Genomic DNA, 113,383 nt, shown 5'->3' with positions numbered 1-113,383 from the left:
ACATGGCCTGCATGTGCGGGTCGGAATAGGCGGCGGCGGTGAGCAGCAGGCGGAAGAACTTGTGCTGCGCGTCGGTGGCCACCGCGCCGGAGGCGCCGAAGCCGTAGAACTCCACGCGCTGCGCCTTGGCGATGGCGGCGATGGCCTTCTCGAGCGACTGCACGTTCAGCCGCTCGCGCACCTCCATCAGCGTGTGCAGGGTGGTGTCGAAGATCTTCAGGCTGAAGTCGGTGACCGAATCATCCTCGCGAATGGCGAACTGGCCGAAGCTAGCGCCTGCGGCCAGGCTCTGCGCCAGCTTGAGCTTGAGATCCTGGAAACCGGTGCAGCCGATGGCGCGGCAGAAGCGCACGATGGTGGGCTCACTGACTCCAACGCTGTGCGCCAGATCCGCCATGGAGCTGTGGATGACTGCCGCGGGATCGAGCAGGAGATGGTCGGCGACCTTGAGCTCCGACTTGCGGAGCAGGTGGCGGGACTGGGCGATGTGTTGCAACAGATTCAAGGGCAGGACTCGGGTATGATCGGCGGCCGGGGCTGTAGTGGGTTTTGTAGTAATACTACATGACACCGCCAGCACGAGGCCAACTCTGGAGCGTGACCGGTGACACTTCCCTGCGACATGCTGGTTTTCGGCGGCACAGGCGACCTGGCGTTGCACAAGTTGCTGCCGGCCCTGTATCACCTGCATCGCGATGGCCGCCTGCCGGCGGACATGCGCATCCTGGCGCTGGCGCGCACGCCATTGCAGCGGGCCGCCTATCAGGCCCTGGCCGAGCGCCACTGCCGCGCACACATCCCGCGCGCCACCTTCGACAACGAGGCCTGGCAGGGTTTCGCCGCGCGCCTGGACTACCTGGCCATGGACGCCAGCCAGAGCGCCGACTACGGCCGCCTGGCCCGCTACCTGGAGCAGGGCGCTTGCCGGCGCGGGCGCATCTATTACATGGCCACCGCGCCGGACCTGTTCCAGGACATCGCCGCCTCGCTGGCCACGGCCCGGCTGACCGGCGAGCACACCCGCATCGTGCTGGAAAAGCCCATCGGCCGCTCGCTGGCCTCGGCCCAGGCGATCAACGCCGGCATTGGCCAGGCGTTCGATGAGCCGCAGATCTTCCGCATCGACCACTACCTGGGCAAGGAAACGGTGCAGAACCTCATGGCGCTGCGCTTCGCCAACGCCCTGTTCGAGCCGGTGTGGCGTTCCGGGCACATCGACCACGTGCAGATCAGCGTGTGCGAGACCCTCGGCGTGGAAAACCGCGGCGCCTACTACGACAACGCTGGCGCGATGCGCGACATGCTGCAGAACCACCTGCTGCAGCTCTTGTGCCTGGTGGCCATGGAGGCACCGGTGCGTTTCGACGCCGATTCGGTGCGCAGCGAGAAGGTCAAGGTGCTCGAGGCCCTCAAGCCGATCACCGGCCTGGATGTGCAGGACAAGACGGTGCGTGGCCAGTACGTGGCCGGGCGCATCGGCGGGCATGACGTGCCGGCCTACTACTTCGAGAAGAACGTCGACAACGACAGCGACACCGAAACCTTCGTCGCCGTGCAGGCGGAGATCGACAACTGGCGCTGGGCCGGTGTGCCGTTCTACCTGCGCACCGGCAAGCGCATGGCGCGCAAGACCTCGGAGATCGTCATCCAGTTCAAGCCAGTGCCGCACCGCCTGTTCAATGGCAGCGAGGCCAACCGGCTGATCATCCGCCTGCAGCCGGAGGAGCGCATCAGCCTGCAACTGATGGCCAAGCAGCCGGGCAAGGGCATGAGCCTGGAGCCGGTGGAGCTGGACCTCAACCTGGCTGATGCCTTCCGCCAGCGTCGGCGCTGGGATGCCTACGAGCGGCTGCTGCTGGACGTGATCGAGGGCGACTCGACGCTGTTCATGCGGCGCGACGAGGTGGAAGCCGCCTGGCGCTGGATCGATCCGATCCTGCAGGGCTGGCAGGAGTACTACCAGCGTCCGAAGCCCTACCCGGCCGGCAGCAACGGTCCGGAACAGGCCGCCAGCCTGCTGGAAAACAGTGAGCGGCGCTGGCACGAGTGATGCTCCGGGCCATGACGCCGGTACGACGATCTGCCCCCATTTTGCTTTCAGTCGGCCGGAATCTCAGCTCTTGAGCGTCTTCAGGAACTGCACGAAGCCCGTGCGCTCGGCCACCCGTGCATACAGGCGGATCGCATTGGTGTTGGTCTCGTGGGTCAGCCAGTAGAGCTCGTCGCAGGGCACCTGGCGGGCCTGCTGCTCGACATGCTCGATCAACTGCCGACCGACGCCCTGGCTGCGCAGGTCACGGGCGATGAACAGGTCCTGCAGGTAGCAGACCGGATTCAGCGTCCAGGTGTTGCGGTGGTACAGCCAGTGCACCAGGCCCACTGCCTGGCCATCGGCCCAGGCGAGGGCGGCGTGCTGTCCTTCGCTGGCATCCAGGAAGCGCTGCCAGGTGGCGGCGCTGACCGCCGGCTCCAGGCTCATCATGTAGAAGCGCTGGTAGCCCTGCCACAGGGGCAGCCAGGCGTCATGGTCGTCGGGCCCGACCGGGCGGATTTCCACGGGTAATCGGCGGCTCATGACGCATCTCCTCGACAAGCACAGACGCGCCTAGCTTAGTGGCAAGCACCCGTCCCGGTCAGCTCTCCGCACAGGTCTTCGCCGAACAGGGTTTCGACCGTTGCTGGGTCCAGGCCCGCGCCCAGCAGGGCGAACAGCTTGGCCAGGGCGGCTTCGCGGGTCATGCCGCCACCGCTGATCACGCCGCAGGCGGCCAACTGGCTGCCGGCAGCGTAGGTGGCGAAATCCACCCGGCCTTCCGGGCACTGGCTGATGGCAGCGAGGACCACACCGCGTGTGTGGGCCTGGCTCAGGACCTCGATCAGCGCGGCGTTATCTGCCGGGCCCGTGCCACTGCCGTAGCACTCCAGCAGCAAGGCCTGCAGCCCGGTGTCCAGCAGGGCCTGCACATGCTCGGCGCGCAGACCGGGGTACAGGGGAAGGCAAGCCAGGTTCACTTCCCGGCGCGGGATACGGTAATCGGGTGCCGGCGGGGACAGGAATCGAGGATGCGCGACGGGGCGCAGGGTCTCGGCAAAGGCGTCGAACTGCTCACTGCTGCGCTTGGTCACCCGCGTGCCCTGCAGCAGATGGCCATGGAAGAACAGATGCACGCCCGGAGCGGCACCCTCCGCCAGATGCCGCAAGGCGCCGAACAGATTGTCCCAGGCGTCGCTCCCGGGCACGCTGGCGGGCAGCATGGAGCCGGTCAGCACGACCGGAACGGGCAGGCCAAGCAACAGAAAGCTCAGGGCGGCGGCGCTGTAGGCCAGCGTGTCGGTGCCGTGCAGCACCAGCACTGCCTGGAAAGCGTCCCGCTCGACGGCTTCGACAATGACGTCCCGCATGGCCAGCCAGTGGGCCTGACTCATGTTGGCGCTGTCGATGGGCGGGGCGAGTTCGCGGAAACGCCACTCCACAGGGGAGGCGTCCGGACGGCGGGCCGCTTCGGCCCGCAGGCGGGCTTCGAAGCCACCGGCGGGCACCAGACCGCCCGCACTGGCGTGCATGCCGATGGTGCCACCGGTGTAGAGAATCAGTGTGTGCATGTTCCTCCCAGGGGCATGATGGCCCTGGGAACAACTTAAACGCGCTGGGTGGCGGCGGCCAGTGCCTTGGCGGTGCGGTTTGCCTTGGAACTGGTGAAGGCCAGGCCGAGGAACGGCATGTAGCGGGCGGGGGGCTGGACGGCGGTGGTCATCGGGCGTGCGTTGGTGCGCATGTCAGGTACTCCTAGGTGGCGCTTTTGGCGCGTGTGGTCAGGAGTTGGGGCGCCCTGAGGGGGCGGCCTTGTCTGCATGACCATGACAAGTAATCGAGAGGCAGGTTGTGTCTGCGAACGCCCGAATCATAGGGCCTGCGACCGATCGTCGACCAATGCCTTTAATTGCTGTCCCATGCACAAACGGCATAACCTTGCTGTGACTTTTCCAGGCCCGCCGAACGGAACGAGGAATGGCATGAATCTGGAGACCAAGTGGCTGGAGGATTTTGTCGCGCTGGCCACCACGCGCAGCTTTTCCAAGGCTGCCGAGCGACGTTTCGTGACCCAGCCGGCCTTCAGCCGGCGAATTCGCAGTCTGGAAGAGACCGTCGGTCTGACGCTGGTCAACCGCAGCCATTCGCCGGTGGAACTCACCGAGGCGGGCCAGCTGTTTCTGGTCACCGCGCGCAACGTGGTTGAGCAGCTCGGCGAGGCGCTGCGTCATCTGCATCACCTGGAAGGCCAGCAGGGCGAGGTGCTGCAGGTGGCCGCCGCGCATTCCCTGGCGCTGGGCTTCTTTCCCCAGTGGGTGGCTGGGCTGCGCAACGACGGCATCCATTTCGCCTCGCGCCTGGTGGCCACCAACGTGGGCGAGGCGGTGCATGCGCTGCGTGAGGGCACCTGCGACCTGATGCTGGCGTTCCATGATCCGGATGCCGTGCTCCAGATGGACCCGGAAATCTTCCCTTCGCTGCACCTGGCCAACAGCGAGATCATCCCGGTGTGCGCCCCGGATGCCCGGGGCCGCCCGCTGTTCGACCTGAACGACAGCGCCAGCGTGCCGCTGCTCGCCTACAGCGCCGGGGCCTTCCTCGGCCGTTCGGTGGGCGCGCTGCTGCGCCAGCGCAACCTGCGCTACGTCACCGTCTACGAGACGGCGATGGCGGACAGCCTGAAGAGCATGGCGATGCAGGGCCTGGGCGTCGCCTGGGTGCCGCGCCTGAGCGTCGAGGCCGAGCTGGCGCGCGGCGAACTGGTGGAATGCGGCGACGCCAGCTGGCGCGTGCCGCTGGAGATCCGCCTGCACCGCTGCGCCCTGGTGCGCAAGGCCCAGGTGCGGCTGCTGTGGCGCAAGCTGATGGAGGCGGGCGCCGAGCCGGCGTAAGCGCGCCCGGGGAGGGTGGACAACATTGGCCACCAACGCGCCGCACCTGGCGGCGCGCTCGGTGGTTCGATAAAGCGCGAACCATCCTGCGCCCAGCCCACCGTAGGGTGGTCAACGTTTTCCATTGGCCACCAACGCGCCGGCACGGCGCGCCTGCGGCGCGTTGGTGGATCGGTGAAGCGCGATCCACCCTACGGTTACAGCGCAGCCGGCGCTGCGCTTTCCGCCTCGGGTGCACGGTTGACCTCAACCACCAGCGCCTGCCCGCGGCCACGCGGGTCGGAAGCCGGCAGCGGCCGGCCGTCGAGCACCTGCACCGCCTGCACGTCGCCCATCGGCCAGCCCTGCTCGGTCAGGATATAGCCCATCGCCCGCAGTTCCTGGGCGGCCGAGCCCTTGAGCGGCGAATGGGGGTCGAGAAAGATCGTGTCCCTGGGCAGCAACTGGTGATGCACGCGCTGCGCCTTCAGCGCCTCGGGCAGCGGCAGGCCATGGTCGTAAAGGTTGCTCAATACCTGGAACACGGTGGTGAAGATGCGCGAGCCGCCGGGCGTCCCCACCGCCAGCGTCACCTGGCTGTCGCGGGTCAGTATGGTCGGGCTCATCGACGACAGCATGCGCTTGCCGGCGTCGATGGCGTTGGCGTCGCTGCCGATCACCCCGAAGGCGTTGGCCACGCCGGGCTTGGCGCTGAAGTCGTCCATCTCGTTGTTGAGCAGGAAGCCCGCGCCTTCCACCACCAGCCCGTTACCGAAATCCAGGTTCAGGGTGTAGGTGTTGCTCACTGCGTTGCCGTCGGCATCGATGATGGAGAAGTGCGTGGTCTGCGGCGATTCCAGCCCCGGGCGTACCGCCTCGGTCGGCGAGATGCGCTGCGGATCGATCTCCGCCGCGCGGCGTTGCAGGTACTCGGGGGCGGTCAGTTGCGCGGTGGGCACGTCGAAATAGTCCGGATCGCCGAGATAGTCGGCGCGGTCGGCGAACACGCGCTTCTCGATTTCCGCCAGCAGGTGCACATAGCGCGCCGAGTTGAGAGGCACGCCGGCGAAGTCCTGTGCGCGCAGCGCCTTGATGCCGAGCAACTGCGCCAGCGCGATACCGCCAGAGCTGGGCGGCGGCGCGGTATACACCACCTGGCCCTGCCACTCGAAGCGCAGCGGCTCGCGCCAGATGGCGCGGTAGGCGTGCAGGTCGGTGGCGCTGATCAGCCCGTCGCTGCGCTGCATCTGCGCCACCAGCAGTTCGGCGGTGCGGCCACGGTAGAAATCCTCCGGCCCCCGGTCCGCAATGCGCTCCAGCGTCTGGGCCAGCTCTTCCTGGACGAAGCGTTTGCCAGCCTGCATGTCGCCGAAGTAGCGATCGAAATTGGTGCGCCCGGCGAAGAACTTCGCCGCTCCGTCGCGCTCCGCCACTTGCCGCTCGTCGACGATAAAGCCCTGGCGCGCCAGTACGATGGCCGGGGTCAGCAGCTCGGCCCACGGCAGGCTGCCGAAGCGGCGGTGCGCTTCCCACAGGCCCATCACCGTGCCGGGCACGCCGGCCGCCCGGGCGCCGACGGTGCTGAGATCCGCCACCACCTCGCCGCTCTCGTCCAGGTACATGTCGCGTCGGGCTCCCTGGGGCGCCATCTCGCGGTAGTCGAGGAAATAGCCCTGACCGTCCACCACCAGTGTCATGAAGCCGCCGCCACCGATGTTGCCGGCCTCCGGGTGGGTCACCGCCAGGGCGAAGCCGGTGGCCACGGCGGCGTCCACCGCGTTGCCGCCGCGCCGCAGCACCTGGGCGGCCACCTCGGCCGAGTGACGATCCGGCGCGGCCACCGCGGCGGCCTCCAGCCGGGCGGCCTGCAGCGGACTGATGGAAAACAGGCTCAGGCTGAGCAACAAAAAGGAAACGAGACGTGTCATGGGGATCTCCGGGTGACGAGGCGGCTCGGCAGAGTGTGGCAGCAAATGGCGGAGCAGGGGCCAACGAGCGATACACCTGCCGACAAGCCACAGGCGCGACAGCCGCGCCTTTCCGGTATAATGCCGCGCCTTCAAGCCAGCCGGCCCGCTGGTTTGCCCCGACATGACAAGCCACGCCCGAGCCGCGTGGCTTGTTGGTTTTTGAGCGCGCCGACCGGCGCACCGCAAAGAGGCACGAGGATGAGCGCACTGGTTGGCGTGATCATGGGTTCCAAGTCCGATTGGAGCACCCTGAGTCATACGGTGGAGATGCTGGAGAAGCTCGGTATTCCCCACGAGGTGAAGGTGGTGTCCGCGCACCGCACCCCGGATCTGCTGTTCCAGTACGCCGAACAGGCCGAGGAGCGCGGCATCGAAGTGATCATCGCCGGCGCCGGCGGCGCGGCCCACCTGCCGGGCATGTGCGCGGCCAAGACCCACCTGCCGGTGCTCGGCGTGCCGGTGCAGTCGTCGATGCTCTCGGGTGTGGATTCGCTGCTGTCCATCGTGCAGATGCCCGGTGGCATCCCGGTCGCCACCCTGGCCATCGGCAAGGCCGGCGCCATCAACGCTGCGCTGCTGGCGGCGAGCATCCTCGGCGGCAAGCACCCTCAGTACCATGCGGCCCTCAAGCAGTTCCGCGAGGAGCAGACCCGTACGGTGCTGGACAACCCGGACCCGCGTCAGGCGTAACGCAAAGGACACGACCATGAAAATCGGTGTAATCGGTGGCGGCCAGCTGGGTCGCATGCTGGCGCTGGCGGGCACGCCGCTGGACATGAACTTCGTCTTCCTCGACCCCGCGCCGGACGCCTGCGCCGCCGCGCTGGGCGAACACCTGCTGGCCGGCTACGACGATCCCGAGGCGCTGCGCCGCATGGCCGAGAGCGTCGACCTGGTGACCTTCGAGTTCGAGAACGTGCCGGCGGAAACCGTGGCGTTCCTGTCCCAGTACGTGCCGGTCTACCCGGTCGCCGAATCGTTGCGCATCGCCCGCGACCGCTGGTTCGAGAAGTCCCTGTTCAAGGAACTGGGCATTCCGACTCCCGAGTTCGCCGACATCCAGTCCCAGGCCGACCTGGACGCCGCCGTGGCCGCCATCGGCCTGCCGGCCGTGCTCAAGACCCGGACCCTGGGCTACGACGGCAAGGGCCAGAAGGTCCTGCGCCAGCCCGCCGACGTGAGCGGCGCCTTCGCGGAGCTGGGCAGCGTGCCCTGCATCCTCGAAGGCTTCGTGCCCTTCACCGGCGAGGTGTCGCTGGTGGCGGTGCGCGGTCGCGACGGGGAAACCCGCTTCTACCCGCTGTCCCACAACACCCACGTGGGCGGCGTGCTGAACCTGTCCATCGCCAGCACCGACCACCCGCTGCAGGCGCTGGCCGAGGACTACATCAGCCGCGTGCTGACCAGGCTCGACTACGTCGGCGTGCTGGCCTTCGAGTTCTTCGAGGTGGACGGCGGCCTGAAGGCCAACGAAATCGCCCCGCGTGTGCACAACTCCGGGCACTGGACCATCGAGGGCGCCGAGTGCAGCCAGTTCGAGAACCACCTGCGCGCCGTGGCCGGCCTGCCGCTGGGCTCGACCGCCAAGGTGGGCGAGAGCGCCATGCTCAACTTCCTGGGTTCGGTGCCGCCGACCGATGCAGTGCTGCGTATCGCCGACTGCCACCTGCACCACTACGGCAAGGCGTTCAAGGCGGGCCGCAAGGTCGGCCACGCCACCCTGCGCTGCCAGGACGCCGCCACCCTGCAGGCACGCATCGCCGAAGTGCAGGCGCTGATCGCCAGGGGCTGAGAACTGCCCCCTCTCCTCTGGGAGTGGATCTGGTGGGAGCGGACAAGTCCGCTCCCATAATCAGTGCAGTGCACCGCCGCGAACTGCCCGGCAGCCCAACGGTCCCAAGCAACGGAGTGGCAACCGCCACGCAACCCGTTGGGACGGAGGACTCATGGGCATCATCGGAACCATCATCATCGGCCTGATCGTCGGGCTGATCGCGCGCTTCCTCAAACCGGGCGATGACAGCATGGGCTGGATCATGACCATCCTGCTGGGCATCGGCGGCGCCCTGCTGGCCACCTACGGCGGCCAGGCGGTGGGCTTCTACGACGCTGGCGAGCCGGCCGGATTCATCGGCGCGGTGATTGGCGCGATCATCCTGCTGGTGATCTATGGCATGGTGACGCGCAAGCGAACCTGACCCTCACGCCGCTGTCTTTGTCGGGGTCGCGCGCGGCCCCGTCCTGTCCATGAGCCGAGTCGTCCATGCGAAATTTGTTCATTCCACTGCTGTTCACCGTTTCCCTGTCGCTGCACGCCGCGCCCGCCGAGCTGGACTGGCTGGAGCTGCTGCCGCCCGAGGATCTGGCGGCGCTGGAAGCCATGCCGGAAATCGAACACATCGGCGCCGAGGCCCAGGGCTTCAGCGACGGGGGCGGCTATCTGAAGCAGGCGCCCGGCCTGCCTGAAGTCATGTACTCCACCCGCACCGTCGCGGCCCTCGACAACCGGGAGATCCGCCTGGCCGGCTACCCGGTGCCGCTGGAAAGCGACGAACAGGGGCGTTTCGTCGAGTTCTTCCTGGTGCCCTATCCGGGCGCCTGCATCCACGTGCCGCCGCCGCCGCCCAACCAGATCGTGCTGGTGCGCTATCCGAAGGGCATCCGCATCGACGACATCTACGCGCCGCTGGAGGTCGACGGCCGCCTGCGCATCGAGGCGGCCAGCAACGCGGCGGCCGATGCCGCCTACGCGCTGGGCGCGGCGAAGGTCAGGGTGCTGGAGTAATCCTGCGCGAAAACTTTACCTGTCCGTCCGTCCAGCCTGTGTCCCGTCGCGCTTAGCCACTACCATGGCGGTCTTCGAGGATGAGGACACTCCATGACCGCAGATCAGTCCCTGACGCCCGGCTTCATGATCGTCCACGGCAACCGCCTGGACGCGCTGCGCGAGCTGGCAGTGGCCTGGATGGGGCGCTATCCGCTGCGCCCGCTGGAGAACGAAGTGGTGCTGGTGCACAGTAACGGCGTGGCGCAGTGGCTCAAGCAGGCGCTGGCCGAGGACCCGCGCGAGGACGGCGGCGGCTGCGGTATCGCTGCGGCCATCGACGTGCAGCTGCCGGCCGCCTTTCTCTGGCAGGCCTACCGCACGGTGCTCGGCCGCGAGGCGATTCCCCGCGTGTCGCTGCTCGACAAGGGCCCGCTGACCTGGCGCCTGATGCGCCTGCTGCCGGCGCTGCTGGAGCGCGACAGCTTCACTCCGCTGCGCCGCTTCCTCGCCGAGGACGACGACCTGCGCAAGCGCCACCAGTTGGCCGAGCGCCTGGCCGACCTGTTCGATCAGTACCAGGTGTACCGCGCCGACTGGCTGGAGGACTGGGCCGCCGGCCGCGACCAGCTGCGCAAGGCCAGCGGCCAGATCGTGGCGCTGACCGAGGAGCAGGGCTGGCAGGCCGAACTGTGGCGCGCGCTGCTCGCCGACGTGGGTGCCGAGGGCCTGGCGCAGAGCCGCGCCGGCGTGCACCGGCGCTTCCTCGCCCGGCTGCGCGAAGTGCACGAGGCGCCGCGCGGCCTGCCTCGCCGGGTCATCGTGTTCGGCATTTCCTCGCTGCCGGCCCAGGCGCTGGAAGCGCTCGGCGCGTTGGCGCGCTTCAGCCAGGTGCTGCTCTGCGTGCACAACCCCTGCCGCCATCACTGGGCGGACATCGTCGCCGACAAGGACCTGCTGCGCCATCAGTACCGCCGCCAGCAGCGGCGTCCCGACATGCCCGCCGACCTGCCGGCCGAGCTGCTGCACCAGCACGCCCAGCCGCTGCTGGCCGCCTGGGGCAAGCAGGGCCGCGACTACATCAACCTGCTGGACAGCTACGACAGCCCCGACGATTACCGCGCGCTGTTCCCCGCCCAGCGCATCGACCTGTTCAGCGAGGACGCGCCGGCCACGCTGCTCGGCCAGCTGCAGGACGACATCCTCGAACTGCGCCCGCTGGCCGAGACCCGCGAACGCTGGCCCGCGCTGGACCCGCAGCGGGACCGCTCGCTGCGTTTCCACATCGCCCACAGCCCGCAGCGCGAGGTGGAGATCCTCCACGACCAGTTGCTGGCACGCTTCAGCGCCGACCCCGGCCTGCATCCGCGCGACGTGATCGTCATGGTGCCGGACATCGACCGCTACACCCCGCACATCCAGGCGGTGTTCGGTCGGCTCGCTCGCGACGACGCACGCTTCATCCCCTTCACCCTGGCCGACCAGGGCCGGCGCGGCCGCGAGCCGCTGCTGATCGCCGTCGAGCATTTGCTCAACCTGCCGGACAGCCGTTTCGCGGTCAGCGAGATCCTCGACCTGCTGGACGTGCCGGCGCTGCGCGCGCGCTTGGGCATCGCCGAGGGCGACCTGCCGCAGCTGCACCGCTGGATCGAGGGCGCCGGCGTGCGCTGGGGGCTGGACGCCGCGCAGCGCCAGCGCTTCGGCGTGCCGGCGAATCTGGAGCAGAACAGCTGGCTGTTCGGCCTGCGTCGCATGCTGCTCGGCTACGCGGTGGGCGAGGGCGCGCCGCTGGACGGCATCGAGCCCTACGCCGAGATCGGCGGTCTGGATGCGGCGCTGCTCGGCCCGCTGGTCACCCTGGTCGAGCGCCTGCAGCTGGCCTGGCGGGAACTCTCCCGGCCGGCCACCGCGCCGCAGTGGGGCGAACGCCTGCGTGCGCTGCTGGAGGTGTTCCTGCGCCCGAGCGACGAGCAGGACGAGCTGCTGCTCAGCCAGTTGCTCCAGGCCCTGGAGGGCTGGCTGGAGCAGTGCCGCGAGGCCGGGCTGCACGAGGAACTGCCGCTCACCGTGGTGCGCGAGGCCTGGCTCGGCGCGCTGGACCAGCCCAGCCTCGGCCAGCGCTTCCTCAGCGGCGCGGTGAACTTCTGCACCCTGATGCCGATGCGCGCCATTCCGTTCCGCGCGGTCTGCCTGCTGGGCATGAACGACGGCGACTACCCGCGCACCCAGGCGCCACTGGACTTCGACCTGATGGGCGGCGACTACCGCCCCGGCGACCGCTCGCGTCGCGAGGACGACCGCTACCTGCTGCTCGAAGCTCTGCTCTCGGCGCGCGAGCAGCTGTACGTCAGCTGGATCGGCCGCAGCGTGCGCGACAACAGCGCGAAGCCGCCGTCGGTGCTGATCGGCCAGCTGCGCGACCACCTGGCCGCCGGCTGGCGGCTGGCCGGTCGGGAAGACGATGACGAAGCGCTGCTCGCGGCGCTGACCTGCGAACACCCGCTGCAGCCGTTCAACGCCGCCTATTTCGGCGCCGATGGCGAGCTGTTCAGCTACGCCGGCGAATGGCTGGCGCTGCACCAGGGTGAAGCGGGCAAGCAGCCGGAAGGCGACCTGCCGCCGTACCCGGTGGACGGCGCCCTCGAGCTGGAAACCCTGCAGGACTTCCTGCGCAACCCGCTGCGCCAGTTCCATCAGCTGCGCCTGAAGCTCCACCTGCGCGACGGCGACCCGCCGCCGCCGGATGCGGAGTGCTTCGAGCTGGACGGCCTGCAGCGTCACAGCCTGCGCGACGCGCTGCTGCGCGCGGCCCTCGATGAAGCCGACGCGCAGGCCGCCGGGCAGCGCCTGCACGAACAGGCGGCGCTGCTGCAGCGCAGCGGCCTGCTGCCGCTGTCCGGGTTCGGCGAGCTGCATGGCGCGGCGCTGCTGGAACCGCTGCCGGACCTGCTGGAGGCCCGCCGGCATCTGCTGACGCTGTGGCCCGAGGCGGTGGCCTCGCCCCAGGCGGTGGGCTTCCAGCACGGCGAGCTGTCGGTCGGCGGCTGGCTGCCCGGGTTGCGCCGCAATGCCCTGGGCGAACTGCTCAGCCTGCGCGTGCAGCCCGGCGCGCTGGGTCTGCAGCCGAAGAAGCGCAAATGGCACCACCTGATGCGCCCCTGGGTCGCCCACCTGCTGGCCAGCGCCTGCCGTGTGCCGCTGCACACCGTCCTGCTCGGCAGCGACGGCGGCCTGCGTCTGGCGCCGCTGCCGGCGCAGACGGCGGAGACTGCGCTGCGCGCGCTGCTGGACGCCTGGCTGCGCAACCTGCAGCAACCGCTGCCGCTGGCGCCAAAGACCGCCTGCGCCTACCTGCTGGAAGGCGCCGACGAGGCGGGCCGCAGCGCCTACGAAGGCGCCTTCCGGACGCCCGGCGAGCGCGACGAAAGCGCCGACCTGCGCCGCTACTTCGCCGACTACGACAGCCTGCTGGCGGTCGACGGCGCCCGCGATCTGTGGAACGCCCTGTACGGCCCGCTGGTGGCGGCCGACTGGCAGGCACTGGAGGTGCCGGCATGAGTGACAAACCCAATCTGGCACTGGACCTGCCCCTCACGGGCAGCCGGCTGATCGAGGCCAGCGCCGGCACCGGCAAGACCTTCACCATCTCCGCGCTGTACGTGCGCCTGGTGCTCGGCCACGGCGGCGAGGCACGCGGCTTCGGTCGTGCACTGCTGCCGCCGGAAATCCTCGTGGTGACCTTCACCGAGGCGGCCACCCAGGAGCTGCGCGACCGCATCCGCACGCGCCTGGCGCAGAGCGCCCGGCATTTCCGGGGTGAACTGGCCGACCCGGACGAGCTGCTGGTCGCCCTGCGCAACGAATACCCGCCGGCCGACTGGCCGCGCTGCGCCCTGCGCCTGGACACCGCCGCGCAGTGGATGGACGAGGCCGCCGTGTCCACCATCCACAGCTGGTGCCAGCGCATGCTGCGCGAGCACGCCTTCGACAGCGGCAGCCTGTTCACCCAGACCCTGGAAGCCGACCAGAGCGACCTGCTGGCCGAGGTGGTGAACGACTTCTGGCGCGCACACTTCTACCCGCTGCGCGGCGCCGCGCTGGGCTGGGTGCACCAGCATTGGGGCAGCCCCGCCGCCCTGCGCCAGCGGGTGCGGCCGCTGCTCGGGCTGGGCCTCGGCGTGGCGCATGCCGATATCCGCGCGCTGATCGAAACCGCGCTGGCCGAACGCGGCCAACGCCTGGCCGCGCTCAAGGAGCCCTGGCTGCTGTGGGCCGAGGAGCTGCGCACCCTGCTGGATGACGCACGTGCCCGCAAAGCACTGGATGGCAGCAAGCTGAAGATCAACCTGTACACCGGCTGGTGTGAAAAGTTGCTGGCCTGGGCGGCCGACCCCGAGGCGGCACAGCTGGATATCGGCAAGGGCTTCGAGCGGCTGACCCCTGACGGCCTGGCCGACGCCTGGAAAGTCGGCACACCCTTCGACCACCCTTGCCTGCAGGCCATCGCCGAGCTGCCGGCGGCGCTCGCCACGCTGGCCGACCCGGACGACGCGCTGCTGCGCCATGCCGTGCAGTGGATCGAACAGCGCTTCGACCGGGAAAAGCGCCAGCGCGCGCAGATCGGTTTCGACGACATGCTCACCCGCCTGGACGCCGCGCTGGCCGGCGACAGCGGCCAGCGGCTGGCCGAGGTGATCCGCCGGCAGTTCCCCATGGCGCTGATCGACGAGTTCCAGGACACCGACCCGCTGCAGTACCGCATCTTCCAGCGCATCTACGGCATCGGCGAGGCGCGCGACGATTGCGCCATCCTGCTGATCGGCGACCCCAAGCAGGCGATCTACGCCTTCCGTGGCGCCGACATCTTCACCTACCTGAAGGCGCGCGCCGCCACCGAAGGCCGCCACCACAGCCTGGACACCAACTTCCGCTCCAGCACGGCGCTGGTCGAGGCAGTCAACGACCTGTTCCAGTTCGCCGAGCGGCAGCCGCTGGGCGCCTTCCTGTTCAAGAGCGAGGCGGGCAACCCGCTGCCGTTCCACCGCGTGAACGCGCGCGGCCGTGCGGAAACGCTGGAGATCGACGGTCAGGTCCAGCCGGCCATGACCCTCTGGCACCTGGCCGAATCGGCGCCGATCAGCGGCGACCGCTACCGGCGCGAACTGGCCGCCGCCAGCGCCACACAGATCACCCGGCTGCTCAACCTCGGCCTGGCCGGCCAGGCCGGTTTCCGGCGCGCCGACGGTACGTTGCAGCCGCTGTGCCCGGCGGACATCGCCGTGCTGGTGCGCGATGGCCGCGAAGCGCGGGCCATCCGCCAGCAGCTGGCGCGACGCGGGGTGCGCAGCGTGTACCTGTCGGACAAGAGCTCGGTGTTCGACAGCCAGGAGGCCGCCGACGTGCTGGCCTGGCTGCGCGCCTGCGCCGGGCCCGACGACGAGCGTCTGCTGCGCGCCGCGCTGGCCACCGTCACCCTCGGCCGCTCGCTGGCCGAGCTGCACGCGCTCACCGAGGACGAACTGGCCTGGGAAGCGCGCGTCATGCAGTTCCGCGGCTACCGCCAGCAATGGCGCCGGCAGGGCGTGCTGCCGATGCTGCGCCACCTGATGCAGGACTTCGCGCTGCCGCAGCGGCTGATGGCCGGCGACGACGGCGAGCGCGCGCTGACCAACCTGCTGCACCTGGCCGAGCTGCTGCAGCAGGCCGCCGGCGAGCTGGACGGCGAACAGGCGCTGATCCGCCACCTGGCCGAGCACCTGGACGGCCAGGGGCAGGGCGCCGAGGAGCAGATCCTGCGCCTGGAAAGCGATGACGCGCTGGTGCGCGTGGTGACCATCCACAAGTCCAAGGGCCTGGAATACCCGCTGGTGTTCCTGCCGTTCATCTGCTCGCACCGCCCGGTGGAGGGCGATCCGCCGCTGCGCTATCACGACGGGCAGGGCGAGCTGCAGGTCGCCCTGCGCCCGGACGCCGCCGCCGTGGACCGCGCCGACCGCGAACGCCTGGGCGAGGACCTGCGTCTGCTCTACGTGGCGCTGACCCGCGCCCGGCACGCCTGCTGGCTGGGGCTGGCCGAGCTTAAGCGCCGCCAGGGCAAGGAGTCCTGCCTGCACCGTTCGGCCATCGGCTACGTGCTGGCCGGCGGCGAGCCCTTCGAGCTGGCGCCCCGGCTGGCCGCGCTGCAGGCCGCCGGGTCCGAGATCCAGCTGGCCGCGCCGCCGTCGCCCAACGAGCAACGCTTCTTGCCGCCGGCCGCCGACAACGCCGCGCTGCAGGCGCGCCTGCCCAAACGGCGCGCCCTGGAACACTGGTGGATCGCCTCCTACAGCGCCCTGGCGCTGGCCGGCGACGATGCGGTCGAGCCGATCGAAGCCCCGGACAGTCCGGCCGCCCAGAAGATCCACGACGACGATGCGCAAAGCCGCGAATTCGCTGGCGCGGCCGAGGGCGCCGAGCTGCACCGTTTTCCGCGCGGTCCGCAGCCCGGCACCTTCCTGCACGGCTTGCTGGAATGGGCCGGCCGCGAGGGCTTCGCCGAGGCGCTGGACAACCCCGCCGCGCGGCGCGAAATGCTCGCCCGCCGCTGCCAGCTGCGCGGCTGGCAGCAGTGGATCGAGCCGCTGGACGCGTGGCTCGGGGACTACCTGCAGGTGCCGCTGACCGCCGGCGAGCGGCCGCTGCGCCTGGTCGACCTCGGCCACTACCAGGTGGAGATGGAGTTCTGGTTCTCCAGCCGCCAGGTGGACGTGCAGCGCCTCGATGCCCTGGTGTGCGCCCACACCCTCGACGGCGCGCCGCGCCCGGCGCTGGCGCCGAGCCGGCTGAACGGCCTGTTCAAGGGCTTCATCGACCTGGTGTTCGAGTTCGAGGGGCGCTACTACGTGGCCGACTACAAGTCCAACTGGCTGGGCGGCGACGCGCTGGCCTACCACGCCGAGGCCATGCGCCAGACCATGCTGGAGAAGCGCTATGACCTGCAGTACGTACTCTACCTGCTGGCCCTGCACCGCCAACTGAAGGCGCGCCTGCCCGACTACGACTACGAACGGCACATGGGCGGCGCGCTGTACCTGTTCCTGCGCGGCGGCGCCCATGGCGTGCATGCCGAACGGCCGCCGCGCGCGCTGATCGAGGCGCTGGATCGCCTGTTTGCCGGCCATGCGGAGGTCTGCCCATGAATCTCGATCTGTTGGCCCGGCAACTGCGCGACGAAGCCTATCCCCTGCTTTCCCAGGTGCTGAGCGAGCGCGATCAATTGATCGCCCAACTGGATCTCTGGGTGCGCCGGGGCTGGTTGCGGCCGCTGGACCGCGCCTTCGTCGGCTTCCTGCGCGAACGCGAGCCGCAGGCCTCGCCGCTGCTGTTGCTGGCCGCCGCGCTGGCCAGTCACCAGTTGGGTCAGGGTCATGTGTGCCTGGACCTGGCCGTCACCCTCGACGAGCCGGATTTCGCCCTGTCCCTGCCGCCCGAAGGGGAACAGGCCGGTGAAACGCGCCTGCCGTCGCAACTGCTCGCCGGCCTGGACCTGGCGCAGTGGCAGGCGGCGCTGGCCGCCAGCGCGCTGGTCGAAGTCTGGCAGGGCGGTGACCCGGCGCAGCAGGCCCGCCCGCTACTGCTGTGCGAAGGGCGCCTGTACCTGCGCCGCTACTGGAGCTACGAGCAGCGCGTGGCGCACAGCCTGCGCCAGCGATTGGCCGAGCCGCTGACCGTGCCCGACGACCTGCCCGCGCGGCTGGACGCGCTGTTCCCGGCCAGCGACGAGGCGCGGGTCGACTGGCAGAAGCTCGCTTGCGCGCTGGCGGTGCGTGGCCGCTTCACACTGATCACCGGCGGCCCCGGCACCGGCAAGACCACCACCGTGGTGCGCCTGCTGGCGCTGCTGCAGGCGCCCGCGGTGGCGAGCGGTCAGGTGCTGCGCATTCGCCTGGCCGCGCCGACCGGCAAGGCGGCGGCGCGGCTCACCGAATCCATCGGCCAGCAGGTGCGCACGCTGGCGGTGGACGCGGCGGTGCGCGCGGCCATTCCCCAGGAAGTGCTGACCCTGCACCGCCTGCTCGGCAGCCGCCCGGACACCCGCCAGTTCCGCCACCACGCCGGCAACCCGCTGGGGCTGGACGTGCTGGTGGTGGACGAGGCGTCGATGATCGACCTGGAAATGATGGCGCGCCTGCTCGACGCCCTGCCGGCCCATGCGCGGCTGATCCTGCTCGGCGACAAGGACCAGTTGGCCTCGGTGGAGGCCGGCGCGGTGCTCGGCGACCTGTGCCGCGACGCCGAGGCCGGTCATTACGATCCGCCCACCCGCGCCTGGCTGGAACAGCTGGCCGGCCGACCGCTGGACGAACCGGGACTGCTGCCGGGCGAAGCCGGTCGGCGTCCGCTGGCCCAGCAGACGGTGATGCTGCGCCACTCGCGGCGCTTCGGCGCCGACAGCGGCATCGGCCAGCTGGCGCGCCTGGTCAATCGCCAGGAGGCGGCGGACGCCCGCCGGTTGCTGGCGCAGGGCGCGCCGGACGTGCATGCCCTGCGCGGCGTGCCGGCCGGCCTGGCGCGGCTGATCAGCCAGGGCCACGGGGGCGCGGAGGGTTATGCGCATTACCTGCGCGAGCTGCAGGCCGGGCGCCCGCTGGACATGGAGCCGCTCAACGGCCCGGCTTGGCAGGACTGGGCGAACAGGGTGCTCGGCGCCTTCGACCGCTTCCGCCTGCTCTGCGCGCTGCGCAAGGGCGACTGGGGCGTGCAGGGCCTGAATCAGCGCGTGCAGGATGAGCTGCAGCGCCAGGGGCTGATCGATCCCGCCCACGAATGGTACGAGGGCCGCCCGGTGCTGGTGACCCGCAACGATTACGGGCTGGGCCTGATGAACGGCGACATCGGCATCGCCCTGCGTCTGCCCGGCGAGGACGGTGCGCCGCTGTTGCGGGTGGCCTTCCCGCGCAACGACGGCTCCGGCGGCGTGCGCTTCGTGCTGCCCAGCCGCCTCACCGCCGTGGAGACCGTGTTCGCCATGACCGTGCACAAGTCCCAGGGCTCGGAGTTCGCCCACACCGCGCTGGTGCTGCCGGACGCGCTGAACCCGGTGCTGACCAAGGAGCTGCTGTACACCGCCATCACCCGCGCCCGCGAACGGTTCACCCTGGTGGAACCGCGTGCCGGGGTGTTCGAGGCGGCGGTGCAGCGCCGCGTGCGGCGGGTCAGCGGGCTGGGGGTGGAACTTTAGGCGGGGGGCCGCGCCTAGCCGGCCGCACCTGGCGCGCGAGGGTGGATCGATGGAGCGCGATCCACCCTACGTGACTGTCGCCCATCGAGGATGGAGAGGGTTCCCGCCTGCAAGACGTAGGGTGGACAACGTCGTTCTTGTCCACCATCGCGCCGGCACGGCGCGCTTGTGGCGCGTGGGTGCATCGGTGGGACGCGATGTACCTGGCGCGCTGTCTCCGGTCAGGGGCGGGGGAAACTATGACCTGACGGTGAGGGTTTCCGCCTGCACGCGCGGCAGCGGCCGGGGCCGCCAGTCCAGCTCGGCGGCCGGCAGCGGGCGGCCGAACCAGTAGCCCTGGCCGAGGCCGCAGCCGTAGCGGGCGAGCAGCGCGGCCTGGGCGGGCGATTCGATGCCTTCGGCCACTACGGCCAGGCCCAGGCTGTGCGCCAGGGCGATGATCGCCCGGGTGATGGCGGCGTCATCCTCGTCGTCGGGCAGGCCGGCGATGAAGCCCTGGTCGATTTTCAGCTTGTCCACCGGCAGGCTCTTCAGGCGCAGCAGCGAGGAATAGCCGGTGCCGAAGTCGTCGATCGACAGGCGCACGCCGAGGTTGCTCAGCCGTCGCAACTGCTCGCAGGCCGCGTCCGGATCGTGCATCACCGCGCTCTCGGTGACTTCCAGCTCCAGGCAGCCGGAACGCAGCCCGGTCTCCGTCAGTACGCGGCGCACGTGCTCTTCCAGCTCGCCCCGGCTGAAGAGGCGGCTGGAAACGTTCACCGCGATGAAGTCGAGGTCGATGCCCGCATCCTGCCAGGCGCGCATCTGTCGGCAGGCGGCGCCGAGCACCCAGGTGTCGATGGCGGCGATCAGGCCGTTTTCCTCGGCCAGCGGAATGAAATCGCCGGGAGGAATCATTCCGCGGGACGGGTGTCGCCAGCGGACCAGTGTTTCCACCCCGCGCACCTGGCCACTTTTCAGGTCGAGAATCGGCTGGAAATTGAGCAGCAGGTGCTGGGCCTCGATGGCCTGGCGCAGTGCGGCGCCCAGCTCCATGCGCTGGCGTGCCTGCAGCGTCAGCTCCTGGGTGTAGAAGGCGTAGGTCTGCCGGCCGCTCTGCTTGGCCTTGAACAGCGCGGAGTCGGCATTGCGGATCAACTGGTCAAGCTGGGTGCCGTCCTCGGGGAACAGGGCGATGCCGATGCTGGTGGTCAGGAACAGCGTGGCGCCGGCGATCTGGAAGGGGGCATGCAGGCTTTGCAGCACGGCTTCGGCCAGCGCGGTCGCCCGCTGCGCGTCGCCACCGTCCTCGCAAAGCAGGGCGAATTCGTCGCCGCCCAGGCGCGCCACCGTCAGGCCCTTGCCAACCGCCGACAAACGCTCGGCCACCTTGCGCAGCACTTCGTCGCCGGTGCTGTGGCTGAGGCTCTCGTTGATGTCCTTGAACAGGTCCAGGTCCAGCAGCAGAACGCAGCCGCCCTGCTGGCTCTTCGCATTGCGCTCCAGGGCATGCTGCACGCGCTCGTTGAACAGCAGGCGATTGGGCAGGCCAGTCAGCGGGTCGTGGTGAGCCAGGTGGTCCAGCTCCTGCTGGGTCTGCTTCATCGCGCTGATGTCGGAGAAGATCGCCACGTAGTGGGTCAGTTCGCCGAACTCGTTGCGAATGGCGTGGATACGCTGCCATTGTGGAAAGATCTCGCCGTTCTTGCGGCGATTCCAGATCTCGCCGCTCCAGCTGCCATGGGCCTGCAGCTCGCCCCAGACGATGTTGTAGAAACTGCGGTCATGGCGGCCCGATTTGAACAGGCTCGGCGTGTTGCCCAGCACCTCGGCCTCGGTATAGCCGGTAATGCGCTCGAAGGCCCGGTTGACGTGGATGATGCGGTTCTGGGTGTTGGTGATCACCACCCCCTCGAGGGTGTTGTCGAACACGGCAGCCGATTGCCGCAGGCGGTTTTCATGCTGGCGGCGTACTTGCAGCTCATCGTCGAGCAGGCGGCGCTGCAGGCGCAGGAACAGGTACAGGAGCAGGGTGCTGATCGCGACGAAGATCAGACCCTTGTAGGTCTGCCAGGCGTAGTACTGCTCGCCGGGACCAAGCCAGCGCAGCAACAGCTGGTTGCTGAGGAAAACCCAGAGGGTGGAGCCCAGGGCATAGCCCACCGTCAACAGGAGGGCATTCGGGAACGCTTTCATCGTGAACTGCAAGCGCCGGCGGGAATAGGCGCGGCAGTATACGGAAGTTCACTCAGCGCGACGACTGGCCGAAGGTTACCGTCGGATTGATACCGGGCAACGAAACGGCGGGTCCCTGGCGCCAGAATGCCGCAAACATGCGGGAATCACCGTCTGTCGGAAACCTTCCAGCATGCGGAACGGTGAACCGGCTCGCCTTTTCCGCGGCAACATTGGCCATCGGTAGGCTTCAAAACCCGATTTTTTTCTGTCATAAAGGCCCGCACCTAACTTTTGTTGTGGTTTGTAACAGGTTCGATGCCTGGCCAACAGGAAGGCACAACAGGCAGGTGAAAGGCCGAGCGGTACCGTTGGGGACGGTCGGTCGCGAATATCGTCGGAACGCTGGGGGGAAAGGTGTTCCGACCGATGCGCTCGAAGACGGGCCAAAAACCCGGCTCGAAAAAACCAAAACTGGAGTAAGAACAAATGAAAAAAACTGCCGTGGCTGTAGCCGTCGCCGTCAGCGCCCTGGGCATGAGCCAGTTCGCTGCCGCTGATTTCGTCAAGGACAGCAAGCTGAGCCTGGACCTGCGTAACTACTACTTTGCTCAGGACACCGATGAGTTCAACGGTGCAGCAGGAGTTGAAGGCGGCCAGTGGGGCCAGGCCTTCATGCTGAACTACAAGTCCGGCTTCACTGAAGGCGCGATTGGTGTCGGTGTCGACCTGTTCGGTGCCGCTGCGTACAAGCTGGCTGACCACGGCGACCAGCAGGCCGCCATGCTGTTCGAGCGCTATAGCGCAGACGAGTCGGCCGAGCGCCTGAACAAGGGTGGTGCCACCCTGAAGGCCCGCGTCGGCAAGACCACTGGCTACCTCGGTGCCCTGCGTCCCGTTACTCCGGTCCTGGTCTCCAACGATGCACGCATGCTGCCGCAGCTGTTCGAAGGCGCGATGCTGACCAACCAGGATGTCGCTGGCCTGACCCTGACCGCAGCTCACCTGACCAAGGTGTCCATGCGTGACGAGGATCAGTGGACTGACAATAACGACCGCTTCGGTGGCGAGTTCTCGCTGCTGGGCGCCGACTACAAGGTAATGGACGGCCTGACCGCCCAGTACTACTTCGGCCAACTGCACAACACCTACAAGCAGCACTTCGCTGGCTTGAAGTACTCCGCAGCCGTGGGCGCCGGCAAGCTGGGCGCTGACCTGCGTTACTTCAACACCTCGGAAGATGGTGATGGCGATGGTCGTGCTAATCCCCGCAACGACAACAAGCTGTGGAGTGCATTGGTCAACTACTCCATCGCCGGCCACACCTTCGGTGTTGGCTACCAGGAACTGTCGGGTGATACCGGCTTCGGACAGCTGAGCAACAGCAACTACCTGATCTCCGAGCGCATGATCGGTAACGGCCTGATGGCTAACCAGGATGAGAAAGTCACCCTGGTCAGCTACGGCTTCGACTTTGGCACCGTGGGTGTCAAGGGCCTGAGCGCTAGCGTCCTGCACCAGATGGGCGACGGCGGCGTGCTGGAGCGCGATCACACCGAAACTGACGTTGTGGTGGGCTACACCATTCCGGAGGGTCAGTTCAAGGGTCTGGGCGCTCGTCTGATGCACGGCATGTACGACGGCGACGGCAAGACCGCCGACATCGACCAAACCCGCTTCATCGTGAACTACAGCATCCCGCTGATGTAATCACGGCTTCGCTGTAACCGAACCCCTGTCGTCCTTAGGCGGCAGGGGTTTTTGTTTGCCTGTGTCTCGCCCATGGTGATATGCACCGCTGGCACGCCCAACTGTGGGAGCGCAAAAAGCCGTGCGCCCGGGATGCGGTGCATTACCGATGTCTTTCCGATAGCACCTTGATATGCATCAATATGGCCGTGTGCCGCCACCGGCATCTTTGGTCTAACCCTGATGAGCAGTAGGAGCCGACCATGTTCAAACCCGTGATGCTGGCCTTGAGCCTGACTGTGAGCGCCAGCGCCTTTGCTGCGCCCAGCAACGAACCGATTCAGCCGATCCAGCCGGCCAAGGTGACCAACCAGGCCAAGGTGGAGCTGGGCAAGCAGCTGTTCTTCGACCCGCGCCTGTCCAAGTCGGGCTTCATTTCCTGCAACTCCTGCCACAACCTCTCCATGGGCGGCAGCGACAACCTGCCGTCCTCCATCGGTCACAACTGGCAGCAGGGCCCGATCAACTCGCCGACCGTGCTGAACTCCAGCCTGAACCTGGCGCAGTTCTGGGACGGTCGTGCGGCGGACCTGAAGGAGCAGGCCGGTGGCCCGATCGCCAACCCGATGGAAATGGGCTTCACCCATACCCTGGCGGTGGACGTGCTGCAATCCATCCCGCAGTACCGTGAATCCTTCAAGAAGGTCTACGGCAAGAACGCCATCGACATCGACCAGGTGACCGACGCCATCGCCGCCTTCGAAGAGACCCTGGTGACCCCGAACTCGCGCTTCGACCAGTGGCTCAAGGGCGACAAGAAGGCCCTGAACAAGGACGAACTGGCCGGCTACCAGCTGTTCAAGGACGTGGGCTGCACCGCCTGCCACAACGGTAGCGCCGTGGGCGGCAACTCCTTCCAGAAGATGGGTCTGGTCGAACCCTACGCCACCCAGAATCCGGCCGAGGGTGTTGCCGGCCTGACCGGCAACGATGCCGACCGCATGAAGTTCAAGGTGCCGACCCTGCGCAACGTCGAGCTGACCTACCCCTACTTCCACGACGGTGCCTACTGGAACCTGGAAGAAGCGGTCGACGTGATGGCCCGTCTGCAGTTGGGTCGCAAGCTGGAGCAGAAGCAGATCGCCCAGATCACCGCCTTCCTGAAGACCCTGACCGGCGAGCAGCCGAGCTTCGCGCTGCCGATCCTGCCGCCGTCCACCGCCAAGACCCCGCGTCCGCAGCCGTTCAACTGATCGGCCAGACGTGACGAAGAACCCCGGTGCCGCAAGGCCCCGGGGTTTTTTGCTGATAGTTCAGCCCTGCCCCTGCCGATACTGCAGCGCTTCGGCCAGGTGCGGGCGGCCGACGTGTTCGCTTTCCTCCAGGTCGGCCAGGGTGCGCGCCACCTTGAGCAGTCGGTGGGCCGAGCGCAGCGAGAGTCCCAGGCGTTCGCAGGCCTTTTCCAGCCAGAGGCGGTCTTCGTCCGCCAGCACGCAATGGCGGCGCAGCCCCGGCAGGTCGAGGAAGGCGTTCGCGCAACCCTGGCGGGCCTGCTGGCGCGCCCGCGCGCGGGCCACCTGGTCGGCCGCCTGCGGGGTGCTTTGCGGCGTGGTCTCCGTGGGGGCGAGCTGGGTGGTTTCGCGGGCCACCGTGACGTGCAGGTCGATGCGATCCAGCAACGGCCCCGACAGCTTGTTGCGGTAGCGCTGCACCTGTTCCGGCGTGCAGCGGCAACGCCCGCCGGCATCACCCAGGTAACCGCACGGACAGGGATTCATGGCGGCGACCAATTGGAAGCGCGCCGGAAAACGCAGCTTCTCCGTGGCGCGGGCAATGACGATCTCGCCGCTTTCCAGCGGCTCGCGCAGCACTTCCAGCACCTTGCGATCGAACTCGGGCAGCTCGTCGAGAAACAGCACGCCCTGGTGGGCGAGGGTGATCTCGCCGGGGCGCGGCCGGCTGCCGCCGCCCACCAGCGCGGGGCCGGAGGCGCTGTGGTGTGGATTGCGAAACGGACGCTGCGGCCAGTGGCTCAGCGGTGTATGGGCGGCCACCGAATGGATGGCGGCCACCTCCAGGGCTTCGGACTCCTCCAGCGGCGGCAGCAGCCCGGGCAGGCGGCTGGCCAGCAGCGTCTTGCCGGTGCCGGGCGGGCCGCTGAGCAGCAGGTTGTGGGCGCCAGACGCGGCCACCAGCAGGGCGCGCTTGGCGGCCAACTGGCCGTGCACGTCGGCGAGGTCCGGATAGGGTTGCGTCTGGCGCAGCAGCCCCTGGGCCTGGTAAGGCGCCAGCGGTTCCTGGCCGGTGAGGTGCGCGGCCAGCTGCAGCAGGTGCTCGACCGCATACACCTCGAGCCCCGAGGCCAGGCTGGCTTCCTCGGCGTTCTGCGCGGCGACGATCAGCTTGCGCCCCGCTGCGCGCGCGGCCAGCGCGGCCGGCAGCACGCCGCGTACCGGGCGCAGCTCGCCGGACAGCGCAAGCTCGCCCAGGCATTCGTAGTGGCAGAGGGGTTCGTTGGGCACCTGGCCGCTGGCGGCGAGAATGCCCAGGGCGATGGCCAGGTCGAAGCGGCCGCCATCCTTGGGCAGGTCCGCGGGCGCCAGGGACAGCGTGATGCGTCGCTGCGGGTACTCGAAGCCGCAGCAGAGCAGGGCGCTGCGCACGCGATCCTTGCTTTCGCGCACGCTGGTTTCCGGCAGGCCTACCAGGGTCAGCGAGGGCAGGCCGTTGGCCAGGTGGGCTTCCACGCTGACGGCAGGGGCCTCGACACCCACCAGCGCGCGGCTATGGACCAGGGCCAAAGACATGCATCACTCCTTGATTAACGGCACCCCGCATCCTTGCAGGGGGGATTGGGCGCTGCGTGCTCAGGCCTGCTCGGTGCGCTGCGCTTCCAGCTCCGCCACGCGGGCTTCGAGGGCTTCCAGGCGGGCGCGAGTACGGGCCAGCACGACCATCTGGCTGTCGAACTCGTCGCGACTGACCAGATCCAGCTTGCTGAAGGCGCTCTGCAGCAGGGCCTTGAGGCGAGATTCCAGCTCCGCGGGCGGCAGCGAGGTTTCGCCGATCAGGCGGGCAGCCTGGCTGCTGATGGCATCGAACAAGGCTTTGGGCGGCAGCATGGGCGGCTCCTGAGGGAAAGTCGGCGGGCAGTTTAGCGCAGAACGGCTGGCCGGGAATCTTGCAGCCGCGGCCACGGGCCGGGCACCGCTCCGACCAAAGCCTAGGGCCGTGCACGTAAAAGACGCACCGGGCCGGGCTGCCGTGCTCCATCCTGGTGCGTCGCCGCCGGTCGGCAGCCCGCGCCCATCGCTGCGGCCCGCGTGGGCCGTGGCTTGCAGGCACCTGGCAAGCTTTTCGCTATATCCCAAGTGTCACGTGCACTGATGCAGAACCTGAGCCCGCCTTTCGACCGCAGCGCTCCAGGACAGAAGAAAACGACTGCGCCAGCGCCGGCGATGCGTTCCAAAGGCCAGACACTGAGCTTAGACTTGCCGTGGGGTTAAGTACTTCTGGGGCAAGTCCACCTAACGGGAGAAGTTTCATGAAACTAGTCACTGCCATCATCAAGCCGTTCAAACTGGACGACGTCCGCGAGTCGTTGTCCGACATCGGTGTTCAAGGCATCACCGTCACCGAGGTCAAGGGCTTCGGACGGCAGAAGGGCCACACCGAGCTGTACCGTGGCGCCGAATATGTCGTCGACTTCCTGCCCAAGGTGAAAATCGAAGTGGCCATCGACGATGACCAGCTCGACCGCGTCATCGAAGCCATCAGCAAGGCGGCCAATACCGGCAAGATCGGCGACGGCAAGATCTTCGTCGTGAACCTGGAGCAGGCCATTCGTATCCGTACCGGCGAAACCGGCACCGACGCGATCTAACGCCCCCTCCGACCCCACCCCGCCCCAGGAGTAACAACCATGACTCTGCGAAAAATCGCAGGGCTAGGCGCCCTGTTGTCTTTAGGTTTCTCAAGTCTGGCCATGGCCCAGGAGGAAACCGCCACCCTGAATGCCGGCGACACCGCCTGGATGCTGACCTCCACCGCCCTGGTGCTGTTCATGACCATCCCCGGCCTGGCGCTGTTCTACGCCGGCATGGTGCGCTCCAAGAACGTGCTCTCGGTGATGATGCAATGCTTCGCCATCACTGGTCTGATGAGCATCCTGTGGTTCGCCTACGGCTATAGCCTGGCCTTCAGCACGGAAGGCATGGAAGCTGGTGTGTTCAACATCAACTCCATCGTCGGCAGCCTGGACAACGCCTTCCTCAGCAACCTGACCAAGGACGCCCTGGTCGGCGCCTTCCCGGAAAGCGTATTCGTCACCTTCCAGATGACCTTCGCGATCATCACCCCGGCCCTGATCGTCGGTGCCTTCGCCGAGCGCATGAAGTTCTCCGCCATGCTGGTGTTCATGGCCGTGTGGTTCACCATCGTCTATGCCCCCATGGCCCACATGGTCTGGGGTGGCGACGGCGCCCTGCTGTGGGACGAAGGCGTGATCGACTTCGCCGGCGGCACCGTGGTGCACATCAACGCCGGTATCGCTGGCCTGGTGGCCTGCCTGGTGCTGGGCAAGCGCAAGGGCTTCCCGACCACCCCGATGGCCCCGCATCACCTGGGCTACACCCTGATGGGCGCCGCCATGCTGTGGATCGGCTGGTTCGGCTTCAACGCCGGTTCCGCCGCCGCCGCTGACGAAACCGCCGGCATGGCCATGCTGGTCACCCAGATCGCCACTGCCGCCGCTGCGCTGGCCTGGATGTTCGCCGAGTGGATCACCCACCGCAAACCCAGCGCCCTGGGCATCGCCTCCGGTGTGGTCGCGGGCCTGGTGGCCATCACCCCCGCCGCTGGCGCGGTCGGCCCGGTCGGCGCCCTGGTGATCGGTCTGGCTTCCGGTGTGATCTGCTTCTTCTGTGCCACCAGCCTCAAGCGCAAGCTGGGCTACGACGACTCGCTGGACGTCTTCGGCGTGCACTGTGTCGGCGGTATCGTCGGCGCGATCCTGGTCGGTGCCTTCGGCGCCCAGTCCCTGGGCGGCTTCGGCGAGATCGAGAGCATCGCCACCCAGCTGTGGATCCAGACCGAAAGCGTGCTGTTCACCGTCGTGTACACCGGTGTCCTGACCTACGTGATCCTCAAGGTGATCGATCTGGTCATGGGCCTGCGGGTGACGGAGGAAGAAGAGACCATCGGCCTCGACCTCAGCCTGCACAACGAGCGCGGCTACAACCTGTAAGCCGAGCGGTGCCCGGCCTTGCGCCGGGCACCCGGTGGGCCCCGCCTGCCGCCTTCCTCAAGCGCGCCTGACGCGCAACAGCAAGGAACAACACAATGGAAAGCAGTGCCCTGATACCCGTCCAGTACGGCTTCGATACCTTCTATTTCCTGATCTGCGGTGCCCTGGTGATGTGGATGGCGGCCGGTTTCGCCATGCTCGAATCGGGTCTGGTGCGTGCCAAGAACACCGCCGAGATCCTCACCAAGAACATCGTGCTGTATTCCGTGGCCTCCATCATGTACCTGCTGGTCGGCTACTACATCATGTACTCCAGCCCGGAAGGCGGCATCCTGCCGAGCCTGGGCTTTCTGATCGGCGACGAGAACGCCGTTGACGTGGTCGCCGCCGGCGGGGAAGACGCTCCCTACTATGCTGCCCGCGCCGACTTCTTCTTCCAGATCGTGTTCGCCGCCACCGCGATGTCGGTGGTGTCCGGCGCCGTGGCCGAGCGCATGAAGCTGTGGGCCTTCATCGCCTTCGCGGTGGTGATGACCGGCTTCATCTACCCGATCCAGGGCTTCTGGAAGTGGGGCGGCGGTTTCCTGGACGCCGCCGGCTTCTCCGACTTCGCCGGCTCCGGCCTGGTCCACATGGCCGGTGCCTCCGCTGCCCTGGCCGGTGTGCTGCTGCTGGGCGCCCGCAAGGGCAAGTACGGCCCCAATGGCCAGATCAACGCCATCCCCGGCGCCAACCTGCCGCTGGCTACGCTCGGCACCTTCATCCTGTGGATGGGCTGGTTCGGCTTCAACGGCGGCTCGCAGCTGAAGATGAGCACCATCGAAGATGCCAATGCCGTGGCCCAGGTGTTCGTCAACACCAACCTGGCCGCCGCCGGTGGCCTGGTGGCCGCGTTGATCACCGCGCGCCTGCTGTTTGGCAAGTCCGACCTGACCATGATCCTCAACGGGGCGCTGGCCGGCCTGGTGGCCATCACCGCCGAACCGCTGACCCCGAGCGCTGAGCAAGCCATGCTGATCGGTGCCGTGGGGGGTGTACTGGTGGTGTTCAGCATCCTCGGCCTGGACCGCCTGAAGATCGATGACCCGGTCGGCGCCATTTCCGTGCACGGCGTGGTCGGTATCTGGGGTTGCCTGATCGTGCCGGCCACCAACGCCGACGCCGCTTTCGGTGCGCAGTTGCTGGGCGTGGTGTGCATCTTCGCCTGGGTGTTCTTCGCCAGCCTGATCGTGTGGGCAATCATCAAGGCGGTGATGGGCCTGCGCGTCACCGAGGAAGAGGAATACGAGGGGGTGGACGTGGCTGAATGTGGCCTGGAGGCCTACCCGGAGTTCACCAGCACGCGCTGAGTCGTACTCTCTGACAAAGGGCGCCTTCGGGCGCCCTTTGTTTTTTCCGTCGCCACGCTAGAATGCGCGCCAAAATCGCCAGCCGGCACGCACAGGGTGCGTCAGCGAGCACGCGTGACTGCTGCTTTAGGCGAAGTCGAAATTTTTTTTGTCTGGGCTATAACTACCCGACTTCGAGCAAGACATGAGGTGAATATGAGCGACGAAGATCTCGAACAGGACGAACTGGAAACCACCGACGAGGAGGAAGGCGAGGAGCTGAGCGCCGCCGAGGAGATTGACGGCGACGATGACGTCGAGGCACCTGCCCCCACCAGCAAGAAGGTCAAGCAGGCGGTCGATCCTGAAGAGCTTCCCAGCGTGGAGGCCAAGCAGAAGGAGCGTGATGCGCTGGCCCGCGCCATGGAAGAATTCCTCGCGCGCGGTGGCCGGGTCCAGGAGATCGAGCCCAACGTCGTCGCCGATCCGCCCAAGAAGCCGGACAGCAAGTACGGCAGCCGCCCCATCTGAGTCGGTTCCGTGAATGAAAAAACCCACCGTGAGGTGGGTTTTTTCGTTTGACGCAGCAGCCTGGCGGCACGCCCATTGTTGGAAAATCGCTACGCGAGTTTTCCACCCTACAGACTGTCCTACATCCGGAGATCGTCGTCGCTGGGCGCCAGGCTGAGCTTCTGGCTGGTGACGCTCAGGTGCTCGCCGTCGGTTTCCGAACCCAGCTTGATCATCAGGCGCAGGTCGTTCGACGAGTCGGCATGGGCCAGCGCGTCCTGGTAGGTGATCTCGCCCTGGGTATACAGCTGGTAGAGCGCCTGGTCGAAGGTCTGCATGCCCTGCTCGGTGGAGCGCTTCATCAGCGACTTGAGCTCATGCACTTCACCCTTGCGAATCAGGTCGGCGGCCAGCGGCGTGTTGATCAGCACCTCGATCACCGCGCGGCGGCCTTTGCCGTCCGGGGTCGGCACCAACTGCTGGGCGACGATGGCGCGCAGGTTGAGCGATAGGTCCATCCACACCTGCTGCTGCCGGTCGGCGGGAAAGAAGTTGATGATGCGGTCCAGCGCCTGGTTGGCGTTGTTGGCGTGCAGGGTGGCCAGGCACAGGTGGCCGGTTTCGGCGAAGGCCACGGCGTAGTCCATGGTCTCGCGGGTGCGCACCTCGCCGATGAGGATCACGTCCGGCGCCTGGCGCAGGGTGTTCTTCAGTGCCACCTCGAAGGACTCGGTGTCGATGCCGACCTCGCGCTGGGTGACGATGCAGTTCTGGTGCTGGTGGATGTACTCGATCGGGTCTTCGATGGTGATGATGTGGCCGCTGGAGTTCTTGTTGCGGTGGCCGATCATCGCCGCCAGCGAAGTGGACTTGCCAGTGCCGGTGGCGCCGACGAACAGGATCAGGCCGCGCTTGGAGAGCGACAGCTTCTTCAGCACCTCGGGCAGCTTGAGGTCGTCCAGCGTTGGAATGTTGGTCTCGATACGGCGCAGCACCATGCCCACCAGATTGCGCTGGTAGAAGGCGCTGACCCGGAAACGGCCGATGCCGCGCGCGCTGATGGCGAAATTGCACTCGTGGTTCTCGGCGAACTCGCGGCGCTGCTGCTCGTTCATGGTGCCGAGCACGGTCTCGCGGGTCATTTCCGGGGACAGTGCGGTCTTGGTCACCGGCAGGATGCGCCCGTTGACCTTCATCGACGGCGGCACGCCGGCGGTGATGAACAGGTCGGAGCCGCCTTTTTCCACCATCAGGCGCAGCAGTTGTTCCATTTCCATGGGGATGATCCCTGTCGTTAAGAATTACGCGAGCGGGAGCTGCGTCGGGCCGTGGGAGCGGACTCGTCCGCGGGCTTTTCGGCGGCCGGCCAGGCTGCAGGCCGTGGCCAGAAGCTCGCGAATGAATTCGCTCCCAAGGAATCGCGCCGCCGCTGGCTCAGAAATGCTCGGGCGACTTGGCCTTCTCGCGGGCACTGTCGCGGCTGATCATGCCCTTGGCCAGCAGGTTCTTCAGGCAGGCGTCGAGGGTCTGCATGCCCTGCGCGCCGCCGGTCTGGATCGCCGAGTACATCTGCGCCACCTTGTCCTCGCGGATCAGGTTACGGATCGCCGGGGTGCCGATCATGATCTCGTGGGCCGCCACCCGGCCGCCGCCGATCTTCTTCAGCAGGGTCTGCGAGACCACCGCCTGCAGCGACTCGGAGAGCATCGAGCGGACCATGGATTTCTCCTCGGCCGGGAACACGTCGACGATACGGTCGATGGTCTTGGCCGCCGAGGTGGTGTGCAGGGTGCCGAACACCAGGTGACCGGTTTCCGCGGCGGTCAGCGCCAGGCGGATGGTTTCCAGGTCGCGCATTTCGCCGACCAGGATGATGTCCGGGTCCTCACGCAGCGCCGAACGCAGCGCTTCGTTGAAGCCGAGGGTGTCGCGGTGCACCTCGCGCTGGTTGACCAGGCACTTCTTGGATTCATGGACGAATTCGATAGGGTCCTCGACGGTGAGGATGTGCTGGTATTTGTTGCTGTTGATGTAGTCGAGCATCGCCGCCAGGGTGGTCGACTTACCCGAACCGGTGGGGCCGGTGACCAGCACCAGCCCGCGCGGCACGTCGGCGATCTTCTTGAAGATCTCGCCCATGGCCAGGTCTTCCATGGTCAGCACCTTGGACGGAATGGTGCGGAACACCGCGCCGGGGCCACGGTTCTGGTTGAAGGCGTTGACCCGGAAGCGCGCCACGCCGGGGACTTCGAAGGAGAAGTCGGTTTCCAGGAACTCCTCGTAATCCTTGCGCTGCTTGTCGTTCATGATGTCGTAGATCAGCGCGTGCACCTGCTTGTGGTCCATGGCCGGCAGGTTGATGCGCCGGACATCGCCGTCCACGCGGATCATCGGCGGCAAACCGGACGACAGGTGCAGGTCCGACGCGCCCTGTTTGGCGCTGAAGGCGAGCAGCTCGGTAATATCCATGGGACTCCCCAATCACAGGCAAGCGGGTAGAATGCCAAGCCTCCGGGGCCCGGCTCAGAGCGCCAGTAATGTCGACGATAGAAGAGAAGATTGCAAAGGTCCGCGCGCGGATCCGTGAGGCGGCGCAAGGGGTCGGGCGCGACCCGGCCGGCATCGGTCTGCTGGCGGTGAGCAAGACCCAGCCGGCCGAGGCGATCCGCGCCGCATACGCCTGCGGCCAGTGCGATTTCGGCGAGAACTACCTGCAGGAAGCCCTGGGCAAGCAGCAGGCGCTGGCCGATCTGCCGCTGTGCTGGCATTTCATCGGCCCCATCCAGTCGAACAAGACCAAGGCCATCGCCGAGCATTTCGCCTGGGTGCATTCGGTGGATCGCCTGAAGATCGCCCAGCGCCTGTCCGAACAGCGTCCGGCCGGGCTGCCGGCGCTGAATATCTGCCTGCAGGTCAATGTCAGCGGCGAGGACAGCAAGTCGGGCTGCGCGCCGGAGGAGCTGCCGGCGCTGGCCGCCGCCGTGGCGGCCTTGCCGAACCTGCGTCTGCGTGGACTGATGACCATCCCCGAACCGACTGACGATCCCGCCGAGCAGCGCGCCGCCTTCGCCCGCCTGCGCGAACTGCAGGCCCGGCTACCTTATGAGCTCGATACCCTGTCCATGGGCATGAGCCACGACCTCGAATCCGCCATCGCCGAAGGCGCCACCTGGGTGCGCATCGGCACGGCGCTGTTCGGCGCGCGCGACTATTCCGCCGCGCGCCCCTCCTGAAGGAATCCGTTATGAACCAACCTCGAATCGCCTTCATCGGCGCCGGCAACATGGCCGCCAGCCTGATCGGCGGCCTGCGCGCCCAGGGCGTGCCCGCCGAACGCATCCGCGCCAGCGATCCCAGCGCCGAACAGCGCGCCCGTCTGGGCGCCGAGCACGGTATCTTCCTGTGCGCCGACAACGCCGAGGCGGTGGCTGGCGCTGACGTGGTGGTGCTGGCGGTCAAGCCGCAGGTCATGAAAGCCGTGTGCCAGGCGCTGGCGCCCAGCCTGACCGGCAGTCCTTTGATCGTTTCCATCGCCGCGGGCATTCCCTGCGCCAGCCTCGAACAGTGGCTGGGCGATCGACCGATCGTGCGCTGCATGCCCAACACGCCGGCGCTGCTGCGCCAGGGCGTCAGTGGGCTGTTCGCCAATGCGCAGGTCAGCGCGGCGCAGCGCGCCCAGGCCGAGCAACTGCTGTCGGCGGTCGGCGTGGCCCTGTGGCTGGATGAAGAGAAGCTGATCGACGCAGTCACCGCCGTGTCCGGCAGCGGCCCGGCCTACTTCTTCCTGCTCATCGAGGCGATGACCGCCGCCGGCGAGCAGCTTGGTCTGCCACGCGAAACCGCCGCGCAGCTGACCCTGCAGACCGCGCTTGGCGCGGCGCGCATGGCCACTGAAAGCGATGTGGACGCCGCCGAACTGCGTCGCCGGGTCACCTCGCCGAACGGCACCACCGAAGCAGCCATCAAGGCTTTCCAGGCCGGTGGTTTCGAATCCCTCGTGCAACAGGCATTGAACGCCGCCGCCGCTCGTTCCGCCGAGCTGGCCGAACAACTGGGTCAATAAGGAGCTGTTGATGAACGGTCTTTCCACCGCCGCCGTGTATGTGATTCAAACCCTCGGCAGCCTGTACCTGCTGATCGTGCTGCTGCGCTTCGTGCTGCAGCTGGTGCGCGCCGACTTCTACAACCCGCTCAGCCAGTTCATCGTGCGCGCCACCTCGCCGCTCTTGATGCCGCTGCGCCGGGTGATTCCCGGGTTCGGCGGCATCGACCTGGCCTCGCTGGTGCTGGCGATCCTCGTGCAGCTGCTGCTGATGATCGTCACCCTGGCCCTGCTGGGCTTCGGCTTCGGCGGCAACCTGCTGCAACTGCTGGTCTGGTCGCTGATCGGCGTCACCTCGTTGTTCCTGAAGATCTTCTTCTTCGCCCTGATCGTCAGCGTGATCCTTTCCTGGGTCGCCCCGGGCAGCCACAACCCGGCCGCGCAGCTGGTGCATCAGATCTGCGAACCGCTGCTGGCGCCCATCCGCCGCTTCCTGCCCAACCTGGGCGGCCTGGACATCTCGCCGATCTTCGCCTTCATCGCCCTCAACCTGCTGGACATGCTGGTGATCCGCAACCTGGCGGCCATGACCCACATGCCGCAGATCCTCAGCCCGTTCATGTAATGGACGGGTACCGCTGGGACGGCGAGGACCTGGTCCTCGCTGTCCATCTGCAGCCCAAGGCCAGCAAGGACGAATTCGCCGGCCTGCATGGTGATCGCCTGAAGATCCGCCTCACCGCCCCGCCGGTGGAAGGCAAGGCCAACGCCCACCTCATGGCCTTCCTGGCCAAGGCCTTCGGCGTGCCGAAGAACCAGGTCAGTCTGGAAAGCGGCGAGCTGAACCGCCAGAAGCGCGTGCGCATCGCGAGGCCGCAGCGGTTCCCGGAGGGGCTGCAGATCACCCGGGGTTGATCGACAGCCGTCACGGTGTGCGCCAGTCGCTGGACGCCCCGCCCGGCTGGCCAATAATGCACGGCATGCCTCTTCGCATAAGGACATGCCGCCATGAGCCTGGACCGCCTCGGCCAGCAGATCGATGCCTCCGTGCAATGGAAGCGGGCGTTGACCGCCGTACTGGTGCGCTATCGCAGCTGGCTGGCCGCCAACCGAATGGCCACGCCGGCGCTGGAGGCGCGCCTGGAGCGCGCCTTGCGTCAGCTGCGCAGTGAACAACTGACGCTGGCCTTCGTCGGCGAGTTCTCGCGGGGCAAGACCGAGCTGATCAACGCCCTGTTCTTTGCCGGTTGTGGCCGGCGCATCCTGCCCTCGCAGCCCGGGCGCACCACCATGTGTCCCACCGAGCTGTTCTTCGATGCACGGGCGGCACGTCCGTACCTGCGCCTGCTGCCCATCGAGACCCGCCTGGAAGAGGTCTCGCTGGCCGAGCTGCGCCAGCGGCCGGCGGCCTGGGTGACCTTCAACCTGGATGCGCAGGAACCCGCCGCCATGGCCGACGCCTTCGCCGAGGTGGCGCGGGTCAAGTCGGTTTCCCGCGAGCAGGCGCTGCGCCTGGGCTTCGACCCCGCCACCCTGGAGCCGAGCGGGGAAGAGGAGCGCGTGCGCGTCCCGGCCTGGCGGCACGCGCTGGCCAGCGTCGACCATCCGCTGCTGCGCAAGGGGCTGCGCATCCTCGATACCCCCGGGCTGAACGCTCTGGGCAGCGAGCCCGAGCTCACCTTGTCGATGTTGCCGGAGGCCCAGGTGGTGTTCTTTCTGCTGGCGGCCGATAGCGGCGTGACGGCCAGCGACCTGGCCATCTGGGACGGCCATGTGCGTGGCCTGGACCGCATCGGCCCGCGCCGTCTGTATGCGCTGCTCAACAAGATCGACGTGCTGGAGGACGAGCTGCTCGCGCCCGAGGAAATCGCCGCCAATCAGGAGCGGGTGCGCCGCGACAGTGCGGAGCAACTGGGGCTGGGCGTCGAGCAGGTGGTGCCCCTGTCCGCCCGCCAGGGACTGTTGGCCCGGGTGCGCAACGATGCCCGTTTGCTGGCGCGCAGCCGCTTTGCCGAACTGGAGTCGCTGCTGGGCGAGCGCCTGGTTGCCGACCGGGGGCGGCTGGTCGACGAGCAGGTGGTGGCGCCGCTGCGCGAGATGCTGGTGACCAGCGAGGCGCTGCTGGCGCAGCGCATTGCACGGGTGGCTGACCAGCAGCGGCAGCTGGCGGCGCAGGAGCGTGACCAGGACGCGGTGCTCGCCGAGCTGGGTGAGCGGGCGCGCGCCGAGCATGCCGAACACCACAAGGGGCTGATTGCCCTGCGCGGTCAGCAGAACCTGTTGCGCCGGCAGGCCGAGCTGTTGCGTCAGGCCATCGGTCCCGAGCGGCTGGAGCAGCATCTGCTGGCGGTGCGCGAGCGCCTGTTGGGCAGCTGGACGACACTGGGCATCAACCAGGGCATCGTGGGCTTCTTCAGCCTGCTGGAGTCCGACCTGGACCACCTGCGCAACGAGGCTGCCATGGCGGACCGCACCGTGGCGGCCATCTATCGCCGGCATAACGAGGCGTACCCGCTGATGGCGGTGGATGCGCCGCGTCTGGAACTGGAGGCCTTTGCCCGTGAGCTGCAGCAACTGCGGCTGCGGGCCGACCATTTTCGCCTGCGGCCCAGCACGCTGTTGACCGAGCAGCACCGTCTGACCCGTCGCTTCCTGGGCACACTGGCGCAGTCGGTGGTCGATCTGCACCGGCGCCTGCGAGGCGCCATCGAGCGCTGGGAAGCCGAGGTGCTGTTGCCGCTGCTGCAGTTCAATCAGGAGCGCAAGCAGCTGCTCGAACAACAGCTGCTGGAAATGCGCGCCCTGGCCCAGGCCAGCCGTCAGGCCCGCACGCGCGGGCAGATGCTGGGTCGCTATGCCGAGCAACTGGCGCAGCAGCGGGAGGAGGTCGAGGAGCTGTTGCGCTCCCTGCAGCGCTGCGCGCCGGCGCCGCAGTACGGCAATGTCGTCCAGCTGCCGTTGGCGCGCTGAGGGCGCAACGTGCGCGCCGATGGGTTAGGCTGAGCCCGATCCATTCCGTCAGGGGGCACGCCCATGCGCTATCACGACACCCACAGCAAGGTCATCGGTTATCTGCTCTGGATCTTTGGCTTCCTCGGCTCGCACCGCTTCTATTACGGCAAGCCGATCACCGGGACGATCTGGTTCTTCACCCTTGGCCTGCTGTTCGTCGGCTGGATCATCGACCTGTTCCTGATCCCTTCGATGGATCGCCAGGCGGACCTGCGCTTCAACTCCGGGCGGCTGGACTACAACATCGCCTGGATCCTGCTGACCTTCCTCGGCGTGTTCGGCGTGCACCGGATGTACCAGGGCAAGTGGATCACCGGCCTGCTCTATCTGCTGACCGGTGGCTTTTTCCTGATTGGGGTGCTCTACGACTTCTGGACACTGAACCAGCAGATTTCCGAACGCAATCGGCTGTGGGGCTGAAACCCAACGCCCGTACTGTGGGAGCGGTCTTGTCCGCGAGCTTCCAGGTGTGGCCTGAAAGCTCGCGAATGAATTCGCTCCCACAGGGGGGGCACCTGACTCAACCCTGGTAGCTGATCCGCCCGTCCATCAGGGTGTAGCGCACCTTGCCGGGCAGGCAGTGGCCGAGGAACGGGCAGTTTTGCCCCTTGGAGTACCAGCTTTCACCGGCCAGCGTGCTGCTGGCCGGATCGAACAGCAGCAGGTCGGCCGGGGCGCCCACAGCCAGGCGGCCGGCGGGCAGCTGCAGCGCCCGCGCCGGGCCCCAGCTCAGGCGATCCAGCAGGGTCGGCAGATCCAGCAGGCCGTCCTCCACCAGCGTCATGGCCAGCGGCAGCAGTAATTCCACGCTGCTGATGCCCGGCTCGGTGGCGGCGAAGGGCGCCAGCTTGGCGTCCAGATCGTGGGGCTGGTGATGACTGGCAATCGCCTGCACCACACCGCTTTTCACCGCCTCGCGCAGGGCGTCGCGGTCGGCGCGCGAGCGCAGCGGCGGCTGCACATGGTAGAGGCTGGAGAAGCCGGCCAGCGCCTCGTCGGTGAGGATCAGCTGGTACAGCGCCACGTCGGCGCTCACCGGCAGGCCGCGGGCCTGGGCCTGCGCGATCATTTCCACGCCCCGGGCACTGGTCAGCTGGGTGAAGTGCGCGCGCACGCCGGACTGTTCCACCAGCAGCAACTGGCGGGACAGGGCAACGGTTTCGGCGCTTTCCGGAATGCCGGCCAGGCCGAGGAAGCTGGCGGTCGGGCCTTCGTGGGCCAGGCCGCCTTCGGCCAGCGCGGCATCCTGGCTGTGCAGCACCAGGGTCAGGTCGAAGGTGGCGGCATATTCCATGGCCCGACGCAGGTTGCGGGTGTTGGGCATGTCGGTCAGGCCATCGCCGAAGGCCACGCAACCGGCGTCGCGCAGGGTGACCAGCTCGGCCAGCTGCTCGCCGCCCAGGCCCTTGGTCAGGGCGCCGATGGGGAACACCTTGGCGTGACCGGCTTCCTGGGCGCGCTCCAGCACCAGGTCGACCACCGCGGCGGTATCCATCACCGGGCGGGTCAGCGGCGGGCAGCACAGGCTGGTGACGCCCCCGGCGGCGGCGGCCAGGGTCTCGCTGGCGATGTTGCCCTTGCGACCGTAGCCCGGCTCGCGCAGGGCTACGGACAGGTCGACCAGGCCCGGCGCGGCGATCAGTCCGCTGGCATCCAGGGTCTGGCTGGCTGTGAAACCGGCCGGCGCCTCGCCGATGGCGACGATCTTGGTGGCATCCAGATAGAGGTCGGTGACCCGGTCCAGGCCGCTGGCCGGGTCGATGACGCGAGCACCGAGGATACGGGTGGAGGACATCAGTTCTGCTCCTCGGAAGCGGTTTCGGATTCGAGCTGGCGCTGGGCGGCCTGGCCGCTCATCGCCATGGACATGACCGCCATGCGGATGGCGATGCCGTAGGTGACCTGGTTGAGGATCACCGACTGGGCGCCGTCGGCCACGGCGGATTCGATTTCCACGCCGCGGTTGATCGGCCCCGGGTGCATGACGATGGCATCCGGCTTGGCCAGCGCCAGACGCTGGGTGCTCAGGCCGTACAGGCGGTAGAACTCGCCCTCGCTGGGCAGCAGGCCGCCCTGCATGCGCTCGCGCTGCAGGCGCAGCATGATCACCACGTCGACATCCTTCAGCCCTTCGCTCAGGCTGGTGAACACCCGTACGCCGTAGTTTTCCTCCAGGCCGATGGGCAACAGAGTGCGCGGGCCGATCACGCGGATGTCCTGACAGCCCAGGGCGCGCAGGGCGAGCATGTCGGAGCGCGCCACCCGCGAGTGCAGGATGTCGCCGACGATGGCCACCGAGAGGTTGGCGAAGTCGCCCTTGTGGCGGCGGATGGTCAGCATGTCGAGCATGCCCTGGGTCGGGTGCGCGTGGCGGCCATCGCCGCCGTTGATGATCGCCACCTCGGGGCAGACGTGTTCGGCGATGAAGTGCGCGGCACCGGAATCGGCATGGCGCACCACGAACATGTCGGCGGCCATGGCTTCCAGGTTGCGCAGGGTGTCGAACAGCGTCTCGCCCTTGCTGGTCGAGGAGGTGGAGACGTTCAGGGTGATGACGTCGGCCGACAGCCGCTGGGCAGCCAGTTCGAAGGTGGTGCGGGTGCGCGTGGAGTTCTCGAAGAACACGTTGCACACGGTGCGGCCGCGCAGCAGCGGGACCTTCTTCACCGCGCGGGCGCCGACTTCCAGGAAGGAATCGGCGGTGTCGAGGATCTCGGTGAGCAGCTCGCCGGACAGGCCGTCGAGGGACAGGAAATGGCGCAGCTGCCCAAGGTCATTGAGCTGCAGCGGGCGCTTGATAGCGGCGGTCGGCATCGTTCGGGGTCTCAGTGGGATGCAAGCATCTGTCGCTCGAGGACGAGCGGCGCGGGGCCGAGCAATTTTACGCGCTCATCGGGGGCCAGCGACAGGGTGGCGCCGAGCACATCCGCACGGATCGGCAGCTCGCGGGCGTCCAGGTCGAGCAGGCAGACCAGGGTCACGCTGGCCGGGCGGCCATAGTCGAACAGCTCGTTGAGCGCGGCGCGCACGGTGCGGCCGCTCATCAGCACGTCGTCGATCAGCACCAGGTGCTGGCCCTCTATCTCGAACGGCAGGTTGGAGGGGCCCACCTGGGGATGCAGGCCGGTGCGGCTGAAGTCGTCGCGGTAGAAGGACACGTTCAGCGCGCCCAGCGGGCCGGGTTCGCCGAGTTCGTCGAGCAGCGCCTGGGCGACCCACAGGCCGCCGGTCTGGATGCCGATGAAGCGGGGTTCGCTGATCTGCCGTGCGGCGAGGTGGGTGCGCAGATCGCGGGCCATGCGCGGCAGCAGTTCGGCGGGATTCGGAAGGGTCATGGTCGCTCCTTGAAGGCGGCCCGCAGGCCGAGAAGAGTTATCCCCGGGCTTCGAGCCAGCCTTCCAGCAGCAGGGCGGCGGCCAGGGCGTCCACCGGGCGATCCCGGTAGCCACCGCGTTGGCCCTCGCGCAGGCGCTGGCCCTTGGCCTCGAAGGTGGTCAGGCGTTCATCGTGGGTATGTACCGGCAGGTTGAAGCGGCCGTGCAGGCGGCGGGCGAACTTCTCGGCGCGTTCGCTCATGTCGCTGGGCGTGCCGTCCATGTTCAGCGGCAGGCCGACCACGATGGCATCGGGTTGCCATTCCTTGATCAGCGCCTCGACGCGCGTCCAGTCGGGCACGCCGTTCTGTGCCTTGAGTACGCAGAGTTCGCGGGCCTGGCCGGTGATGGCCTGGCCCACCGCCACGCCGATCTGCTTGGTGCCGTAATCGAAGCCCATGACCAGCCGCAGGTTCTCGCTCATGCGTGCCCCGCCTGGCTGCTCAGCAGGTTGAGGTCGACGCCCAGCGAGGCGGCCGCCGCAGCAAGACGCTGCTCGGCCGGCAGCTCGAACAGCAGGCGCGCGTCGCACGGGCAGTGCAGCCAGGCGTTCTCGGTGATCTCGGTCTCCAGCTGGCCGGCGTCCCAGCCAGCGTAGCCAAGGGTGATCAGGCTGCGGCGCGGGCCATGGCCATCGGCAATGGCGTAGAGCACATCCAGCGAGGTGGACAGCGCCAGTTCGCCCAGATCAAGGGTGGCCTGGTACTGCCAGCCGCTGTCGTGCAGCACGAAACCACGGTCGGTCTGCACCGGGCCGCCGCTGAATACCGGCTGCTCGTAACTGTCCGGTGCCGGGGGTTGTTCGGGGCGCAGCTGCTCGATGATATCGGCCAGCTCAAGGCCGCTGGGACGGTTGATGACCAGTCCCATGGCGCCATGCTCGTTGTGCTCGACCAGGTAGATCAGCGTCTGGGCGAAGTTCGGGTCGGCCAGATGCGGCATGGCGATCAGCAACTGATTCTTCAGGTAGGTATCGGTGGTGTTCATGGCCGTAAGTGTCGGCCTTCGCGGCAGGGGCGGCAAGCATGGCGAAAAGCGAAAAGGCATCGCGGCTGGAACCGCCCGCGAAAGCGGGCGTGGCGGAATGCCCTGCTGGGGGCGGGCTACTGGCTGGAGAGCCGATCGCCGCGTTCGAAGCGCCAGGTGCGGATGATCTCCAGGCGATCGAACTCGGCCAGATCGCCAGTGAAGGGTGCGTACGGGGCGGCCAGGTGGACGATGCGCATGGCGGCCTGGTCGAGCACTGGCTGGCCTGAGGATTCCAGCACCTGTACCTCGTACAGCGAGCCGTCGCGGCGGATCGACACCAGCAGGCGCAGGCTGCCGTACAGCTGCTGGCGGCGCGCCTCGTCGGGATAGTTGAGGTTGCCGATGCGTTCCACCTTGCGGCGCCACTCGTCCTTGTACCAGGCGCCCTTGTCGCGCATGGTCGAGGCGGCGTTCAGGCGGTGGATTTTCGGCCGCTTGGCGTAGCGTTGCTGTTCCAGCGCCAGATCGGCCTCCAGGCTGGCGATCTCGGCGGACAGCTGCGAGCTGTCGAATTCCGGTGCCGGGCGGCGCTGCTCGGTCTTCTGCAGTTCGGCCTGCACCGGGGTCTTCTCCCGCTGGGGCGCGCGCGTAGCCACGGCGGCCTTGGGCGCCTCGCGCGGCACTTCCGGCGGCGCGGCGGGCGGCGGAGTGACCTTGTTGATCTCGGTGTCCTGGAACGGCGCGATCTCGGTGGTCTTGGGCGCCGCCTTGTGTTCCAGCGTGCCGCTGCCCTGCTGGTTGTCCTGGGCAAGAAAGTCGGCCTGTTTCGGGGCCTCCTCGCTCTTGAAGGTGGACAGGGTGATTTCCAGCGATTTACTGACTTCGCTGGGCTTGGCCAGCGTGAAGCCCAGGCCGAAGATCAGCGCGACGTGCAGCGCCACCGCCAGGAACAGGGTGAAGCCCAGTCGGTCGGCGGGGCGAACTCGAGGCGGTTCGAGGGTGGGGGTGATGGCTGCGGTCATTGAGTAAGCGGCGCCGTGGAAACCCCGGAAGTCTGCCCAGTGATGGTCCAAAAGTCCATGAACCAGGCAGCGCTTCCGGTCAGTGGCCGTTGTCCGCTCAGCCGCGACCCAGACGGCTGGCGATGGCGTCCATCAGGCGCTCGCCGATGCGCGTGTCGTAGGCCGCGTCGATCTCGCGGATGCAGGTCGGGCTGGTCACGTTGATTTCTGTGAGGTAGTCGCCGATCACGTCCAGGCCGACGAACAGCAGGCCGCGCTTGCGCAGTTCGGGGCCGACCAGGGCGGCAATCTCGCGGTCGCGCTCGGTCAGCGGACGCGGTTCGCCTCGGCCGCCGGCGGCCAGATTGCCGCGCGTCTCGCCCTGCGCCGGGATGCGCGCCAGGCAATAGGGCACCGGCTCGCCGTCGATCATCAGGATGCGCTTGTCGCCATCCTTGATTTCGGGAATGTAGCGCTGCGCCATGATCTGCCGGCTGCCATGCTCGGTGAGCACCTCGAGGATCACCGACAGGTTCGGGTCGCCCTCGCGGTGCCGGAAGATCGAGGCGCCGCCCATCTCGTCCAGCGGTTTGAGGATGACGTCACGGTGCTCGCGGGCGAACTCTCGCAGAATGTCCGCGCGCCGGCTCACCAGGGTCGGCGGCGTGCATTGCGGGAACTGGGTGGCAAAGAACTTCTCGTTGCAGTCGCGCAGGCTGCGCGGGCTGTTGACCACCAGGCTGCCGGCTTTCTCGGCCAGTTCCAGCAGGTAGGTGGCGTACACGTATTCGCTGTTGAAGGGCGGGTCTTTGCGCATCAGGATCACATCGAGCTCGTTGAGCGCGATGTCCTGCTCGGCATCCAGTTCGTGCCAGCGTTGCGGGTCGTTGAACACGCGCAGTGGCCGCACCCGGGCGCGGGCCTGGCTGCCGCGCTGATACAGATCCTGCTGCTCCATGTAGAACAGCGTCCAGCCGCGCGACTGGGCAGCCAGCAACATGGCCAGGGAGCTGTCCTTCTTGAAGGTGATGGACGCGATGGGGTCCATGACGATCCCGAGACGAGTGCTCATTAGGGTTCCTCTGCAGCGTGACGGCCGGTCGCCAACGTGGTGACCGGCGCAAGGGCGTCAAGGGTGGCGCCGGAGTTGCCCTCGGTCAAGGTTGAATCCGCAGGGTGATCTGCTCTGTGGATTGCCGTCCGGGTCCTGTGCTACAAAGGCCGGCGGCAGGGTAGAAGCCCTGTCGTAGACCGGTCTCAGGCGCAGGCGAAGCGCAACGATAACGACTCACCGAGGCAATGGTAGGGCGATAATGGAACAGCATTCCGGCAGTTTGAAAGTGATGGTGATCGACGACTCGAAGACGATTCGCCGCACCGCGGAAACCCTGCTGAAGAAGGTCGGTTGCGAGGTCATCACCGCTGTGGACGGTTTTGATGCCCTGGCCAAGATTGCCGACACCCACCCGAACATCATCTTTGTCGACATCATGATGCCGCGTCTGGACGGCTATCAGACCTGTGCGCTGATCAAGAACAACAGCGCCTTCAAATCCACGCCGGTGATCATGCTCTCGTCCAAGGACGGCCTGTTCGACAAGGCGAAGGGGCGGATCGTCGGCTCGGATCAATACCTCACCAAACCGTTCAGCAAGGAAGAGTTGCTGGGTGCGATCAAGGCCCACGTGCCGGAGTTCGTGCCGAGTGAACAGGTATCCTGAGTCCTGCGACGGACCGTAGTTATTTCGTATGGGGAACACCATGGCTCGCATTCTGATTGTTGATGACTCTCCGACCGAGATGTACAAGCTGACCGAGATGCTCGAAAAGAATGGGCATCAGGTGCTCAAGGCCGAGAACGGCGCCGATGGCGTGGCCCTGGCCCGCCAGGAAAAGCCCGATGCCGTGCTGATGGACGTGGTCATGCCGGGACTCAATGGCTTCCAGGCCACCCGTCAACTGACCAAGGACGAGGAAACCAGTCACATTCCGGTGATCATCGTCACCACCAAGGATCAGGAAACCGATAAGGTCTGGGGCAAGCGCCAGGGTGCGCGCGACTACCTGACCAAGCCGGTGGACGAGGCAACCCTGCTCAAGACGCTGAACGCGGTGCTGGCCGGCTGACGCCGTCCGCACCGAACTCATCGACTCCCGGCACGGCAGGGCAGGCATGTCCGGACAACCGACTCCCTTCGATCTCCTTCTCGGCATCGATCAGCGCTGCCGTACGCTCGCGGCCGGCTTGCCGGCCCAGCAGGAAACCCAGCAGACCTGGAGTGGGATCGGTTTTCGCATGGGCGAGCGGTTGTTCGTCTCGCCCATGGGTGAGGTGGGGGAAATCCTGCACGAGCCGCGCCACACCCAGTTGCCCGGGGTGAAGCCCTGGGTCAGGGGAGTGGCCAACGTACGCGGGCGCCTGTTGCCGCTGATCGATCTGTGCGGTTTCTTCGGCGAGGAACTGAGCGCCCAGCGCAAGCAGCGCCGGGTGCTGGTGGTGGAGCATCAGGACGTGTTTTCCGGCCTGGTCGTGGATGAAGTGTTCGGCATGCAGCACTTCCCGGTCGAGACCTTCTCCGAGCAGGTGCCGCCCCTGGAAGCGGCCATCCAGCCCTTCATTTATGGCGTATTCAATCGCGCGCAGCCCTGGCTGGTGTTCAGTCCGCAGCGACTGGCGCAGCACGAGGACTTCCTCGACGTCGCGGTGTGACACGAATTTATTGGTGGGCCGGTATCCGGTCCGTTGGCTTCAAATGGGAATAGCGGTGGGTCCAGGCGGGGGCCATTCATGAAGAAAAACAACGCGGGAAATCTCTTTTCGGGCATGCGCAGCAGCTCGCTGATCGCCGGCCTGTTCGTCGGCCTGATCGTCTCCATCGTGCTGCTGTTCGCCAACTTCACCTACCTGAACGTGCAGTCTGGCTACGACACCGAGTACATCACCCACGCGGGTGAGCTGCGCGTGCTCTCCCAGCGTATCGCCAAGAACGCCACCGAAGCGGCGGCGGGCAAGGCCGAGGCGTTCGCCCTGCTCAAGGACGCCCGCAACGACTTCGATCGCCGCTGGGGCTACCTGACCAAGGGCAACCCGGACACCGGCCTGCCAATGGTGTCCTTCGAAGTCGCCCCGCAGATGGATGCGGTGGAAAAGGACTGGAACCGCCTGCGTCGCGACACCGACGTGATCCTGGCCAGCGAACAGACCGTATTGTCCTTGCACCAGGTGGCCGCCACCCTGTCGGAAACCATTCCGCAGCTGCAGGTCGAGTACGAGGAAGTGGTGGACATCCTGCTGCAGAGCGATGCGCCCGCCGCTCAAGTGTCGGTCGCCCAGCGGCAGTCGCTGCTGGCCGAACGGATCCTCGGTGCGGTCAACAAGGTGCTGGCCGGCGACGAGGACTCGGTACAGGCGGCCGACATGTTCGGTCGCGACGCCAGCCTGTTCGGCCGCGTGCTCAACGCCATGCTGGAAGGCAACCGTGCCATGGAGATCAGCCGGGTCTCCGAGCCGGAAGCCCGTGAGCGTCTGGCAGAGATCGCCGAGCTGTTCGAGTTCGTTTCCGGCTCGGTGGACGAGATCCTGGAAACCTCGCCCGAGCTGTTCCAGGTGCGGGAATCGGCCGGCAACATCTTCAGCATCTCGCAGACCCTGCTGGACAAGGCCTCCGACCTGGCCGCCGGCTTCGACGAACTCGCCAACGGTCGTTATCTGAACACCCTGGCCACCTACCTGCTGGGCGCCCTGGCGCTGGCGGCCGTGATCCTGATCGGCATGGTGATGGTGCAGGACACCCGCCGCCGCCTGCAGGAAACCGCCGAGAAGAACGAGCGTAACCAGACCGCCATTCTGCGACTGCTCGACGAAATTGCCGACCTGGCCGACGGTGACCTGACGGTGACCGCCACCGTGACCGAGGACTTCACCGGCGCCATCGCCGACTCGATCAACTTCTCCATCGACCAGATGCGTGATCTGGTGCGCGCGATCAACCAGACCGCCGTGCAGGTGTCCGCCGCCGCCCAGGAAACCCAGGCGACCGCCATGCACCTGGCCGAGGCGTCCGAACACCAAGCCCAGGAAATCGCCGGCGCATCGGCGGCCATCAACGAAATGGCCGTGTCCATTGACCAGGTGTCGGCGAACGCCGCCGAGTCCACCGCGGTGGCCGAGCGTTCCGTGGCCATCGCCAACAAGGGCAACGAGGTGGTGCACAACACCATCACCGGCATGGACAGCATCCGCGAGCAGATCCAGGACACCGCCAAGCGCATCAAGCGCCTGGGTGAATCGTCCCAGGAGATCGGCGACATCGTCAGCCTGATCAACGACATTGCCGACCAGACCAACATCCTCGCCCTGAACGCCGCCATCCAGGCCTCCATGGCCGGCGACGCCGGCCGCGGCTTCGCGGTGGTAGCCGACGAAGTACAGCGCTTGGCGGAGCGTTCCTCGGCGGCGACCAAGCAGATCGAAACGCTGGTGAAGGCGATCCAGACCGACACCAACGAAGCGGTGATCTCCATGGAGCAGACCACCTCCGAGGTGGTGCGCGGTGCACGCCTGGCCCAGGACGCCGGGGTGTCGCTGGAAGAGATCGAAAAGGTATCCAAGACCCTCGCCGCGCTGATCCAGAACATCTCCAACGCGGCGCGCCAGCAGGCCTCTTCCGCCGGCCATATCTCCAGCACCATGAACGTGATCCAGGAGATCACCTCGCAGACCTCCACCGGTACCACCGCCACGGCGCGCAGCATCGGCAACCTGGCCAAGCTGGCCAACGAGATGCGCAACTCGGTGTCCGGCTTCAAGCTGCCGGCGGCGCGCGACGAGGCCTGACAGGGGGCGGCGTTTCGCAAGGGACGCCGATCATGAGTCATGAGCGAGGGGCACGGCATGCAGCCAAGCGGCGTCTGGGCCTTGAAACCCCTGGCCGACATGACTACTGCGGAATTTCGCGCCTGGAGCGCGCTGATCGAGGAACGCACCGGTCAGGTGCTCGGCGAGCGGCGGCGCGTCTTCCTGCAGACCCGGCTTGGCCAGCGCATGCGCGAGCTGGGTCTGGAGGATTACCAGGCCTATCTGCGTCGGGTTGCCGAGGGGCCGCGAGGCGCCCTGGAATGGGCGACCCTGCTGGACCGACTGACCGTGCAGGAAACCCGCTTCTACCGTCATGCCCCTTCCTTCGCAGTGATGGAGGGGTATCTGAGCCGGCGCCTGCAGGAAGACAACGGACGGCCCTGGATGCTGTGGAGCGTGGGATGCGCCAGTGGCGAGGAAGCCTATTCGCTGGCCATCTCCGCAGCCGAAGTGCAGCGTCGCGCTGCCCGGCGAACGGAGTTCGGTGTGATCGCCACGGATATCAGCCAGGGCGCGTTGAACCAGGCCCGTGACGCGCGTTATGACGCGCGACGGCTGGAAGCGCTGGATACCGAACGCCGCGAGCGCTATCTGCGCAACGACGCGGATGGCTGGCGCGTGACACCGGAGCTGGCGGCGCGCGTGTGCTGCGCCCGGCTCAATGTGCTGGACCTGGACAAGGCGCCGTGGAGCGGCCTGGACGTGATTTTCTGTCAGAACCTGCTGATCTATTTCCGCCGCTGGCGGCGGCGCGACATCCTCAATGGCCTGGCCGAGCGCCTTGCCCCGGGTGGGCTGCTGGTGCTCGGTGTCGGCGAGATGACCGGCTGGCAGCATCCGGCGCTACAGCCGGTGGCCGATGAGCGGGTTCTGGCCTTTACCCGGATACGCGAATGACTGGAGTGGCTATGGGGGATCGGCACGACTATGTCGCCCTGGAATGGGTCAAGGGCGAAATCGCCGAGACGCTCAACCAGGCGCGCCAGGCCCTGGAAGCGTTCGTCGAGAACCGCGAGGACAGCACACGCCTGAGCTTCTGCCTGACCTATGTCCACCAGGTCCACGGCACCCTGCAGATGGTGGAGTTCTATGGTGCCGCCCTGCTCGCCGAGGAGATGGAGCGGCTGGCCCAGGCGCTGCTGGAGAACCGTGTCGCCGACCAGAGCGAGGCGCTGCAGATCCTCATGCAGGCCATCCTGCAGCTGCCGGTGTACCTGGATCGCGTGCACAGCACGCGCACCGATCTGCCGCTGCTGCTGTTGCCGCTGCTCAACGAACTGCGCAGTGCGCGCGGCGAGCAGCCCCTGCCGGAAACCAGCCTGTTCGCGCCGGACCTGTCCGCGCCGATTCCGGCCTTGTCGCGTGAGTCCCTGGCGCTGCTGAATACCCCCGAATTCCCCCAGTTGCTGCGCAAGCTGCGCCAGTTGCAGCAGGTGGCGATGGTGGGCCTGCTGCGCGGGCAGGAGTCGGCCAAGAATCTGGCCCAGCTGGAAAAGGTCTACCTGAAGCTCGCTGATCTGGGCCGCGAGTCGCCCCTGGAGCCGCTGTGGGAAATTGCCGCCGGCGTGGTCGAAGGGCTGGTCAGTGGCAGCGTGCCCTCCGGCCCCTCCGTGCATGTGCTGTTGCAGCAGCTGGACAAGGAGCTCAAGCGGCTGGTGAGCGAGGGGGCCGCCGGCTTCAACCATGCCGCGCCGCTGGAGCTGACCAAGAACCTGCTGTTCCACCTGGCCAAGGCGAGCTTCGAAACGCCGCGCATTGCCGAGCTGAAGGCCCGTTTCCGCCTCGACCAGGCGCTTCCGGGAGAAGCGGTGTCGGGTGCCGAGCGCGGCCAGCTGGTCGGCCCGGACCGCGGTGCGATCCGCTCGGTGGTGGCGGCCCTGTGCGAAGAGCTGGTGCGTATCAAGGACAGCCTGGACCTGTTCGTGCGCAGCGACCGGCAGAACCTGGCCGAGCTGAGCGGCCTGCAGGCACCTCTCAAGCAGATCGCCGACACCCTGGCGGTGCTGGGTTTCGCCCAGCCGCGCAAGGCCATCCTCGACCAGCTGAACACCGTGCAGCTGCTGCTCGACGGCGAAAAGACCGCCGATGATGGCGCGCTGATGGATATCGCCGGCGCGCTGCTGTATGTCGAGGCGACCCTGTCCGGCATCGCCGGCATGGATAACGACAGCCAGAGCGAGCAGAGCCGCCTGCCCACCACTGATGTGACGCAGATCCACCAGTTGGTGATCCGTGAGGCGCGTACCGGTCTCGAACAGGCCAAGGACGCCATCATCGAGTTCATCGCCTCGCAGTGGAACCACGAACATCTGGCCCGGGTCCCGGAGCTGCTCACCCAGGTGCGCGGCGGACTGGGCATGATTCCGCTGCAGCGCGCCGCCGAGTTGCTTGAAGCCTGCCGGCGTTACATCTGCGAGCGTCTGCTGGAGCCCCGTGCAGTGCCGGACTGGCAGCACCTGGATACCTTGGCCGACGCCATCACCGGCGTCGAGTACTACCTGGAACGCCTCAGCGAGGACCATGCCAGCCAGGGCGAAGTCATTCTCGACGTGGCCGAGGAAAGCCTGTGCAGCCTGGGCTATGCGCCCCGCGCGCTGCTGGCCGAGGAGGCTGCTGTTCCGGCCGAGCCGGTGCTGGACTGGCTGGCCGACGACATGCGCGAGCCGCAGATGGAACAGCCGCCTGTTGCCGCGCCGGCCACGCTGGCGGATTTCGTCGACGATCTGTTCGCCCCTGAGCAAGAGGCCGCGCCGCACACGCCCGCGCCGTCGATGTTCGAACTGCTGGAGCTGGATGCCGAGGGCCTGACGCCTCCGGCCGAACCGCTGGCCGCGAAACCCGAGCCTGGACCCGCGCCGGTGCTGACGGTGGCCGATGTGCTGGCCGCGCCGGTGCAGGCCATCAATCCGCCCGCCCAGGATGCTCCGCCCAGCCTCCTGCCGCCGCCTGCCGACGAGGAGCCGGTGGACGAAGAGCTGCTCGAGGTGTTCATCGAGGAAGCTGGCGAGGTGCTCGACACCATCAACCAGTTCCTGCCGCAATGGCGCGCCAACAACGACAACCGTGAAGCGCTGAGCGAAGTCCGGCGCGCCTTCCACACCCTCAAGGGCAGCGGTCGCATGGTGCGCGCGCTGATCATCGGCGAACTGGCCTGGGCGGTGGAGAACCTCTTCAATCGCCTGCTGGACCGCAGCATCGAGGCTGGTCCGGCGGTGCACGAGCTGGTCGGCGAGGTGGTGGGACTGCTGCCCGAGCTGGTCGACGAGTTCGCTGCCAAGGCGCAGCGTCAGCGCGATGATGTCGACCGCCTGGCTGCCGCAGCCCATGCGCTGTCCCGCGGCCAGCAGCCTGCGCCGTCCCTCCCTCGCGCGGTGGCGGTGGATGACGCCGCCGATGCCAGCGGCCTGGACCCGCAGTTACTGGATATCTTCCGCAACGAGGCGGAGAGCCACCTGGAGACGCTCGACCAGTTCCTGGCGGAGTGTGCGCAGATCCTGCCGCAGCCGGTCAACGACCGTCTGCAGCGGGCGCTGCATACCCTCAAGGGCAGCGCGCACATGGCCGGCATCCTGCCGATGGCCGAGGTCGCCATGCCGCTGGAGCGGCTGGTCAAGGAATTCCACAACCACCAGATTCCGGTCGATCGCGAACTGGCCGGGCTGCTCGCCCAGGCCCGCGAGCTGTTGCAGCAGGGCCTGGCGCAGCTTGACAGCACGCCGCACGCGCCGCTGCCGGGCACCGAGGCGTTCCAGGTCGCCGTGCAGAGCCTGCAGAAGGAACGCCTGAACCAGGCCGAGGCCAAGCGCACCAGCAGCGAACCCCATGCGTCGGAGCTGCTCGGGCGGCATCTGGGCAACCACATCGACACCCTGCTGGACAGCGAGGAGCTGCTGGCCGGCTGGCGCGACCAGCCGCAGGCACCCAGCCCGCTGGGTGATCTGCGGGCCGCTGTGGAAGCACTCTGGCAGGGCGCCCGGCAGGCCAAGCTGGCGCCGTTGGCCGAGCTTTGCGAGGCGGTGTCGCAAGTGTATGCCGCCGTGGCGGACCAAGGCCTGGCCACCGATGCGCGCTTCTTCGAGGAAGCCCTGGCGGCCCATGAGGCGCTGATCGGTATGCTCGACCAGGTGGCCGCCGCGCTGCAGGTCAGCCCGCGTCCGGATCGCATCGCCGCGCTGGCCGCGCTGTTGATGCCGCCAGCCCTGCTCGATGAGCCGGCGTTCGACATTGATGCGCTGCCCGACAGCCTGCTCGAACTGGAACCGCTCGAACTGGCGTTCGATACGTCGGAGGAGGCGCCCCCCAGTCTGGAGGATGCGCCCGACGCAGCGGAGACGGGGTGCCCAGCCGCGCAGCCGGTCGACGAGCTGGACGAGGAGATGGTCGAGATCTTCCTCGACGAAGCGGGCGACATTCTGGACAGCGCCGCCCAGTCCCTGGAGGACTGGCTGGCCGATACGCAGGACCTGGATGCGCTGGGCGGACTGCAGCGCGATCTGCACACCCTCAAGGGCGGTGCACGCATGACCGGTGTTACCGCGATCGGCGACTTGGCCCATGAACTGGAATTCCTTTACGAAGGCCTGATGCAGCAGCGCTTCACTGCCGAGCCGACCCTGGCCTGGCTGCTGCACAAGTGCCATGACCGTCTGGCCCAACAGATCGAACAACTGCAGGCCCGCGAGCCGGTGACGGTGGCCAGCTCGCTGATCCGCGCCGTGCAGGATTATCGGGAAACCGGTGCCGTCAGCCTGGAGCCGCAGGCGGCGGAGCCGGCCACGGCCAGCCCCGAGGGCGACCTGTGGGCGGCCCTGGAGGCGGCCGAAGCACTGGATCTGGAGGGTTTCGGCGAGCTTGAAGAGATCGAGCTGCAGGTGCCTGCGGCGGGCGAGGGCGAAGTTGATGCGCTGGATGTGCAGGCTGACCCCGAGCTGATGGCGCTGTTCCTCGAAGAGAGCTTCGGACTCATCGAGGATGCCCGCGAGGCATTGCAGCGCTGGCGCGCCGATCCGCAGAACGCGCTGGAAATCGAGACCCTGCAACGCGACCTGCACACCATCAAGGGCTGCGCGCGGATGGCCGACGTGCAACCGATCGGTGATCTTGGCTATGAGCTGGAAATGCTCTATCGCCAGTTGGCCGATGGGCGCCTGCGCAGCGGCGAGCCGTTGTTCGATCTGCTGGAACGCAGTCACGCACGAATCAGGACGCAGCTTGAGGCCGTGCGCGACGGTCTTCCGGTCCCTGCTGGCGAGGAGCTGATCGCGGCGCTGCAGGAGTACGTGGCCGCCCCCGAGGAGCAGTTGAGCGAGCCGCTCAGCGTTACCCTGCAGCCGGTCGAGGAATCCTCGGTCGTGGCCGCCGCCGAGCCGGTGGTGCAGGCGAAGCCCGGCGATGAGGTGGACGAGGAGATTCTGGAAATCTTCCGCGAAGAGGCCGACGAGCTCATCGAGGCGCTGCAGTCCTGTATCCAGGACTGGGACGCGATGCGCGAGGCGGTTCCCTTCGACGACTTGTTGCGCATCCTGCATACCCTCAAGGGTGGGGCACGACTGGCCGGCCAGGCGCACATCGGTACCCTCAGTCACGAGCTGGAGCAGCGCCTGATCGAGGCGCGGCAGCAGGGCGAGCCATCCGAGGGCCTGTTCGAACTCGTGCAGAACGAGTTCGCCGTCCTGCAAGCGGCAGTGGACGGCTTGCGCGCCATCCTCAGCGAGGAAGATCTGGTCCCCGCCGCCCCGGCGCCTGTCACGCCGCCGGCGCCGCTGGCCGTCCCCGCGCCGCAGGAACAGGCGCTGGCGCCGGTCGAGCCGGTCGCGTCCACCGCCCGTGTGCTGCCCTTCGTACGCCAGGCCGAGGAGGCCCGCGAGGCGGCCGCCGCGCGCCGCGCGCCGCAGGAGCTGGTCAAGGTGCCGGCGGAACTACTGGATGACCTGGTCAACCTGGCGGGCGAGACCTCCATCTTCCGCGGCCGGGTCGAGCAGCAGGTCAACGATGTCGGCTACACCCTGGGCGAGATGGAAGCCACCATCGAACGGGTGCGCGATCAATTGCGCCGCCTGGACACCGAAACCCAGGCGCAGATCCTCAGTCGCTACCAGGCCGAGGCCGAGCGTGCCGGCTACGAGGACTTCGACCCACTGGAGATGGACCGCCATTCCCAGCTGCAGCAGTTGTCGCGGGCGCTGTTCGAGTCGGCCTCCGACCTGCTGGACCTCAAGGAAACCCTGGCAGCCAAGAACCGTGACGCGGAAACCCTGCTGCTGCAGCAGTCGCGGGTCAACACCGAACTGCAGGAAGGCCTGATGCGAACCCGCATGGTGCCCTTCGATCGCCTGGTGCCGCGTCTGCGGCGCATCGTGCGCCAGGTGTCGGCGGAACTGGGCAAGCAGGTCGAGATGGTGGTCGGCAACGCCGAGGGGGAAATGGACCGCAGCGTGCTGGAGCGCATCATCGCGCCCATGGAGCACATGCTGCGCAATGCCGTGGACCACGGCATCGAGCCGGTCGAGGTGCGGCGTGCCGCCGGCAAGCCGGACCAGGGCACCATCAGCCTCAACCTCGCCCGCGAGGGTGGCGAGATCGTGCTGACCCTGGCGGACGACGGCGGCGGCATTCGCCTGGACGCGGTACGCCGCAAGGCCATCGAACGCGGGCTGATGGCCGCGGACAGTGACATTACCGACCACGAGGTGCTGCAGTTCATCCTGGCGGCCGGTTTCTCCACCGCCGAGAAGATCACCCAGATCTCCGGTCGCGGCGTGGGCCTGGACGTGGTCAGCTCGGAAATCAAGCAGCTCGGCGGCTCGGTGAGCATCGAGTCGGGCGAAGGGCAGGGCACGCGCTTCATCATTCGCCTGCCGTTCACCGTGTCGGTCAACCGGGCGCTGATGGTGCATTCCGGCGAAGATCTCTATGCCGTGCCGCTGAGCAATATCGAAGGCATCGTGCGCGTTTCGCCCTACGAGCTGGAGGCCTATTACGGCCCGGACGCGCCGCGCTTCGAGTACGCCGGGCAGCGCTACGAGCTGCGTTACCTGGGCGAACTGCTGAACAATGGCCAGCAGCCCAAGCTGATGGGGCAGACCCTGCCGCTGCCGGTGATCCTGGTGCGCTCGGCGGACCACAGCATCGCCGTGCAGGTGGACAGCCTGGCCGGCTCGCGAGAAATCGTGGTGAAGAGCCTCGGCCCGCAGTTCGCCCGGGTGGCTGGTATCTCCGGTGCCACCATCCTCGGCGATGGCCGCGTGGTGGTGATCCTCGACTTCATGACCCTGCTGCGCAAGCGCCAGCTGCAGGCGCTGCCGCGCCGCTTCGCCCAGCCGCAACTGAGCGTCGAGCCCGCCGCGCCGGAGGCCGAGGCCGAGGCGCGCGCGCTGACCGTGATGGTGGTGGACGACTCGGTCACCGTGCGCAAGGTCACCACGCGCCTGCTCGAACGCCAGGGCATGAATGTGGTCACCGCCAAGGACGGCGTCGACGCCATCACCCAGCTGCAGGAATTCAAACCGGACATCATGCTGCTGGACATCGAGATGCCGCGCATGGACGGCTTCGAAGTGGCCACCCTGGTGCGTCACGACCCGCAACTGGCGGACCTGCCGATCATCATGATCACCTCGCGCACCGGTGAGAAACACCGGGAGCGGGCCATGGCCATCGGCGTCAACGACTACCTGGGCAAGCCCTACCAGGAGGCCCAGCTGCTCGACCGTATCCACGCTCTGGTACAGCACCCATGACCGCCCGAATCGCGATTCTCGCCGACACTTCCCTGCAGCGTCACATTCTCCAGCGTGCGCTGGCCGGCAGTGGCTATCAGGTGGTGTTCAACCAGGACCCCGCCGGCATGGCGCCGGACGAGCTGCAGGACTGTGCCGCCGATCTCTGGCTGGTCGACCTGGCGCAGGGCGAAGACCTGCCCGTGCTCGATGACCTGCTGGAAGGGGACGTCCCGGTGCTGTTCGGCGAGGGCAAGGCGCCGGAGCGCAGCTCCGAACACTACCCACGCTGGGAGCGCAGCCTGTTCGGCAAGCTCAAGCGCCTGGTAGGCGATCCGGCCGCCGCGGTGGGACCGAGCCTGCAAGGCCTGCTGAGCGAAAACGAGACCGTCGAGCCGCTGACTCTGCCGGCGAGCCTGGCTCAGGCGCCGGACGAGCCGGCCCGCGAAGTCTGGCTGCTGGCCGCTTCGCTGGGTGGGCCGGTGGCGGTCAAGGCGTTTCTCGACGCGCTGCCGGCCGGCCTGCCGGTGGCCTTCCTGTATGCCCAGCACATCGATGCCGGTTTCGAGGCCAGTCTGCCGCAGGCGGTGGGCCGTCATAGCCAATGGACGGTGCGCCAGCTGCAACCCGGCAGGCCCCTGTGCAACGGCGAGGTGCAGGTGGTGCCGATTGCCAATGAACTGGGCTTCGCCGCCGACGGCAGTCTGACGCTGCTCGAACGCGGCTGGCCGGAGCCTTACAGCCCGTCCATCGACCAGATGATGCTCAGCCTCGCCGGTCAGTTCGGCGCGCGCTGCGGCGTGATCGCCTTCAGTGGCATGGGCAGCGACGGCAGCGCCTCGGCGGCCTATGTGCGTCGCCAGGGCGCGCCGATCTGGACGCAGAGCGGCGACAGCTGCGTCTGTTCCAGCATGCCCGACAGCCTGCGCGAAGGGGGCTACAGCGAACTCAGCGGCAACCCGCGCGAACTGGCGTCGGCGCTGGTGAAGCATCTGGCCGAGCGCCCCCGGGACGCCTAAAGGAATTCGCACATGAGCCAAACCCCCGCCCTCCAGAACACCGCCAGCAGCCTGACCGCGCTGTTGATGCCGCTGCGTGATCGCACGCTGCTGCTGCCCAACGTGGCCATGGCCGAGCTGGTGCCCTATCAGACACCGGAACGACGCGACGGCATGCCGGACTGGCTGTTGGGCTACATCGGTTGGCGCAACCTGACGCTGCCGCTGCTGTCGTTCGAGGTGGCCAGCGGGTCGCGCACCGAGGTTGGCCGCAACGCGCGCATCGCCGTGCTGAACGCCATCGGCGACCGCCCCGGCACGCCGTTCCTGGCCCTGCTGCTGCAGGGTATCCCGCGCTCGCTCAAGGTCGACGCCGACCTGCCGGCAGCAGTCGGCACGCTGGCGCCGCTGGAGCTGGCGGCGGTACGCATCGGCGACGAGCTGGTGAAGATCCCCGACCTGGAAGGCCTGGAACAGAAGCTGGCGGACGCCGGGTTGATCTGAGCCGGTCGGCCACGCCGGCGCGGTCCTCCTGTGGGAGCGAATTCATTCGCGATCTTCTGGTATCGCCCTCCCGAAAAGCTCGCGGACGAGTCCGCTCCCACAAACAGTCGGCTCCGCAGGTCCGCTATTGGATCGTTGGTCCGATCCGTTAGAAATCCCCCCACAGCTGCTGCGCCACGCTGAGCGCCACCACCGGCGCGGTTTCCGTGCGCAGCACGCGCGGCCCCAGGCGGGCGGCGTGGAAGCCGTGATGTTTCGCCTGTTCCACCTCGGCGTCCGACAGCCCACCCTCCGGGCCGATGAGGAAGGCCAGGCTGGATGGCCGCGCATGGCTGGCCAGCGGCTCGGCTACCGGGTGCAGTACCAGCTTCAGCTCAGCCTGCACCTGGCGCTGCCAATCGTCCAAACTGACCGGCGCATGAATCACCGGCAGCACGGAACGGCCGCACTGCTCGCAGGCGCTGATGGCGATCTGGCGCCAGTGGGCCAGGCGCTTGTCGGCGCGTTCATCCTTCAGGCGCACCTCGCAGCGCTCGCTGACCAGCGGGGTGATCTCCGCCACGCCAAGCTCGGTGGCCTTCTGGATGGCCCAGTCCATGCGCTCTCCCCGGGAAAGGCCCTGGCCCAGGTGGATGCGCAGAGCGGGCTCGGCCAGTCCGTCGAAGGCCTCGTGCAGCTCCACACTGACGCTCTTCTTGCCCACCTCGACCAGCTCGCCGAGGTACTCCCGGCCACTGCCGTCGAACAGCTGCACCGCGGCGCCCGGCGCCAGGCGCAGCACGCGGCCGATGTAGTGGGCCTGGGCCTCGGGCAGCTCATGGCGGCCGAGGGAGAGCGGGGCATCAATGAAGAAGCGGGAAAGGCGCATGGGAAGGTGCGGGGGTAGCCAATGGGAGGTGGCAAGCTTAAAGCACCCGGGCAGCCATCGGGCGGACAACTCTGTATTTGGTTGCCGTTGCGGTGTGTGCCCGGCCAAACGCTCGCGAATGAATTCGCTCCCGCAGGTCCGGGCCGCGCACCGCTTTTCGTGGGAGCGGACTTGTCCGCGAGCTTTTATCGCCGCACCCCGCTACCCCGGATCGCGAAACTCCGCCGGCGCGCCGGCCGGCACGGCCACGCTGACGGCGGTGCGGGTGGCCAGGTCGATGCCTTCGCCGGCCACCTCGGCCAGGAAATCGATCTGCTCGGGCGTGATCACGTAGGGCGGCAGCAGGTACACCACGTTGCCCAGGGGGCGCAGCAGCGCGCCGCGTTGCAGGGCGTGGCGGTAAACCGCCAGGCCGCGTCGCTCCTGCCACGGATAGGGGGTCTTCGAGGCTTTGTCCGCGACCAGCTCGATGGCCAGGGCCATGCCGGTCTGGCGCACTTCACCCACCTGCGGATGCTCGGCCAGGTGCGCGCAGGCGCGGCCCATGTGCGCGGCCAGCGCGCGGTTGGCCTCGATCACGTTGTCCTGCTCGAAGATGTCCAGCGTGGCCAGCGCGGCGGCGCAGGCCAGCGGGTTGCCGGTGTAGGTGTGCGAATGCAGGAAGGCGCGCAGGGTCGGGTAGTCGTCGTAGAAGGCCTGGTACACCGTATCGGTGGTCAGCACGGCGGCCATCGGCAGGTAGCCGCCGGTGAGCGCCTTGGACAGCACCAGGAAATCCGGCGTGATGCCGGCCTGCTCGCAGGCGAACAGTGTGCCGGTGCGGCCGAAGCCGACGGCGATCTCGTCGGCGATCAGGTGCACGCCATGGCGGTCACAGGCCTCGCGCAGCAGGGTCAGATAGATCGGGTGATACATGCGCATGCCGCCCGCGCCCTGGATCAGCGGCTCCACGATCACGGCGGCGATCTCGTGGTGATGCTCGGCCAGGGTGCGTTCCATGTGACTGAACATCTGCCGCGAGTGGGTTTCCCAGTCCACCCCGGGGGCGCGATGCCAGCAGTCCGGGCTGGGCACCTTGAGGGTGTCGAGCAGCAGCGGCCGGTAGGTTTCGGTGAACAGCGCCACGTCACCCACCGACATGGCCGCCACGGTCTCGCCGTGGTAGCTGTTGGTCAGGGTGACGAAGCGCTGCTTGCCCGGCTGCCCGGCGTTGCGCCAGTAGTGGAAGCTCATCTTCAGCGCCACCTCGATGCCCGAGGAGCCGTTGTCGGCGTAGAACACCCGCGCCAGGCCGGGAGGCGCCAGGCGCACCAGGCGCTCGGACAGCTCGATCACCGGCTGATGGCTGAAGCCGGCGAGCATCACGTGTTCCAACGTGTCGACCTGCGCCTTGATGCGCTCGCCGATGCGCGGGTTGGCGTGGCCGAACACATTGACCCACCAGGAGCTGACTGCGTCCAGGTAACGCTTGCCGTCGAAATCTTCCAGCCAGACGCCCTCGCCCCGACGGATCGGGATCAGCGGCAACTGTTCGTGGTCCTTCATCTGCGTGCAGGGATGCCAGAGGGTCGCCAGGTCGCGTTGCATCCAGTGGTCGTTCAGGCTCATCGGTTCGGTTCCCCCTGCGAAAAAACCTGGCGAGCCTAGCACGAAGTCTGGGGCAGTGTTCTTATCGGCTGGTTCGATGGGTTGAAGCGAAAAAATTCGCTTTTCCCCGATAGGTTTGTCGGTAGTCTTACGTTCATTCAGAAACAAGGAGGATCGCCATGCAGTGGCGAAATTCATCCCGCAATTACGGCCTGACCAGCATCCTGCTGCACTGGGGCGTGGCCCTGACGGTGGTGGGGCTGTTCGCGCTCGGCCTGTGGATGCGCGGGCTGAACTATTACAGCCAGTGGTACCGCACGGCGCCGGACATCCACAAGAGTGTCGGCCTGATCCTGTTGGCGGTGATGGTGCTGCGACTGGTCTGGCGCTGGCTCAGCCCGCCGCCGGCGGCCCTGCCTACCCACACTCCGCTGGTGCGCCTGGCCAGCACGGCCGGCCACCTGACCCTGTATGCCGGCCTGTTCGTGGTGATGCTCTCGGGCTACCTGATTTCCACGGCCGATGGCCGGCCGATCAGCGTGTTTGGCTGGTTCGAGGTGCCGGCGTTGGTCACCGGTATCCCGCGCCAGGAAGACCTGGCGGGCGACGTGCACTTCTACGCTGCCTGGGCGCTGGTGATTCTCGCCGCGTTGCACGCCCTGGCCGCGTTCAAGCACCACTTCATCGATCGTGACGACACCCTGCGGCGCATGTTTGGCCGCGCCAAGTACTGATATTTCATCAAGGAGCATTTCCCATGCTGAAGAAGACCTTCACCGCACTGACCCTGGGCGCCGCCCTGTTCGCCGGCCAGGCCATGGCTGCCGACTACGCGATCGACAAGCAGGGCCAGCACGCTTTCGTCAATTTCAAGATCAGCCACCTGGGCTACAGCTGGATCTATGGCACCTTCAAGGACTTCGACGGTAGCTTCAGCTTCGACGCAGCCCGTCCGGAAGCCAGCAAGGTGAACGTGACCCTGAAGACCGCCAGCGTGGACACCAACCATGCCGAGCGTGACAAGCACCTGCGCAGCGGCGACTTCCTGAACGTCGACAAGCACCCGACCGCGACCTTTACCTCCACCCGCGTGGAGTCCACCGGCGAGGGCACCGCCAACATCACCGGCGACCTGACCCTGAACGGCGTGACCAAGCCGGTGGTGATCGCCGCCAAGTTCCTTGGCGAAGGCAAGGACCCGTGGGGCGGTTACCGTGCCGGCTTCGAGGGCACCGCCAGCATCAAGATGAAAGACTTCGGCATCAAGATGGACCTCGGCCCGCAGAGCGAGAACGTCGAGCTGATCCTCACCGTGGAAGGCGTGCGCAAGTAAGCGCTGCCCGATGCAAAGAACGCCGGCCTTGCGCCGGCGTTTTGCATTTCAGGGTGTCAGCCGCAGCGCCGGGCTCAGGCGCAGCATGTCCAGGCAACTGCTGGCCAGGCGCTCGGCTTCCTGGTGCAGGTCGTAGCCGTCGGGCAACAGCAGCCATTCGCGAATCAGGCCCGAAACGCAGGCATGCAGCGTACGCGCCGCGGTCGGCAGGTCGAGGGTGGTGGGTAGCTGACCCTTGTCGACGGCATTGGCCAACGCCTGGGCAATGATGCCGTGGCATTCCCGCACAGCGGCGGGCAGGAACTGCCCCAGGCTGCAGTCTGCATCGGTGTACTCGCAGCGAAACAGCAGGATCTCGTTGAGGCGCCGGAACTGGGTGTCCCGGGCCGAGAGCTGAAACAGGCGAGTCAGCAACAGGTGAATGTGGCCCAGGGGATCCTGGGTGTCGGGGTCGCGCGTGGTGGCCTCCAGGTCGGCGAGCAGCAGGCTGCGGTTTTCCAGCAGTGCCTGGAAGACCTGATCCTTGTTCTCGAAGTGCCAATACACGGCGCCGCGGCTGATGTTCGCCGCCTGCGCGATATCCGCCATCGAGGTACGCGAAAGCCCCCGCTCGTAGAGGCAGATTTCCGCGGCATCCAGGATCTGCTGACGGGTGGCTAGGGCTTCTTCTCGGGTGCGTCGGGCCATGGTCGCAAGTGCTCTGCCTTCCGCGTGCGCAGAGGCGTGCGGGGCAATATTTGGAAAGGACTAGTCTTATTTACAAACAATCATGGATGTAAGTATATTGCGCCGTCAATTTCAACGTGCCGCAGAGAGCGGGAGACCCTCCGTTCTCTTCCCGCGTCTTCGCTTTCCACCCTCACGAGGTTGTCCATGTCGATCAAGCCCGCCCATGTGGCTCTGATTCCCGTATTCGCCATTGCGTCAATGCTGGCTGCCTGCAAGGAACAGGCGCCCGCCCAGGGAGCCGGTGCCGCTCCGGCTCCGCTGGTCGGCATTGTTACTCTGGAAGCCAAGCCCTACGCGCTGACCACCGAGTTGCCGGGCCGTACCGCCGCCTATCGCAGCGCCGAGGTGCGTCCGCAGGTCAACGGCATCATCCAGAAGCGTCTGTTCGAGGAAGGCAGCGAGGTCAAGGCCGGCCAGCAGCTGTACCAGATCGACGCCGCCGTGTACGAAGCCACCCTGAAGAGCGCCGAAGCCACCCTGGCTTCCACCCGCTCGCTGGCCGAGCGCTATGCCGCGCTGGTCAAGGACAAGGCGGTCAGCCAGCAGGCCCATGACGAGGCGCGTGCCGCCTACCTGCAGGCCCAGGCCAACCTCGAACAGGCGCGCATCAATGTGCGTTACACCAAGGTGCTGGCGCCGATCGATGGCCGCATCGGTCGCTCCTCGGTGAGCGAGGGCGCGCTGGTCAGCAACGGCCAGGCCCAGCCGCTGGCCACTATCCAGCAGCTCGACCCCATCTACGTCGACGTGACTCAGCCCAGCTCGGAACTGCTGCGCCTGCGCAAGGATCTGGCCGCTGGCCGCCTGCAGAAGGCCGGCGAGAACGCTGCCCAGGTCAGCCTCAAGCTGGAAGACGGCAGCACCTACGCCCACACCGGCAAGCTGGAGTTCTCCGAAGTCAGCGTGGACGCCAGCACCGGTTCGGTGACCCTGCGCGCGCTGTTCCCCAACCCGGACAAGCTGCTGCTGCCGGGCATGTTCGTGAAGGCTGAACTGGTCAGCGGCGTGCTGGAAAACGCCATCCTGGCCCCCCAGCAGGGCATCGCCCGCGACCCGCGCGGTCGCCCGATGGCCATGGTGGTGAACATGGAAGGCAAGGTCGAGGCGCGCATCGTCGAGGCCGAGCGTGCCGTAGGCAACCGCTGGCTGGTCAGCGCCGGTCTCAAGCCGGGCGACCGGCTGATCACTGAAGGCCTGCAGTACATCCAGCCCGGTATCTCAGTGCAGACCAAGCAGGCCGGTAACCTCACTGCCAACCAACAGTAAGTCGGCCCAGGGATATTCGTCATGCCTAATTTCTTCATTGACCGCCCAATCTTCGCCTGGGTGATCGCCCTGGTGGTCATGCTCGCCGGCGGTCTAGGGCTGCTGCAGTTGCCGGTCAGTCAGTACCCGAGCATCGCCGCGCCCTCGGTGAACATCAGTCTCGTCTACCCGGGCGCCTCGGCGCAGACCGTGCAGGACACCGTCATTCAGGTCATCGAACAGCAGATGAGCGGCCTGGATGGCATGCGCTACATGTCCGCCGAAGCCAACAACGACGGCAGCGGCTCGATCAAGATTACCTTCGAGCAGGGCACCGACCCGAACATCGCCCAGGTTCAGGTGCAGAACAAGCTGCAGCTGGCCACCCCGCTGCTGCCGATGGAAGTGCAGCAGCAGGGTATCCGCGTCACCAAGGCGGCTGGTGGCTTCCTGATGGTGGTGGCGCTGGTGTCCAGCGATGGCCGCTACAGCAACATCGACCTGTCCGACTACGTGATTTCCAACATCCAGGATCCGCTGTCGCGGACCCCGGGCGTGGGTGACTTCACCGTGTTCGGCTCTTCCTACTCCATGCGTATCTGGCTCGATCCGGCCAAGCTGGTGAGCTTCGCGCTGACGCCCATGGACGTCAGCAACGCCATCAAGGCGCAGAACGTGCAGGTCTCCACCGGCCAGCTCGGTGGCCTGCCGGCGGTGCCCGGCCAGCAACTGACCGCCACCATCATCGGCAAGACCCGCCTGCAGAGCCCGGAAGAGTTTCGCAACATCCTGCTCAAGGTGAACCAGGATGGCTCACAGGTGCGACTGAGCGATGTGGCGCGCGTCGAAATGGGCGCCATGCGTGAGAATATCTCCGCCAAGTACAACGGCAAGCCGGCCACGGGTATCGCCATTACCCTGGCCACCGGCGCCAACGCCCTGGCCACCGCCGAAGCGGTGCGCGACACCATCTCGCGCCTGGAGCCGTTCCTGCCTGAAGGCATGGAAGTCGTGTATCCGTTCGACACCACCCCGGTGATCTCGGCGTCCATCTCCAGCGTGGTGATGACCCTGTTCGAGGCCGTCGTGCTGGTGTTCCTGGTGATGTACCTGTTCCTGCAGAACTTCCGCGCCACGCTGATCCCCACGTTGGCGGTACCGGTGGTCCTGCTGGGTACCTTCGGCGTGCTGTATCTGTTCGGCTACAGCGTCAACACCCTGACCATGTTCGCCATGGTGCTGGCCATCGGCCTGCTGGTGGACGACGCCATCGTGGTAGTGGAAAACGTCGAGCGGGTGATGGTCGAGGACGGCCTGCCGCCCCGCGAGGCGACACGCAAGTCCATGGGGCAAATCCAGGGCGCGCTGGTGGGTATCGGCATCGTGCTGTCCGCCGTGTTCGTGCCGATGGCTTTCATGGCCGGTTCCGTGGGCGTGATCTACCGCCAGTTCGCCATCACCATCGCCTCGGCCATGACGCTGTCGGTGCTGGTGGCGCTGATCTTCACCCCGGCACTCTGCGCGACCCTGCTCAAGCCAATCGCCAAGGGCCATCATGAGGCGAAGCGCGGCTTCTTCGGCTGGTTCAACCGCACCTTCGAAAACGGCGTGCACACCTACGAGGGTGGCGTGCGGCGCGTGCTGCGCAACCGCTGGTCGTTCCTGGGTATCTGGGTCGCCATCGTGGTGGCCGTGGGCGTGCTGTTCTTCCGCGTGCCGGCCGCGTTCCTGCCGCCGGAAGACCAGGGCGTGATGTTCGTCCAGGTGGTCGCGCCGGTAGGTGCGTCCTTCGAGCGCACCGAGAAGATGGTCGACCAGATGCGCGACTACCTGCTCACCGAAGAAGCCGATGCGGTGGAAGGCGTGATGAGCGTGCAAGGCTTCAGCTTCGCCGGTCGTGGCCAGAACGCCGCCATTATGTTCGTCGGCCTGAAGGACTGGGCCAAGCGTCCCGAAGCCAAGGACGCGGTGTTCGCGCTGCAGCAGCGCGCCCAGGCTCGCTTCTTCCAATACCGCGACGCCATGGCCTTCGCCATCGTCCCGCCGTCGGTGATCGAACTGGGCAACGCCTCGGGCTTCGACGTCTATCTGCAGGACATGGCGGGTCTCGGCCACGAGGCGCTGATGAACGCCCGTAACCAGTTGCTCGGCATGGCCGCGCAGCACCCGGCCCTGGTCGGTGTGCGGCCCAACGGCCTTAACGACGAACCGCAGTACCAGATCCTCATCGACGACGAGAAGGCGCAGGTGCTTGGCCTGTCGATGAATGACATCAACAACACCCTGTCCATCGCCTGGGGTTCGGCCTATGTGAACGACTTCATCGACCGCGGTCGGGTGAAGAAGGTGTTCATGCAGGGTGAGGCGCATGCGCGCATGAACCCGGAAGACCTGGACAAGTGGTACATCCGCAACAACAAGGGCGAGATGGTGCCGTTCAGCGCCTTCGCCACCGGTACCTGGACCTACGGCTCGCCGAAGCTGTCGCGCTACAACGGTGTGGAATCCATCCAGATCCAGGGCGGCGCCGCGCCGGGCTACAGCACCGGTGACGCCATGGCGGCCATCGAGGAGATCGCCGCCCAGTTGCCCAACGGCATCGGCATCAGCTGGACCGGCCTGTCGTTCGAAGAGCGCATGTCCGGCAGTCAGCTGCCCATCCTGCTCGGCCTGGCGCTGCTGGTGGTGTTCCTGGCCCTGGCCGCCCTGTACGAGAGCTGGTCGATCCCGTTCGCGGTGATGCTGGTGGTGCCGCTGGGCCTGATCGGTGCCGTGCTGTTCACCCTGGGACGCGGCCTGACCAACGACGTGTTCTTCCAGGTGGGCTTGCTGACCACCATCGGCCTGACCGCCAAGAACGCCATCCTGATCGTCGAGTTCGCCAAGGACCTCTACGACCAGGGCATGGACCTGGTCGACGCGGCGGTGGAAGCCTGCCGCATGCGTCTGCGTCCGATCGTCATGACCTCGCTGGCCTTCACCATGGGCGTGGTGCCGCTGGCCCTGGCCACGGGTGCGGGTGCCGGCAGCGCGCATTCCATCGGGACCGGCGTGGTCGGCGGGATGCTCACCGCCACCGTGCTGGTGATTTTCTGGGTGCCCCTGTTCTTTGTCGGGGTGACCGCGCTGTTCAAGACCCCGCGCAAGACTGAGCGCAACGGAGAGGCACGATGAAGAAGTCCGCATTGACACTGGCGCTGGCGGCAGCGCTTGCAGGCTGCTCCCTGGCTCCCGACTACCAGCGACCCGAATCGGGGTTGCCGGAGCGCTGGACCCCGGCCGCGCTGCAGGCCGACGCCGGCCAGGTAGCCAACGTGCCGGCCGCCGAGCTGGGCTGGCAGGGGTTCTTCCGCGATGCCCGTCTGCAGCAGCTGATCGGCATTGCCCTGGAGAACAACCGCGACCTGCGCATCGCCACCCTCAACGTCGAGGCGTTCCGCGCCCAGTACCGTGTCCAGCGCGCCGACCTGTTCCCGGGTGTCAGCGCTGATGCCGCCATGAGCCGCAGCCATACGCCCGAAACGGTTAATCCGCTGGCCGCCGGCACCAGCACCCAGTACAGCGCCACCCTGGGGCTGTCGTGGGAGCTGGACCTGTTCGGCCGGGTGCGCAGCCTGCGTGACCAGGCGCTGGAGCAGTACTTCGCCAGCGAGGCGGCGCAGCGCAGCGCGAAGATCAGCCTGGTGGCCTCGGTGGCCAACGCCTGGCTCGCGCTGCAGGCCGACCAAGCCCTGCTGCAGGTGGCCCGCGACACGCTGAAGACCTACGAGGAAAGCCTGGCGCTGACCCAGCGCAGCTTCGACGTGGGCGTCGCCTCGGCATTGGACCTGAGCCAGGCCAAAACCGCCGTAGAAAGCACCCGTGGTGCCGTATCGGTGTACAGCCGCCTGGTGGCCCAGGACCGCAACGCCCTGACCCAACTGCTCGGTGGCCCAGTGCCCGAAGAGCTGCTGGAGGCGACTGCCCTGGAGAGCGACCTGCTGGCCGAAGTGCCGGCCGGCCTGCCCTCGGACCTGTTGCGGAATCGCCCGGACATCCTGCAGGCCGAACACCAGCTGCGCGCCGCCAATGCCAACATCGGCGCGGCGCGGGCGGCGTTCTTCCCGCGCATCGGGCTGACCGGTGCGGCCGGCTTCGCCAGCGGCGAGCTGTCCGATCTGTTCAGCTCGGATGCGGACTACTGGAGCTTCACACCGAGCATCAGCGTGCCGATCTTCAACGCCGGCCGCCTGCGCGCCAACCGCGACTATGCCGAAGTGGCGAAGAACATCCAGGTGGCGCAGTACGAGAAGGCCATCCAGGTAGGCTTCCGCGAAGTGGCCGACGGCTTGGCCGCGCGTGCCACATTCAGCGATCAGGTAAACGCGCAGCGCAACCTGCTGGCAGCCAGTGAGGAGTACTACCAGCTCGCCGATCGTCGCTACCGGGGCGGGGTGGACAGCTACCTCAACCTGCTGGTCGCCCAGCGCCAGCTGTTCGCGGCGCGCCAGCAACTGATCGGCGACCGCCTGGCGCAGCTGGTCAGCGAGGTGGACCTGTACAAGGCCCTCGGCGGCGGCTGGCTGGCCGACGAACCACAGGGCTGATTGCTTCGGTGCAATGCAAAACGCCGCCCCTCGGGGCGGCGTTTTTGTTGGTGTCGGGCCCCGTGCCGGGGCCATGGTGGACAAGGAAGGCGTTGTCCACCCTACGGGCAGGTTACTCCACCATGTCCCGGTAGGGATTCTCGGCGGAGTAGCGCACCGGCAAGGCGAAACCGGGGACCTGCACGCCCTGGTCGTCGATCTGCAGGGCGTGCTCGTCGATCATTTCCTCGCCGAAGCGGTAGAGCACGTCGAGTTGGCCGCGCAGGGCCTGCTGGTCGTAGGCGCTGGCGGCGGCGCGGGTGGCCTCGCGGCGCTCCTGGTAGGCGGCGAAGGCCGCCTCGCCGTGGCGCTTGCGCAGCATGCGCTCGACCACGTGGGGCGCCAGCACGTAGGCGCTGGCGTTGTTGCCGCCGAAGCCCTTGGAGTTGAGGAAGCAGACGTCCATCGCCTGCTCGCCCAGCTGCAGGTCGCGGGTGGCGATGCGCAGGCGCTGCTGATGCACATCATCGGCCACGCGGTCGATGGTCTTGATGCCGGGGATGATGCCGTACTTGAAGGTGCCCAGCGCAGCCACCAGCTGGTCGGCGCTGGCCGGGGCCAGGGAGTGGCCGACATAGGCCTTCACGGCCGCTACCGGCCAGTCCTGGATGCCGAAGGCTGCGGCGATGCGGTCGATCAGCTCGGATTCGGTGACCCGGTTGGCCGGGGTGCTGGAGCCGTGCGCATGCACGAAGCTGCGCTGGCGCACGCCGTCCTCGCCGACCAGCTGCATGGCGCTGGCCACGGCCTTGGCCAGGGTCAGGTAGTTGCCCGGGCCGGGGGCGGAGATGGAGCGCTTGAAACCGTCCGCGTTGACGAACACTTCCGGCGTGGCGCCGTGGATGTCGGCACCCAGCTCCAGCGCCAGGGCATCGTCCATCAGCACCACGAACTGGCAGGACTCGGCCAGGGTGAAGCCGCAGTTCTCGCCGAACGGGCGACTGGCGCGGCGGAAGTCCACCTCGTCCCTGCCTTCGATGTGGCGCAGGCCTTCCTCGGTGGCCAGGGCGCTCATCGCGCCGTAGCCGTCGATGCACTCGACGGTGATCGGCGCCTCGCTGTTGCCGACCACCGCCACGCGGGCGCGGCCGCTCTGGATGGCATCGATGCCCTTCTGCAGGTTGTACAGGAAGGTCGCACACGCGCCGGACATGGCGCCGGTGCTGCCGACACTGCCCAGCACGTAGGCGTTGATGAAGTCCGCCGGCATGGTGTTCAGGCCCAGCGGCAGCTGCTTGGAGGTGACCCGGCCGCCCTTCAGGCGCGCCTGCATCAGGCCGCCATAACCGTTCTCGTCCAGCTGGCTCATGATGCTGCCGGCGTACACGGCGATCTCGTCCGGCGCCACGCTGGCGGTGATGCGTTCCCAGTCGATGCCGATCGAGCGCAATGCGTCGGTCATGCCAACGATGGTCATCTGCAGGCCGCGCGGGTGGAAGCGGGAGTTGTACAGCTCACCCGGCTCGAAGCCGGTCGGCAGCTGGCCGGCGGATTTCACCGGCAGCGGGCGGTAGCTGTCCACCTTGACCTCGCAGCTGCCCTGCAGGAACACGCGCACCTGATTGCGATCCAGCGGCTCCACCGTCCAGGTCGGCGGCAGCGGCTCGGGCAGTTGCTTGCGGCTGGTGACGAAGCTCAGCGGCTGGCCCTCGACGCTGTCCAGCACCAGGCTCTTCTGCCAGTGTGCGGCGTCGACATCCAGGTGCTGCTTCTCGATGCGGCGGATCAGGGTGTGCTCGAGGATGTATGCGCCGAAGCGCTGTTCGATTTCGGCCGGGGTGATGATCAGTCCGTCGGCGTCACGGTAGGCGCCTTCGCTGTAGCTCACCTGCCTCATCATCACCGCCAGGCCTGCCAGGGTCTGCTGGCGGGTTTCGCTGTCCAGGGATTCGATGACCATGCGCCGGAAGCCGTGATGGAACGAGCTGCGTCCGGCCGAGTTGTAACCACCGAAACCGACTATGACAGGTAAGCGAGACATGACCCGGGATACTCCTCACGCAAAGGGTCGGCGCGGTGGGACGCGCTGACCGGGAATTTGTCGCGCCTGCAGACGACGAGGCACGTTCTTGTGGACTGCCTTGCTTGACGCAGTGTCTGACCATGAAGTCACGGATGTCACCCATTGGTCGGAGTTCCCCGCCGGGCGGCAGAAACGCGAAAGCCCGGCGCGGGGCCGGGCTTTCGGTTGGGCTTCCCCTCTCCCTTGATGGGAGAGGGGCTGGGGAGAGGGTGAAGCGCCTTACGGCATGCCCAGCCAGTTCGGCAGCGCCAGGGAGACGGCCGGCACGTAGGTGATGATCACCAGGAAGACCAGCAGCAGGCACAGCCAGGGCATGGCGGCGCGGATCACCTGCGGTACGGTCATGCCGGTCACCGCCGAGGTGACGAACAGGTTGAGGCCCACCGGTGGCGTGATCAGGCCGATCTCCATGTTCACCACCATGATGATGCCCAGGTGGATCGGATCGATGCCCAGCTCCACGGCGATGGGGAACAGGATGGGCGCCAGGATCAGGATCACCGCGGACGGCTCCATGAAGGCGCCGGCGATCAGCAGCACGATGTTAACCACCAGCAGGAACTGCCAGGGCTGCAGGCCCAGCTCGACCACCCAGGCGGTGATCTGCTGCGGAATCTGCTCGGTGGTCAGCACGTGGGCGAACAGCATGGCGTTGGCGATGATGAACATCAGCATGATGCTCAGCTTGCCGGACTCCAGGATCACCTGCGGGACCTGTTTGATGGTCAGGTCCTTGTACACGAAGATCGCGATGAACGCCGAGTAGACGGCGGCCACGGCGGCGGCTTCAGTGGGGGTGAACATGCCGGAGTAGATGCCGCCGAGGATGATCACCATCAGCAGCAGGCCCCACAGGGCCTTGCGGCCGGTGCTCAGCCACTGGCGCAGCGAAGCGCGCGGCATGGCCGGCAGGTTCTTCTTCACCGCGACGATGTAGATGGCCACCATCAGCGCCAGGCCGAGCAGAATGCCCGGAATAACGCCGGCGACGAACAGCTTGCCCACCGACTGTTCGGTGGCGGCGGCGTACACCACCATCACCACCGACGGCGGAATCAGGATGCCCAGGGTGCCGGCGTTGGTGACGATGCCGGCGCCGAATGCCTGCGGATAGCCGGAGCGCACCATGCCGGCGATGGCGATGGAACCCACGGCGGCCACGGTAGCCGGCGAGGAACCGGACAGCGCGGCGAACAGCATGCACGCCAGTACAGCGCCGATGGCCAGGCCGCCACGGATGTGGCCGACGCAGGCGTTGGCGAAGTCGATCAGGCGACGGGCCACGCCACCGGTGGTCATGAAGGCGCCGGCCAGGAGGAAGAACGGAATGGCCAGCAGGGTGTAGTGCTCGGACGTTTCGAACAGTTTGATGGCCAGCGAACGGACCGAGTCCTCGCTGAAGATCATGATGGTGAGCGAGCCGGCCAGGCCGAGGGACACGGCGATCGGCACACCGATGAACATCAGCGCGAAGAGAACAACAAACAGGAACAGGATGGACATTACTTGCGCTCCTCGGTGTCGTCGTGCTGTGCCAGATGTGCCGCTTCGGCGGCCTCGTCAGCCAGACCCAGACCGGTCTGCTGGCCGCGCAGGATGCGCACGAAGATTTCAAAGAAGCGGATGAAACAGAGGGTGAAGCCTACCGGCACGATGGCCGCGATGTGCCACTGCATGATGCCGTAATGGCCCAGGTCTTCAGCACCGATCTGTGCCTTCATCAGAGTGGCGACCCACTCCAGGCTGGACTCGGCCAGCAGGCCGGCATAACCCAGGCAAACCAGGCAGGCCACCATGCCAATGGCGCGCTGGGTCTTGTGCTTGAACAGCTTGACGATGGCATCGACACCGATATGGCCGGCGGTGCGCACGCCATAGGCAATGCCGAAGAAGATCAGCCAGGCAAACAGCGCCTTGGTCAGCGCGTTGCTCCAGGTCATGGCCTGGGCGACTTCAAGAATCGAGTCACCGATTGCGTACCAGAAGTCTTCCAGACTCGGCATCTTTTCGGCGAACCAGTAGAACATGGTGTACAGGTTGTTGAGTGCAACATAGACGAAGGTGACCAACGTCATGGTGCCGAGGAGAAATGCGATGAACATCTCCTCGAAGTGATCCCAGATGCGCCGCAGGGCGTTCATGGATGACATCTCCCGATGGGTTGAACAAACGTCGCGAGAGCGACCAGAAGCCGTACCTGGCAGTTTTCAATCTTGTTATTACCGCAGGTCCCGCGGCATCGGAGCGGGCACGCCGAAGCGTGCCCGCTGGGCCAGAAGGCTTACTTCTGGTTGGAGGCCTGGGCGGCCTTGATCAGGTCGGCGCCGATTTCGCCTTCGAACTTCTTCCACACCGGCTGCATGGCTTCACGCCACTTGGCACGCTGCTCGGGAGTCAGGGTGATGATTTCGGTGGTGCCGGCAGCCAGGATGCGCTGCTTGTCGCCTTCGTTCAGCTCGTAGGCCAGGCGGTTAACCTCGACGCTCACCTCGTCCATGATGCTGCGCAGTTCGGTGCGCACGTCAGCCGGCAGGCCTTCCCAGAACTTGGTGTTGGTGATCACCATGTAGTCCAGCAGGCCGTGGTTGGACTCGGTGATGTACTTCTGCACTTCGTGCATCTTCTGCGAGTAGATGTTCGAGTACGGGTTCTCGGCACCGTTGACCACGCCGGTCTGCAGGCCCTGGTAGACCTCGGCGAAGCTCATCTTGCGCGGGTTGGCCTTCAGCGCCTTGAACTGCTCGTCCAGCACGGCGGAAGCCTGTACGCGGAACTTCAGGCCGCGGGCGTCCTTCGGCTCGACCAGCTTCTTGTTGGCGGACAGCTGCTTCAGGCCGTTGTGCCAGTAGCCCAGGCCGGTGATGCCCTTGTCCTGCATGGAAGCCAGCAGCTTCTGGCCGCCTTCGCTCTTCTGGAAGCGGTCAACGGCTTCGATGTCGTCGAACAGGAACGGCAGGTCGAAGATCTGGATGGCCTTGGAGTAGTGCTCGAACTTGGCCAGCGACGGGGCGATGATGTGCACGTCACCCAGCAGCAGCGCTTCCATTTCCTTGCCGTCACCGTACAGCGAGGAGTTCGGGTAGACCTCGACCTTCACCTTGCCCGGCAGGCGCTCTTCGGCCAGACGCTTGAACATCAGCGCGCCCTGACCCTTCGGGGTGTTTTCCGCCACGACGTGGGAGAACTTGATGGTGATCGGATCGGCCGCGTGGACCAGCCCGGCGACGCTCAGGGACAGTGCGCAGGCGACAGCCTTGGCAGTTAGCTTGAACATGGTTGGGTACATCCTCTTTGTTGTGTGTATCGCTAGGCGATGACGCTGAACTCGGTCAGCCATGTCCGCGTCTGGTTGTTGGAACTTCTCGACGCGAACACGGGCAGAGCTTGGACCGAAAACGGCGACAAGGCGACTAGCAATTGGTATGCCAAATACCCGCAATCCTGTAGTGCCCCTGCGGGCGGACTACAGGGAAGGCGGCGCAGGCCGCATGACAGGCGACTTCTGGCGGGTTTCCGCCGGTCAGTCGAGAGCCTCTGGCGGATTCCCGCCAGCGTCGTGAACTGCCAGGCCATGCTTGCGAAGCTTATCGTGCAGCGTCTTGCGTGGAATGCCCAGCGCTTCGGCCAGGCTGCGCAGAGAATTGTGCGGACGCGCCAGTTCGGCCGCGATCAGCGCGCGCTCGAAGGCTTCCACCTGTTCGCTGAGGCCGCCCGGCGTGCCGGTCGCTGGCCCCGGTGTCTCGACCTCCAGGCCCAGGCCCAGGCCGAGGGCGAAGCGCTCCGCGGTGTTCTGCAGCTCCCGCACGTTGCCCGGCCAGGTGTGGCGCAGCAGCTGGGCGCGCTGCGCGGCGCTGAGCGGTACCACCGGCAGGCCATGGCGCTGGCTGGCGGCGCTGGCGTAATGCTCGAACAGCAGCAGGGCATCCTCGCCACGTTCACGCAGCGGGGCGATCTTCAGCGGCGCGACGTTCAGGCGGTAATAGAGGTCGGCGCGGAAGCGCCCCTGGTCCGCCGCCTGGCGCAGGTCTTCCTTGGTGGCGGCGATGACCCGGATATCCAGGGGAATCAATTGGTTGGAGCCCATGCGTTCCACTACACGCTCCTGCAGCAGGCGCAGCAGCTTGACCTGTACGTCCAGGCTCATGCTCTCGATCTCATCGAGGAACAGGGTGCCGCCGCTGGCGTGCTCGAACTTGCCGATGCGCCGCTTGGCGGCGCCGGTAAAGGCGCCAGCCTCGTGGCCGAACAGCTCGCTTTCCACCACCGACTCGGCCAGCGCGCCGGCGTTGATGGCCACGAACGGGCCGTCGCGGCGGGCGGACAAGTCGTGCAGGGCGCGCGCCACCACTTCCTTGCCGGCGCCGGTTTCGCCGAGGATCAGCACGTCGGCGGAGGTGGCGGCCAGCGCGGCGATCTGGTCGCGCAGGCGCTGCATCACCGGTGAGCGGCCAAGCAGTCGCACGTCCAGCTGCTGGCGGTCGGCCAGGGCCAGGCGCAGGCTGCGGTTGTCCAGCACCAGGCGGCGCAGGTCGAGGGCGCGGCGCACGCTCTCCAGCAGCTGTTCGCTGGCGAAGGGCTTCTCCAGGAAGTCGTAGGCGCCGGCGCGCATGGCCTGCACCGCCAGCGGCACGTCGCCGTGGCCGGTGATCAGCAGCACCGGCAGCTCCGGGTCGCGCTCGTGGATCTGCGCCAGCAGCTGCAGGCCATCCAGGCCGGGCATACGGATGTCGCTGACCACTACGCCCGGCCAGTCGCGGCCCAGGCGCGTGGCGACGCCCTGCGCGTTGTCCAGGGCCAGCACCCTGAGGCCGGCCAGGTCCAGGGTCTGGCTAAGGGCCAGGCGCAGGTGAGGATCGTCGTCAATCAGCAGGACCTGGATCTGGTTGTCGATGGCGGCTTCCGGACTCATGCGGACAGATCCTCCGGCGGATAGGGGTTGGTTCCGGGTTCGGCCAGGCGCAGGTGCAGGATCAGCTGCGCGCCACCCTCGGGATGATTGCCGATCTGCAGTTCGCCGCCCAGCGCGCGCATCAGACTGTCACAGATCGCCAGGCCCAGGCCGAGGCCCTGGGTGCTGGTCTTGGTGGTGAAGAACGGCTCCAGCGCATGATTCAGCGCCTCCTGGCTGAAACCACGGCCGTTGTCGCGCAGGCTCAGGGACACGCCCTGTTCATCATGGCGTGCGGCGATCCACAGCTTGCGGGGCAGCGGCCGCTCGGCGAGGGCGTCAAGGGCGTTGGCAATCAGGTTGCTGAGCACTTGGCGCAGGCGGGTCTCGCCGGCCTGCACCCACAGCGGCGCATCCGGCAGGTCGCGGATCAGCTCGACGTCCAGGGTGCGGCGGCGCTGGGCGTGCAGGGCCAGGGCGTCGTCCAGCGCCGGCTGCAGCGCCATGCTCTCCGGGGCATGCCGATCGCGGCGGGCGAAGGCACGCAGGTGGGCAATGATCGACGCGGCGCGGGCGGTCAGCGCGCTGATCTGCTGCAGGTTGGCATTCACCTCGTCGTGGCGCTGGTGCTCGAGCAGGATGCGGGCGTTGTCGGCGTAGCTGCGGATCGCCGCCAGCGGCTGGTTGAGTTCATGGCTGATGCTGGCGCTCATGGTGCCCAGCGCCGACAGCTTGCCGGCCTGCACCAGCTCGTCCTGGGCGCGCACCAACTCCTGCTGGGCCTGCTCGCGCTCCAGCACTTCCTGCTTGAGGCGGCTGTTGAGGCTCTCCAGGTCTCGGGTGCGCTCCAGCACCCGCGCCTCCAGCTCGCGCTGTGCGCGGGTGCTCAGTGCGATGCGATCCAGGTAGTGACGCTGGCGCTGCAGCCACAGGCCGTAGAGGGCGAGGATCGCCAGCAGGGCGATGCCGCCCCCGGCCAGGATGCTCTGTACCGGGCGATCCAGCTGGCTGGCGGGGGTCAGGATGCTTACCGTCCAGCCGATCTCGTCCAGCTGGCGGCTCTGCTGCAGCCAGAGCACCGGGTCCAGCTCGAGCTGCTGCAGGTCGAGGGTCGGGTAGGGCCGATGCAGGGCGATGGCCTCTTGCTCCTCGGCACGCAGCGGCCGCGTGGTGCGAAAGCGCCAGCCGGGGTAGGAGGTGAGAATCGCCACGCCCTGGCTGTCGGTCACCAGCAGGCGCTCCGGTGAATTGCCCCACAGGGTTTCGGTGCGGTCCAGGTCCAGCTTCACCACCAGCACGCCGACGCGTTCGCGGCCATGCTCGATGGCCTGGCCGAAGTAGTAGCCGCGCTTGCCGGAGGTGTTGCCCAGGCCGAAGAAACGTCCCAGGCGCCCGTCCATGGCTTCCAGGAAGTAGGGGCGGAAGGCGAAGTTGCGGCCGACGAACGAGTCCGGCTGGTCCCAGTTGGAAGAGGCGATGGTCAGTCCGTCGGCGCGCATCAGGTAGATCACGTCCGCGCCGGTCTGATGCTTGAGGCGCATCAACTGGTGGTTCGCCAGCTCCAGCGAGGCGCTGTTGCTCGGGCTCAGCAGCGCATTACGCAGCACCGGCAGGTTGCCAAGTATGCCCGGCAGGGTTTCGTAGCTGCGCAGCGTGCCCAGCAGGTTGGCGACGTAGAGGTCCAGCGTCTGGCGGTTCTGCTCGGCGAGTCGGGCGCTGTAATAGCGCTCGGCAAGCTCGTGCAGGGGCCAGAGCAGCAGGGCCAGCAGCAGGGCGAGAATGCCCAGGCTGCGCCAGCGGGGCCTGTTCGATGTGATGGAAGGATGGGTCATGCGGGATGGCATTATTCGGCAGGGCCATAGGGTGGCTGGAACGTCGACGCGGTTCAAGCGCGACAGACGGGATGCTTGAATGCGTGGCTCGCCATCCCCATCCTTTATGAGTGTTGTGTTATTGACTGATTCTATTGCAAGGATTTGGTTAATAAATTAGTGATCTGGGGGTTATACGCTAAGATGGCCCCCATCAAATGTTTCAACCCACCCTCTCCAAGGAGTCTGTGAATGTCCGTTATCAACACCCAGATCAAGCCGTTCAAAGCTCAGGCGTTCAAGCAGGGCAAGTTCATCGAAGTCACCGAAGCCGACCTGAAGGGCAAGTGGGCCGTCTTCTTCTTCTACCCGGCCGACTTCACCTTCGTCTGCCCGACCGAGCTGGGCGACGTGGCTGACCACTACGCCGAGTTCCAGAAGCTGGGCGTCGAGATCTACTCCGTGTCCACCGACACCCATTTCACCCACAAGGCCTGGCACGACAGCTCCGAAACCATCGGCAAGATCCAGTACACCATGATCGGCGACCCGACCATGCAGATCAGCCGCAACTTCGAAGTCCTGCGCGAAGACCAGGGCCTGGCCAACCGCGGTACCTTCATCGTTGACCCGGAAGGCATCATCCAGGCCGTGGAAATCACCGCCGAAGGCATCGGCCGTGACGCTTCCGACCTGCTGCGCAAGGTCAAGGCCGCCCAGTACGTCGCCTCCCACCCGGGCGAAGTCTGCCCGGCCAAGTGGAAGGAAGGCGAAGCCACTCTGGCTCCGTCCCTGGATCTGGTTGGCAAGATCTAAAAACGGCGGCAAAGCCGCTCAGCATCGCCGATGCGGCGTTGCAATCAGGCTCGGGCTGCTCATTTACAGCTCGTAAACTCCGCGCCCTCGCCTGATTGCGCCTTGCCTTGGCTTCGCTGACCTGCTTTGCCATCCGTTTTACGCTACGGGAGTTTTTACCGGCTCCCCTCTAGCCCGACGCCCGGGCGCGATCCGCCCGGGCGTTTTGTTTCCGGAATTTATTACACGGGGTACCGCACACCATGTTGGACGCCAATCTTAAAACCCAGTTGAAGGCCTACCTCGAAAAGGTCACCCAGCCGTTCGAGATCGTCGCGTCCCTCGATGATGGCGCGAAATCCCAGGAGATGCTGGGCCTGCTGCAGGACATCGCCGGCCTGAGCGACAAGATCAGCCTGCGCACCGACGGCAACGATGCCCGCAAGCCCTCGTTCTCCCTGAACCGCATCAACGGCAACATCAGCCTGACCTTCGCCGGTCTGCCGATGGGCCACGAATTCACGTCCCTGGTGCTGGCCCTGCTGCAGGTCGGCGGCCATCCGTCCAAGGAAAGCCAGGACGTCATCGAACAGATCAAGGGTCTGCAAGGCGAATTCAACTTCGAGACCTATTTCTCCCTGTCCTGCCAGAACTGCCCGGATGTCGTTCAGGCGCTGAACCTGATGGCCGTGCTGAACCCGAACATCCGCCACGTCGCCATCGACGGCGCGCTGTTCCAGGATGAAGTCGAAGCCCGCCAGGTGATGTCCGTACCGAGCATCTACCTGAACGGCGAAGTGTTCGGCCAGGGCCGCATGGACGTTGCACAGATCCTCGCCAAGCTGGACACCGGCGCCGCCTCCCGCGCCGCCGACCAGATGAACGCCAAGGACGCCTTCGACGTGCTGGTGGTCGGTGGTGGCCCGGCGGGTGCTTCCGCCGCCGTGTATGCGGCGCGCAAGGGCATCCGTACCGGTGTGGCGGCCGAGCGCTTCGGCGGCCAGGTACTGGACACCATGTCCATCGAGAACTTCATCTCCGTGAAGGAGACCGAGGGTCCGAAGCTGGCCCGCGCGCTGGAAGAGCACGTCAAGCAGTACGACGTGGACATCATGAACCTGCAGCGCGCCAGCAAGCTGATTCCGGCCGGCGCCGACGGCCTGCACACCGTGGAATTCGAGAACGGCGGCCGCCTGCAGGCCAAGACCGTGATCCTCTCCACCGGTGCCCGCTGGCGCGAAATGAACGTGCCGGGCGAGGCCGAGTACAAGGCCAAGGGCGTGTGCTTCTGCCCGCACTGCGACGGCCCGCTGTTCAAGGGCAAGCGCGTGGCGGTGATTGGCGGCGGCAACTCCGGCGTCGAAGCTGCCATCGACCTGGCCGGCATCGTGTCCCACGTGACCCTGCTGGAGTTCGGTGAAAGCATGCGTGCCGACGCCGTGCTGCAGGCCAAGGTGCGCAGCCTGCCGAACGTCACCATCCACACCCTGGCGCAGACCACCGAGGTGCTGGGCGATGGCCAGAAGGTGACCGGCCTGGTCTACAAGGACCGCACTACCGAGCAGCTGCACACCGTCGAGCTGGAAGGCATCTTCGTGCAGATCGGCCTGCTGCCCAACAGCGACTGGCTGAAGGGCACCGTCGAGCTGAACCGCTTCGGCGAGATCGTGGTCGACGCCAAGGGCCAGACCAACATCCCCGGTGTGTTTGCCGCCGGCGACGTCACCACCGTGCCGTACAAGCAGATCGTGATTGCGGTCGGCGAGGGCGCCAAGGCTTCTCTAAGCGCTTTCGATCACCTGATCCGTCAGGGCTGATCACAAAGAAAAAATGCCTGCGTGCAAACGGGCGAGCCCCGTGGCGAAAGCCACGGGGTTTTTTATTGCAGGGTGTTTCCATACGCCCCTGGGTATCGAAGGTGAAGGTTGTGTCCAACCCGACGGAAGGCGACCATTGGCGCTTCGACCATGGGGTCGTGCTGTTACCCAAAAGGAGAACACCGTGAAAGCTCTTGTCATCGGCAGCCTGAGTGCCGTACTCGCCGCCGCCAGCCTGACCGCCAACGCCCAACTGAGCGTTGAGGACCAGATCCAGTACCGCAAGGCCGGTTACCAGTTCATGTCCTGGAACATGGGCAAGATCAAGGCTCAGGTCATCGACGGCAGCGTGCCGTTCGACGCCGCCCAGGTGCAGGCTTCCGCCAACGCCATCGCCGCGTTGGCCAACTCCGGCATGGGCGCGCTGTACAGCCCGGACAGCGTGCAGGGCAAGGCCCCGGTGAAGACCCGCCTGAAGCCCGAATTCTTCCAGAACCTGGAAAAGGCCGGCCAGATCGGCGGCCAGTTCGTGCAGGCCGCCAACACCCTGGCCAGCGAAGCCGCCAGCGGCGACCAGGCGCGCATCCGCAAGGCCTTCGGTGACGTCGGTGCCGGCTGCAAGGCCTGCCATGACAACTTCCGCGCCAAGTAAGCGGAACGCAGCGTTACGCAAAAGGCCGATCATTCGATCGGCCTTTTTGTTTGGGATGTCCCGTGCAGGTTGCGGCGGCCGGAAAAAGCGCCGACCGCGTTACCAGCTCAACGCCGGCGGCGGGGTGGCCGGTTTCGGCGGTTCCAGCCACTGTGGCGCCTGCTGCAGCGCCCAGACCGCCGCCAGGCTGATGAGCAGGGCGAACAGGAACGCAACCAGGCTGCCGCCACGGGCGGCCTGTTCCGGTGCCATCTCCGTGTCACGGCCATGCAGCATGGCCTGCACCAGTTTCTTGCCCCGCAGCTGATACGCCAGGATGGCCAGGATATGCAGCCCGACCAGCAGCATCAGCAGGTTCTTCAGCTGGCGGTGGATGTCGGTCAGCCACAGGCTGGTTTCGGTGTCCACCAGGCGGGCCAGCGGGCCACGCAGGGCGATGTCGTCATAGGCCAGGAGACCGGTTGCCGTCTGGGCGATCAGCACCGCGATCAGGGCCAGCACGGACAGCGCGCCCAGCGGGTTGTGACCCGGCTCGCGCCATTCGCCGCGCAGGTAGCGGCCCATTGCGAGCGGCGCGCTGACGATGGCGCTCCAGCGGGCATAGGTGGAGCCCAGCAGGCCCCAGAGCAGGCGGAACACCAGCAGGCCGGCGACGAGCATGCCCAGATCGGCGTGCCAGCTCATCCAGTTGCCGCCGGCCAAGCCTGTCGCGATCGCACCCGCCACGCTCAGCACCAGCAACCAGTGAAACAGCCGCAGCGGCAGGTCCCAAACCCTCTGTGTCATGTTCGACTCCTCGACATCCAGCGTGCGCCGGCGTCTGGAATGGGGATTGCCGGCGGGCGACATGGTATCCGCTCGGCTCGGAGCGGAGCAGTGCGAGTGCGTGACAGAATGCCTCAGCGGGTCATGGAGTGGCCCGGATGCGTCAGTGGCGGGCGGCCTGCCAGAGTCGGGCAATATCGGTGGCGCGGGCCTGCAGCAGACCGGCCGCATCGGTGCAGGCCTGCTCCAGCGTGGTCGGGCCGGGCACCAGGCTGAAGGCCGCGGTGATGCCGGCGGTGTACAGGCGCTGGTAGCCCTCGCCCAGGCTGCCGGCCAGGGCGATCACCGGCACGCTGGCGGCGCGGGCGATACGGGCCACGCCCAGCGGGGTCTTGCCGTGCAGGGTCTGCGCATCCAGGCGACCCTCGCCGGTGATCACCAGCGCAGCACCCTGCATGGCGTCGGCCAGGCCGCAGAGCTCGGCGACCACCTCGATGCCGGGTCGGAAGCGGGCACCCAGCAGGGCGCGTGCCGCAAAGCCCAAACCGCCGGCCGTGCCCGCACCCGGCTCGGTCGAATGATCCGTGCCCAGCGCGGCAGCCATCCGCGCGGCGTAATGGGCGAGCGCCGCATCCAGCAGGCAAACCTGCTCCGGGCTGGCACCTTTCTGCGGGCCGAACACCGCGGAGGCACCGTGCGGGCCGCACAGCGGGTTGTCCACGTCCGCCGCGACGAGCACCGCCACCTGGGCAAGGCGCGGGTCCAGCCCGGACAGATCGATTTCCGCCAGTTGGGCCAGCGCCGCGCCACCAGGCGCCAGCGCCTGCCCGGCGCTGTCCAGCAGACGCACACCCAGGGCGCGCAGCAGGCCGGCGCCGCCATCGTTGGTGGCGCTGCCGCCCAGACCGAGGATGATGCGCTGCGCGCCGGCGTCCAGGGCCTGGCGAATCAGCTCACCGGTCCCCGCGCTGCAGGCACGCAGGATGTCGCGCTGCTCCGGGGGCACCTGATGCAGACCACTGGCGGCCGCCATCTCGATCACTGCGGTGTCGTCCGCGAGCCAGCCCCAATGGGCCTCGACGGGCGTGCCCAGCGGGCCGCTGACCGTGCAGGTGCGCCGTTCGCCACCCACTGCCGCCAGCACCGCGTCCACCGTGCCTTCGCCGCCGTCGGCCATCGGTCGCAGCAGGCACTCGGCGTCCGGGAACACCGCTCGCCAGCCTCGCGCGATGGCCTCGGCCACCTGTGCGGCGGCGAGGCTTTCCTTGAACGAGTCCGGGGCGATGACGATCTTCATGGGCGACTCCGCTAGGGCTGGCGCTCGTCCTCGCGAATCGCCTTGAGGACCTGGCGCTGCAGCGCGATGAAGGCGGTGCTGGTCGCCATCTCCTCGTGGCGCGGGCGGCCCAGTTCGACGGGGAAGCTGGCCTTGATGTGCCCCGGGCCACGGCCCATCACCACGATGCGGTCGGACAGGTAGACCGCCTCCTCGATGTCGTGGGTGACGAACATCACCGTCAGGCGATGATGCTCCCAGATGCGCGTCAGCAGCTCCTGCATCTGATGGCGGGTCATGGCGTCCAGCGCGCCGAAGGGCTCGTCCATCAGCAGGATCTTCGGCCGGTAGGATAGCGCCCGGGCGATGGCCACGCGCTGCTTCATGCCGCCGGACAGCTCGTTCGGGTAGGCCTCGGCGTAATCGTTCAGGCCCACCAGTTGCAGGTGCTCGTCGGCGATGCGCCGGCACTCGCCACGGGTGCGACCAGCGGCCTTGAGGGCGAACTCGATGTTCTCCCGCGCGTTCAACCAGGGCAGCAGGGTGTAGGACTGGAACACCACGCCGCGGTCCAGGCCGGCGCCGCGAATCGGCTCGCCATCCACCAGCACCTGGCCGCTGTCGAAGCCTTCCAGGCCGGCTGCGATCGACAGCAGGGTGCTCTTGCCACAGCCGGAGGTGCCGACCAGCGAGACGAATTCGTTGTCGTGCAGGGTCAGCTCGATGTCGCGCAGCACCTGACGTTGCTCACGGCCGTGGGGGAAGCTCTTGTTGAGTCCACGGATTTCCAGGGTGGCCATCAGCGACGTCTCCGGTTGTAGCGGAACAGCACGCGCTCTGCGGCGCGCATCAGCTGGTCGGTGACCAGCCCCAGCAGGCCCAGCAGCAGGATGTAGCCGATGATGGTGTCGGTCTGGAAGAAGCGCTGCGAGACGGTGATGCGGTAGCCCAGGCCGGAAGTCGCCGCCACCAGCTCGGCCAGGACCAGCCAGGTCCAGGCCCAGCCGAGGCTGATGCGCAGGGCATCCCAGATGCCGGGCAGGGCGCTGGGCAGCACGATGCGCAGCAGGATGGCCGGATCGCGCATGCCCAAGGTGCGGCCCAGGCCGATGAAGTCCGGCGGCACGCGCTTGACCGCGTCCATGATCATCAGCACCTGCTGGAAGAAAGTGCCGATCCAGATGATCAGGAATTTCTGCACATCGCTGGTGCCGGCCCAGAGGATGGTCAGCGGCACGAAGGCCACCACCGGCATGTAGCGGATGAAGTCCACCAGCGGCTCGCTGGCCGCCTTCCAGAAGCCGTAGCAACCGGCCAGGGTGCCGATGACGATGCTCATGGCCGAGGAGATCAGGAAGGCCACGCCGATGCGGTACAGGCTGACCTGCAGATCGGCCCACAGGGTGCCGTCGGCTGCCAGCGACAGCATGCGGGCCAGGACGTCCGCCGGGGCCGGCAGGAACAGCCTGGGCACCAGGTCCGAGGCGGTGGACAGGTACCAGGCCAGTCCGAGCAGGACGAAGACGCCGAGCCCGATCAGCCAGTAGCTGTGGCGGCCGGGGGGCTGGCCGATGGTGAACAGGGAGGAGCGTTGAGTCATGTCGAGAACACCGCCCCGCAGTCCGGCGGGGCGGTGCGGGGGCTCACTTCAGGGCTTCGACGAATCGCGTGTCGAGCAGTTGGGCAGGAGATACCGGTTGCGGCAGCAGGCCGGCATCGCCGGCGGCCTTGGTGATGTGGCGCATGCTGGTGTTGATGAACTCGCCCTGCACCTGCAGGTCGCGCTGGTTGTCGGCCAGCGAGTAGAACTTCACCCCGGCGAACGCGCTGTCCAGCTCGTCGGCGCTGGCGCCGACACCACGGGCGATGATCGCCTGGCCCTGTTGCGGGTTGGCCTGGTAGAAGCGGTAGGCCGCTTCCCAGCTGCGCAGCAGCGCCAGTACCTGGCCGGGACGTTTCTGCAGCATCTCGTCGCGCACCACCAGCACGTCGCTGATCAGGCCCGGATCATCGGAGCCCTGGTACAGGGTTCGGATGTTCGGATTCTGCTGGGCGGCCACGCTCAGGTACGGCTCGTAGGTGACGGCGGCCGGCACCTGGCCGGCGATCAGCGCACTGCCGGCCGAGGAGGCGGGCATCGGTACCGGGCGGATATCCGCCAGGGTCATGCCGGCCTTGGCCAGCGCGCTGTGCAGCAGGATGTCGCTGGTGGTGCCTTCCTCGTAGGCCACGGCCTTGCCCTTGAGATCGGCCAGGGTCTTGATGGACGGATCGACGATCAGCGCATCGGCGCTGGTGCTCTGGTCCAGCAGCATGACGATCTTCACCGGCAGGCCGGCGGAGACCATGGCCATGGCGGTGTGGGTGGCCAGGTTGCCGGCGTCGATGCGCCCGCTGGCCAGCGCCGCGTTCATGTCCTTGTCTTCGTTGAAGTTGATCAGCTCCACCCCCTGCAGACCATTGGCGGCAAAGTGGCCTTGCTCGTCTGCGACATACCACTGGCCATAGCCCAGCCAGGGTTGCATGCCGAGTTTGACGGTACCGCTCTCCGGCTTGAGATCGGCGGACGGGGCGGCGGCAATCGCCGGCGCTGCCAGCAGGGCGAGGCTGGCGCTGGCCGCAAGGTTTCGCAGCTGGGACAGGATGGACATGGGCATCGATGCTCCGCGAATGGAAGTCAGGTTATGCGCGCCGGGGGCTGCGCATGCGCGAAGCATTCTACGGGAAAGCGGCGGGAAATAGCGTGCCAGAGCATCGCGGCGGGAGCGATGCGGGTCACTTCATGCAAGGAACTAGATCACATATCCGCCAATGGCCACGAAGTGCAGCGAGCTGCCACCGACCACGAACAGGTGCCAGATGCCGTGCCAGTGGCGAAAGCGTGTGTCGTAGACGAAGAACACGATGCCCGCCGTATACACCACGCCGCCGGCCAGCAGCCAGGCGAAGCCTTCGCCGCCCAGGTTGCGCAGCAGCGGGCCGATGGCAATCAGCACGATCCAGCCCATCACTGCGTAGATCACCAGCGACAGGACGCGGGCTTCCGAGCGTGGCTTGATCTCCTGCAGCATGCCGATGATCGCCAGACCCCAGACGATGCCGAACAGCGTCCAGCCCCAGGCGCCATTCAGCGTTACCAGGCAGAAGGGCGTGTAGCTGCCGGCGATCAGCAGATAGATGGACAGGTGGTCCAGCTTGCGCAGGATGCGCTTCGCCCGTCCGCGCACGCTGTGGTAGACGGTCGAGATGGTGTAGAGCAGCAGCAGCGTGGCGCCGTAGATGGACACCCCGACGATCTTCCAGGGATCGCCATCCAGGCTGCTGAGCACGATCAGCCACACCGAGCCGGTCAGGGCCAGCAGGGCCCCGGCCAGGTGGCTCCAGGCGTTGAAGCGTTCACCGTGATACATGCCGTTTCTCCTTGTCCGTGCGCCGCCAGTATAAGCATGCCGCCGTGAACAGGCAGTGACGGTTTCGGTCGTCATCACTGACGGCGATGTCCTCCGGCCTAGCGCTTGGCCTCCGTTTCCGGTGCTGCGGAACGGCGCAGGAAGGCCTGGGTGAGTTCCGGCAGATGCTGGCGCAGCCAGTCGGACATGGCGATTTCCTGCTGCAGGATCGCCTCGCAGACCCGGTGGGTCTCGGTGTCCTGGGCGACCTTCGCGGCTTCGATCAACACGGTGTACGAGGCGATTTCCATGTTCTCGAACACGTAGCCGCTCATGGCGCCCTTGATGACCTCGTCACTCATCATCATGCCGGCCATGCCCTGCCCGAAGGCCATGACCTTGCCGGAAATGTCCTTGAGCGTGGACGGGCTGCTGCCCAGGCGCTGCAGACAGGTTTCCAGCTGGGCCCGCTGGTGGTGGGTTTCTTCCAGGTGCTGCTGAATGCGGGCACGCAGCTCCGGGTAATGCTCCAGCCGCTCGACCTGGGAGGTGAGCATTGTCTCGGCCTGTTGTTCCATGGCATGCGCATCGCGCAGCCAGTCGAGCAGGTTTTCTTGTGGGGTAGCCATTGCTTCGCGCCTCCCGATGCAGGTGAGCTTCTGAGAGCCGGTGGCGCCCCGGGGTGTTCAGGAAAGAGGACAGATGGAGCGCCTGGCCGGCCGCGAGTGCCGCCCATCGAATGGCTGCAACTCCCTCCCCGCGGCTGAATCAGGGAAAGGTGCCCCTCACGGCGGCTCCCTGACAAACCGGAGGTACGAATGGATACCCTGACCAGCCTGTTCGACGGCAAGGGTACGCCCCTGGCCAAACAGAAATTCACCTGGCGGGAAATGGCGACCAGGCCCATCAGCAAGCTTGATGACGATGCCTTCACCCGGGTGCGCATCATCCTCATGAACGGCATCGAGATGGATGCGTTGCGCCTGAAGAACATCGGCGCGCGGTTCCATGGCCCGCTGCGCGAAGCCCTCGCCCAGGTAAGACGCGCCGAGCAGCACCAGGCGACCATGGTCAACTGGTTGCTCTCGGCCGACCACTCCCCGCTAGAAACCACGGTCGCCTACGAACAGGTGGCCATCGAGGTCACCGCCGCCGTGGCGCAGACCGAGCCCGATCCTTACCAGGCGCAGACTTACCGCTTCGGCCTGCTGGAGGATTTCGACCACCTGTATCGCTACTCGGCGATGCTCGACCGCCTGGAGGGCAAGGACGCCAACAACATCCTGCAGGGCTACACCGACATCATCCCCAGCCGGCCGACCACCGATCACCATCGCGCCCCGGAAGACGACCTGCGGGACTCCTACCAGCGCGACAGCGCCGCGCTGATCACCAAGATCCACGCGGCGATGATCACTGCCGCCGAATACCAGACCCACGACTACTACATGACCATCGGGCCGACCTTCTCCGATCCGCTGGCCCGCCAGCTGTACGCCGAGATCGCCTCGGTGGAGGAGCAGCACGTCACCCAGTACGGCTCGCTGCAGGACCCGGATGAAAGCTTCCTGGAGAAATGGCTGATCCACGAGGCCATGGAAATCTATGCCTACCACAGCTGCATGGAGCAGGAGGAGAACCCGCGCATCAAGGCGATCTGGGAACGCTTCGTCGACTACGAGCTGGGCCACCTGAACCTGGTCAGCGAGCTGTTCAAGAAGCACGAGGGGCGCGACCCGGCCGAAGTGCTCCAGGGCTCGGTGCCCAGGCTCATCGAGTTCAAGAGCCAGCGCGAGTTCGTGCGCAAGACCCTGGCCGCGGAAATCGACCTGCGCGCCAAAGGCCACCAGTTCGTCGATCGCAAGGACGAGGGCAAGGCCAGCAAGGACTACCGCAAGCAGCTGCACGCCGATGGCGTCGCCTCGGAAACCGTATCCGCCGGCTACCAATGGACGCCGGGAACCGAACTCAGTCTGAAGAAAGCCTCCTGAGGACCTCACCATGCAGACCGCAGTCAAGATGGGACACAACGTCACCGGCGCGCAGATGTCGCCCAAGGATAGCGAAGCGCAACTCAAGGCCACCCGCGAGGTACCGCCAGACGTACCGGGCGGCCCGGAAAAACTCGCCCTGGTGCGCACCCGGGAAGCGGCGAAGGCCGACTCCATCGGCTCGGTGCCGGTTCCCGGATCGGCCAAGGGCATGCTGAAAACGGCGGTCAACAAGCTGGTCGGCGTCAGCCCGGAAGTGCTGATCGACAAGCTCGGCGAGCGCTTGGCCTTCGAGCGCGGCGGCGTGCGCCTCTATGACGCCCTGCTGGCCAAGGCCAAGGCCATCGACACGCTGGACAAAGCGATGCTGCAGACCCTGCAGCACTTTCGCCAGGAAGAGGCCGAGCACCTGGGCCTGGTTACCGCCGCCATGGAGAAACTGGGCGCCGACCCCACCGCCATGACCCCCTGCGCCGATGTGGCCGGCTGCATCAACATGGGCGTGATGGAAACCATCGCCGACCCGCGCACCAGCCTCGCCCAATGCCTCAACGCCTTGCTCACCGCCGAGCTCAGCGACAACGCCGGCTGGGAACTGCTCATCGACCTGGCCAACGCCTCCGGCCAGGGCGACATCGCCGACTCCTTCGGCAAGGCGCTCCAGCAGGAGCAGGTGCACATGCAGACGGTGAAGGAATGGTTGAGCCAGGAGGTATTGGGGCAGGTGTAGCGGCGGCGCGAGCGCTGTTGCTCAGCGCTTCTCCTGCAGCGCTTGCAGGGCCGAGCGGCAGCGCTCTTCGGCGGTGTCCAGTTCGAGCTGCATCTGCTGGATGTCCAGCAACTGCTGCTCGAGCTGCTGTCGGCGCTCGGCAATCATGCCGAGCATGATATTGAGCTGCTTCTGGTTGCCGGCCTGGGGGTCGTACAGCTCGATCAGTGTCTTGCATTCGGCCAGCGAGAAGCCGATGCGCTTGCCGCGCAGGATCAGCTTGAGCGCGACGCGATCCTTGGCCGAGTAGATGCGCTCCTGGCCGCGCCGGGTCGGCGACAGCAGGCCCTGTTCCTCGTAGAAGCGGATGGCCCGCGTGGTGATATCCAGCTCATTGGCCAGGTCGGAAATCCGGTAGGTCTGTTTGGACATGGTGATTCCACTACTCGTTGGAGGTGCCTGGCAGGGAGCCCCCGGCCGGCGGGCTATTTTATGCACATGCGGCCGCCTTGTTGGCATCTGTGTCATTGCGCCAGACGCGCCCGCGCCACCCGCGAGCCATTTGGCCGGCCCAGCACCTCGCTGATGCGCTGGCCGGCCGCGATCAGCGCCGGCAGTTCCACGCCGGTGTGAATGCCCAGGCCATCGAGCAGGTACAGCACGTCCTCGCTGGCCACGTTGCCGCTGGCGCCCTTGGCATAGGGACACCCGCCGAGCCCGGCGACCGAGCTGTCGAATACCGCGATGCCTTCCAGCAGGCTGGCATAGATGTTCGCCAGCGCCTGGCCGTAGGTGTCGTGGAAATGTCCGGCCAGCCGCTCGCGAGGCACGGCGCGGGCCACGGTGTCGAACAGCGTGCGGGCCTTGCCCGGCGTGCCGGTGCCGATGGTGTCGCCCAGCGAGATCTCGTAGCAGCCCATGGCATGCAGCTCGCCGGCCACCTCGGCGACCTTGCCCGGCGCCACCTCGCCCTCGTAGGGGCAGCCGAGCACGCAGGACACGTAGCCGCGCACGCGGATGTCCCGCGCGCGCGCGGCCTCCAGCAGCGGCGCGAAGCGCGCCAGGCTCTCGGCGATCGAGCAGTTGATGTTCTTCTGCGAGAAGGCCTCGGACGCGGCGGCGAACACCGCGACTTCCCGCACCCCGGCCGCGATGGCCGCTTCCAGACCCTGCAGGTTCGGCGTCAACGCCGCGTAGGTGACGCCGGCCTTGCGCTCGATCTGCGCGAACACCTCGGCCGAGCCGGCCATCTGCGGCACCCACTTGGGCGACACGAAGCTGCCGACCTCGATATGGGACAGGCCGGCGGCGCTCAGGTCGTTCACCAGGCGTACCTTGTCGGCCACGCTAATCGGCTGGCGCTCGTTCTGCAGACCGTCACGCGGGCCGACTTCGACCAGACGGACCTGTTTGGGCAGGCTCATATGAATCCTCCAGGGGTAATGGCGACGCCGTTGCGTGGGTATCGGTGGAAAATCGCTGCGCGAGTTTTCCACCCTACGGTGTTGCGTTCGGGCGTAGGGTGGACAACGGCGCAGCCTTGTCCGCCTGGGTTCAGGCCTCCTCCATCTCCAGCAGCACCGCGCCTTCGCTGACCATCTCGCCCTCGCTGCAGAACAGGCGCTTGACCACGCCGGCCTGGGCGCTGCGGATGCTGTGCTCCATCTTCATCGCCTCCAGCACGATCAGCGCGGTGCCGGCCTCGACCTGCTGCCCGGCCTCGACCAGCACGCGCACGATGCTGCCGTTCATCGGCGCGGTCAGCCCGCCGTGCTGCGGGTGGCTGGCCTCGGCTTCGGCGATCGGGTCGAAGGCGGTGACCGCCAGCCACTCGCCGTTCCATTGCAGATACAGCGCCTCGCCCTGGCGGATCGCCCTGGGGGCGCGGATGCCGGACGGCTGCGCTGTCGGATCGACCGTCAACCGGCGGCTTTCGCCGTTGCATTGCAGGTGCAGGCTGATCTGCGCCGGCAGGCCGAAGCGCAGCCCGTCGCGCCGGGACCACGGCGAATGCGCGTCGTCGTCGCGCACGCGGGCGGCCGCGCTGCGAACGAAACACTCGGCCGCCTGCTGCCAGAAGGCCTCGGACAGCTCGCCGGCCGGACGCAGCAGCTCGCGCTCGTGGCGCGGGATGAAGCCGGTGTCCAGTTCGGCCTCGGCGAAGGCGCGGTGGCCGACCACCCGGCGCAGGAAGGCCAGGTTGGTGCGCACGCCGCCGACCGCGGTTTCGTCGAGCATGGCCAGCAGGCGCTGGCGCGCTTCCTCGCGGTTCTCGCCCCAGGCGATCAGCTTGCCGAGCATCGGATCGTAGAACGGCGACACCGTGTCGCCCTCGGCGACGCCGCTGTCGACGCGGCGGCCCGGGCCGGCGGCGGCTTCGCGGTACAGGTCGAGGGTGCCGGTGGCCGGCAGGAAATCGTTGTCCGGGTCCTCGGCGTACAGGCGCACCTCGATGGCGTGGCCGCGCAGCGGCACCTGTTCCTGGCTGATCGGCAGCGGCTCGCCCCGGGCGACGCGGATCTGCCAGGCCACCAGGTCGAGGCCGGTGATGGCCTCGGTGACCGGGTGTTCCACCTGCAGGCGGGTGTTCATCTCCATGAAGAAGAACTCGCCACGGGCATCGAGCAGGAATTCCACGGTGCCGGCGCCGACATAGCCGATCGCCTGGGCGGCCTTCACCGCCGCTTCGCCCATGGCGCGGCGCAGCGCCGGGGTCATGCCGGGCGCCGGGGCTTCCTCGACCACCTTCTGGTGACGACGCTGGATCGAGCAGTCGCGCTCGTTCAGGTACAGGCAGTTGCCGTGCATGTCGGCGAATACCTGGATCTCCACGTGGCGCGGCTTGAGCACGTACTTCTCCACCAGCATGCGCGAATCGCCGAACGAGGATTGCGCCTCGCGCTGTGCGGAAGCCAGCGCCTCGGCCAGGTCCGCCTCGCGCTCGACCACCTTCATGCCCTTGCCGCCGCCGCCGGCGGTGGCCTTGAGCAGCACCGGATAGCCGATCACCTCGGCGGCGGCGCGGAAGGTTTCCAGGTCCTGGGCCTCGCCGTGGTAGCCCGGCACCAGCGGCACGCCGGCGTGCTCCATCAGCGCCTTGGCCGCCGATTTGCTGCCCATGGCGTCGATGGCCGAGGCGGGCGGGCCGAGGAAGATCAGCCCGGCCTGTTCGATGGCGCGGGCGAACGCGGCGTTCTCGGAGAGAAAGCCGTAGCCCGGGTGGATGGCCTGGGCGCCGCTGGCCTTCGCCGCTTCGATCAGCTTGTCGATGCGCAGGTAGCTGTCGGCCGGCTTGGCGCCGCCGAGGTCGATGCGGATATCGGCCTCGCGGGCGTGACGGGCGCTGGCGTCGATGGCGCTGTGAACGGCGACGGTGGTCAGGCCCAGGGCCTTGGCGGTACGCATCACCCGGCAGGCGATCTCGCCACGGTTGGCCACCAGCAGGGTATCGATGGAACGGTTCATGGCTGGTTCTCCTGCCAGGCGGGGGTGCGTTTCTCCAGGAAGGCGCTCAGGCCCTCCTGGCCTTCCGGGCTGGTGCGCAGGCGGGCGATGGCCTGTTCGGTGGTCTGGCGCAGCGCGGCGTCGTAATCGCCATCGCCGACCTCCAGCAACAGCGCCTTGCAGGCCCTGAGCGCCTGCGGGCTGTTGAGCAGCAGGTTGTCGACCCAGCGCTCGAGGGCGGCGTCCAGTTCGGCGGCCGGATAGGTCTCGGCGAGCAGGCCGAGCTCGCGGGCGCGGGTGCCGTCGAAGCGCTCGGCGGTCAGCGCGTAGCGCCGGGCGGCGCGCTCGCCGATGGCCTTGACCACGAACGGGCTGATCACTGCCGGGGCCAGGCCGATGCGCACCTCCGACAGGCAGAACAGCGCGTCGCTGGCGCCGATGGCCATGTCGCAGCAGGCGATCAGCCCCAGCGCGCCGCCGAACGCCGCGCCCTGCACCACGGCCAGGGTCGGCTGCGGCAGCTGGTGGAGGCGCTGCATCAGCTCGCCGAGCTGGTGGGCGTCGTCCAGGTTGGCCTGGTAATCGAGCCGCGCCGATTCGCGCATCCAGCCCAGGTCGGCGCCGGCGGAAAAGTGCTTGCCGCGCCCACGCAGCACCAGGAAGCGGATGCTCGCGTCATCCCCCACCTCGGCCAGCGCCGCGTTCAGTTCGGCGATCACCCGGGCGTCGAAGGCGTTGTGCTTGTCCGCGCGGTTCAGCCACAGAGTGGCCACGCCACGCGCATCCTTGTTCAGTTCGATGGTCTGGAAAGCGGTCATCTCGGCATCCTCGATGCGACTGCAGGCGCCCGCGCGTGTCGCGCCGGCGTGGCGCGACTTACATGCGGAACACGCCGAAGCGGGTCGGCTCGATCGGTGCGTTCAGCGCGGCGGACAGCGCCAGCGCCAGCACCTCGCGGGTCTGCGCCGGGTCGATCACGCCGTCGTCCCACAGCCGCGCGCTGGAGTAATAAGGATGGCCCTGGCGCTCGTACTGCTCGAGGATCGGCTGCTTGATGGCCGCCACCTCGTCGTCGCCGAGGCGCTTGCCGGCGCGTTCGCTCTGCTCCTGCTTGACCTGGGCCAGCACCCCGGCGGCCTGTTCGCCGCCCATCACCGCGATGCGCGCGTTGGGCCACATCCACAGGAAGCGCGGGTCGTAGGCGCGTCCGCACATGCCGTAGTTGCCGGCGCCGAAGCTGCCGCCGATCAGCACGGTGAACTTCGGCACCTGGGCGCAGGCCACCGCGGTGACCAGCTTGGCGCCGTGCTTGGCGATGCCGCCGGCCTCGTACTTCTGGCCGACCATGAAGCCGGTGATGTTCTGCAGGAACAGCAGCGGCACGCCGCGCTGGCAGGCCAGCTCGATGAAGTGCGCGCCTTTCTGCGCGGCCTCGGAAAACAGGATGCCGTTGTTGGCGAGAATGGCGATCGGGTAGCCGTGCAGGTGGGCGAAGCCGCAGACCAGCGTGGTGCCGAACAGCGCCTTGAATTCATCGAACTCGCTGCCATCCACCAGCCGCGCGATCACCTCGCGCACGTCGTAGGGCTGCTTGGCCTGTGCCGGGATCACCCCGTACAGCTCCTCGGCCGCGTACAGCGGCGGGCGCGGTTCGCGGCCCTGCAACTGGCCGAGCTTGCGCCAGTTGAGGTTGGCCACGCAGCGGCGGGCAAGGGCCAGCGCGTGTTCGTCGTTCTCGGCGTAGTGGTCGGCGACGCCCGAGGTCTTGCAGTGCACGTCGGCGCCGCCCAGCTCCTCGGCGGTCACCACCTCGCCCGTGGCGGCCTTCACCAGCGGCGGGCCGGCCAGGAAGATGGTCGCCTGGTTGCGCACCATGATGGTCTCGTCGGCCATCGCCGGCACGTAGGCGCCGCCGGCGGTGCACGAGCCCATCACCACGGCGATCTGCGGGATGCCCAGGGCGCTCAGGTTGGCCTGGTTGAAGAAGATGCGGCCGAAGTGCTCGCGGTCGGGGAACACCTCGTCCTGGCGCGGCAGGTTGGCGCCACCGGAGTCCACCAGGTAGATGCATGGCAGGCGGTTCTCGCGGGCCACGGTCTGGGCGCGCAGGTGCTTCTTCACGGTCAGCGGGTAGTAGCTGCCGCCCTTCACCGTGGCGTCGTTGGCGATGATCATGCACTCGACGCCTTCGACGCGGCCGATGCCGGCGACCACGCCGGCGGCGGCGACGTCCTCGCCGTACACCTCGTGGGCGGCCAGCGGCGCCAGTTCGAGGAAGGCCGAGCCGGTATCGAGCAGCGTGTCGATGCGCGCGCGCACCAGCAGCTTGCCGCGCGACACGTGGCGCTGCTGGGCGCTCGCGCCGCCGCTTTCACTGATGCGGCCGAGCAGGGCGCGCAGGTCGTTCACCTGGTCGAGCATCGCCGCGCGGTTGGCGGCGAACTCCGGCGAGCGGGTGTTGATCTGGGTGTGCAGGATGGCCATGGTCGGCTCCGGTTCATTCCATCGTGGATGGCGCTGCGGTGGAAAACGCTTCGCGGTTTTCCACCCTACGAGTGGGCAGGCTCACTTGGATTCGTTGAACAGCTCGCGGCCGATCAGCATGCGGCGGATCTCGCTGGTGCCGGCGCCGATCTCGTAGAGCTTGGCGTCGCGCAGCAGGCGGCCGGTGGGGAATTCGTTGATGTAGCCGTTGCCGCCGAGGATCTGGATCGCCTGCAGGGCCATCTGCGTGGCGTTCTCGGCGGTGTAGAGGATCACCCCGGCGGCGTCCTTGCGGGTGGTCTCGCCACGGTCGCAGGCCTGGGCGACGGCATAGAGGTAGGCGCGGCTGGCGTTGAGCTGGGTGTACATGTCGGCCACCTTGCCCTGGATGAACTGGAACTCGCCGATGCTCTGGCCGAACTGCTTGCGGTCGTGGATGTAGGGCACCACCACGTCGAGGCAGGCCTGCATGATCCCGGTCGGGCCGCCGGCCAGCACCACGCGCTCGTAGTCCAGGCCGCTCATCAGCACCTTCACGCCGCCATTCACCACGCCCAGCACGTTCTCCTCGGGCACCTCGACGTCATCGAAGAACAGCTCGCAGGTGTTGGAGCCACGCATGCCCAGCTTGTCGAACTTGTTGCCGCGCGAGAAACCCTTCCAGTCGCGCTCGACGATGAACGCGGTGATGCCGTGGGGGCCCCTGTCCAGGTCGGTCTTGGCGTAGATCACGTAGGTGTTGGCGTCCGGACCGTTGGTGATCCAGGTCTTGCTGCCGTTGAGCACGAAGCGGTCGCCCTTCTTGTCGGCGCGCAGCTTCATGGACACCACGTCGGAACCGGCGTTGGGCTCGCTCATCGCCAGCGCGCCGATGTGCTCGCCGCTGATCAGTTTGGGCAGGTACCTGGCCTTCTGCGCGGGCGTGCCGTTGCGGTTGATCTGGTTGACGCACAGGTTCGAATGGGCGCCGTAGGACAGGGCGACCGAGGCCGAGCCGCGGCTGATCTCTTCCATCGCCACCACGTGGGCCAGGTAACCGAGGCCGGCGCCGCCGTATTCCTCGGAGACGGTCACGCCGAGCAGGCCCATCTCGCCGAATTTCTTCCACATGTCCGCCGGGAACAGGTTGTCCTGGTCGATGGTCGCGGCGCGCGGCGCCAGCTCGGCGGCGACGAAGGCCTGCACCTGTTCGCGCAGCATGTCGATGGTGTCGCCGAGGGCAAAGTTGAGGCTGGAATAGTTCATGGGGCCACCTGCTGTCTTGTAGTTGTTCTATGTTCGGGTTGCGGCGGCGGCGATTGCGCCACTCTTTACGGCACCCCGGCCCGCTGTCCTTCGACTTTTGGAGCGGGTTGTCGGGGTAGTCACCTTTACGTTAACGTAATCCTGCCCCTGGACGACTGTCAACACCACGGGCCCTTGGGAAGCAACGCCTCATAACAAACATAAGACTGAGGAAATTCGCCATGAGTCTTCCGAGTTATACCTGCGGACCGCAGAACAAACCCCTGTTGCCCATGACCATCGGCGCGGCCTTCGACCGCACCGTGGAGCGCTTTCCCCGGCGCGAGGCCCTGGTGGTGCGCCATCAGAACCTGCGGTACACCTGGGCGGAGCTGGCGCAGGCGGTGGACCGTTGCGCGCGCGGCCTGCTGGCCCTGGGGCTGCAACCTGGCGAGCGGCTCGGGATCTGGTCACCGAACAACGCCCAGTGGTGCATCACCCAGTTCGCCACGGCGAAGATCGGCGTGGTGCTGGTCAACATCAACCCGGCCTACCGGCTCAGCGAACTGGAATACGCGCTCAAGCAGTCCGGCTGCCGCTGGCTGATCTGCGCCGATGCCTTCAAGACCTCCGACTACCACGCCATGCTCCACGAGCTGCTGCCGGAGCTGGAAAACGCCGCCGTCGGCGCGCTGCAGAGCCACATGCTGCCGGAGCTGCGCGGCGTGATCAGCCTGTGCGACAAGCCGCTGGATGGCATGCTGCCCTGGCCGGCGCTGATGGAAATGGCCGAGCAGGTCGGCCCGGAACAGCTGCGCCAGTGCAGTGAACACCTGCAGTTCGACGACCCGATCAACATCCAGTACACCTCCGGCACCACCGGCTTCCCCAAGGGCGCCACCCTCAGTCACTACAACATCCTCAACAACGGCTACATGGTCGGCGAGAGCCTCGGCCTGACCGAACATGACCGCCTGGTGATCCCGGTGCCGCTGTACCACTGCTTCGGCATGGTCATGGGCAATCTTGGCTGCGTCACCCACGGCACCACGATGATCTACCCGAGCGCGGCCTTCGAGCCGCTGGCCGCGCTGCAGGCCGCGGCGGAAGAAAAGGCCACCGGCATGTACGGCGTGCCGACCATGTTCATCGCCATGCTCGACCACCCGGAGCGCCAGTCGCTGGACCTGAGCAGCCTGCGCACCGGCATCATGGCCGGCTCCACCTGCCCGATCGAGGTGATGAAGCGCGTCATCGACGACATGCACCTTGCCGAAATGCAGATCGCCTACGGCATGACCGAAACCAGCCCGGTGTCCACCCAGACCAGCGCCGACGACGACCTGGAGCGCCGCGTGACCAGCGTCGGCCGCACCCAGCCGCACCTGGAAAGCAAGATCGTCGACGAGCACGGCGCCATCGTGCCGCGCGGGCAGATCGGCGAACTCTGCACCCGTGGCTACAGCGTGATGCTCGGCTACTGGAACAACCCGGAGGCCACCCGCGAAGCCATCGACGGCGCGCGCTGGATGCACACCGGCGACCTGGCGGTGATGGACGACGAGGGCTACGTGAAGATCGTCGGCCGCAACAAGGACATGATCATCCGCGGCGGCGAGAACGTGTACCCGCGCGAGATCGAGGAATTCCTCTTCACCCACCCGGCGGTGGCCGACGTGCAGGTGATCGGCGTGCCGGACAGCAAGTACGGCGAGGAGATCGTCGCCTGGGTCAAGCTGCACCCGGGTCATCAGGTCGAGGCCGAGGTGCTGCGCGAGTTCTGCAAGGGGCGCATCGCCCACTACAAGACGCCACGCCACATCAAGTTCGTCGACGACTTCCCGATGACCATCAGCGGCAAGGTGCAGAAGTTCCGCATGCGCGAGATCAGCGTGGTCGAGCTGGGGCTCGGCGAACCGCACTGACGGCAACGGCCGGGCTCGCCCGGCCGACACGTTCAACGTCGATCCACTCCCACGGAGAGCTGCTCCATGCCTCAGCCGATCAGTCGTTTCCCGCTGCCCGACAGCCTCGATGCACTGCCCGCCGACCTGCGCGAACGGATCCTCGCCGTGCAGGCAAAGGCCGGCTTCATCCCCAACGTGTTCCTCATGCTGGCCCATCGGCCGGCGGAGTTCCGCGCCTTCTTCGCCTACCACGACGCGCTGATGGAGCGCGCGTCCGACAGCCTGACCCAGGCCGAGAAGGAAATGATCGTGGTGGCGGTCAGCGCCGACCACGGCTGCCTGTACTGCGTGGTCGCCCACGGCGCGATCCTGCGCATCCTGACCAAGGACGCGCAGCTGGCCGACCAGATCGCGGTCAACTACCGCACCGCGCCGATTTCCGAACGCCAGCGCACCATGCTGGATTTCGCCCTGCACCTGGCCGCCGGGCGCGGCGTGCTCGACGACCCCTGGCAGGCGCGCCTGGAGGCGCAGGGCTTCAGTCGCGACGACATCTGGGACATCGGCGCCATCGCCGCGCTGTTCGGGCTGTCCAACCGCCTGGTGTCCATGGCGCGCACGCCGCCCAACGACGAGTTCTACCTGCTGGGTCGCGTGCCCAGGGCGGTCGCCCGCTGAGAGCGAGGCGCAGTTCTCGGGCCTGATGCGTCATGTCTTGACCAATCAGTCGAGCGTTTGAAAATGCCGCTTGCTGGCCGCGGAAACCGGTTGTTATCGTTTACGTAAAGGGCATCTGGCTGCGCCATAACCAACAACAACAATCAAGGTTAGAGGGCATCCCATGGAATCGCAGTTCGTGCTGGAAACGCGCGGCCTGACCAAGGAGTTTCGCGGCTTCACCGCAGTGGACGCCGTGGATCTGCAAGTCCGTCAGGGGCACATCCATGCCTTGATCGGCCCCAACGGGGCCGGCAAGACCACCGTGTTCAACCTGCTTACCAAGTTCCTCACGCCGACCCGTGGCGAGATCCTCTATCGCGGCAAGAACATCACCGCGATGAAGGCGAGCGAGATCGCGCGGCTCGGCCTGGTGCGCTCGTTCCAGATCTCCGCAGTGTTCGGCCACCTGAGCGTGCTGGAGAACGTGCGCGTCGCCTTGCAGCAGAAGCTGGGCAATTCCTACCAGTTCTGGAAATCCGAGCGCAGCCTGCACGCGCTCGACGAGCAGGCCATGCAGCTGCTCGCCGAGGTGGACCTGGAATCCTTCGCCGACACGCTGGCCATCGAGCTGCCCTACGGCCGCAAGCGTGCGCTGGAGCTGGCCACCACCCTGGCGCTGGACCCCGTCGTGCTGCTGCTCGACGAGCCGACCCAGGGCATGGGCAGCGAAGACGTCGACATGGTGGTCGCCCTGGTGCGCCGCGCGGCCGTCAACCGCACGGTGCTGATGGTCGAGCACAACCTCAGCGTGGTCAGCCGTCTGTGCGACCGCATCACCGTGCTGGCGCGCGGCGCGGTGCTCGCCGAGGGCGACTACGACAGCGTTTCGGCCAACCCGCAGGTGCGCGAGGCCTACCTGGGCAGCGAAGCCGCCGCCGTGGAGGCCCAGCCATGAAACCGACCGCCGAGCGTCATCAACTGCAGGTCAGCGACCTGCACGCCTTCTACGGCGAATCGCACATCCTGCATGGCGTCGACCTGGTGGTCGGGCGCGGCGAGCTGGTCACGCTGCTCGGGCGCAACGGCGCCGGGCGCACCACCACCCTGCGCGCCATCATGAACCTGGTCGGCCGGCGCACCGGCTCGATCCTCGTCAATGGCAACGAGACCCTCGGCATGCCGGCGCACCAGATTCCGCGCCTGGGGGTCGGCTACTGCCCGGAGGAACGCGGCATCTTCGCCAGCCTCAGCGTCGAGGAAAACCTCCTGCTGCCACCCACCGTGCGCAGCGGCGGCATGGGCCTGGACGAGCTCTACGAGATGTTCCCCAACCTCTACGAACGCCGCTTCAGCCAGGGCACGCGGCTGTCCGGCGGCGAACAGCAGATGCTCGCCATGGCGCGCATCCTGCGCACCGGCGCCAACCTGCTGCTGCTCGACGAGATCACCGAGGGCCTGGCGCCGGTGATCGTGCAGAAGCTCGGCGAGGTGCTCATCAAGCTCAAGCAGCGCGGGCTGACCATCGTGCTGGTGGAGCAGAACTTTCGCTTCGCCGCGCCGCTGGCCGACCGGCACTACGTGATGGAACACGGCCGCATCGTCGAGGAGATCAAGGCGGCGGACCTGGACGCCAGAAAGGACTTTCTCAACCGTTGTCTGGGGGTGTGAACCCTGCTTTCGACAAGGCAGGCAGCAAGCGGCCGCACGGGATGCGGCCGGTAAAACAATAAAAACAATCGTGAGGGATTTGAGCCATGAACTTTGTCCGCAACAGCGCCAGCGCCATCCTGGCTTCCAGCCTGATCGCCGCAACTGCCCAGGCGCAGATCAGCAACAACGAGATCCGCATCGGCTACCTCGCCGACATGTCCGGCACCTACCGCGACCTCTCCGGCCCTGGTGGCCTGGAGGCGCTGAAGATGGCGGTGGAAGACTTCGGGGGCACGGTCGACGGCAGGAAGATCGTGCTGTTCAACGCCGACGACCTGAACAAGCCGGACGTCGGTGCCAACACCGTGCGCCAGTGGATCGACGAACGTAACGTCGACATGGTGACCGGCCTGGTCGCCAGTTCCGTGGTGCTGGCCGCGAGCAAGGTGGTGGAGCAGGGCGGCAAGCTGGCGCTTATCTCCGGCGCGGCGGCCTCCAGCCTGACCAACGAGCACTGCTCGCCCAACCATATCCACTGGACCTACGACACCTTCGCCCTGGCCAACGGCACCGCCAACGCGGTGCTCAAGGACGGCGGCAAGAGCTGGTACATCCTCACCGCCGACTACGCCTTCGGCCACTCGATGGAAGCCGACATCAAGAAGGTGGTCCAGGCCGAGGGCGGCAGCGTGGTCGGCGCCGTGCGCCACCCGTTCCCGAGCAGCGACTTCTCCTCGTACATCCTGCAGGCGCAGGGTTCCGGTGCCGACGTGGTCGCCCTGGCCAACGCCGGCGCCGACACCGTCAACTCGCTGAAGACCGCCAGCGAATTCGGCGTGACGCAATCCGGCCAGCGGCTCGCCGGCATGGTGGTGTTCCTCAACGACATCCATGCCATGGGCCTGGAGGTGACCCAGGGCCTGATGCTGACCACCGGCTGGTACTGGGACATGAACGAGGAAACCCGCGCCTGGGCCGAGCGCTACCAGAAGCGCGTGGGCAGCAAGCCGACCATGGTGCACGCCGGCATCTACTCGGCCACCACCCATTACCTGAACGCGGTGAAGCAGACCGGCAGCGACGACACCGCGACCGTGCGCGCGCAGATGGCCAAGACCCCGGTGAACGACATGTTCGCCAAGAACGGCCGCATCCGCGAGGACGGCCGCATGGTCCACGACATGTACCTGGTCAAGGTCAAGACCCCGGCCGAGTCCAAGGGCGAATGGGACCTGTACCAGATGGTCCGCACCATCCCGGGCGACGAAGCCTTCCGGCCGCTCGCCGAGAGCCAGTGCAAGCTGGTGGCCAAGAACTGAGCGAGCGCTGAGCCAGCCCACCCGCCGGCCGTCAGAGGCCGGCGGGTGCCGCGGAACTTCACGACGGTGGTGAATCATGACTCTCGTTTTCGGCGTCCCCCTGAGCGTGCTGCTCGGGCAGCTGCTGCTCGGCCTGATCAACGGCTCGTTCTACGCGCTGTTGAGCCTTGGCCTGGCGATCATCTTCGGCTTGCTGCGCATCATCAACTTCGCCCATGGCGCGCAGTACATGCTCGGCGCCTTCGCCGCGTTCCTCGGCCTGAACTACCTGGGCGTCAACTACTGGGCGGCGCTGCTGCTCTCGCCGCTGCTGATCGGCCTGCTGGGCATGGCCATCGAGCGCGGCCTGCTGCGGCGCATCGCCGGTGAGGATCACCTCTACGGCCTGCTGCTGACCTTCGGCCTGGCGCTGATCGTCGAGGGCAGCTTCGTCAAGCTGTTCGGCGTCTCCGGCTCGTCCTACCCGATGCCCGAGGCCCTCAAGGGCGGCTACAACCTGGGCTTCATGTTCCTGCCCACCTACCGCGCCTGGGTGATCGTCGCCGCGCTGCTGGTGTGCTTCGCCACCTGGTACATGATCGAGCGCACCCGGCTGGGCTCCTACCTGCGCGCCGGCACCGAGAACCCCAAGCTGATGCAGGCGTTCGGCATCAACGTGCCGCTGCTGGTCACCCTCACCTACGGCTACGGCGTGGCCTTGGCCGCGTTCGCCGGCGTGCTGGCCGCGCCCATCTATGCGGTGACGCCGGGCATGGGCGCCAACCTGCTGATCGTGGTGTTCGCCGTGGTGGTCATCGGCGGCATGGGTTCGATCATGGGCGCGATCATCACCGGTCTGGCCATGGGCCTGATCGAAGGCCTGACCAAGGTGTTCTATCCGGAGGCCGCCAACACGGTGATCTTCGTGATCATGGTGCTGGTGCTGCTGGTGCGTCCGGCGGGCCTGTTCGGTAAGGAGGCGTGAGCATGTCGAGTCAAGAAAGCGTTGCAGCGGTGCCGCTGGCGGTACGGGCCAATGTCGAACGCGAACGGCGCCGCGCCGCGACGCGCCGCCGGCAGCTGTTCTACCTGGCGCTGCTGGGCCTGGCGCTGCTGGCGCCGCTGGCCATCTACCCGGTGTTCCTGATGAAGCTGCTGTGCTTCGCCCTGTTCGCCTGCGCCTTCAACCTGCTGCTCGGCTACGCGGGCTTGCTGTCCTTCGGCCACGCGGCGTTCTTCGCCTGTGGCGGCTACATCACCGGTCACATGCTGAGCACGTACAGCGGGCTGAGCACCGAGCTGGGCATCCTCGCCGGCACGCTGGCCTCGACGCTGCTGGGGCTGATCTTCGGCCTGCTGGCGATCCGCAGGCAGGGCATCTACTTCGCGATGATCACCCTGGCGCTGGCGCAGATGGTGTTCTTCGTCTTCGTCCAGGCGCCGTTCACCGGCGGCGAGAACGGCCTGCAGGGCGTACCGCGCGGCCACCTGTTCGGCCTGATCGACATGCGCAACAACCTGGCGCTGTACTACGTCGTGCTGGCGGTGTTCGTGTTCGGCTTCGCGGTCATCCAGCGCACCATTCATTCGCCCTACGGCCAGGTGCTCAAGGCGATCCGCGAGAACGAACCGCGCGCGGTGTCGCTCGGCTACAACGTCGATGCGCACAAGCTGCTGGCCTTCGTGATCTCGTCGGCGCTGGCCGGCCTGGCGGGGGCGACCAAGACCGTGGTGTTCCAGCTGGCCTCGCTCACCGATGCGCACTGGCACATGTCCGGCGAAGTGATCCTGATGACCCTGCTTGGCGGCGTGGGCACGCTGCTCGGCCCGCTGGTCGGCGCCACCGTGGTGGTCACGCTGCAGAGCTCGCTGTCCAACGGCCCGCTGGGCGAGTGGGTGCATGTGATCCTCGGGATGATCTTCGTGCTCTGCGTGCTGCTGTTCCGCTCCGGCATCGTCGGCTGGCTGGAGCGCCTGGTGAAGCGCAACTTCAAGTGAGCCGCCCCCTCGGCACAGGAGAATCGCCATGCCCTGTTACAGCCTCGATGGCCTGACGCCGGTGGTGCATCCCAGCGCCTTCGTGCACCCCACCGCGGTGCTCATCGGCGATGTGATCGTCGGCCCCGGTTGCTACGTCGGCCCGCTGGCCAGCCTGCGCGGCGACTTCGGGCGCATCGTCCTGGAGGAGGGCGCCAACCTGCAGGACACCTGCGTCATGCATGGCTTCCCGGACAGCGACACGGTGGTCGAGCGGCACGGCCATATCGGCCATGGCGCGGTGATCCACGGCTGCCGGATCGGCGCCGATGCGCTGATCGGCATGAACGCGGTGGTGATGGATCGCGCCTCGATCGGCGCGCGCTCGTTCGTGTCGGCCTCGGCCTTCGTCAAGGCGGGCTTCGTCTGCGAGCCGCAATCGCTGGTGATGGGCACGCCGGCCAGCGTGAAGCGCCTGCTCGGCGACGAGGAAGTCGCCTGGAAGCAGGCCGCCACGCGCGAGTATCAGCTGCTCGCCCAGCGCTGCCGCGAGAGCCTGGTGGAATGCCAGCCGTTGAGCGCGCCGGAGCCGGGCCGTCGGCATGTCTGGTCGAGCGCGCTGCGGCCCAAGGCGGAACGGCAGCCCTGATGCCGGCGGGCAGGCAGCCCCGCGGTGGCGGGGCTGCGCCGGGCTCAGGCGTTCTGCCAGTGCGCGCTGCGCTTTTCCAGGAAGGCATTCACGCCTTCGCGCTGGTCGCGGGTATCGAACAGCTCGACGAACAGATCCCGCTCGGCGGCCCAGCCCTCGGCATGCGGCGCGCTGCGCGCGTTCATCACCAGGCGCTTGCAGCGGCTGACCGAGGAGGGACTCTGCGCGTGCACGCGTTCGGCCAGTTGCAGGGCGAACGCCAGCGCCTCGCCGCGCGGCACGACTTCCTCGACCAGGCCGATGCGCTCGGCCTTCTGCGCGCTGACGCGCTCGCCACAGAGGATCATGCGCTTGGCCCAGCCCTCGCCCACCAGCCACGGCAGGTTCTGGGTGCCGCCAGCGCACGGCAGCAGGCCGACGCTGGCTTCCGGCAGCGCCATCTGCGCCTGCTCCTCGGCGATGCGGATGTCGCAGGCCAGCGCGCATTCCAGGCCACCGCCCATGGCGTAGCCGTTGATCGCGGCGATGGACACGCCGCGGAACTGACTCAGCGCCGTGAAGGCGCGGCCGAACAGCTCGGCGACCTCGCGGGCGGCGGTCCTGTCGCCGTCGGCGAACTGCTTGAGATCGGCCCCGGCGGAGAAGAACTTGTCGCCCTGGCCGGTGATGACCAGCGCGTAGACATTCGGGTCGTCGTTGAGCTGCCCGATCAACTGCTCCAGGGCGGCCAGCGATTCGCGGTCCCAGGTGTTGGCCGGCGGGTTGGCGATGGTCAACAGGGCGGTGTGCCCGTGCATGGCGAGCTGAATCTTGGCTGGGCTCATGGCGGTTCCTTGTGATGAGGTCGAGGCCCGATGCTAGCAGCGGGAATATCGTAAACCCACGGTGCTGGACGCAGAGGTAATCTGCGTTTTTGCACGGATGGTATTCGGAGGCGGCTGTGGATTGGGACAACCTGCGTTACTTCCTCGAACTGGCGCGTGCCGGCCGGCTGACCGCGGCCGCGCGGCGCCTGGGCGTCGACCACACCACGGTGGCGCGGCGCGTGCAGGCGCTGGAGAAGGCCCTCGACCGCCAGTTGTTCATCCGCGCCAAGGCCGGCTATCGCCTGTCCGAGGCCGGACGCGAACTGCTCGCCCAGGCCGAGGCGATGGAAAGCGCCGTCGCCTCCATCGAGCAACCGAGCCTGAGCGCCGACCGCCTCTCCGGGCAGGTGCGCATCGGCGCCACCGAGGGTTACGGCACGCTGATGCTCGCCGGCCACCTGGCCAGCCTGACGCGCAGCTACCCGCACCTGGGCGTGGACCTGCTGGCGGTGCCGCGCTCGGTGCGCCTGGCGCGCAACGAGGCGGACATCGTCATCACCCTGGAGCGCCCCGAACGCGGGCCCTACGTGATCACCAAACTCACCGACTACGTGCTGCGCCTGTACGCCTCGGAAGCCTACCTGGCGTCCCACCCGCCGATCCGCAGCCGCGAAGACCTCGGCGAGCACGTGTTCGTCAGCTACATCGAGGACCTGCTGTACAGCAAGGAGCTGTTCTACCTCGACGAAATCGTCCGGCCGCGCCAGCACTCGCTGCGCAGCACCAGCATCCTCGCCCAGCAGGAGGCCGTCGCCGCCGGCGCCGGGCTGGCGATCCTGCCGGCGTTCGCCGCGCGCCGCGAGCCGCTGCTCAAGGGCGTGCTGGTCGACGAGATCGAGTTCACCCGCACCTTCTGGATGCTCATGCCGGTGGAAAACAAGGACCTGGCGCGCATGCGCGTGTGCTGGGATTTCCTGCGCGAAGTCGCGGCCAGCAGCCACGACCTGATGATGGGCCGCGCATGAGCCGCGACGGCCGGGGCAGCATTTCCGTGCGGCTGGTGGAGCAGGCGCTGCTGGCCTTCACCTCGCCGCAGCGACCGGCCGAGGACCTGCTGCGCCAGCTTGGAATGGCGTCGATCGACCTGCGCGACGCCGAGGCGCGGGTCGAGGTGGCGCAGTACAGCCGGCTGTGGCGCCGACTGGCGCGGCACTTCGACGACGAGTTCTTCGGCATGGATGCGCGGCGGCTGCGCGCGGGCAGCTTCGCCTTCGTCTGCCGCGCGGCGATGGGCCAGCCGACCCTGGAACGCGCGCTGCGGGTGGCCCTGGAGTTCTTCGCCCTGGCCTTCGAGCGCTTCCGCGCCGACCTGCAGCGCAGCCAGAGCCTGGCGGAGGTCGTCCTGCTGGAGGCTGACGAGCGGCCGCTGCGCGCGTTCGGCTATTTCACCTTCTGGATGCTCCTGCACGGTCTGGCCTGCTGGCTGACCGGGCGGCGCATCCCGCTGCTGGCCGTCGAATTGCGCTGCGCCGAACCGGCCTACACCGACGACTATCGGGTGATGTTCTCCGACAACCTGCGCTTCGCCCAGGGCCGCACGCGGATCATCTTCGCCGCCGCCGCACTGGACCTGCCGGTGCGCCGCAGCGAAGCGGAACTGCAGGCCTTCCTGGCCCAGGCGCCGGCCAACATCCTGGTCCGCTACCGCGACACCGGCAGTCTGGCCAGCCGCATCAAGGCCCAGTTGCGCGCCCTGCCGGCCGAGCAGTGGCCGAGCGGCGAGCAACTGGCGCGGCAGTACTGCCTGTCGCCCTCGACCCTGCGTCGCCGCCTCGCAGAGGCCGGCCTGCCGTACCAGGCGATCAAGGATCTGGTGCGCCAGGAGATGGCCACGCTGTGGCTGGCCGATGCGACGCTCACCTACACGCAGATCGCCGAGCGCCTGGGCTTTGCCGAGGCCAGCTCGTTCTACCGGGCGTTTCGCAAGTGGACCGGCACCAATCCGGGCCAGTACCGCGCACTGATCCTCGGCGCGCCGATTGGCGAAAACGGTCAGGCAGATTGAGACGAGCGACCATTGTCCGCGCCATTGGGGCTGCCGAAGATGACGCGGACCTGATTGCGAGGGCGGTGCCATGGACATCAAGGACAAGGTTTTCCTGATCACCGGGGGCGCTTCGGGCCTCGGCGCGGCGGCGGCCGAAGGGCTGCTGGCGGCCGGCGCCCGGGTGCTGCTGGCGGACATCAACGCCGAGGCGCTGGATGCGCGCGTGCGCGCCCTGGGCGCCCATGCGCGCGGCGTGGTCACCGATGTGTGCGACGCGGCGGCCGCCCAGGCCGCGGTGAACGCGGCGCGGGAGCATTTCGGCGCGTTGCACGGCCTGGTCAACTGCGCGGGGGTGGCCAGCGGCGAGCGCATCCTCGGTCGCCAGGGGCCGCATGGCCTGGACAGCTTCGCCCGGGTGATCGGCCTCAACCTGATCGGCAGCTTCAACATGCTGCGCCTGGCCGCCGAGGCGATCGCCGAGGGGGCGCCGGACGCGCAGGGCAATCGCGGGGTGATCATCAACACCGCATCGATCGCCGCCTTCGATGGTCAAATCGGGCAGGCGGCCTATGCGGCGTCCAAGGGCGGCATCGTCGCCCTGACGTTGCCCGCCGCGCGCGAACTGGCGCGTTACGGCATCCGCGTGATGACCATCGCCCCGGGCGTGTTCGAGACGCCGATGATGGCCGGCATGCCGCAGGAGGTGCGCGATGCGCTGGCCGCCGGCGTGCCCTTTCCCCCGCGCCTGGGCCGTCCGGCCGAATTTGCGGCCCTGGTGCGGCAGATCGTCGAGAACGACATGCTCAACGGCGAAGTGATCCGTCTGGACGGCGCCCTGCGCATGACCGCGAAATAAAGAGAGGTGAACCCCATGCACAGCGATCCGGTAGTGATTCTTGGCAGCGCGCGCACGCCGATGGGCGGCTTCCAGGGCGACCTCGCCAGCCTCAGCGCCCCGCAACTGGGCGCCGCCGCCATTCGCGCGGCGGTCGAGCGCAGCGGCGTGGCGCCCGAGCGCGTGCAGCAGGTGCTGATGGGCTGCGTGCTGCCGGCCGGCCTGGGCCAGGCGCCGGCCCGCCAGGCGGCCCTAGGCGCCGGCCTGGACCTGGGCACCGCCTGCACCACGCTGAACAAGATGTGCGGCTCCGGCATGCAGGCGGCGATCTTCGCCCACGACGTGCTGCGCGCCCGCAGTGTCGACCTGGTGGTGGCCGGCGGCATGGAGAGCATGTCCAACGCGCCATACCTGCTGGAAAAGGCCCGCGGCGGTTACCGCATGGGCCACGGCAGACTGCTCGACCACATGTTCCTCGACGGCCTGGAGGATGCCTACGACAAGGGCCGCCTGATGGGCACCTTCGCCGAGGACTGCGCGCAGAGCCACGGCTTCAGCCGCGCGGAGCAGGACGCCTACGCGCTGACCTCGCTGCTGCGCGCCCGCGAGGCGATCAGCGGCGGCCACTTCGCCAGCGAGATCGTGCCGCTGACGGTCACCCGCGGCCGCGAGCAGCGGACCATCGCCGACGACGAGCAGCCGCCCAAGGCCAACCCGGAGAAGATCCCCACGCTCAAGCCGGCGTTTCGCGATGGCGGTACGGTGACGGCTGCCAACTCCAGCTCGATTTCCGACGGCGCCGCCGCGCTGGTGCTGACCCGGCATTCGGTCGCCGAGCGCCTGGGCCTGAAGGCGCAGGCGGTGATTCGCGGCCATGCGGAGTTCGCCGATGCGCCGAACCTGTTCCCGACTGCGCCGATCGGCGCCATCCAGGCCCTGCTGGCTCGCACCGGCTGGCACCTCGACGAGGTGGACCTGTTCGAGATCAACGAGGCCTTCGCGGTGGTGAGCATGGTCACCATGCGCCAGCTCGGGCTGGACCACGCCCGGGTCAACGTCAACGGCGGCGCCTGCGCCCTCGGCCATCCGATCGGCGCCTCGGGCGCGCGGATCCTGGTCACCCTGCTCGCCGCGCTGCGCGAACGCGGCCTGCGCAAGGGCATCGCGGCGATCTGCATCGGCGGCGGCGAGGCCACCGCCATGGCCATCGAGCGGCTGGATTGATGGCGTTCGCGGGGCGGCGCTCAGTCCCAGTCGTTCGCTGCCACTGAGCCCCGGATCGCTCCCGGCGTGCGCGAGAAGCGCGGCGCCGGGGCGGCATGCAGCACGCCGTCGATGTCGCGGTACACGCCACGCTGGCGCATGTGCGGATGCCGCGCGGCTTCGGCCAGGGTCAGCACCGGGGCGAAACAGGCGTCGCTGCCTTCCAGCAGCGCGCACCACTCGGCCTGCGTCTTGCGGGCGAACAAGTCTGCAAGTTCGCGGCCCTGTTCCGGCCAGTGGTCCGGGTCGGCGCAGCCGGCGAGCAGCTCCGCCGGCGCCTCGATGCGCCGCAGCAACTCGGCGAGGAACTGCGGCTCCAGCGGGCCGATGGCGATCTCGCGGCCGTCGGCGCAGCGGTAGCAGCGGTAATGCGGGGCGGCGCCGCCCAGCAGGTTACGCTCGCGCTCCAGGGAAATCCGGCCGCCGGGCAGCAGGCCGGCGAAGAAGCTCATCATCGAGGACACGCCATCGACGATGGCCGCGTCGACCACCTGGCCCTGCCCCGAACGCTCGCGTTCCCACAGCGCGGCGAGGATGCCGAACGCCAGGTACAGCGAGCCGCCGCCGAAGTCGCCGACCAGGTTGAGCGGCGGAGTCGCCGGCCCGTCGGGCGTGCCGATGGCGGCCAGCGCGCCGCTGAGGGCCAGGTAATTGATGTCATGCCCGGCGCTGTGGGCCAGCGGGCCGTCCTGGCCCCAGCCGGTCATGCGCCCGTACACCAGGCGCGGATTGCGCGCGTGCATCGGCTGCGGGCCGAGCCCGAGACGCTCCATCACCCCGGGGCGGAAGCCCTCGATCAGCACATCGGCGTTCTCGGCCAGCGCCAGGCAGCGTTCGCGCCCGGCATCGCTGCGGATGTCCAGGGTCAGCCGCTTGCGACCGCGATCGACCACCGGATTGGGCCAGCCGTTGCCGCCTTCGCGCTCGATGCGCAGCACCTCGGCGCCCAGGTCGGCGAGCAGCATGGCGCAATGCGGGCCGGGACCAATGCCGGCGAATTCCAGCACACGCAGGCCGCGCAACGGGCCTTGGGTAGGGGTGTCCGACATGGCGTGTTCCTGACGGTCGTCACGTTATCCGTAGGGTGGATGTCGCTTTTCCACATCCACCGCGTCCCCGCAGGGCGGATCGATGACGCACGATCCGCCCTGCGGTTCGCCCTACAGGCTCGCCGCGCTCGTTTCGCCGGTCTCCAGATCGAGCAGGTACGAGCGGTAGCGGTCGCGCAGCCGCTTCTTGTCGATCTTGCCGGTGGCGGTGAGCGGCACCGTGTCGATGATCACCGCGTCCGGAATCCACCATTTGACGATGTGCGGCTCCAGGTGGCCGAGCACCGTGGTGGCGCAGATCTCCACGCCGTCGTGGGGCTCGATGATCAGCACCGGGCGTTCCTCCCACTTGGGATGGGTGACGCCGACCACCGCGGCGATGCGCACGCCCGGGCAGCCCACGGCGATGTTCTCGATGTCGATGGAGCTGATCCATTCGCCGCCGGACTTGATCACGTCCTTGCTGCGGTCGGTGATGCGCATGAAGCCGTTGGCATCCAGGGTGGCGATGTCGCCGGTGTTGAACCAGCCGTCGGCGTCCAGCGCGCTGGTTTCGCTGCGGAAGTAGCGCTCCACGGTCCAGGGGCCGCGCACCAGCAGGTTGCCGGAACTGACGCCGTCATGGGGCAGCTCGCGGCCCGACTCGTCGACGATCTTCAGCTCGATGCCGAACTGCAGGCGCCCCTGGCGCGTCCAGATCACCTCGTCGGCGGCGGCCTGGCCCAGCGCCTCGAGCTTCGGCGTCGGCGTGGCGACCACGCCCAGCGGGCTGGTCTCGGTCATGCCCCACAGCTGGCGCACGCTCACGCCGTAGCGGGTCTGGAATTTCTGCGCCATGACCCTGGGCACCGCCGAACCGCCGATCACCAGGCGCTCCAGCTTGCCGGCGTCTTCCCCGGTGCGTTCCAGGTAGTCCAGGTACATGGTCCAGATGGTCGGCACGCCGCCGGAGAAGGTCACGCCCTCGTTCTGGATCAGCTCCTGCAGGCTGGCGCCATCCATCTTGTCGCACGGCAGGACGAACTTGCAGCCGTTGATGGCCGCGGTAAAGGGCACGCCCCAGGCGGTGCCGTGGTACAGCGAGGAACAGGGCATGATGCAGTCGAACGCCGAGAAGCCGAAGGCGCCGCTGAGCCCGGCCGCCATGGCGTGCAGGACGATCGAGCGGTGGCTGTAGAGCACGCCCTTCGGGTGGCCGGTGGTGCCAGAGGTGTAGCAGAGAATCGCCCCGGCGTTCTCGTCGAACTGCGGCCAGTCGGTGAGCGGCGGCGCGTCGGCGATCAGCGTTTCATAGCTCAGCGCGCCGACCGTGCCCGGCTCGGTGCGCTGCGCATCGGACAGCATGATGAAGGTATGGATGCGCTCCAGCTTCGGGCGCAGGCGTTCGACCAGGGCCAGGAAGTTGCGATCGAACAGCAGCACGCCGCTGCCGGCGTGGTTGAGCGTATAGATGATCTGCTCGTCGGACAGCCGCGGATTGGCGGTGTGCAGCACGGCGCCGATGCCGGGCACGGCGAAGAACAGCTCGAAGTGACGGTGGGTGTTCCAGGCCAGGGAGGAAACCATGTCGCCCGCCCGCACGCCAAGACGGTGCAGCATCGAGGCGGCCTGGCCGGCGCGTCTGGCCAGGCCCGCGTAGTCATAGCGCCACAGGGGTTCGTCGACCAGCCGCGAGACGATTTCCCGGTCGCCGTGGGCCATGGCGGCGTGGGTGAGGATGGCGCTGAGCATCAGCGGGGTCTGTTGCATCGTTCCAGTAAGCATCGTCGTCGTCCTTATTATTGTTGTCTCGGATGCGGCCCCGATGCCCGGGGCCGACGCAGAGCGGACCGGCCGCCCGTGCGCGTGCAGATCGAAGTCGTCGTTCCTCCCTGTCTCCAGCGGGGCCGTGCCTAGACGCCGTAGTTGCGCAGCTCGCGGGCGATCAGCAGGCGCTGGATCTCGCTGGTGCCCTCGTAGATTTGCGTGATGCGCGCATCGCGGTAGTAGCGTTCCACCGGATAGTCCTCCAGGTAGCCGTAGCCGCCATGGATCTGCATGGCCTTGGAGCAGACGTACTCGGCCATTTCCGAGGCGAACAGCTTGGCCTGCGAGGCTTCCGACAGGCACGGCAACTCGGCGCTGCGCAACCGCGCGGCGTGCAGGATCAGCAAGCGCGCGGCGTTGATCCGGGTGTGCATGTCGGCCAGCAGGTTGGCGACGCTCTGGTGCTCGATGATCGGCTTGTCGAACTGGATGCGCTCGCGGGCATAGACCAGCGCCGCTTCGAAGGCGGCCCGAGCGATGCCCAGCGCCTGGGCGGCGATGCCGATGCGCCCGCCCTCCAGGTTGGACAGCGCGATGGCCAGGCCCTTGCCGCGCGGGCCGAGCAGGTTGGCGGCCGGCACCCGGCAGTCGCGCAACGTCACGCCGCAGGTGTCGGAGGCGCGGATGCCCATCTTGTGCTCGGTGCGGTCGACGATGAAGCCGGGCGTGTCGGTGGGCACCAGAAAGGCGGACAGGCCCTTCTTGCCCAGCTCCGGATCGGTGACGGCAAACACGATGGCGATCTTCGCGCGCTTGCCGTTGCTGACGAACTGCTTGGTGCCGTTGAGCACCCAGTCGCCGTTGTCCAGCACCGCGCGGGTGCGCAGGTTGTGCGCTTCGGAGCCGGCGTGCGGTTCGGTGAGGGCGAAGCAGCCGATGGCGCGACCGCTGGCCAGCTCCGGCAGCCAGGTGTCCTGCTGCTCTGGCGTGCCGTAGTTGAGGATGGGGCCGCAGCCCACCGAGCTGTGGACGGACATCAGCGTGCCCAGGGCGCCGTCGCCGGCGGAGATTTCCTCCACCGCCAGGGCGTAGGCGACGTAGTCGATATAACTGCCGCCCCAGCGCTCGGGGACGATCATGCCGAGCAGGCCCAGCTCGCCCAGTTTGGCCACCGTGGCGTCGTCGATCCAGGCGGCCTTTTCCCAGGCCTGGGCGTTCGGCGCGATCTCGGCGCGGGCGAAGTCGCGCGCCAGGTCGCGGATCATGCGCTGCTCTTCGGTCAGTTCGATGTCATGCATGGGGCTGATCCTCGTTCAGGCGCCGTCAAAGAAAGCGGCAATGCGTTGGGGGGTCACCTCGGCCAGTGTCGGCGGGTTCCAGTTCGGGTTCTTGTCCTTGTCGACGATCAGCGCGCGGATGCCTTCGATGATGTCGCCCCGGTCGAACCACTGGCGGCCCAGCTGCAGCTCCAGGCGAAAGCACTCGGCCAGCGACAGCGCGCGACCGCGCCGGAGCATTTCCAGGGTGACGCTGACGGCCAGCGGCGAACGGCTGTCGATCACCTGCAGGGTGTGCGCCGCCCAGTCACGGTAGGCGTCACGGCTTTCGCTCGCCAGGGACGCACGGATGGCGGCGATGCTGTCGTGGGCGAAGTGTTGCTCGATGGCCGGCAACAGAGTGCTGAACGAGGGTTCCGGCAGCTCCTGGCTGCCCAGCTCGGCGAGCAGGGCGGTCAGCACCAGGCTGGCCGGCGTGCGCCAGTCCTGCTCGTCCAGGCGCCGTTCCAGTTCGGCGAAGCGCGCCTCGGGCAGGCAGTAATCGGCGAGTCCGGCATACAGCGCATCGGCGCAGTCGACCTGGTTGCCGGTCACGCCCAGGTAGATGCCGAGGTTGCCGCGCAGGCGCGACAGAAAGTGGCTGGCGCCCACGTCCGGGAAATAGCCGATGGCTGTTTCCGGCATGCCCATGCGCGTGCGTTCGCCAATCACCCGCAGCGCCGCGCCCTGCACCAGCCCCATGCCGCCGCCGAGCACGAAGCCGTGCATCAGCGCCAGCAGCGGCTTGGCGTAGGCGTGGATGTACTGGTCCAGCGCGTACTCCTCGACGAAGAAATCCCGGTGCAGGCGTTCGCCATTGCGGTAGCTGTCGTACAGCGAGCGGATGTCGCCCCCGGCGCAGAAGGCCTTCTCCCCCGCGCCGCGCAGCACCACGGCGACCACCTGCGGATCGTCCGCCCAGGCCTGCAGCTGGCGATGCAGGATGCGCACCATCGGCAGCGTCAGCGCGTTCAGCCCGGCGGGGCGGTTGAGGGTCAGATAGCCGACGCGGTTGCGCAGCTCGACGAGGATCGGAGCGTCCTGGCTCATGTCGCGTCCTCCGGGCGGTACAGGCGGATGATCGCCGAGAAGTCCAGCGCCCCCTGGCCGCGCAGGCTGCTGGCCTGGTAGAGCTGCTGGGCGAGCGCGCCGAGGATCACCGGCTGGCGCACCTGCTTGGCCGCCTCGCTGGCCAGGCCGAGGTCCTTGAGCATCAGGTCGGTGCCGAAGCCGCCGCTGTAGCCGCGCGACGCCGGGCCGTTCTCCAGCACGCCGGGGAACGGGTTGTTGACCTCCGAGCTCCAGCAGCGGCCGCTGGAGGAATTGATCACCCCGGCCAGCACCTTGGCGTCCATGCCCAGCGCCACGCCCAGCGACATGGCCTCGGCGACGCCGATCATCGAGATGCCCAGCAGCATGTTGTTGGCGACCTTGGCCACCTGGCCGTTGCCGCTGGCGCCGCAGTGCACGATGTTCCTGCCCATCGCCGAGAGGATCGGCTGGGCCTGCTGGAACTGCGCCTCGCTGCCGCCGACCATGAAGGTCAGGGTGGCGGCCGCGGCGCCGACGGTGCCGCCGGACACTGGCGCATCGACCATCGGATTGCCGTTGCGGGCAGCGGCGGCGGCCACCTCGCGAGCGCTCATCGGGTCGATGGTGGAGGAGTCGATCAGCAGCACGCCGGCCGGTACATGGGCCAGCAGCCCGTCATCGCCGAGGTAGACCTGCCGCACCTGCGCGGCGGCCGGCAGCATGGTGATGATCGCCTCGACGCCCGCCCGGGCGACGGCGGCGGGGGAGTCGGCCGGCTGCGCGCCGGCTTCCGCCAGCCCGGCGACCGCGGTGGCGGAAGGGTCGTAGACGCTGAGCCGGTGGCCGGCCTTGAGCAGGTTGCGAGCCATCGGCCCGCCCATGTTGCCGAGTCCGAGAAAACCGATATGCATGGCCGTGTTCCTTGTTGTTGTTGGCCCGGCGCCGGCGCGCAAGGGCGGGGCGCCGGTGGCGGTCATTTCAGCGTGATGGTGGTGTTCACCGCGCCGCCGACTTCGTTCTCGTCGAACCAGCGCTGGGTCACGGTCTTGGTCTGCGTGTAGAACTGCACCGCCTGCTTGCCGTAGGGCCCGAGGTCGCCGAGCTTGGAAGCGCGCGAACCGCTGAAGGAGAACATCGGCGCCGGCACCGGGATCGGCACGTTGATGCCGACCTGGCCGACGTCGATCTCTTCCTGGAAGTGCCGCGCCGCCGCGCCGGAGCGGGTGAACAGCGCC

The 113,383-nt window shown here is 67.4% G+C and carries 97 protein-coding genes (2 of these 97 only partly in view); 51 read left to right on the top strand and 46 right to left on the bottom strand.

The genetic code is table 11. The features are described 5' to 3' along the window. On the bottom strand, positions 1-505 hold the 5' portion of the coding sequence (hexR, locus tag PT85_RS11495) for a transcriptional regulator HexR (protein ID WP_027588826.1). Its footprint begins 362 nt before the window's first position; only the first 505 of its 867 coding nucleotides appear in the window; the start codon lies at positions 503-505; its stop codon lies beyond the left edge, outside the window. Positions 506-622: 117 nt separating this feature from the next. Between hexR and zwf the strand changes: the two genes are divergently transcribed. Continuing rightward, positions 623-2,050 carry a glucose-6-phosphate dehydrogenase gene (gene zwf / locus PT85_RS11490; protein ID WP_162172908.1) on the top strand — a complete coding sequence of 476 codons (1,428 nt, stop codon included), beginning with the start codon at positions 623-625 and terminating at the stop codon, positions 2,048-2,050. A 63-nt stretch (positions 2,051-2,113) separates the two neighbouring features. Here the strand turns inward: zwf and PT85_RS11485 are convergent, their stop codons facing one another. The 3 genes from PT85_RS11485 to PT85_RS18040 are packed head-to-tail and all read right to left on the bottom strand — an operon-like array spanning position 2,114 to position 3,776. Continuing rightward, complete coding sequence (locus PT85_RS11485) at positions 2,114-2,575, bottom strand: GNAT family N-acetyltransferase (RefSeq protein WP_027588824.1); 462 nt, start codon at positions 2,573-2,575, stop codon at positions 2,114-2,116. 35 nt (positions 2,576-2,610) lie between these two features. After that, positions 2,611-3,603, bottom strand: coding sequence for an asparaginase (locus PT85_RS11480; protein ID WP_039561174.1), 993 nt, complete (start codon positions 3,601-3,603; stop codon positions 2,611-2,613). 35 nt (positions 3,604-3,638) lie between these two features. Then, a complete protein-coding gene (locus PT85_RS18040) occupies positions 3,639-3,776 on the bottom strand; it encodes a hypothetical protein (RefSeq protein ID WP_155956090.1) in 138 nt (45 codons plus the stop codon). Between the two features lie 238 nt (positions 3,777-4,014). On the opposite strand from PT85_RS18040, the gene PT85_RS11475 reads away from it, so the two are divergent. Beyond that, the gene (locus tag PT85_RS11475) at positions 4,015-4,923 is read left to right on the top strand and encodes a LysR substrate-binding domain-containing protein (protein WP_039606698.1); all 909 of its coding nucleotides are present in this window, start codon (positions 4,015-4,017) and stop codon (positions 4,921-4,923) included. A 197-nt stretch (positions 4,924-5,120) separates the two neighbouring features. Here PT85_RS11475 and ggt read toward each other — a convergent pair whose 3' ends face one another. Then, positions 5,121-6,830: a gamma-glutamyltransferase gene (gene ggt, locus PT85_RS11470; protein ID WP_052237663.1), complete on the bottom strand. Its 1,710-nt coding sequence runs from the start codon at positions 6,828-6,830 to the stop codon at positions 5,121-5,123. Positions 6,831-7,070: 240 nt separating this feature from the next. On the opposite strand from ggt, the gene purE reads away from it, so the two are divergent. The 7 genes from purE to recD all read left to right on the top strand — a co-directional run bounded on the left by purE (position 7,071) and on the right by recD (position 18,856). After that, positions 7,071-7,562: a 5-(carboxyamino)imidazole ribonucleotide mutase gene (gene purE / locus PT85_RS11465; RefSeq protein WP_027588821.1), complete on the top strand. Its 492-nt coding sequence runs from the start codon at positions 7,071-7,073 to the stop codon at positions 7,560-7,562. A gap of 16 nt (positions 7,563-7,578) precedes the next feature. Beyond that, a complete protein-coding gene (locus PT85_RS11460; protein ID WP_039606697.1) occupies positions 7,579-8,664 on the top strand; it encodes a 5-(carboxyamino)imidazole ribonucleotide synthase in 1,086 nt (361 codons plus the stop codon). Positions 8,665-8,818: 154 nt separating this feature from the next. Beyond that, positions 8,819-9,070 carry a GlsB/YeaQ/YmgE family stress response membrane protein gene (locus PT85_RS11455; RefSeq protein WP_027588819.1) on the top strand — a complete coding sequence of 84 codons (252 nt, stop codon included), beginning with the start codon at positions 8,819-8,821 and terminating at the stop codon, positions 9,068-9,070. 65 nt (positions 9,071-9,135) lie between these two features. Then, positions 9,136-9,657 carry a DUF3299 domain-containing protein gene (locus PT85_RS11450; protein ID WP_027588818.1) on the top strand — a complete coding sequence of 174 codons (522 nt, stop codon included), beginning with the start codon at positions 9,136-9,138 and terminating at the stop codon, positions 9,655-9,657. 93 nt (positions 9,658-9,750) lie between these two features. Then, a complete protein-coding gene (recC, locus tag PT85_RS11445; protein ID WP_039606696.1) occupies positions 9,751-13,194 on the top strand; it encodes an exodeoxyribonuclease V subunit gamma in 3,444 nt (1,147 codons plus the stop codon). After that, a complete protein-coding gene (gene recB, locus PT85_RS11440; protein ID WP_039606695.1) occupies positions 13,191-16,814 on the top strand; it encodes an exodeoxyribonuclease V subunit beta in 3,624 nt (1,207 codons plus the stop codon). The genes recC and recB overlap by 4 nt, the downstream gene beginning before the upstream one ends. Then, the gene (recD, locus tag PT85_RS11435) at positions 16,811-18,856 is read left to right on the top strand and encodes an exodeoxyribonuclease V subunit alpha (RefSeq protein ID WP_039606694.1); all 2,046 of its coding nucleotides are present in this window, start codon (positions 16,811-16,813) and stop codon (positions 18,854-18,856) included. Before recB ends, recD begins: the two co-directional genes overlap by 4 nt. Before the next feature lie 237 nt (positions 18,857-19,093). Here recD and dibA read toward each other — a convergent pair whose 3' ends face one another. After that, positions 19,094-21,031: a phosphodiesterase DibA gene (gene dibA / locus PT85_RS11430; protein ID WP_037008421.1), complete on the bottom strand. Its 1,938-nt coding sequence runs from the start codon at positions 21,029-21,031 to the stop codon at positions 19,094-19,096. 468 nt (positions 21,032-21,499) lie between these two features. On the opposite strand from dibA, the gene PT85_RS11425 reads away from it, so the two are divergent. Both PT85_RS11425 and PT85_RS11420 read left to right on the top strand, forming a co-directional pair. Next, entirely contained in the window at positions 21,500-22,720 is a 1,221-nt protein-coding gene (locus tag PT85_RS11425) for an OprD family outer membrane porin (RefSeq protein WP_027589130.1), read from the top strand. 257 nt (positions 22,721-22,977) lie between these two features. After that, a complete protein-coding gene (locus tag PT85_RS11420) occupies positions 22,978-23,952 on the top strand; it encodes a cytochrome-c peroxidase (protein WP_051587312.1) in 975 nt (324 codons plus the stop codon). Between the two features lie 60 nt (positions 23,953-24,012). Here PT85_RS11420 and PT85_RS11415 read toward each other — a convergent pair whose 3' ends face one another. Both PT85_RS11415 and PT85_RS11410 read right to left on the bottom strand, forming a co-directional pair. Beyond that, the gene (locus PT85_RS11415) at positions 24,013-25,506 is read right to left on the bottom strand and encodes a YifB family Mg chelatase-like AAA ATPase (RefSeq protein ID WP_027589128.1); all 1,494 of its coding nucleotides are present in this window, start codon (positions 25,504-25,506) and stop codon (positions 24,013-24,015) included. 60 nt (positions 25,507-25,566) lie between these two features. Then, positions 25,567-25,821: an accessory factor UbiK family protein gene (locus tag PT85_RS11410; RefSeq protein WP_027589127.1), complete on the bottom strand. Its 255-nt coding sequence runs from the start codon at positions 25,819-25,821 to the stop codon at positions 25,567-25,569. A gap of 422 nt (positions 25,822-26,243) precedes the next feature. Here PT85_RS11410 and glnK point away from each other — a divergent pair, with 422 nt between their 5' ends. The 4 genes from glnK (at position 26,244) to sutA (ending at position 29,803) form a co-directional block, all read left to right on the top strand. After that, positions 26,244-26,582 (top strand): P-II family nitrogen regulator, encoded by a 339-nt coding sequence (glnK, locus tag PT85_RS11405; RefSeq protein ID WP_027589126.1) that lies wholly within the window; start codon positions 26,244-26,246, stop codon positions 26,580-26,582. Positions 26,583-26,621: 39 nt separating this feature from the next. Continuing rightward, the gene (locus PT85_RS11400) at positions 26,622-27,944 is read left to right on the top strand and encodes an ammonium transporter (protein ID WP_027589125.1); all 1,323 of its coding nucleotides are present in this window, start codon (positions 26,622-26,624) and stop codon (positions 27,942-27,944) included. Between the two features lie 95 nt (positions 27,945-28,039). Beyond that, a complete protein-coding gene (locus PT85_RS11395) occupies positions 28,040-29,293 on the top strand; it encodes an ammonium transporter (protein WP_027589124.1) in 1,254 nt (417 codons plus the stop codon). Between the two features lie 195 nt (positions 29,294-29,488). Then, a complete protein-coding gene (gene sutA, locus PT85_RS11390; RefSeq protein WP_027589123.1) occupies positions 29,489-29,803 on the top strand; it encodes a transcriptional regulator SutA in 315 nt (104 codons plus the stop codon). Between the two features lie 119 nt (positions 29,804-29,922). Here sutA and PT85_RS11385 read toward each other — a convergent pair whose 3' ends face one another. Both PT85_RS11385 and PT85_RS11380 read right to left on the bottom strand, forming a co-directional pair. Beyond that, on the bottom strand, positions 29,923-31,059 hold the full coding sequence (locus tag PT85_RS11385) for a PilT/PilU family type 4a pilus ATPase (RefSeq protein WP_039606693.1): 1,137 nt from the start codon (positions 31,057-31,059) through the stop codon (positions 29,923-29,925). Positions 31,060-31,216: 157 nt separating this feature from the next. Next, positions 31,217-32,251 (bottom strand): type IV pilus twitching motility protein PilT, encoded by a 1,035-nt coding sequence (locus tag PT85_RS11380; RefSeq protein WP_039561143.1) that lies wholly within the window; start codon positions 32,249-32,251, stop codon positions 31,217-31,219. A 68-nt stretch (positions 32,252-32,319) separates the two neighbouring features. On the opposite strand from PT85_RS11380, the gene PT85_RS11375 reads away from it, so the two are divergent. The 6 genes from PT85_RS11375 (at position 32,320) to PT85_RS11350 (ending at position 37,256) form a co-directional block, all read left to right on the top strand. Then, the gene (locus PT85_RS11375) at positions 32,320-33,015 is read left to right on the top strand and encodes a YggS family pyridoxal phosphate-dependent enzyme (protein WP_039606692.1); all 696 of its coding nucleotides are present in this window, start codon (positions 32,320-32,322) and stop codon (positions 33,013-33,015) included. An 11-nt stretch (positions 33,016-33,026) separates the two neighbouring features. Continuing rightward, positions 33,027-33,845 (top strand): pyrroline-5-carboxylate reductase, encoded by an 819-nt coding sequence (gene proC / locus PT85_RS11370; RefSeq protein WP_027589119.1) that lies wholly within the window; start codon positions 33,027-33,029, stop codon positions 33,843-33,845. 10 nt (positions 33,846-33,855) lie between these two features. Then, entirely contained in the window at positions 33,856-34,449 is a 594-nt protein-coding gene (locus PT85_RS11365) for a YggT family protein (protein WP_027589118.1), read from the top strand. Continuing rightward, positions 34,449-34,739 (top strand): DUF167 domain-containing protein, encoded by a 291-nt coding sequence (locus tag PT85_RS11360; protein ID WP_027589117.1) that lies wholly within the window; start codon positions 34,449-34,451, stop codon positions 34,737-34,739. The genes PT85_RS11365 and PT85_RS11360 overlap by 1 nt, the downstream gene beginning before the upstream one ends. Positions 34,740-34,832: 93 nt before the next feature. After that, positions 34,833-36,794 carry a dynamin family protein gene (locus PT85_RS11355; RefSeq protein ID WP_039606691.1) on the top strand — a complete coding sequence of 654 codons (1,962 nt, stop codon included), beginning with the start codon at positions 34,833-34,835 and terminating at the stop codon, positions 36,792-36,794. A gap of 63 nt (positions 36,795-36,857) precedes the next feature. Further along, on the top strand, positions 36,858-37,256 hold the full coding sequence (locus PT85_RS11350; RefSeq protein ID WP_027589115.1) for an NINE protein: 399 nt from the start codon (positions 36,858-36,860) through the stop codon (positions 37,254-37,256). Positions 37,257-37,356: 100 nt separating this feature from the next. On the opposite strand, the gene PT85_RS11345 is transcribed toward PT85_RS11350, so the two are convergent. The 7 genes from PT85_RS11345 to gshB all read right to left on the bottom strand — a co-directional run bounded on the left by PT85_RS11345 (position 37,357) and on the right by gshB (position 43,252). Further along, positions 37,357-38,631: a dihydroorotase gene (locus PT85_RS11345; protein WP_039606690.1), complete on the bottom strand. Its 1,275-nt coding sequence runs from the start codon at positions 38,629-38,631 to the stop codon at positions 37,357-37,359. Continuing rightward, positions 38,631-39,650 (bottom strand): aspartate carbamoyltransferase catalytic subunit, encoded by a 1,020-nt coding sequence (locus PT85_RS11340; protein WP_027589113.1) that lies wholly within the window; start codon positions 39,648-39,650, stop codon positions 38,631-38,633. The genes PT85_RS11345 and PT85_RS11340 overlap by 1 nt, the downstream gene beginning before the upstream one ends. A gap of 11 nt (positions 39,651-39,661) precedes the next feature. Further along, complete coding sequence (gene pyrR / locus PT85_RS11335) at positions 39,662-40,171, bottom strand: bifunctional pyr operon transcriptional regulator/uracil phosphoribosyltransferase PyrR (RefSeq protein ID WP_027589112.1); 510 nt, start codon at positions 40,169-40,171, stop codon at positions 39,662-39,664. Positions 40,172-40,208: 37 nt separating this feature from the next. Further along, the gene (gene ruvX / locus PT85_RS11330) at positions 40,209-40,634 is read right to left on the bottom strand and encodes a Holliday junction resolvase RuvX (RefSeq protein WP_027589111.1); all 426 of its coding nucleotides are present in this window, start codon (positions 40,632-40,634) and stop codon (positions 40,209-40,211) included. Continuing rightward, positions 40,631-41,197, bottom strand: coding sequence for a YqgE/AlgH family protein (locus tag PT85_RS11325; protein WP_027589110.1), 567 nt, complete (start codon positions 41,195-41,197; stop codon positions 40,631-40,633). Before PT85_RS11325 ends, ruvX begins: the two co-directional genes overlap by 4 nt. A gap of 116 nt (positions 41,198-41,313) precedes the next feature. After that, a complete protein-coding gene (locus tag PT85_RS11320; RefSeq protein WP_039561133.1) occupies positions 41,314-42,201 on the bottom strand; it encodes an energy transducer TonB in 888 nt (295 codons plus the stop codon). A gap of 97 nt (positions 42,202-42,298) precedes the next feature. After that, positions 42,299-43,252 carry a glutathione synthase gene (gshB, locus tag PT85_RS11315; protein ID WP_027589108.1) on the bottom strand — a complete coding sequence of 318 codons (954 nt, stop codon included), beginning with the start codon at positions 43,250-43,252 and terminating at the stop codon, positions 42,299-42,301. 241 nt (positions 43,253-43,493) lie between these two features. Here gshB and pilG point away from each other — a divergent pair, with 241 nt between their 5' ends. The 8 genes from pilG to PT85_RS11275 all read left to right on the top strand — a co-directional run bounded on the left by pilG (position 43,494) and on the right by PT85_RS11275 (position 56,258). Next, entirely contained in the window at positions 43,494-43,901 is a 408-nt protein-coding gene (pilG, locus tag PT85_RS11310; protein ID WP_027589107.1) for a twitching motility response regulator PilG, read from the top strand. Positions 43,902-43,941: 40 nt separating this feature from the next. Beyond that, a complete protein-coding gene (gene pilH, locus PT85_RS11305; RefSeq protein WP_027589106.1) occupies positions 43,942-44,307 on the top strand; it encodes a twitching motility response regulator PilH in 366 nt (121 codons plus the stop codon). Positions 44,308-44,353: 46 nt separating this feature from the next. Beyond that, a complete protein-coding gene (locus PT85_RS11300) occupies positions 44,354-44,890 on the top strand; it encodes a chemotaxis protein CheW (RefSeq protein ID WP_027589105.1) in 537 nt (178 codons plus the stop codon). Positions 44,891-44,968: 78 nt separating this feature from the next. Beyond that, a complete protein-coding gene (locus tag PT85_RS11295; RefSeq protein WP_039561132.1) occupies positions 44,969-47,017 on the top strand; it encodes a methyl-accepting chemotaxis protein in 2,049 nt (682 codons plus the stop codon). A 57-nt stretch (positions 47,018-47,074) separates the two neighbouring features. After that, the gene (locus tag PT85_RS11290; RefSeq protein ID WP_039606784.1) at positions 47,075-47,935 is read left to right on the top strand and encodes a CheR family methyltransferase; all 861 of its coding nucleotides are present in this window, start codon (positions 47,075-47,077) and stop codon (positions 47,933-47,935) included. 11 nt (positions 47,936-47,946) lie between these two features. Further along, positions 47,947-54,777 carry an Hpt domain-containing protein gene (locus tag PT85_RS11285; RefSeq protein ID WP_039606689.1) on the top strand — a complete coding sequence of 2,277 codons (6,831 nt, stop codon included), beginning with the start codon at positions 47,947-47,949 and terminating at the stop codon, positions 54,775-54,777. Beyond that, the gene (locus PT85_RS11280; RefSeq protein ID WP_039606688.1) at positions 54,774-55,775 is read left to right on the top strand and encodes a chemotaxis protein CheB; all 1,002 of its coding nucleotides are present in this window, start codon (positions 54,774-54,776) and stop codon (positions 55,773-55,775) included. Before PT85_RS11285 ends, PT85_RS11280 begins: the two co-directional genes overlap by 4 nt. Positions 55,776-55,787: 12 nt before the next feature. Then, on the top strand, positions 55,788-56,258 hold the full coding sequence (locus PT85_RS11275; RefSeq protein ID WP_027589100.1) for a chemotaxis protein CheW: 471 nt from the start codon (positions 55,788-55,790) through the stop codon (positions 56,256-56,258). A 148-nt stretch (positions 56,259-56,406) separates the two neighbouring features. Here the strand turns inward: PT85_RS11275 and PT85_RS11270 are convergent, their stop codons facing one another. Next, positions 56,407-57,126: a 16S rRNA (uracil(1498)-N(3))-methyltransferase gene (locus PT85_RS11270; protein ID WP_039561127.1), complete on the bottom strand. Its 720-nt coding sequence runs from the start codon at positions 57,124-57,126 to the stop codon at positions 56,407-56,409. A gap of 201 nt (positions 57,127-57,327) precedes the next feature. Then, positions 57,328-58,734, bottom strand: a complete 1,407-nt coding sequence (locus PT85_RS11265) for an adenosylmethionine--8-amino-7-oxononanoate transaminase (protein WP_027589098.1) — start codon at positions 58,732-58,734, stop codon at positions 57,328-57,330. A gap of 158 nt (positions 58,735-58,892) precedes the next feature. Here PT85_RS11265 and PT85_RS11260 point away from each other — a divergent pair, with 158 nt between their 5' ends. Together PT85_RS11260 and PT85_RS11255 are read left to right on the top strand one after the other, a co-directional pair. Continuing rightward, positions 58,893-59,447 (top strand): cytochrome b, encoded by a 555-nt coding sequence (locus PT85_RS11260; RefSeq protein WP_027589097.1) that lies wholly within the window; start codon positions 58,893-58,895, stop codon positions 59,445-59,447. A gap of 23 nt (positions 59,448-59,470) precedes the next feature. Next, positions 59,471-60,046, top strand: coding sequence for a YceI family protein (locus PT85_RS11255; RefSeq protein WP_039606687.1), 576 nt, complete (start codon positions 59,471-59,473; stop codon positions 60,044-60,046). A 48-nt stretch (positions 60,047-60,094) separates the two neighbouring features. Here the strand turns inward: PT85_RS11255 and PT85_RS11250 are convergent, their stop codons facing one another. Then, a complete protein-coding gene (locus PT85_RS11250) occupies positions 60,095-60,733 on the bottom strand; it encodes a TetR family transcriptional regulator (RefSeq protein WP_027589095.1) in 639 nt (212 codons plus the stop codon). A gap of 186 nt (positions 60,734-60,919) precedes the next feature. Between PT85_RS11250 and PT85_RS11245 the strand changes: the two genes are divergently transcribed. The 3 genes from PT85_RS11245 to PT85_RS11235 are packed head-to-tail and all read left to right on the top strand — an operon-like array spanning position 60,920 to position 66,606. Beyond that, entirely contained in the window at positions 60,920-62,041 is a 1,122-nt protein-coding gene (locus PT85_RS11245) for an efflux RND transporter periplasmic adaptor subunit (protein WP_027589094.1), read from the top strand. 21 nt (positions 62,042-62,062) lie between these two features. Further along, positions 62,063-65,194 (top strand): efflux RND transporter permease subunit, encoded by a 3,132-nt coding sequence (locus tag PT85_RS11240; RefSeq protein ID WP_039606686.1) that lies wholly within the window; start codon positions 62,063-62,065, stop codon positions 65,192-65,194. Further along, positions 65,191-66,606 (top strand): efflux transporter outer membrane subunit, encoded by a 1,416-nt coding sequence (locus tag PT85_RS11235; protein WP_039561124.1) that lies wholly within the window; start codon positions 65,191-65,193, stop codon positions 66,604-66,606. Before PT85_RS11240 ends, PT85_RS11235 begins: the two co-directional genes overlap by 4 nt. Before the next feature lie 112 nt (positions 66,607-66,718). Here PT85_RS11235 and PT85_RS11230 read toward each other — a convergent pair whose 3' ends face one another. From PT85_RS11230 to PT85_RS11205, 6 genes are all read right to left on the bottom strand, one after another. Next, on the bottom strand, positions 66,719-68,626 hold the full coding sequence (locus PT85_RS11230; protein WP_039606685.1) for a beta-ketoacyl synthase: 1,908 nt from the start codon (positions 68,624-68,626) through the stop codon (positions 66,719-66,721). Between the two features lie 261 nt (positions 68,627-68,887). Next, positions 68,888-70,171, bottom strand: coding sequence for a C4-dicarboxylate TRAP transporter large permease protein DctM (gene dctM / locus PT85_RS11225; protein ID WP_039606684.1), 1,284 nt, complete (start codon positions 70,169-70,171; stop codon positions 68,888-68,890). Next, positions 70,171-70,809, bottom strand: a complete 639-nt coding sequence (locus PT85_RS11220) for a TRAP transporter small permease (protein ID WP_039606683.1) — start codon at positions 70,807-70,809, stop codon at positions 70,171-70,173. The genes dctM and PT85_RS11220 overlap by 1 nt, the downstream gene beginning before the upstream one ends. 140 nt (positions 70,810-70,949) lie before the next feature. Further along, positions 70,950-71,942 (bottom strand): C4-dicarboxylate TRAP substrate-binding protein DctP, encoded by a 993-nt coding sequence (gene dctP / locus PT85_RS11215; protein ID WP_027589088.1) that lies wholly within the window; start codon positions 71,940-71,942, stop codon positions 70,950-70,952. A 246-nt stretch (positions 71,943-72,188) separates the two neighbouring features. Next, the gene (locus PT85_RS11210) at positions 72,189-73,577 is read right to left on the bottom strand and encodes a sigma-54-dependent transcriptional regulator (protein ID WP_039606682.1); all 1,389 of its coding nucleotides are present in this window, start codon (positions 73,575-73,577) and stop codon (positions 72,189-72,191) included. After that, on the bottom strand, positions 73,574-75,388 hold the full coding sequence (locus PT85_RS11205; protein ID WP_039561119.1) for a sensor histidine kinase: 1,815 nt from the start codon (positions 75,386-75,388) through the stop codon (positions 73,574-73,576). Before PT85_RS11205 ends, PT85_RS11210 begins: the two co-directional genes overlap by 4 nt. A gap of 231 nt (positions 75,389-75,619) precedes the next feature. Between PT85_RS11205 and ahpC the strand changes: the two genes are divergently transcribed. The 3 genes from ahpC to PT85_RS11190 all read left to right on the top strand — a co-directional run bounded on the left by ahpC (position 75,620) and on the right by PT85_RS11190 (position 78,631). Next, positions 75,620-76,183: an alkyl hydroperoxide reductase subunit C gene (gene ahpC, locus PT85_RS11200; RefSeq protein WP_027589085.1), complete on the top strand. Its 564-nt coding sequence runs from the start codon at positions 75,620-75,622 to the stop codon at positions 76,181-76,183. 242 nt (positions 76,184-76,425) lie between these two features. Next, a complete protein-coding gene (gene ahpF / locus PT85_RS11195; RefSeq protein WP_039561118.1) occupies positions 76,426-77,979 on the top strand; it encodes an alkyl hydroperoxide reductase subunit F in 1,554 nt (517 codons plus the stop codon). 184 nt (positions 77,980-78,163) lie between these two features. Then, on the top strand, positions 78,164-78,631 hold the full coding sequence (locus tag PT85_RS11190) for a c-type cytochrome (RefSeq protein ID WP_027589083.1): 468 nt from the start codon (positions 78,164-78,166) through the stop codon (positions 78,629-78,631). A gap of 99 nt (positions 78,632-78,730) precedes the next feature. Here the strand turns inward: PT85_RS11190 and PT85_RS11185 are convergent, their stop codons facing one another. From PT85_RS11185 to PT85_RS11155, 7 genes are all read right to left on the bottom strand, one after another. Further along, positions 78,731-79,417 carry a cytochrome b/b6 domain-containing protein gene (locus PT85_RS11185; protein WP_039606681.1) on the bottom strand — a complete coding sequence of 229 codons (687 nt, stop codon included), beginning with the start codon at positions 79,415-79,417 and terminating at the stop codon, positions 78,731-78,733. 142 nt (positions 79,418-79,559) lie between these two features. Beyond that, positions 79,560-80,693: a glycerate kinase gene (locus PT85_RS11180; protein WP_039606680.1), complete on the bottom strand. Its 1,134-nt coding sequence runs from the start codon at positions 80,691-80,693 to the stop codon at positions 79,560-79,562. A gap of 11 nt (positions 80,694-80,704) precedes the next feature. After that, positions 80,705-81,472 carry an ABC transporter ATP-binding protein gene (locus PT85_RS11175; protein WP_039561114.1) on the bottom strand — a complete coding sequence of 256 codons (768 nt, stop codon included), beginning with the start codon at positions 81,470-81,472 and terminating at the stop codon, positions 80,705-80,707. Next, positions 81,472-82,272: an ABC transporter permease gene (locus PT85_RS11170; protein WP_039606679.1), complete on the bottom strand. Its 801-nt coding sequence runs from the start codon at positions 82,270-82,272 to the stop codon at positions 81,472-81,474. The genes PT85_RS11175 and PT85_RS11170 overlap by 1 nt, the downstream gene beginning before the upstream one ends. A gap of 43 nt (positions 82,273-82,315) precedes the next feature. Continuing rightward, positions 82,316-83,329, bottom strand: a complete 1,014-nt coding sequence (locus PT85_RS11165) for an ABC transporter substrate-binding protein (protein WP_027589078.1) — start codon at positions 83,327-83,329, stop codon at positions 82,316-82,318. Between the two features lie 135 nt (positions 83,330-83,464). Next, on the bottom strand, positions 83,465-84,082 hold the full coding sequence (gene trhA, locus PT85_RS11160) for a PAQR family membrane homeostasis protein TrhA (RefSeq protein ID WP_027589077.1): 618 nt from the start codon (positions 84,080-84,082) through the stop codon (positions 83,465-83,467). 98 nt (positions 84,083-84,180) lie between these two features. Beyond that, positions 84,181-84,690, bottom strand: coding sequence for a ferritin-like domain-containing protein (locus tag PT85_RS11155; protein ID WP_039606678.1), 510 nt, complete (start codon positions 84,688-84,690; stop codon positions 84,181-84,183). A gap of 189 nt (positions 84,691-84,879) precedes the next feature. Between PT85_RS11155 and PT85_RS11150 the strand changes: the two genes are divergently transcribed. Next, positions 84,880-86,052, top strand: coding sequence for a hypothetical protein (locus tag PT85_RS11150; protein ID WP_027589075.1), 1,173 nt, complete (start codon positions 84,880-84,882; stop codon positions 86,050-86,052). Between the two features lie 10 nt (positions 86,053-86,062). Further along, complete coding sequence (locus tag PT85_RS11145) at positions 86,063-86,782, top strand: demethoxyubiquinone hydroxylase family protein (protein ID WP_039561109.1); 720 nt, start codon at positions 86,063-86,065, stop codon at positions 86,780-86,782. 21 nt (positions 86,783-86,803) lie between these two features. Here the strand turns inward: PT85_RS11145 and PT85_RS11140 are convergent, their stop codons facing one another. From PT85_RS11140 to PT85_RS11115, 6 genes are all read right to left on the bottom strand, one after another. Continuing rightward, positions 86,804-87,193, bottom strand: a complete 390-nt coding sequence (locus PT85_RS11140) for a MerR family transcriptional regulator (RefSeq protein WP_027589073.1) — start codon at positions 87,191-87,193, stop codon at positions 86,804-86,806. Positions 87,194-87,285: 92 nt separating this feature from the next. Then, positions 87,286-88,185 (bottom strand): hydroxymethylglutaryl-CoA lyase, encoded by a 900-nt coding sequence (locus PT85_RS11135; RefSeq protein WP_027589072.1) that lies wholly within the window; start codon positions 88,183-88,185, stop codon positions 87,286-87,288. A 130-nt stretch (positions 88,186-88,315) separates the two neighbouring features. After that, complete coding sequence (locus PT85_RS11130; RefSeq protein ID WP_039606677.1) at positions 88,316-90,226, bottom strand: acetyl/propionyl/methylcrotonyl-CoA carboxylase subunit alpha; 1,911 nt, start codon at positions 90,224-90,226, stop codon at positions 88,316-88,318. After that, complete coding sequence (locus PT85_RS11125; RefSeq protein WP_039606676.1) at positions 90,223-91,023, bottom strand: gamma-carboxygeranoyl-CoA hydratase; 801 nt, start codon at positions 91,021-91,023, stop codon at positions 90,223-90,225. Before PT85_RS11125 ends, PT85_RS11130 begins: the two co-directional genes overlap by 4 nt. Before the next feature lie 58 nt (positions 91,024-91,081). Continuing rightward, on the bottom strand, positions 91,082-92,689 hold the full coding sequence (locus PT85_RS11120) for a carboxyl transferase domain-containing protein (RefSeq protein ID WP_039606675.1): 1,608 nt from the start codon (positions 92,687-92,689) through the stop codon (positions 91,082-91,084). 81 nt (positions 92,690-92,770) lie between these two features. Next, complete coding sequence (locus tag PT85_RS11115; RefSeq protein ID WP_039606674.1) at positions 92,771-93,934, bottom strand: isovaleryl-CoA dehydrogenase; 1,164 nt, start codon at positions 93,932-93,934, stop codon at positions 92,771-92,773. Between the two features lie 221 nt (positions 93,935-94,155). Here PT85_RS11115 and PT85_RS11110 point away from each other — a divergent pair, with 221 nt between their 5' ends. From PT85_RS11110 to paaY, 8 genes are all read left to right on the top strand, one after another. After that, the gene (locus PT85_RS11110; RefSeq protein WP_039606673.1) at positions 94,156-95,838 is read left to right on the top strand and encodes an AMP-binding protein; all 1,683 of its coding nucleotides are present in this window, start codon (positions 94,156-94,158) and stop codon (positions 95,836-95,838) included. A 66-nt stretch (positions 95,839-95,904) separates the two neighbouring features. After that, positions 95,905-96,498: a peroxidase-related enzyme gene (locus PT85_RS11105; RefSeq protein WP_039606672.1), complete on the top strand. Its 594-nt coding sequence runs from the start codon at positions 95,905-95,907 to the stop codon at positions 96,496-96,498. Positions 96,499-96,661: 163 nt separating this feature from the next. Beyond that, positions 96,662-97,435 (top strand): ABC transporter ATP-binding protein, encoded by a 774-nt coding sequence (locus PT85_RS11100; protein WP_039606671.1) that lies wholly within the window; start codon positions 96,662-96,664, stop codon positions 97,433-97,435. Next, a complete protein-coding gene (locus PT85_RS11095) occupies positions 97,432-98,148 on the top strand; it encodes an ABC transporter ATP-binding protein (protein ID WP_039606670.1) in 717 nt (238 codons plus the stop codon). Before PT85_RS11100 ends, PT85_RS11095 begins: the two co-directional genes overlap by 4 nt. 86 nt (positions 98,149-98,234) lie before the next feature. After that, positions 98,235-99,449 (top strand): ABC transporter substrate-binding protein, encoded by a 1,215-nt coding sequence (locus PT85_RS11090; protein ID WP_039606669.1) that lies wholly within the window; start codon positions 98,235-98,237, stop codon positions 99,447-99,449. 76 nt (positions 99,450-99,525) lie between these two features. Further along, positions 99,526-100,413 carry a branched-chain amino acid ABC transporter permease gene (locus tag PT85_RS11085; RefSeq protein WP_027589062.1) on the top strand — a complete coding sequence of 296 codons (888 nt, stop codon included), beginning with the start codon at positions 99,526-99,528 and terminating at the stop codon, positions 100,411-100,413. 2 nt (positions 100,414-100,415) lie between these two features. Further along, positions 100,416-101,426 carry a branched-chain amino acid ABC transporter permease gene (locus tag PT85_RS11080; RefSeq protein WP_039606668.1) on the top strand — a complete coding sequence of 337 codons (1,011 nt, stop codon included), beginning with the start codon at positions 100,416-100,418 and terminating at the stop codon, positions 101,424-101,426. Positions 101,427-101,454: 28 nt separating this feature from the next. Further along, positions 101,455-102,054 (top strand): phenylacetic acid degradation protein PaaY, encoded by a 600-nt coding sequence (paaY, locus tag PT85_RS11075; RefSeq protein ID WP_039561087.1) that lies wholly within the window; start codon positions 101,455-101,457, stop codon positions 102,052-102,054. 44 nt (positions 102,055-102,098) lie between these two features. On the opposite strand, the gene PT85_RS11070 is transcribed toward paaY, so the two are convergent. Then, positions 102,099-102,878 (bottom strand): enoyl-CoA hydratase, encoded by a 780-nt coding sequence (locus tag PT85_RS11070; RefSeq protein WP_039606667.1) that lies wholly within the window; start codon positions 102,876-102,878, stop codon positions 102,099-102,101. 116 nt (positions 102,879-102,994) lie between these two features. Between PT85_RS11070 and PT85_RS11065 the strand changes: the two genes are divergently transcribed. From PT85_RS11065 to PT85_RS11050, 4 genes are all read left to right on the top strand, one after another. Beyond that, on the top strand, positions 102,995-103,885 hold the full coding sequence (locus PT85_RS11065) for a LysR family transcriptional regulator (protein WP_039561082.1): 891 nt from the start codon (positions 102,995-102,997) through the stop codon (positions 103,883-103,885). Continuing rightward, on the top strand, positions 103,882-104,925 hold the full coding sequence (locus tag PT85_RS11060; protein ID WP_052237662.1) for an AraC family transcriptional regulator: 1,044 nt from the start codon (positions 103,882-103,884) through the stop codon (positions 104,923-104,925). The genes PT85_RS11065 and PT85_RS11060 overlap by 4 nt, the downstream gene beginning before the upstream one ends. A gap of 70 nt (positions 104,926-104,995) precedes the next feature. Beyond that, the gene (locus PT85_RS11055; protein WP_039606666.1) at positions 104,996-105,763 is read left to right on the top strand and encodes an SDR family NAD(P)-dependent oxidoreductase; all 768 of its coding nucleotides are present in this window, start codon (positions 104,996-104,998) and stop codon (positions 105,761-105,763) included. Between the two features lie 15 nt (positions 105,764-105,778). Further along, positions 105,779-106,966 (top strand): acetyl-CoA C-acyltransferase, encoded by a 1,188-nt coding sequence (locus PT85_RS11050; protein WP_039606665.1) that lies wholly within the window; start codon positions 105,779-105,781, stop codon positions 106,964-106,966. 20 nt (positions 106,967-106,986) lie between these two features. Here PT85_RS11050 and PT85_RS11045 read toward each other — a convergent pair whose 3' ends face one another. The 6 genes from PT85_RS11045 to PT85_RS11020 all read right to left on the bottom strand — a co-directional run. Beyond that, positions 106,987-108,054 (bottom strand): CaiB/BaiF CoA transferase family protein, encoded by a 1,068-nt coding sequence (locus PT85_RS11045; protein WP_039606664.1) that lies wholly within the window; start codon positions 108,052-108,054, stop codon positions 106,987-106,989. Between the two features lie 111 nt (positions 108,055-108,165). After that, a complete protein-coding gene (locus PT85_RS11040; RefSeq protein ID WP_407681089.1) occupies positions 108,166-109,818 on the bottom strand; it encodes a long-chain fatty acid--CoA ligase in 1,653 nt (550 codons plus the stop codon). A 128-nt stretch (positions 109,819-109,946) separates the two neighbouring features. Beyond that, a complete protein-coding gene (locus tag PT85_RS11035) occupies positions 109,947-111,098 on the bottom strand; it encodes an acyl-CoA dehydrogenase family protein (protein WP_039606662.1) in 1,152 nt (383 codons plus the stop codon). 15 nt (positions 111,099-111,113) lie between these two features. Further along, positions 111,114-112,166, bottom strand: a complete 1,053-nt coding sequence (locus PT85_RS11030; RefSeq protein WP_039606661.1) for an enoyl-CoA hydratase/isomerase family protein — start codon at positions 112,164-112,166, stop codon at positions 111,114-111,116. After that, a complete protein-coding gene (gene mmsB, locus PT85_RS11025) occupies positions 112,163-113,059 on the bottom strand; it encodes a 3-hydroxyisobutyrate dehydrogenase (RefSeq protein ID WP_039606660.1) in 897 nt (298 codons plus the stop codon). Before mmsB ends, PT85_RS11030 begins: the two co-directional genes overlap by 4 nt. Positions 113,060-113,121: 62 nt before the next feature. Then, positions 113,122-113,383, bottom strand: the end of a protein-coding gene (locus PT85_RS11020; RefSeq protein ID WP_039606659.1) for a CoA-acylating methylmalonate-semialdehyde dehydrogenase. Its footprint extends 1,250 nt past the window's final position; the window shows 262 of its 1,512 coding nt (coding positions 1,251-1,512); its start codon lies beyond the right edge, outside the window; the stop codon is at positions 113,122-113,124.

It is taken from the genome of Pseudomonas flexibilis (assembly GCF_000806415.1).
Classification (GTDB): domain Bacteria; phylum Pseudomonadota; class Gammaproteobacteria; order Pseudomonadales; family Pseudomonadaceae; genus Serpens; species Serpens flexibilis.
The sequence above is the reverse complement of the archived record's forward strand: the minus strand, read 5'-3'. Positions and strand labels throughout refer to the sequence as shown.

Coding starts and splice junctions, on each gene's coding strand:
- zwf (WP_162172908.1), top strand. CDS start 623: ATGCTGGTTTTCGGCGGCACAGGCGACCTGGCGTTGCACAAGTTGCTG.
- PT85_RS11485 (WP_027588824.1), bottom strand. CDS start 2,575: ATGAGCCGCCGATTACCCGTGGAAATCCGCCCGGTCGGGCCCGACGAC.
- PT85_RS11480 (WP_039561174.1), bottom strand. CDS start 3,603: ATGCACACACTGATTCTCTACACCGGTGGCACCATCGGCATGCACGCC.
- PT85_RS18040 (WP_155956090.1), bottom strand. CDS start 3,776: ATGCGCACCAACGCACGCCCGATGACCACCGCCGTCCAGCCCCCCGCC.
- PT85_RS11475 (WP_039606698.1), top strand. CDS start 4,015: ATGAATCTGGAGACCAAGTGGCTGGAGGATTTTGTCGCGCTGGCCACC.
- ggt (WP_052237663.1), bottom strand. CDS start 6,830: ATGACACGTCTCGTTTCCTTTTTGTTGCTCAGCCTGAGCCTGTTTTCC.
- purE (WP_027588821.1), top strand. CDS start 7,071: ATGAGCGCACTGGTTGGCGTGATCATGGGTTCCAAGTCCGATTGGAGC.
- PT85_RS11460 (WP_039606697.1), top strand. CDS start 7,579: ATGAAAATCGGTGTAATCGGTGGCGGCCAGCTGGGTCGCATGCTGGCG.
- PT85_RS11455 (WP_027588819.1), top strand. CDS start 8,819: ATGGGCATCATCGGAACCATCATCATCGGCCTGATCGTCGGGCTGATC.
- PT85_RS11450 (WP_027588818.1), top strand. CDS start 9,136: ATGCGAAATTTGTTCATTCCACTGCTGTTCACCGTTTCCCTGTCGCTG.
- recC (WP_039606696.1), top strand. CDS start 9,751: ATGACCGCAGATCAGTCCCTGACGCCCGGCTTCATGATCGTCCACGGC.
- recB (WP_039606695.1), top strand. CDS start 13,191: ATGAGTGACAAACCCAATCTGGCACTGGACCTGCCCCTCACGGGCAGC.
- recD (WP_039606694.1), top strand. CDS start 16,811: ATGAATCTCGATCTGTTGGCCCGGCAACTGCGCGACGAAGCCTATCCC.
- dibA (WP_037008421.1), bottom strand. CDS start 21,031: ATGAAAGCGTTCCCGAATGCCCTCCTGTTGACGGTGGGCTATGCCCTG.
- PT85_RS11425 (WP_027589130.1), top strand. CDS start 21,500: ATGAAAAAAACTGCCGTGGCTGTAGCCGTCGCCGTCAGCGCCCTGGGC.
- PT85_RS11420 (WP_051587312.1), top strand. CDS start 22,978: ATGCTGGCCTTGAGCCTGACTGTGAGCGCCAGCGCCTTTGCTGCGCCC.
- PT85_RS11415 (WP_027589128.1), bottom strand. CDS start 25,506: ATGTCTTTGGCCCTGGTCCATAGCCGCGCGCTGGTGGGTGTCGAGGCC.
- PT85_RS11410 (WP_027589127.1), bottom strand. CDS start 25,821: ATGCTGCCGCCCAAAGCCTTGTTCGATGCCATCAGCAGCCAGGCTGCC.
- glnK (WP_027589126.1), top strand. CDS start 26,244: ATGAAACTAGTCACTGCCATCATCAAGCCGTTCAAACTGGACGACGTC.
- PT85_RS11400 (WP_027589125.1), top strand. CDS start 26,622: ATGACTCTGCGAAAAATCGCAGGGCTAGGCGCCCTGTTGTCTTTAGGT.
- PT85_RS11395 (WP_027589124.1), top strand. CDS start 28,040: ATGGAAAGCAGTGCCCTGATACCCGTCCAGTACGGCTTCGATACCTTC.
- sutA (WP_027589123.1), top strand. CDS start 29,489: ATGAGCGACGAAGATCTCGAACAGGACGAACTGGAAACCACCGACGAG.
- PT85_RS11385 (WP_039606693.1), bottom strand. CDS start 31,059: ATGGAAATGGAACAACTGCTGCGCCTGATGGTGGAAAAAGGCGGCTCC.
- PT85_RS11380 (WP_039561143.1), bottom strand. CDS start 32,251: ATGGATATTACCGAGCTGCTCGCCTTCAGCGCCAAACAGGGCGCGTCG.
- PT85_RS11375 (WP_039606692.1), top strand. CDS start 32,320: ATGTCGACGATAGAAGAGAAGATTGCAAAGGTCCGCGCGCGGATCCGT.
- proC (WP_027589119.1), top strand. CDS start 33,027: ATGAACCAACCTCGAATCGCCTTCATCGGCGCCGGCAACATGGCCGCC.
- PT85_RS11365 (WP_027589118.1), top strand. CDS start 33,856: ATGAACGGTCTTTCCACCGCCGCCGTGTATGTGATTCAAACCCTCGGC.
- PT85_RS11360 (WP_027589117.1), top strand. CDS start 34,449: ATGGACGGGTACCGCTGGGACGGCGAGGACCTGGTCCTCGCTGTCCAT.
- PT85_RS11355 (WP_039606691.1), top strand. CDS start 34,833: ATGAGCCTGGACCGCCTCGGCCAGCAGATCGATGCCTCCGTGCAATGG.
- PT85_RS11350 (WP_027589115.1), top strand. CDS start 36,858: ATGCGCTATCACGACACCCACAGCAAGGTCATCGGTTATCTGCTCTGG.
- PT85_RS11345 (WP_039606690.1), bottom strand. CDS start 38,631: ATGTCCTCCACCCGTATCCTCGGTGCTCGCGTCATCGACCCGGCCAGC.
- PT85_RS11340 (WP_027589113.1), bottom strand. CDS start 39,650: ATGCCGACCGCCGCTATCAAGCGCCCGCTGCAGCTCAATGACCTTGGG.
- pyrR (WP_027589112.1), bottom strand. CDS start 40,171: ATGACCCTTCCGAATCCCGCCGAACTGCTGCCGCGCATGGCCCGCGAT.
- ruvX (WP_027589111.1), bottom strand. CDS start 40,634: ATGAGCGAGAACCTGCGGCTGGTCATGGGCTTCGATTACGGCACCAAG.
- PT85_RS11325 (WP_027589110.1), bottom strand. CDS start 41,197: ATGAACACCACCGATACCTACCTGAAGAATCAGTTGCTGATCGCCATG.
- PT85_RS11320 (WP_039561133.1), bottom strand. CDS start 42,201: ATGACCGCAGCCATCACCCCCACCCTCGAACCGCCTCGAGTTCGCCCC.
- gshB (WP_027589108.1), bottom strand. CDS start 43,252: ATGAGCACTCGTCTCGGGATCGTCATGGACCCCATCGCGTCCATCACC.
- pilG (WP_027589107.1), top strand. CDS start 43,494: ATGGAACAGCATTCCGGCAGTTTGAAAGTGATGGTGATCGACGACTCG.
- pilH (WP_027589106.1), top strand. CDS start 43,942: ATGGCTCGCATTCTGATTGTTGATGACTCTCCGACCGAGATGTACAAG.
- PT85_RS11300 (WP_027589105.1), top strand. CDS start 44,354: ATGTCCGGACAACCGACTCCCTTCGATCTCCTTCTCGGCATCGATCAG.
- PT85_RS11295 (WP_039561132.1), top strand. CDS start 44,969: ATGAAGAAAAACAACGCGGGAAATCTCTTTTCGGGCATGCGCAGCAGC.
- PT85_RS11290 (WP_039606784.1), top strand. CDS start 47,075: ATGCAGCCAAGCGGCGTCTGGGCCTTGAAACCCCTGGCCGACATGACT.
- PT85_RS11285 (WP_039606689.1), top strand. CDS start 47,947: ATGGGGGATCGGCACGACTATGTCGCCCTGGAATGGGTCAAGGGCGAA.
- PT85_RS11280 (WP_039606688.1), top strand. CDS start 54,774: ATGACCGCCCGAATCGCGATTCTCGCCGACACTTCCCTGCAGCGTCAC.
- PT85_RS11275 (WP_027589100.1), top strand. CDS start 55,788: ATGAGCCAAACCCCCGCCCTCCAGAACACCGCCAGCAGCCTGACCGCG.
- PT85_RS11270 (WP_039561127.1), bottom strand. CDS start 57,126: ATGCGCCTTTCCCGCTTCTTCATTGATGCCCCGCTCTCCCTCGGCCGC.
- PT85_RS11265 (WP_027589098.1), bottom strand. CDS start 58,734: ATGAGCCTGAACGACCACTGGATGCAACGCGACCTGGCGACCCTCTGG.
- PT85_RS11260 (WP_027589097.1), top strand. CDS start 58,893: ATGCAGTGGCGAAATTCATCCCGCAATTACGGCCTGACCAGCATCCTG.
- PT85_RS11255 (WP_039606687.1), top strand. CDS start 59,471: ATGCTGAAGAAGACCTTCACCGCACTGACCCTGGGCGCCGCCCTGTTC.
- PT85_RS11250 (WP_027589095.1), bottom strand. CDS start 60,733: ATGGCCCGACGCACCCGAGAAGAAGCCCTAGCCACCCGTCAGCAGATC.
- PT85_RS11245 (WP_027589094.1), top strand. CDS start 60,920: ATGTCGATCAAGCCCGCCCATGTGGCTCTGATTCCCGTATTCGCCATT.
- PT85_RS11240 (WP_039606686.1), top strand. CDS start 62,063: ATGCCTAATTTCTTCATTGACCGCCCAATCTTCGCCTGGGTGATCGCC.
- PT85_RS11235 (WP_039561124.1), top strand. CDS start 65,191: ATGAAGAAGTCCGCATTGACACTGGCGCTGGCGGCAGCGCTTGCAGGC.
- PT85_RS11230 (WP_039606685.1), bottom strand. CDS start 68,626: ATGTCTCGCTTACCTGTCATAGTCGGTTTCGGTGGTTACAACTCGGCC.
- dctM (WP_039606684.1), bottom strand. CDS start 70,171: ATGTCCATCCTGTTCCTGTTTGTTGTTCTCTTCGCGCTGATGTTCATC.
- PT85_RS11220 (WP_039606683.1), bottom strand. CDS start 70,809: ATGAACGCCCTGCGGCGCATCTGGGATCACTTCGAGGAGATGTTCATC.
- dctP (WP_027589088.1), bottom strand. CDS start 71,942: ATGTTCAAGCTAACTGCCAAGGCTGTCGCCTGCGCACTGTCCCTGAGC.
- PT85_RS11210 (WP_039606682.1), bottom strand. CDS start 73,577: ATGAGTCCGGAAGCCGCCATCGACAACCAGATCCAGGTCCTGCTGATT.
- PT85_RS11205 (WP_039561119.1), bottom strand. CDS start 75,388: ATGACCCATCCTTCCATCACATCGAACAGGCCCCGCTGGCGCAGCCTG.
- ahpC (WP_027589085.1), top strand. CDS start 75,620: ATGTCCGTTATCAACACCCAGATCAAGCCGTTCAAAGCTCAGGCGTTC.
- ahpF (WP_039561118.1), top strand. CDS start 76,426: ATGTTGGACGCCAATCTTAAAACCCAGTTGAAGGCCTACCTCGAAAAG.
- PT85_RS11185 (WP_039606681.1), bottom strand. CDS start 79,417: ATGACACAGAGGGTTTGGGACCTGCCGCTGCGGCTGTTTCACTGGTTG.
- PT85_RS11180 (WP_039606680.1), bottom strand. CDS start 80,693: ATGAAGATCGTCATCGCCCCGGACTCGTTCAAGGAAAGCCTCGCCGCC.
- PT85_RS11175 (WP_039561114.1), bottom strand. CDS start 81,472: ATGGCCACCCTGGAAATCCGTGGACTCAACAAGAGCTTCCCCCACGGC.
- PT85_RS11170 (WP_039606679.1), bottom strand. CDS start 82,272: ATGACTCAACGCTCCTCCCTGTTCACCATCGGCCAGCCCCCCGGCCGC.
- PT85_RS11165 (WP_027589078.1), bottom strand. CDS start 83,329: ATGCCCATGTCCATCCTGTCCCAGCTGCGAAACCTTGCGGCCAGCGCC.
- trhA (WP_027589077.1), bottom strand. CDS start 84,082: ATGTATCACGGTGAACGCTTCAACGCCTGGAGCCACCTGGCCGGGGCC.
- PT85_RS11155 (WP_039606678.1), bottom strand. CDS start 84,690: ATGGCTACCCCACAAGAAAACCTGCTCGACTGGCTGCGCGATGCGCAT.
- PT85_RS11150 (WP_027589075.1), top strand. CDS start 84,880: ATGGATACCCTGACCAGCCTGTTCGACGGCAAGGGTACGCCCCTGGCC.
- PT85_RS11145 (WP_039561109.1), top strand. CDS start 86,063: ATGCAGACCGCAGTCAAGATGGGACACAACGTCACCGGCGCGCAGATG.
- PT85_RS11140 (WP_027589073.1), bottom strand. CDS start 87,193: ATGTCCAAACAGACCTACCGGATTTCCGACCTGGCCAATGAGCTGGAT.
- PT85_RS11135 (WP_027589072.1), bottom strand. CDS start 88,185: ATGAGCCTGCCCAAACAGGTCCGTCTGGTCGAAGTCGGCCCGCGTGAC.
- PT85_RS11130 (WP_039606677.1), bottom strand. CDS start 90,226: ATGAACCGTTCCATCGATACCCTGCTGGTGGCCAACCGTGGCGAGATC.
- PT85_RS11125 (WP_039606676.1), bottom strand. CDS start 91,023: ATGACCGCTTTCCAGACCATCGAACTGAACAAGGATGCGCGTGGCGTG.
- PT85_RS11120 (WP_039606675.1), bottom strand. CDS start 92,689: ATGGCCATCCTGCACACCCAGATCAACACCCGCTCGCCGGAGTTCGCC.
- PT85_RS11115 (WP_039606674.1), bottom strand. CDS start 93,934: ATGAACTATTCCAGCCTCAACTTTGCCCTCGGCGACACCATCGACATG.
- PT85_RS11110 (WP_039606673.1), top strand. CDS start 94,156: ATGAGTCTTCCGAGTTATACCTGCGGACCGCAGAACAAACCCCTGTTG.
- PT85_RS11105 (WP_039606672.1), top strand. CDS start 95,905: ATGCCTCAGCCGATCAGTCGTTTCCCGCTGCCCGACAGCCTCGATGCA.
- PT85_RS11100 (WP_039606671.1), top strand. CDS start 96,662: ATGGAATCGCAGTTCGTGCTGGAAACGCGCGGCCTGACCAAGGAGTTT.
- PT85_RS11095 (WP_039606670.1), top strand. CDS start 97,432: ATGAAACCGACCGCCGAGCGTCATCAACTGCAGGTCAGCGACCTGCAC.
- PT85_RS11090 (WP_039606669.1), top strand. CDS start 98,235: ATGAACTTTGTCCGCAACAGCGCCAGCGCCATCCTGGCTTCCAGCCTG.
- PT85_RS11085 (WP_027589062.1), top strand. CDS start 99,526: ATGACTCTCGTTTTCGGCGTCCCCCTGAGCGTGCTGCTCGGGCAGCTG.
- PT85_RS11080 (WP_039606668.1), top strand. CDS start 100,416: ATGTCGAGTCAAGAAAGCGTTGCAGCGGTGCCGCTGGCGGTACGGGCC.
- paaY (WP_039561087.1), top strand. CDS start 101,455: ATGCCCTGTTACAGCCTCGATGGCCTGACGCCGGTGGTGCATCCCAGC.
- PT85_RS11070 (WP_039606667.1), bottom strand. CDS start 102,878: ATGAGCCCAGCCAAGATTCAGCTCGCCATGCACGGGCACACCGCCCTG.
- PT85_RS11060 (WP_052237662.1), top strand. CDS start 103,882: ATGAGCCGCGACGGCCGGGGCAGCATTTCCGTGCGGCTGGTGGAGCAG.
- PT85_RS11055 (WP_039606666.1), top strand. CDS start 104,996: ATGGACATCAAGGACAAGGTTTTCCTGATCACCGGGGGCGCTTCGGGC.
- PT85_RS11050 (WP_039606665.1), top strand. CDS start 105,779: ATGCACAGCGATCCGGTAGTGATTCTTGGCAGCGCGCGCACGCCGATG.
- PT85_RS11045 (WP_039606664.1), bottom strand. CDS start 108,054: ATGTCGGACACCCCTACCCAAGGCCCGTTGCGCGGCCTGCGTGTGCTG.
- PT85_RS11040 (WP_407681089.1), bottom strand. CDS start 109,818: ATGCTTACTGGAACGATGCAACAGACCCCGCTGATGCTCAGCGCCATC.
- PT85_RS11035 (WP_039606662.1), bottom strand. CDS start 111,098: ATGCATGACATCGAACTGACCGAAGAGCAGCGCATGATCCGCGACCTG.
- PT85_RS11030 (WP_039606661.1), bottom strand. CDS start 112,166: ATGAGCCAGGACGCTCCGATCCTCGTCGAGCTGCGCAACCGCGTCGGC.
- mmsB (WP_039606660.1), bottom strand. CDS start 113,059: ATGCATATCGGTTTTCTCGGACTCGGCAACATGGGCGGGCCGATGGCT.